Source organism: Citricoccus parietis, assembly GCF_042433045.1.
Lineage (GTDB): Bacteria > Actinomycetota > Actinomycetes > Actinomycetales > Micrococcaceae > Citricoccus > Citricoccus parietis.
Map to the genome: position 1 here is coordinate 55029 of NZ_JBHLWH010000039.1, position 113442 is coordinate 168470.

At 69.9% G+C, this 113442-nt stretch carries 99 protein-coding genes, 1 pseudogene and 1 riboswitch (2 of these 101 running past the window's edge); of the genes and pseudogenes, 52 read left to right on the forward strand and 48 right to left on the reverse strand.

Going from position 1 to position 113442, the window contains the following annotated elements; all coding sequences use genetic code 11:
* The 5 genes from ACFFIO_RS13345 to ACFFIO_RS13365 all read right to left on the reverse strand — a co-directional run.
* Positions 1–599, reverse strand: the 5' portion of a protein-coding gene (locus tag ACFFIO_RS13345) for a VOC family protein (protein ID WP_378042510.1). It extends 307 nt beyond the left edge of the window; only the first 599 of its 906 coding nucleotides appear in the window; its start codon is at positions 597–599; the stop codon falls past the left edge of the window.
* Positions 600–661: 62 nt separating this feature from the next.
* Positions 662–1477: a helix-turn-helix transcriptional regulator gene (locus ACFFIO_RS13350; RefSeq protein ID WP_378042512.1), complete on the reverse strand. Its 816-nt coding sequence runs from the start codon at positions 1475–1477 to the stop codon at positions 662–664.
* Between the two features lie 77 nt (positions 1478–1554).
* The gene (locus ACFFIO_RS13355) at positions 1555–2007 is read right to left on the reverse strand and encodes a VOC family protein (RefSeq protein WP_378042514.1); all 453 of its coding nucleotides are present in this window, start codon (positions 2005–2007) and stop codon (positions 1555–1557) included.
* A 182-nt stretch (positions 2008–2189) separates the two neighbouring features.
* Positions 2190–4967 (reverse strand): ABC transporter permease, encoded by a 2778-nt coding sequence (locus ACFFIO_RS13360; RefSeq protein ID WP_378042516.1) that lies wholly within the window; start codon positions 4965–4967, stop codon positions 2190–2192.
* 3 nt (positions 4968–4970) lie between these two features.
* The gene (locus ACFFIO_RS13365) at positions 4971–5762 is read right to left on the reverse strand and encodes an ABC transporter ATP-binding protein (protein ID WP_378042517.1); all 792 of its coding nucleotides are present in this window, start codon (positions 5760–5762) and stop codon (positions 4971–4973) included.
* 195 nt (positions 5763–5957) lie between these two features.
* Here ACFFIO_RS13365 and ACFFIO_RS13370 point away from each other — a divergent pair, with 195 nt between their 5' ends.
* Entirely contained in the window at positions 5958–7418 is a 1461-nt protein-coding gene (locus ACFFIO_RS13370) for an L-lactate permease (RefSeq protein ID WP_378042519.1), read from the forward strand.
* Between the two features lie 6 nt (positions 7419–7424).
* On the opposite strand, the gene ACFFIO_RS13375 is transcribed toward ACFFIO_RS13370, so the two are convergent.
* The 22 genes from ACFFIO_RS13375 to ACFFIO_RS13480 all read right to left on the reverse strand — a co-directional run bounded on the left by ACFFIO_RS13375 (position 7425) and on the right by ACFFIO_RS13480 (position 31996).
* A complete protein-coding gene (locus tag ACFFIO_RS13375; RefSeq protein ID WP_378042734.1) occupies positions 7425–8171 on the reverse strand; it encodes a LuxR C-terminal-related transcriptional regulator in 747 nt (248 codons plus the stop codon).
* Between the two features lie 135 nt (positions 8172–8306).
* Positions 8307–9581, reverse strand: coding sequence for a sensor histidine kinase (locus ACFFIO_RS13380; RefSeq protein ID WP_378042520.1), 1275 nt, complete (start codon positions 9579–9581; stop codon positions 8307–8309).
* A 126-nt stretch (positions 9582–9707) separates the two neighbouring features.
* Entirely contained in the window at positions 9708–10532 is an 825-nt protein-coding gene (locus tag ACFFIO_RS13385) for an urease accessory protein UreD (RefSeq protein WP_378042521.1), read from the reverse strand.
* 12 nt (positions 10533–10544) lie between these two features.
* Positions 10545–11162, reverse strand: a complete 618-nt coding sequence (ureG, locus tag ACFFIO_RS13390) for an urease accessory protein UreG (protein ID WP_378042523.1) — start codon at positions 11160–11162, stop codon at positions 10545–10547.
* A gap of 64 nt (positions 11163–11226) precedes the next feature.
* Entirely contained in the window at positions 11227–11889 is a 663-nt protein-coding gene (locus tag ACFFIO_RS13395) for an urease accessory protein UreF (protein WP_378042524.1), read from the reverse strand.
* Positions 11870–12355: an urease accessory protein UreE gene (gene ureE / locus ACFFIO_RS13400; protein WP_378042526.1), complete on the reverse strand. Its 486-nt coding sequence runs from the start codon at positions 12353–12355 to the stop codon at positions 11870–11872. The genes ACFFIO_RS13395 and ureE overlap by 20 nt, the downstream gene beginning before the upstream one ends.
* Positions 12356–12421: 66 nt before the next feature.
* Positions 12422–14143, reverse strand: a complete 1722-nt coding sequence (gene ureC / locus ACFFIO_RS13405; RefSeq protein WP_378042527.1) for an urease subunit alpha — start codon at positions 14141–14143, stop codon at positions 12422–12424.
* The gene (locus ACFFIO_RS13410; protein ID WP_378042529.1) at positions 14140–14496 is read right to left on the reverse strand and encodes an urease subunit beta; all 357 of its coding nucleotides are present in this window, start codon (positions 14494–14496) and stop codon (positions 14140–14142) included. Before ACFFIO_RS13410 ends, ureC begins: the two co-directional genes overlap by 4 nt.
* Positions 14493–14804, reverse strand: coding sequence for an urease subunit gamma (locus tag ACFFIO_RS13415; protein ID WP_378042531.1), 312 nt, complete (start codon positions 14802–14804; stop codon positions 14493–14495). The genes ACFFIO_RS13410 and ACFFIO_RS13415 overlap by 4 nt, the downstream gene beginning before the upstream one ends.
* A gap of 9 nt (positions 14805–14813) precedes the next feature.
* Positions 14814–16460, reverse strand: coding sequence for an ABC transporter ATP-binding protein (locus ACFFIO_RS13420; protein ID WP_378042532.1), 1647 nt, complete (start codon positions 16458–16460; stop codon positions 14814–14816).
* Positions 16461–16488: 28 nt separating this feature from the next.
* Positions 16489–17349: an ABC transporter permease gene (locus ACFFIO_RS13425; RefSeq protein ID WP_378042534.1), complete on the reverse strand. Its 861-nt coding sequence runs from the start codon at positions 17347–17349 to the stop codon at positions 16489–16491.
* Positions 17339–18427, reverse strand: coding sequence for an ABC transporter permease (locus tag ACFFIO_RS13430; RefSeq protein ID WP_378042536.1), 1089 nt, complete (start codon positions 18425–18427; stop codon positions 17339–17341). Before ACFFIO_RS13430 ends, ACFFIO_RS13425 begins: the two co-directional genes overlap by 11 nt.
* Positions 18428–18434: 7 nt before the next feature.
* The gene (locus ACFFIO_RS13435; RefSeq protein WP_378042537.1) at positions 18435–20000 is read right to left on the reverse strand and encodes an ABC transporter substrate-binding protein; all 1566 of its coding nucleotides are present in this window, start codon (positions 19998–20000) and stop codon (positions 18435–18437) included.
* A 48-nt stretch (positions 20001–20048) separates the two neighbouring features.
* The gene (gene urtE / locus ACFFIO_RS13440; RefSeq protein ID WP_378042539.1) at positions 20049–20747 is read right to left on the reverse strand and encodes an urea ABC transporter ATP-binding subunit UrtE; all 699 of its coding nucleotides are present in this window, start codon (positions 20745–20747) and stop codon (positions 20049–20051) included.
* Entirely contained in the window at positions 20744–21580 is an 837-nt protein-coding gene (gene urtD / locus ACFFIO_RS13445) for an urea ABC transporter ATP-binding protein UrtD (RefSeq protein WP_378042541.1), read from the reverse strand. The genes urtE and urtD overlap by 4 nt, the downstream gene beginning before the upstream one ends.
* Positions 21577–22797, reverse strand: coding sequence for an urea ABC transporter permease subunit UrtC (gene urtC, locus ACFFIO_RS13450; RefSeq protein ID WP_378042543.1), 1221 nt, complete (start codon positions 22795–22797; stop codon positions 21577–21579). Before urtC ends, urtD begins: the two co-directional genes overlap by 4 nt.
* Positions 22794–23678 (reverse strand): urea ABC transporter permease subunit UrtB, encoded by an 885-nt coding sequence (gene urtB, locus ACFFIO_RS13455; protein WP_378042545.1) that lies wholly within the window; start codon positions 23676–23678, stop codon positions 22794–22796. Before urtB ends, urtC begins: the two co-directional genes overlap by 4 nt.
* A gap of 57 nt (positions 23679–23735) precedes the next feature.
* Positions 23736–25067 carry an urea ABC transporter substrate-binding protein gene (gene urtA, locus ACFFIO_RS13460; protein WP_378042547.1) on the reverse strand — a complete coding sequence of 444 codons (1332 nt, stop codon included), beginning with the start codon at positions 25065–25067 and terminating at the stop codon, positions 23736–23738.
* A 205-nt stretch (positions 25068–25272) separates the two neighbouring features.
* Positions 25273–26481, reverse strand: coding sequence for a nitronate monooxygenase (locus ACFFIO_RS13465; RefSeq protein WP_378042549.1), 1209 nt, complete (start codon positions 26479–26481; stop codon positions 25273–25275).
* Positions 26478–26900: a hypothetical protein gene (locus ACFFIO_RS13470; protein WP_378042551.1), complete on the reverse strand. Its 423-nt coding sequence runs from the start codon at positions 26898–26900 to the stop codon at positions 26478–26480. The genes ACFFIO_RS13465 and ACFFIO_RS13470 overlap by 4 nt, the downstream gene beginning before the upstream one ends.
* Before the next feature lie 168 nt (positions 26901–27068).
* Positions 27069–30554 carry an HAD-IA family hydrolase gene (locus ACFFIO_RS13475; protein WP_378042553.1) on the reverse strand — a complete coding sequence of 1162 codons (3486 nt, stop codon included), beginning with the start codon at positions 30552–30554 and terminating at the stop codon, positions 27069–27071.
* A 155-nt stretch (positions 30555–30709) separates the two neighbouring features.
* Complete coding sequence (locus ACFFIO_RS13480; RefSeq protein ID WP_378042554.1) at positions 30710–31996, reverse strand: methyltransferase domain-containing protein; 1287 nt, start codon at positions 31994–31996, stop codon at positions 30710–30712.
* A gap of 160 nt (positions 31997–32156) precedes the next feature.
* Here ACFFIO_RS13480 and ACFFIO_RS13485 point away from each other — a divergent pair, with 160 nt between their 5' ends.
* Positions 32157–32861, forward strand: coding sequence for a fasciclin domain-containing protein (locus ACFFIO_RS13485; protein WP_378042556.1), 705 nt, complete (start codon positions 32157–32159; stop codon positions 32859–32861).
* A 221-nt stretch (positions 32862–33082) separates the two neighbouring features.
* Complete coding sequence (locus tag ACFFIO_RS13490) at positions 33083–34675, forward strand: molybdopterin-dependent oxidoreductase (protein WP_378042558.1); 1593 nt, start codon at positions 33083–33085, stop codon at positions 34673–34675.
* A gap of 68 nt (positions 34676–34743) precedes the next feature.
* Here the strand turns inward: ACFFIO_RS13490 and ACFFIO_RS13495 are convergent, their stop codons facing one another.
* Together ACFFIO_RS13495 and ACFFIO_RS13500 are read right to left on the reverse strand one after the other, a co-directional pair.
* Positions 34744–35343 (reverse strand): HEAT repeat domain-containing protein, encoded by a 600-nt coding sequence (locus tag ACFFIO_RS13495; RefSeq protein WP_378042559.1) that lies wholly within the window; start codon positions 35341–35343, stop codon positions 34744–34746.
* Positions 35343–36362 carry an acyl-CoA thioesterase gene (locus tag ACFFIO_RS13500; RefSeq protein ID WP_378042561.1) on the reverse strand — a complete coding sequence of 340 codons (1020 nt, stop codon included), beginning with the start codon at positions 36360–36362 and terminating at the stop codon, positions 35343–35345. The genes ACFFIO_RS13495 and ACFFIO_RS13500 overlap by 1 nt, the downstream gene beginning before the upstream one ends.
* A gap of 115 nt (positions 36363–36477) precedes the next feature.
* Here ACFFIO_RS13500 and ACFFIO_RS13505 point away from each other — a divergent pair, with 115 nt between their 5' ends.
* On the forward strand, positions 36478–37428 hold the full coding sequence (locus ACFFIO_RS13505) for an acyl-CoA thioesterase (RefSeq protein ID WP_378042563.1): 951 nt from the start codon (positions 36478–36480) through the stop codon (positions 37426–37428).
* Between the two features lie 79 nt (positions 37429–37507).
* Here the strand turns inward: ACFFIO_RS13505 and ACFFIO_RS13510 are convergent, their stop codons facing one another.
* Positions 37508–37984: an SRPBCC domain-containing protein gene (locus ACFFIO_RS13510; RefSeq protein WP_378042564.1), complete on the reverse strand. Its 477-nt coding sequence runs from the start codon at positions 37982–37984 to the stop codon at positions 37508–37510.
* Positions 37985–38030: 46 nt separating this feature from the next.
* Between ACFFIO_RS13510 and ACFFIO_RS13515 the strand changes: the two genes are divergently transcribed.
* From ACFFIO_RS13515 to ACFFIO_RS13555, 9 genes are all read left to right on the forward strand, one after another.
* A complete protein-coding gene (locus tag ACFFIO_RS13515; protein WP_378042565.1) occupies positions 38031–39155 on the forward strand; it encodes a DNA-3-methyladenine glycosylase family protein in 1125 nt (374 codons plus the stop codon).
* Positions 39152–40093 (forward strand): MBL fold metallo-hydrolase, encoded by a 942-nt coding sequence (locus tag ACFFIO_RS13520; protein ID WP_378042566.1) that lies wholly within the window; start codon positions 39152–39154, stop codon positions 40091–40093. Before ACFFIO_RS13515 ends, ACFFIO_RS13520 begins: the two co-directional genes overlap by 4 nt.
* A gap of 34 nt (positions 40094–40127) precedes the next feature.
* Positions 40128–40991 carry a MerR family transcriptional regulator gene (locus ACFFIO_RS13525; RefSeq protein ID WP_378042568.1) on the forward strand — a complete coding sequence of 288 codons (864 nt, stop codon included), beginning with the start codon at positions 40128–40130 and terminating at the stop codon, positions 40989–40991.
* Between the two features lie 249 nt (positions 40992–41240).
* The gene (locus ACFFIO_RS13530) at positions 41241–42998 is read left to right on the forward strand and encodes an ABC transporter ATP-binding protein (RefSeq protein WP_378042570.1); all 1758 of its coding nucleotides are present in this window, start codon (positions 41241–41243) and stop codon (positions 42996–42998) included.
* A complete protein-coding gene (locus ACFFIO_RS13535) occupies positions 42995–45196 on the forward strand; it encodes an ABC transporter ATP-binding protein (RefSeq protein ID WP_378042572.1) in 2202 nt (733 codons plus the stop codon). Before ACFFIO_RS13530 ends, ACFFIO_RS13535 begins: the two co-directional genes overlap by 4 nt.
* Positions 45197–45256: 60 nt before the next feature.
* Positions 45257–46228 (forward strand): CPBP family glutamic-type intramembrane protease, encoded by a 972-nt coding sequence (locus ACFFIO_RS13540; RefSeq protein ID WP_378042574.1) that lies wholly within the window; start codon positions 45257–45259, stop codon positions 46226–46228.
* Positions 46225–47583 carry an MATE family efflux transporter gene (locus ACFFIO_RS13545; RefSeq protein WP_378042576.1) on the forward strand — a complete coding sequence of 453 codons (1359 nt, stop codon included), beginning with the start codon at positions 46225–46227 and terminating at the stop codon, positions 47581–47583. The genes ACFFIO_RS13540 and ACFFIO_RS13545 overlap by 4 nt, the downstream gene beginning before the upstream one ends.
* 23 nt (positions 47584–47606) lie before the next feature.
* Positions 47607–48206, forward strand: coding sequence for a hypothetical protein (locus ACFFIO_RS13550; RefSeq protein WP_378042577.1), 600 nt, complete (start codon positions 47607–47609; stop codon positions 48204–48206).
* Between the two features lie 170 nt (positions 48207–48376).
* Complete coding sequence (locus ACFFIO_RS13555) at positions 48377–48910, forward strand: hypothetical protein (protein WP_378042579.1); 534 nt, start codon at positions 48377–48379, stop codon at positions 48908–48910.
* A 91-nt stretch (positions 48911–49001) separates the two neighbouring features.
* Here the strand turns inward: ACFFIO_RS13555 and ACFFIO_RS13560 are convergent, their stop codons facing one another.
* Entirely contained in the window at positions 49002–49730 is a 729-nt protein-coding gene (locus ACFFIO_RS13560) for a CGNR zinc finger domain-containing protein (protein ID WP_378042581.1), read from the reverse strand.
* A gap of 309 nt (positions 49731–50039) precedes the next feature.
* On the opposite strand from ACFFIO_RS13560, the gene ACFFIO_RS13565 reads away from it, so the two are divergent.
* Together ACFFIO_RS13565 and ltrA are read left to right on the forward strand one after the other, a co-directional pair.
* Positions 50040–51695 carry a thiamine pyrophosphate-dependent enzyme gene (locus ACFFIO_RS13565; protein WP_378042582.1) on the forward strand — a complete coding sequence of 552 codons (1656 nt, stop codon included), beginning with the start codon at positions 50040–50042 and terminating at the stop codon, positions 51693–51695.
* A 484-nt stretch (positions 51696–52179) separates the two neighbouring features.
* Entirely contained in the window at positions 52180–53622 is a 1443-nt protein-coding gene (gene ltrA, locus ACFFIO_RS13570) for a group II intron reverse transcriptase/maturase (protein WP_378042584.1), read from the forward strand.
* Positions 53623–53657: 35 nt separating this feature from the next.
* Here the strand turns inward: ltrA and ACFFIO_RS13575 are convergent, their stop codons facing one another.
* Positions 53658–54257 (reverse strand): mycothiol transferase, encoded by a 600-nt coding sequence (locus ACFFIO_RS13575; RefSeq protein ID WP_378042586.1) that lies wholly within the window; start codon positions 54255–54257, stop codon positions 53658–53660.
* Between the two features lie 114 nt (positions 54258–54371).
* Between ACFFIO_RS13575 and ACFFIO_RS13580 the strand changes: the two genes are divergently transcribed.
* The 5 genes from ACFFIO_RS13580 to adhP all read left to right on the forward strand — a co-directional run bounded on the left by ACFFIO_RS13580 (position 54372) and on the right by adhP (position 59309).
* Positions 54372–54650 (forward strand): hypothetical protein, encoded by a 279-nt coding sequence (locus tag ACFFIO_RS13580; protein WP_378042588.1) that lies wholly within the window; start codon positions 54372–54374, stop codon positions 54648–54650.
* Positions 54651–54822: 172 nt separating this feature from the next.
* The gene (locus ACFFIO_RS13585) at positions 54823–55155 is read left to right on the forward strand and encodes a DUF779 domain-containing protein (protein WP_378042735.1); all 333 of its coding nucleotides are present in this window, start codon (positions 54823–54825) and stop codon (positions 55153–55155) included.
* Positions 55152–56441, forward strand: coding sequence for a helix-turn-helix domain-containing protein (locus ACFFIO_RS13590; protein ID WP_378042589.1), 1290 nt, complete (start codon positions 55152–55154; stop codon positions 56439–56441). Before ACFFIO_RS13585 ends, ACFFIO_RS13590 begins: the two co-directional genes overlap by 4 nt.
* Before the next feature lie 102 nt (positions 56442–56543).
* Positions 56544–58067, forward strand: a complete 1524-nt coding sequence (adh, locus tag ACFFIO_RS13595; RefSeq protein ID WP_378042591.1) for an aldehyde dehydrogenase — start codon at positions 56544–56546, stop codon at positions 58065–58067.
* A gap of 204 nt (positions 58068–58271) precedes the next feature.
* Positions 58272–59309, forward strand: coding sequence for an alcohol dehydrogenase AdhP (gene adhP / locus ACFFIO_RS13600; protein WP_378042593.1), 1038 nt, complete (start codon positions 58272–58274; stop codon positions 59307–59309).
* Positions 59310–59607: 298 nt separating this feature from the next.
* Here adhP and ACFFIO_RS13605 read toward each other — a convergent pair whose 3' ends face one another.
* A complete protein-coding gene (locus ACFFIO_RS13605; protein WP_378042595.1) occupies positions 59608–60174 on the reverse strand; it encodes an SRPBCC family protein in 567 nt (188 codons plus the stop codon).
* A gap of 748 nt (positions 60175–60922) precedes the next feature.
* Between ACFFIO_RS13605 and ACFFIO_RS13610 the strand changes: the two genes are divergently transcribed.
* Positions 60923–62485: a SulP family inorganic anion transporter gene (locus tag ACFFIO_RS13610; RefSeq protein WP_504380724.1), complete on the forward strand. Its 1563-nt coding sequence runs from the start codon at positions 60923–60925 to the stop codon at positions 62483–62485.
* On the opposite strand, the gene ACFFIO_RS13615 is transcribed toward ACFFIO_RS13610, so the two are convergent.
* Positions 62456–63052: a TetR/AcrR family transcriptional regulator gene (locus tag ACFFIO_RS13615; protein ID WP_378042598.1), complete on the reverse strand. Its 597-nt coding sequence runs from the start codon at positions 63050–63052 to the stop codon at positions 62456–62458. The two genes, ACFFIO_RS13610 and ACFFIO_RS13615, sit on opposite strands and share 30 nt — an antisense overlap.
* A 98-nt stretch (positions 63053–63150) precedes the next feature.
* On the opposite strand from ACFFIO_RS13615, the gene ACFFIO_RS13620 reads away from it, so the two are divergent.
* The 15 genes from ACFFIO_RS13620 to ACFFIO_RS13690 all read left to right on the forward strand — a co-directional run bounded on the left by ACFFIO_RS13620 (position 63151) and on the right by ACFFIO_RS13690 (position 79762).
* Positions 63151–63792, forward strand: coding sequence for a biotin transporter BioY (locus ACFFIO_RS13620; protein WP_378042599.1), 642 nt, complete (start codon positions 63151–63153; stop codon positions 63790–63792).
* Complete coding sequence (locus tag ACFFIO_RS13625) at positions 63779–64984, forward strand: AMP-binding enzyme (protein ID WP_378042600.1); 1206 nt, start codon at positions 63779–63781, stop codon at positions 64982–64984. The genes ACFFIO_RS13620 and ACFFIO_RS13625 overlap by 14 nt, the downstream gene beginning before the upstream one ends.
* A complete protein-coding gene (locus tag ACFFIO_RS13630) occupies positions 64981–66171 on the forward strand; it encodes a thiolase family protein (protein ID WP_378042602.1) in 1191 nt (396 codons plus the stop codon). Before ACFFIO_RS13625 ends, ACFFIO_RS13630 begins: the two co-directional genes overlap by 4 nt.
* Complete coding sequence (locus ACFFIO_RS13635; protein ID WP_378042604.1) at positions 66168–66863, forward strand: energy-coupling factor ABC transporter ATP-binding protein; 696 nt, start codon at positions 66168–66170, stop codon at positions 66861–66863. Before ACFFIO_RS13630 ends, ACFFIO_RS13635 begins: the two co-directional genes overlap by 4 nt.
* Positions 66860–67456 carry an energy-coupling factor transporter transmembrane component T family protein gene (locus tag ACFFIO_RS13640; protein ID WP_378042606.1) on the forward strand — a complete coding sequence of 199 codons (597 nt, stop codon included), beginning with the start codon at positions 66860–66862 and terminating at the stop codon, positions 67454–67456. The genes ACFFIO_RS13635 and ACFFIO_RS13640 overlap by 4 nt, the downstream gene beginning before the upstream one ends.
* A gap of 42 nt (positions 67457–67498) precedes the next feature.
* Positions 67499–67978, forward strand: coding sequence for an Lrp/AsnC family transcriptional regulator (locus ACFFIO_RS13645; protein ID WP_378042607.1), 480 nt, complete (start codon positions 67499–67501; stop codon positions 67976–67978).
* A gap of 164 nt (positions 67979–68142) precedes the next feature.
* On the forward strand, positions 68143–70140 hold the full coding sequence (locus ACFFIO_RS13650; protein ID WP_378042609.1) for a thiamine pyrophosphate-binding protein: 1998 nt from the start codon (positions 68143–68145) through the stop codon (positions 70138–70140).
* Between the two features lie 327 nt (positions 70141–70467).
* On the forward strand, positions 70468–72051 hold the full coding sequence (locus ACFFIO_RS13655; protein ID WP_378042611.1) for a fumarylacetoacetate hydrolase family protein: 1584 nt from the start codon (positions 70468–70470) through the stop codon (positions 72049–72051).
* A complete protein-coding gene (locus ACFFIO_RS13660; protein ID WP_378042612.1) occupies positions 72051–72800 on the forward strand; it encodes a GntR family transcriptional regulator in 750 nt (249 codons plus the stop codon). The genes ACFFIO_RS13655 and ACFFIO_RS13660 overlap by 1 nt, the downstream gene beginning before the upstream one ends.
* Positions 72801–72817: 17 nt before the next feature.
* Positions 72818–74356: a 5-carboxymethyl-2-hydroxymuconate semialdehyde dehydrogenase gene (gene hpaE, locus ACFFIO_RS13665; RefSeq protein WP_378042614.1), complete on the forward strand. Its 1539-nt coding sequence runs from the start codon at positions 72818–72820 to the stop codon at positions 74354–74356.
* 85 nt (positions 74357–74441) lie between these two features.
* On the forward strand, positions 74442–75608 hold the full coding sequence (gene hpaD / locus ACFFIO_RS13670; protein WP_378042616.1) for a 3,4-dihydroxyphenylacetate 2,3-dioxygenase: 1167 nt from the start codon (positions 74442–74444) through the stop codon (positions 75606–75608).
* A 19-nt stretch (positions 75609–75627) separates the two neighbouring features.
* Positions 75628–76413, forward strand: a complete 786-nt coding sequence (locus tag ACFFIO_RS13675) for a 2-keto-4-pentenoate hydratase (protein WP_378042617.1) — start codon at positions 75628–75630, stop codon at positions 76411–76413.
* Entirely contained in the window at positions 76398–77210 is an 813-nt protein-coding gene (locus ACFFIO_RS13680; RefSeq protein ID WP_378042618.1) for an HpcH/HpaI aldolase family protein, read from the forward strand. The genes ACFFIO_RS13675 and ACFFIO_RS13680 overlap by 16 nt, the downstream gene beginning before the upstream one ends.
* Positions 77211–77239: 29 nt before the next feature.
* On the forward strand, positions 77240–79135 hold the full coding sequence (locus ACFFIO_RS13685) for an FAD-dependent monooxygenase (protein WP_378042620.1): 1896 nt from the start codon (positions 77240–77242) through the stop codon (positions 79133–79135).
* A gap of 18 nt (positions 79136–79153) precedes the next feature.
* Positions 79154–79762 carry an MFS transporter gene (locus ACFFIO_RS13690; RefSeq protein WP_378042621.1) on the forward strand — a complete coding sequence of 203 codons (609 nt, stop codon included), beginning with the start codon at positions 79154–79156 and terminating at the stop codon, positions 79760–79762.
* A gap of 60 nt (positions 79763–79822) precedes the next feature.
* Here the strand turns inward: ACFFIO_RS13690 and ACFFIO_RS13695 are convergent, their stop codons facing one another.
* The 6 genes from ACFFIO_RS13695 to ACFFIO_RS13720 all read right to left on the reverse strand — a co-directional run bounded on the left by ACFFIO_RS13695 (position 79823) and on the right by ACFFIO_RS13720 (position 85497).
* Entirely contained in the window at positions 79823–82324 is a 2502-nt protein-coding gene (locus tag ACFFIO_RS13695; protein WP_378042622.1) for a heavy metal translocating P-type ATPase, read from the reverse strand.
* 98 nt (positions 82325–82422) lie between these two features.
* Complete coding sequence (locus ACFFIO_RS13700) at positions 82423–82662, reverse strand: heavy-metal-associated domain-containing protein (RefSeq protein ID WP_378042624.1); 240 nt, start codon at positions 82660–82662, stop codon at positions 82423–82425.
* 53 nt (positions 82663–82715) lie between these two features.
* Entirely contained in the window at positions 82716–83102 is a 387-nt protein-coding gene (locus tag ACFFIO_RS13705; RefSeq protein ID WP_378042626.1) for a metal-sensitive transcriptional regulator, read from the reverse strand.
* Between the two features lie 137 nt (positions 83103–83239).
* Positions 83240–84166, reverse strand: a complete 927-nt coding sequence (locus ACFFIO_RS13710) for a cation diffusion facilitator family transporter (RefSeq protein ID WP_378042627.1) — start codon at positions 84164–84166, stop codon at positions 83240–83242.
* A 102-nt stretch (positions 84167–84268) separates the two neighbouring features.
* On the reverse strand, positions 84269–85069 hold the full coding sequence (locus tag ACFFIO_RS13715; protein ID WP_378042629.1) for an arsenate-mycothiol transferase ArsC: 801 nt from the start codon (positions 85067–85069) through the stop codon (positions 84269–84271).
* A gap of 26 nt (positions 85070–85095) precedes the next feature.
* Positions 85096–85497 (reverse strand): three-helix bundle dimerization domain-containing protein, encoded by a 402-nt coding sequence (locus ACFFIO_RS13720; protein WP_378042630.1) that lies wholly within the window; start codon positions 85495–85497, stop codon positions 85096–85098.
* Between the two features lie 193 nt (positions 85498–85690).
* Here ACFFIO_RS13720 and ACFFIO_RS13725 point away from each other — a divergent pair, with 193 nt between their 5' ends.
* The 4 genes from ACFFIO_RS13725 (at position 85691) to rlmN (ending at position 90963) form a co-directional block, all read left to right on the forward strand.
* A complete protein-coding gene (locus tag ACFFIO_RS13725) occupies positions 85691–87061 on the forward strand; it encodes a hypothetical protein (protein ID WP_378042631.1) in 1371 nt (456 codons plus the stop codon).
* On the forward strand, positions 87058–87879 hold the full coding sequence (locus tag ACFFIO_RS13730; protein ID WP_378042633.1) for an oxygenase MpaB family protein: 822 nt from the start codon (positions 87058–87060) through the stop codon (positions 87877–87879). The genes ACFFIO_RS13725 and ACFFIO_RS13730 overlap by 4 nt, the downstream gene beginning before the upstream one ends.
* Before the next feature lie 163 nt (positions 87880–88042).
* On the forward strand, positions 88043–89260 hold the full coding sequence (locus tag ACFFIO_RS13735; protein ID WP_378042634.1) for an MFS transporter: 1218 nt from the start codon (positions 88043–88045) through the stop codon (positions 89258–89260).
* A gap of 410 nt (positions 89261–89670) precedes the next feature.
* Complete coding sequence (rlmN, locus tag ACFFIO_RS13740; protein WP_378042737.1) at positions 89671–90963, forward strand: dual-specificity RNA methyltransferase RlmN; 1293 nt, start codon at positions 89671–89673, stop codon at positions 90961–90963.
* A gap of 165 nt (positions 90964–91128) precedes the next feature.
* Here the strand turns inward: rlmN and aroQ are convergent, their stop codons facing one another.
* Positions 91129–91569: a type II 3-dehydroquinate dehydratase gene (aroQ, locus tag ACFFIO_RS13745; protein WP_378042636.1), complete on the reverse strand. Its 441-nt coding sequence runs from the start codon at positions 91567–91569 to the stop codon at positions 91129–91131.
* A gap of 10 nt (positions 91570–91579) precedes the next feature.
* On the reverse strand, positions 91580–92977 hold the full coding sequence (locus ACFFIO_RS13750; RefSeq protein WP_378042637.1) for an MFS transporter: 1398 nt from the start codon (positions 92975–92977) through the stop codon (positions 91580–91582).
* Positions 92978–93248: 271 nt separating this feature from the next.
* On the opposite strand from ACFFIO_RS13750, the gene ACFFIO_RS13755 reads away from it, so the two are divergent.
* The 5 genes from ACFFIO_RS13755 to ACFFIO_RS13775 all read left to right on the forward strand — a co-directional run bounded on the left by ACFFIO_RS13755 (position 93249) and on the right by ACFFIO_RS13775 (position 99890).
* Positions 93249–94016, forward strand: coding sequence for an IclR family transcriptional regulator (locus tag ACFFIO_RS13755; protein ID WP_378042639.1), 768 nt, complete (start codon positions 93249–93251; stop codon positions 94014–94016).
* Positions 94017–94244: 228 nt separating this feature from the next.
* Complete coding sequence (locus ACFFIO_RS13760; RefSeq protein ID WP_378042641.1) at positions 94245–95093, forward strand: sugar phosphate isomerase/epimerase family protein; 849 nt, start codon at positions 94245–94247, stop codon at positions 95091–95093.
* A gap of 72 nt (positions 95094–95165) precedes the next feature.
* Complete coding sequence (locus ACFFIO_RS13765) at positions 95166–96965, forward strand: FAD-dependent oxidoreductase (RefSeq protein WP_378042643.1); 1800 nt, start codon at positions 95166–95168, stop codon at positions 96963–96965.
* A 50-nt stretch (positions 96966–97015) separates the two neighbouring features.
* Positions 97016–97903 (forward strand): shikimate dehydrogenase, encoded by an 888-nt coding sequence (locus tag ACFFIO_RS13770; RefSeq protein WP_378042645.1) that lies wholly within the window; start codon positions 97016–97018, stop codon positions 97901–97903.
* A 22-nt stretch (positions 97904–97925) separates the two neighbouring features.
* Positions 97926–99890, forward strand: a complete 1965-nt coding sequence (locus ACFFIO_RS13775; protein ID WP_378042646.1) for a sugar phosphate isomerase/epimerase and 4-hydroxyphenylpyruvate domain-containing protein — start codon at positions 97926–97928, stop codon at positions 99888–99890.
* 152 nt (positions 99891–100042) lie between these two features.
* Here the strand turns inward: ACFFIO_RS13775 and ACFFIO_RS13780 are convergent, their stop codons facing one another.
* From ACFFIO_RS13780 to ACFFIO_RS13790, 3 genes are all read right to left on the reverse strand, one after another.
* Entirely contained in the window at positions 100043–101521 is a 1479-nt protein-coding gene (locus ACFFIO_RS13780) for a DHA2 family efflux MFS transporter permease subunit (RefSeq protein ID WP_378042648.1), read from the reverse strand.
* A 260-nt stretch (positions 101522–101781) separates the two neighbouring features.
* Positions 101782–102087, reverse strand: a complete 306-nt coding sequence (locus tag ACFFIO_RS13785) for a type II toxin-antitoxin system PemK/MazF family toxin (RefSeq protein ID WP_378042649.1) — start codon at positions 102085–102087, stop codon at positions 101782–101784.
* Positions 102077–102313 (reverse strand): hypothetical protein, encoded by a 237-nt coding sequence (locus ACFFIO_RS13790; RefSeq protein ID WP_378042651.1) that lies wholly within the window; start codon positions 102311–102313, stop codon positions 102077–102079. Before ACFFIO_RS13790 ends, ACFFIO_RS13785 begins: the two co-directional genes overlap by 11 nt.
* Positions 102314–102400: 87 nt before the next feature.
* Here ACFFIO_RS13790 and ACFFIO_RS13795 point away from each other — a divergent pair, with 87 nt between their 5' ends.
* Positions 102401–102766, forward strand: coding sequence for a hypothetical protein (locus tag ACFFIO_RS13795; RefSeq protein WP_378042652.1), 366 nt, complete (start codon positions 102401–102403; stop codon positions 102764–102766).
* 56 nt (positions 102767–102822) lie between these two features.
* Here ACFFIO_RS13795 and ACFFIO_RS13800 read toward each other — a convergent pair whose 3' ends face one another.
* Together ACFFIO_RS13800 and ACFFIO_RS13805 are read right to left on the reverse strand one after the other, a co-directional pair.
* Positions 102823–103551: a BRCT domain-containing protein gene (locus ACFFIO_RS13800; protein ID WP_378042739.1), complete on the reverse strand. Its 729-nt coding sequence runs from the start codon at positions 103549–103551 to the stop codon at positions 102823–102825.
* Positions 103552–103623: 72 nt separating this feature from the next.
* Positions 103624–104052 (reverse strand): annotated as a pseudogene (locus ACFFIO_RS13805) (3'-5' exonuclease); the annotation flags it as partial.
* A gap of 191 nt (positions 104053–104243) precedes the next feature.
* Positions 104244–104338, forward strand: a riboswitch (SAM riboswitch).
* Between the two features lie 109 nt (positions 104339–104447).
* On the opposite strand from ACFFIO_RS13805, the gene ACFFIO_RS13810 reads away from it, so the two are divergent.
* The 4 genes from ACFFIO_RS13810 (at position 104448) to ACFFIO_RS13825 (ending at position 109516) form a co-directional block, all read left to right on the forward strand.
* Positions 104448–105755 (forward strand): acyl-CoA dehydrogenase family protein, encoded by a 1308-nt coding sequence (locus ACFFIO_RS13810; protein ID WP_378042654.1) that lies wholly within the window; start codon positions 104448–104450, stop codon positions 105753–105755.
* Positions 105755–107185, forward strand: a complete 1431-nt coding sequence (locus ACFFIO_RS13815; protein WP_378042656.1) for an MFS transporter — start codon at positions 105755–105757, stop codon at positions 107183–107185. Before ACFFIO_RS13810 ends, ACFFIO_RS13815 begins: the two co-directional genes overlap by 1 nt.
* Positions 107182–108555: an LLM class flavin-dependent oxidoreductase gene (locus ACFFIO_RS13820; protein ID WP_378042657.1), complete on the forward strand. Its 1374-nt coding sequence runs from the start codon at positions 107182–107184 to the stop codon at positions 108553–108555. Before ACFFIO_RS13815 ends, ACFFIO_RS13820 begins: the two co-directional genes overlap by 4 nt.
* Positions 108556–108655: 100 nt before the next feature.
* Positions 108656–109516, forward strand: a complete 861-nt coding sequence (locus ACFFIO_RS13825; protein ID WP_378042659.1) for a siderophore-interacting protein — start codon at positions 108656–108658, stop codon at positions 109514–109516.
* 70 nt (positions 109517–109586) lie between these two features.
* Here ACFFIO_RS13825 and ACFFIO_RS13830 read toward each other — a convergent pair whose 3' ends face one another.
* A complete protein-coding gene (locus ACFFIO_RS13830; protein WP_378042661.1) occupies positions 109587–110261 on the reverse strand; it encodes a biliverdin-producing heme oxygenase in 675 nt (224 codons plus the stop codon).
* A gap of 212 nt (positions 110262–110473) precedes the next feature.
* Here ACFFIO_RS13830 and ACFFIO_RS13835 point away from each other — a divergent pair, with 212 nt between their 5' ends.
* Positions 110474–112642 carry an HtaA domain-containing protein gene (locus ACFFIO_RS13835; RefSeq protein ID WP_378042662.1) on the forward strand — a complete coding sequence of 723 codons (2169 nt, stop codon included), beginning with the start codon at positions 110474–110476 and terminating at the stop codon, positions 112640–112642.
* Between the two features lie 135 nt (positions 112643–112777).
* A protein-coding gene (locus ACFFIO_RS13840; protein WP_378042664.1) for a heme/hemin ABC transporter substrate-binding protein crosses the window boundary here: on the forward strand, positions 112778–113442 show its 5' portion. 538 nt of this gene lie beyond the right edge of the window; only the first 665 of its 1203 coding nucleotides appear in the window; the start codon lies at positions 112778–112780; its stop codon lies beyond the right edge, outside the window.

Here is a 113442-nt window from a genome sequence, read left to right on the forward strand (position 1 = left end):
GCCTCGTCTGACTGCTCGCTCGCACCGGCACCTGTGTCCGCGCCGGCCTCCTGGCCGTCGTCCCCCAGCAGCGTCGGCTCCCATCCCCAGACCGTCCGGTAGTACTCGGCATCGGCGTCGTAGTCGAAGCTCATGACCTCGAACCAGACCGGGGCACCGACGGTGCCGTCCAGGACGAAGCCCTCGAAACCGTCCGCCTGCCAGATGCCCATGCCTTCCCCACCGGGGGTGATCACCACACCCATCGAGCCGAGGCCGGGCATCGGCATGGCAGGGACGATCACGCTGCCGCCCGCCGCGGCGGTGTCCGTCAGGGACTTCTCGATGTCATCGCTCTTGAGGTAGACGGTCCACGCGGCAGGCTGATCGGCGTCGGACTCCATCTGGGACATGGCACCGCCCACGGACGCACCGTGGCGGGTGATCATGTGATAGTTGGCGAAGTCCGGTCCCATGTCCTCGAACTCCCAGCCGAACAGGGACTGATAGAAGCCCTGGACGGCATCGAGGTCCGGGACACCGAGGTCCACCCAGACGGGTGACCCGGCGGTGATGCCGGTTTGAGCGGTACTGGCGGCGGGGCTGGTGTTCGCGGTCATGGTGGTCTCCTGGTGACGGCGGAGGATGGCGGGGCCGGTTGGTCTCGCCGGGCTCGGAGGGATCAGGCCGGTGGGCGGTACCGGGGCATCATCGACGGCAGCGCGCTGAGCATCGGGAACTGCCACGGGGCCGCGAAGTCCAGGCTCAGCGCCACGGTGGCCGAGGCCGTGAGTGGTTGGGGATGGACGCCGACGGCGGGGCGCGGGTTGGCCAGGTGCTCCACCGGTTCCGCAGTGGCCGGCACGGCCGTGGCCAGCAGCCACGGTGCGGAGGCGACGAGGGGCAACCGGAACGAGCCCTCGCCGAGGCGGAGGACGCCCGTCACCGGCAGGCCGGCAGGCGACGGGGCCGGGTAGAAGCCGATCCAGACCAGCGATTCCAGGCCAGGGCCGCCGCGCAGGTGCGGCGGCAGGCGGATGGTGCCGTGGACGGTCCCGAGCTGTCCGGTAGCGGGATTCGGGACCCCCTCGGTCAGGTCGGCCTCCGAGATGCCGGGCGGGAGCACGGCGAACGGGGCCAACGTGGTGGTGGTGAGGGTGTCCGCGAGGCGGCGCAGCTCCGAGGGGGCCACGCCCACCGCGTCACGGAAACGGCGGGTGAACGTACCGGGGGAGGAGAACCCCACCTCATGGCAGATGTCCACCACGGAGTGGTCCTCCGTCAGGAGCAGTTCCTTGGCCCGGTGGAACCGGACTCCGGCGAGGAAGCGGTTGGGGGTGACACGCAGCTGCTGGGCGAACATCCGGGTGAAGTGGAACTGGCTGTAGCCGGCGGCATCGGCCATGTCCGCGACCGTGATGGGCTCGGTGGCATGGGTGGCAATGAACCGGGCGGCCCGCTGCGCCGCGGCCTCGTGCTCTCCGCGCTGGTCTTTCACGGACCTAGTGTGGTGGCGGGCCGCGGTTGTTGTCAGCATGTCATGTGCTCCGAATCCGGCCTGGCCCGGGTGGCGGTTCAGCCGGCGGGCATCTCCGAGGACATCCAGAGGATCTCCCACTGGTGACCGTCCGGGTCCGTGAAGGTGCGCCCGTACATCAGGCCGGCATCCACCATCTCCTGCGCGGGGTTCGGGTCACTGGGCGGAACCTCGGTGGCTCCGGCGGCCAGGGCGGCGTCCACGAAGGGGTCCACGTTCTCCTGGGCCGCTGCGTCCAAGGCGATGATCGCGCCGTTGGCGGCCTGCGTGTCGGCCACCGGCTTGCCGTTGAGGAAGCTGGCGTAGAAGTCCCGGGTCAGCAGCATCACGGTGACATGGGGGCTGAAGGAGAGCGAGAGCGCGTTCTCATCGGAGTAGTCCTCCGAGATGCGCACCCCCACTGCGGTCCAGAATGTCCTCGCCGCAGCCACGTCCTGGATGGGCAGGTTGACGTAGATGTTCGAGCCGATGCCCGTGCTGGTCTGGTTCATGGAAACGACCCTAGGACTGCGTGGTCCCCGGGCCGACTCCAATCCTGCGCAGCCCGACCCTTCAACTGGGGAACCGCCTGAGGAGGCACACTGAGTGGGCAGGACACGCCGATAACGCGGGGACGTTATCGGCGTGTCCTGCCCACTCAACAGGCTGGTGTTGGGCGCCAAGGCGGGGCGGATCAGGCCAGGGCGAGTCCCTGCACCGGGGCCAGCTTGGCTGCCCGCTGCGAGGGGGCCACCGAGGCGAGCAGCCCGGCCAGCACGGACACCCCCACGATCACGGCCAACTCCCACCAGGGGACGACCGGCCAGACGATCGACTGACCGATCCCGGCCGCCATCGGCCCGAAGACCGTGTGGGCACCCAGGCCGCCGTAGACGGTGCCCAGGGCGCAGCCGATCAGTGCCGCCACCCCCGAGATCAACACGGCCTCCAGGGCCAGCATGCCGCGGAGCCCGCGCCGGGTCAGGCCGAGGGCCCGCATCAGCGAGTTCTCCCGTGAGCGCTCGATGGCGGACAGGGACAGGGTGTTGGCCACGCCGATCAGGGCGATCAGCACCGAGACGGCGAGCAGGGCCGTGACCACCATGAGCATGCCGTCGATCACCACGGAGAACATCAGCCGGATGCTGAGATCCCCGGAGATCTTGTCCTGGGAGACCCCGGCAGCCTGCGCGATGCCGGTGTTCAGCTCTTGCAGGCCGTCCATGGTGACCGTGTCCGAGGCGTTGAGCCAGAGTTGCGGTGCCGCGCCGGCATTCTCCGCCAGACCGATCGACTGAGCATCCTCAAGGGTGATCACGGGCCGCACGGCGGAGGAGGCGCTCTGGATGACCTCGAGCTCGAGGGAACCGCTGGCGCCGGTGACGGTCACGGTGTCCGTCTCGACGGTGTTGGGCATCAGGATGGTCCCGGGTTCGCCGAGCCGGTCGGCGCCCTCGCCCTCCGGCATGCCGGAGACGACGGACCGCAGGTCCGCAGGGTCGGCGGCATAGACGGGCGTGCCGGCGTCGGAACCCTCGCGCGAGGCCGAACCGTCGCCTGCTGCAGGCTCGGTCACACCGGCCGGCAGCAGCAGGGCTGCGGCGTCGATCCCCTCCACCTGCGCCACGTTGTCCCGGGCCGTCTGGGCCTCGGTGGAATCCAGGCCTGCGCCGCCGGCGGCGGAGGATCCGGGGGCAGCGGAACCGTCACCGGACTGCGGGGCGGCGTCCACGGCGGACTCGTTGCCGTTGCCGGGTACGAGCTCCACCTGCAGGTCCACGGGGAATTCCGTGGCGAAGATGGTGTCCATCTGCTGCTGGGCGGTGCGCCCGCCCGTGAGCATCATGGCCACCAGGGTGGTGCCGATCAGCAGGGCCGCGGCCGTGGAGGCGGTCCGGCCCGGATTGCGGGTGGCGTTGAGGCGGGCCATCCGGCCGGGCACTCCGGCCGGGCGGGCCATCAGCCCGGCCACGGAGACGACCGCGGGCACGAACAGCACGGCGAGCATGAGCACACCCACGAAGGACAGTGCGCCGCCGGCCACGGCGATCGCGAGATTGGCCTCGGCTGCGCCCCAGACCAGACCGGCCACGCCGGCCGCCAGGAACAGGGTGCCGAAGACCAGGCGCAACGCACCGGCCCGGTTGCCGACGGCGGCGTCCTCGCGGGGGCGCATGGCCTCCAGCGGGGAGACGCGCGTGGCCGCCAGGGCGGCGGACATCGACGCGAGGATCGTCATGACCATGCCCACGGCCACGCAGGCGAGAAGATCGCGGGGGTTGACCTCGAAGGTCAGGAACCCGAAGCCCTCGTTGGTGGAGCCCCAGAGGACGAGGGCCGCCACGATCCCGCTGGCCAGGGCGGAACCGATGATCGCGCCGAGGATGCCGATGACGCCGGCCTCGACCAGCACGGATCCGCGCACCTGCCGGCGGGAGGCACCCAGGGCCCGTTGCAGGGCCAAGTCGCGGGACCGCTGGGCCACGAGCACGGAGAAGGTGTTGGAGATGACCATCGCGGTGACGAGCAGGGCGATCACGGCGAAGGCACCGAGCACCCACACGAAGACATTGGAGCCGGCCATCTGGGCGACCTGCTCCTGGGCCTGCACGTCCGGGGTGGCCACGGTGACGGCCATCCCCTCGGTCTCGGCGAACTCCTGCAGGGCGGCCTGGACGGCGGCCTGGTCGGCCCCGCCCTCGAGGCTGATCAGGACGTACTCGGCGTAGTCCTGGCCGAGGACCTCCTCCGGGTCGACCGCCCCCTCGCCGGCGGCACCGGCATCGGGAGCCATCGCCTGGACGGCGTCGAGCTTCAGGGCCTCGGCGAGGGCGCCGTCCATCTTCAGCTGGATCGCGCCGATCGCAGCGGGATCCTGGGAGACCTCAGTCAGCCCGGACACGGTGACCTTGCGGCCGGCCGAGTCAGCGGACATGCCGGACATCAGGAAGGTGGAGGAGCCGACGTCGAGCCCGAAGTTCTCGGCGGTGCGCTCATCCACGGTGATCTCCGTGGTGGAGCCGGCGGCGGGATACTCGCCGGCCGTGAGTGGTTCGGCCACCAGGGAGGTGTCCTCGGGGACGGTGGAGGCCATGGCGAAGTCGGAGTCGGGGCTCCAGGTGCCCTCGCCCTCCGCGTCGGAGGGACGCTGGACGCCGACCGAGCTGACCACGTGGGCGTACGCGTCCTTCACGCCGTCCACGTCCTGCAGGGGGCCGGGCTCGGAGGAGGTCCCCGCCACCTCGGCCATGGAGGTCATGGCATCGAACGTGTCGCCGGACCCGGAGGACGGGCCGACCACCAAGTCGGCCTTGGAATAGGTGGCGCCGATGGAGTTGCGCAGGCTGGCCGGGGAGGAGGAACCCACGAGCAGCGCGGAGGCCAGGAACGTCACGCCGATGGTGATGGCCAGCAGCACCGAGATGTAGCGGCGCGGCTGGTCCCTCAGTTGGGACAGGGCGAGCTTCAGCATGGCTCAGGCGCCTCCGACCATGTTCAGCTTCGCCAAGGAGGCCAGCACGTTGTCCGGGGTGGGGTCCGTGATCTCGCCGGCGAGCTGGCCGTCCGCCAGCAGGACCACGCGGTCGGCGTAGGCGGCAGCGGCCGGATCGTGGGTGACCATGATGATGGTCTGGCCCATCTCCCGGGAGGAGCGGCGCAGCAGGGAGAGCACCTCGGCACCGGTGGCGGAGTCAAGGTTGCCGGTCGGCTCGTCCCCGAACACCACGTCCGGGCGGGTCAGCAGGGCCCGGGCCACGGCCACGCGCTGCTGTTGGCCGCCGGAGAGCTGGTGGGGCTTGTGCTTGAGGCGGTCCGTCAGGCCGAGGATCCCCACGACGTCGGCCATCCAGGCCTGGTCCACCGGCTTGCCGGCCAGGTCCAGGGGCAGCACGATGTTCTGCTCGGCTGTCAGGGTGGGGACGAGGTTGAAGGCTTGGAAGACGAAGCCGATCCGGTCGCGGCGCAGCCGGGTCAGCTCGGTGTCGTTCAGGCCGGTGATCTCCTGGCCTCCGAGCACGATGGAGCCGGAGTCCGCGGTGTCGAGGCCGGCGAGGCAGTGCATGAGGGTGGACTTGCCGGAACCGGAGGGGCCCATGATGGCGGTGAAGCGGCCCTCGGCGAAGTCCACGTCCACGCCGGCGAGGGCGTGGACCACAGCCTCGCCCTTGCCGTAGGTCTTGACGAGGCCGCGGGCCGAGATGGCGGTGGAGGGCGTGCCGGGGGAAGAGGAGGTGGTGGAGGCGATGACGTCCGTACTGGTATCCATGCCACCCACTCAACCGGTTTCACCGCCGCAATGAATCCACCGACGGGCCCGTTCCGTGGCCAATCAGGGTCATCCTCAGGGATGACTCGGGGTCCTCCCGGACTCGGGGGTAGCATTCGACGGTGCGGGGGCCGAGTCCGGAGCCCGAGAACAGGGATGTCCAGCAGAAGGTGGAGGCCGTCAGTGGATGTGGTCATGGCGGCTCTGCCGATCGTGCTGACCTTAGGACTACTCCCGACGAAACTCCCCTCCTGGGTGGCGCCCGGTGTGGGCCTGGCGGCCGCGCTGGTGGTCGCCGTGGCCTGGTTCGCCACCCCGTGGTCCGACGTGGGGGCGGCCTTCGGCGGCGGCGCCGGGACGGTCGTGGAGGTGCTGGCCATCATCGGAGGCGGCATCCTGCTGTCCCGGGTCATGGACCGCACCGGCGGCCAGCAGCGGATCGCGATCTGGCTCTCTGCCGGCGGCGGGCCCACCGTCTCCACGGCGCTGCTGATGGTGACGGGCGTGGTGCCGTTCCTGGAATCCGTGACGGGCTTCGGGGTGTCCGTGATCATCGGGCTGCCGCTGCTGCTGGCCCTGGGATTCACGCCCCTGCGGGCGGCGCTGCTCTCCCTGCTCGGCCTGACGGTGGCCCCGTGGGGATCCATGGCCCCCGGCACCCTGCTCGGCGCCGAGATCGCCGGTGTCCCGCTGCTGGACATGGGCCTGGCCTCCGGAGCCTTCAACATCGTGGCCTTCGTGGGCGGCGGGGCCCTGGCCGCCATCGTGGCGGGACGCGGCTCCCACGAGGTGGGAGCCCACCGGGGCGAGCTGACGTGGAAGACCTACGCCGTGTGGGCAGCCACCGGGTTCACCGCCGGACTCGTCCAGGGCGCGGTGATCGTGCTGGCCAACCTGCTGCTCGGCACGGCCGTGGCCGGCGCCGTCGGTTCCCTGGTCATGGCCGCGCTGTGGGCCGTGGTCATCAGCCGGGGCAAACTCCAGCCCACCCCCTGGCGCTATCTGTCCCCGTACCTGATCCTGCTCCTCGGGACCATCACCGGTCAGGTCATCGAGCGGACCCTGCTGCCCAACGGCGTGGGGGCCGTGCTGGGCTCCCCGGCCCTGTGGTCCATCAGCGGTGCCCTCGCGGGTGTGTGGATCCTGGCCATGGAACGGCACCACCGCTGGCTGCTGCCGCGTGAGACCGGGCGGATGTGGCTGGGCACGGCCATCCCGACCGGTCTCTACCTGCTGCTGGGCTACGCCATCTCCGGTGGCGGGCTGGCGGACAGCCTGGCCGCCGCCCTCACCTCCCTCGGGGGTGGATTCCTGTTCCTGGTGCCGTTCATCGGTGGACTCGGCGGCTACATCACCGCCTCCAACACGGGGGCGAACTCGATGTTCGGTGGCACCCAGACTGCCGCCGCCCACGCCCTCGGGGTGGAGCCGCTCTGGGTCATGGGCGGGCAGAACGCCGCCGCCGGCCTCGGCTGCCTGACGAGCCCCGCCCGGATCGAGCTGGCCTACCGGCTGGCTCAACCCCACGTGCGCGAGGACACCCCCGGGCGGATGCTCAGCCGGGGCGCCCTGCTGCGGGTCACCATGCCCTTCTTCCTGGCCTGCCTGGTGATCTGGGGCTTCGCCTGCCTGCTGTTCCTGCCCGCCGCTGGGTGATCCCGGTTACGGCGTGACCAGGCCCGCCCGGTAAGCCGTCACCACGGCCTGGACGCGGTCCCGGGCCCCGAGCTTGGCGAGCACCCGGCCCACGTGGGTCTTCACAGTGGCCTCGGACAGGAACAGCCCTGCGGCGATCTCCTGGTTGGAGTCACCGCGCGCCATCAGCATGAGCACCTCGCGCTCCCGCGGCGTCAGCGAATCCACGGAGGCCGTCTCCCGTTGGCGCCGGTCGTCGGCGGCCTGATCGCGGCGCAGGGTCGGGGCCATGTGGTCCAGGAGGCGGCGCGTGGTGGAGGGGGCGATCACGGCGTCCCCGCGGTGCACCGTGCGGATCGCCGCGAGCAGCTCTTCCGGCGGCGCATCCTTCAGCAGGAACCCGGACGCCCCCGCCTCGATCGCCTCCAACGCGTATTCGTCCAGGTCAAACGTGGTCAGCACCACGACGCGCGGTCCCGCCGGTTCCCCGGCGGCGGCACCACCCAGCGAACTCGGGTGGGCGGCGCGGCCGCTCCCGGGTCCGTCCGAGGTGGCGCGACCGCCCGAGGCGGCGCGACCGGCAGCGGTCGGCGCGGGGCCGGCGTCGGGCGATGGGGGCAGCAGTGCACGCGTGGCGGAGATGCCGTCCATCTGCGGCATGCGGATGTCCATCAGCACCACGTCGGCACTGCGGACGGCGGGGGAGGCCACGGCGTCCCGGCCGTTGGAGGCCTCGGCCACGACCTCGAGGTCAGGCTGGGAGTTGATGAGCATGGCCAGGCCGGAGCGGACGAGCTGCTGGTCGTCCACCAGGGCCACGCGAATGGCTGCGGGTTGCTGGGTCTCGGTCACGTGTCCATCATCTCCTGTCCGGTGCTTCCCGCCGTGCGGATGTGCACGGGCGGCATCTCAGATCTCCTGGTACGGCACGGCGGCGCGGACGGAGAATCCACCGCCCTGCCGGGGACCGGCCTGGACGGTGCCGCCGAACAGGGCGATGCGTTCTCGCAGGCCGAGGAGGCCCTGCTGGGAGCCCTTGGTGGACTCCGAGGCGGCGGCTCCGCGGCCGTTGTCCGTGACCTCGATCTCGAGGCCGGTGCTGGTCCAGCTCAGCAGTACCGTGGCCCGGGCGTTCGGGCCACCGTGGCGGACCGTGTTGGTCAGGGACTCCTGCACGGCGCGGTAGGCCGCCAGCTCGCCGCCCGTCGGCAGGGCCCGGCGGGCGTTGCCCTCCACCGTGTAGTCCACGTCCAGGCCGGTCAGGCGGATGGTGCTGATCAGATCCTCGAGGTCCACCAGCCCAGGCTGCGGGTGGAACTCGGTGGCCTCCGGTCCGCGCAGCACGCCCAGCAGCCGGCGCATCTCCCCCAGGGCCTTGCGCCCGGTCTCGGAGATGGTACCCAGGGTGGTCACGGCCACCTGCGGGTCGTGTGCGCCGGCGTACCGGCCGCCGTCGGCCTGGGTGATGATCACCTGCAGCGAGTGGGCGACGATGTCATGCATCTCCCGCGCGATGTGGTTCCGCTCGTCCGCGGCCGCCAGCTCGCGTTCCTGGGCCGCCTCCACCTCGAGCTGCCGGGCCCGGTCCCGCAGTTGCTCCATGGCCAGGCGGCGGGTGCGGGCGAGGTCACCGAAGGCCCATGCCGCCAGCACGATCGCTGCGGCCCCCACGGCGAAGGACGCGGCGATCACGGCCTGCTGGACTGAATCGGAGTACATCGACGCGTTGGCGGAGATCAGGTCGGCGCCCGGATCCAGGAAGGACGGCGGGGCGTAGGCGATCTTGAGCCCGTTGAGCACGGCGCCGGCCAGCGCCGTGCCGAGCCCGGCGAACGAGGCCCATCGGGGCCCGTTCGCGGCGAGGTTGTGCACCATCATCGGGACGATCACGATCGAGGGCAGCAGGTCGGGGCCGATCAGCAGCTGCAGTAGGCAGAAGAACACCGTGGTGCCGGCCGCCAGCACGGGCCGCCACCGGCGGATGGCCCACGGGACGAGCTGGCCGACCGAGATGATGAACGCCAGTATCTCCCAGCCCATGGACGACGCGCCCGAACCCGGCATGGGGGCCGCAGCCCCGATCGACAGCGTGGAGAAGAGGAGCACCAACACGCACGCCACCAGCACATCCGTGATGACGGGGTGGTGGCGGAAGAAGGTGTCGATCCGGCGCAGAGGGTTCACGGTGGACACCCTAGGCCGAACAGCGGCTCACGGACGTCATCCCGCGGTCCCGTCTTGGGCGCGGGCCCTCCACCTGCCGGACCAGGGACAGGGTAGGGCAGGACCGGCGTCTCCGGGCCGGTGCGGTCAGTACTTGCGCAGGTCCCACGGACCCTGGCCGGTCTGTTCGGCCCGGAGCCGTGCGCCGATGGCGGCCGCCAGGTCGGCCAACCCGCCGCTGGAGTCCCCGAGAGCCCGGACGACCAGCCCCGGCCCCCGGAGCAGGGTGCACCCGGCGTGCAGATCAGGGAAGCCGCTGATGGTGTCCCGGATGTTAGCGAGGGTCTCGCCGCCGATGCCGGGGCCAACGGCGGCGAGGGAGAGCAGGTGCGTACGGCCGTCGAACCACCCCATCCCAGTGGGGTCGGCGGTCCCCGGTCGCAGGACGAGGTTGTCCCACAGCAGCAGCCGGGACTCCAGCCACAGTCGGGTGAACAACCGTACCTCCTGATAGCGGAACGGCTCCCCGGTCTCCGACCAACCGGGAGTGACGATCTCCGCGGTGAAGAAGGACGACCCTGCGGCCAGCTCGACGTCCGTGATCTGCCGGTAGTGCGCGTTCTCATAGGCGATCAGCTGGTCCGGGACGTACTCCAGCCGGGCCCCGGGGGCGAGCACGAAGCGTTGATGCTGGTGTGCCGGGCCCTGCGGGGTCCGGTAGACCTTGGTGGCCGACTGAGTGGTGAGGAGCGCGCTCGAGTCCGGGCCGCCGTCGTATCCCACCTCGTAGAGGTCATCCCCGAGGTAGCCACCGCCGGGATTGATGATGGTGAAAACGGCCTGGCCGCTGCCGTCCGGATGGTGCGGTCGCAGCACGCGCAGGGCGCCGGAGTGGAATTGCCCCGTGGCCACGCTCCGTCCGGAACCGGACCGCTCGACCTGCAGCCGGAGGGCACCCGTGGCCTGTGCCATGCCTCCGGATCCTCAGCCGGCCAGGTCGGACATCAGGACATCGTGCCGGATCCACTCCAGGACGGCGGCCAGCCCCTCGTCGGTCCTGAGGTTCGTGAGGCAGAACGGCCGGTCGCCGCGGAACGAGGCGGAATCGGACACCATCACCTGCAGATCGGCGCCCACATAGGGTGCCAGATCCGTCTTGTTGATGATGAACAGGTCCGACTTGATCATGCCCTGTCCAGCCTTGCGGGGGATCTTCTCCCCCTGAGCCACGTCGATGATGTAGATCGAGAAGTCGGCCAGCTCCGGGCTGAAGGTGGCGGAGAGGTTGTCCCCGCCGGACTCGACGAAGATCACCTCGAGGTCGGGGAACCGCTGCTTCAGTTCGTCGATGGCCGCCTCGTTCATGGACGTGTCCTCACGGATGGCCGTGTGCGGGCAGCCGCCGGTTTCCACCCCGATGATCCGGGATTCCGGCAGAACCGAGTTCGCCGCAAGGATGCGGGCATCCTCGATGGTGTAGATATCGTTCGTGATGGCGGCCATGGAGATCTCGGCGCTCATGGCGCGGGTGATCCGCTCCACGAGCTGGGTCTTGCCAGCGCCCACGGGGCCGCCGACGCCGATGATGATCGGTTCGCTCATGATGTGGTGCTCAACTTTCCTCGGTCGGTTCGTCTGCTGGGTGGTGGTGAGCTGGGGTGCAGGGTCAACTCATGAACATTCGTGCCCGCAGGTGTTCGTGCCGCATCTGGGCCACCTCCAGTCCAGGCGCCGTGGTGCCGAAATCCTCCAGCGGCAGCCGCAGGACCCGTTCGGCCGAGACGGTCATGATGGGACGGAGACGGCCGAGGATCCGCTGCCCCGCCATCTGTCCGAGTGGGACGGCACGGACGGCGTTCTGCACCAGTGAGGAGACGGTCCCGGCCAGATAGGCGTGGAGGACCATACTGAGCGGGATCCCGCACCGGGTGGCGGCGAGGGCGAAGACGAGACAGTAGTGCCGCGGCCAGGGGCCGGGGCCGGCCTCGGGCAGTGCCGCCGGCACCAGTTTGGCCAGTTGGGTGCCCATGGTCACGCTGGCCCGATGGATCTGGGCGGGCACGACGGCGGCATCCAGCATCGCGTCCACCTCACCGACCGGAAGCTCGCCGGTGGCTGCCACCCGCATGGCCAGGGCATCAGTGGTGCACAACTGGGTCTGGAGATACCCCAGCAGCCAGGATTCCACGCCGGCCTCGTTCGTCACCGTGCCTGCGGCCAGGTAGGACTCGAGCCCGAAGGAGTGGCTGAAGGCCCCGGTCGGCAGGGCGCTGTCCCCCAGCCGCAGCAGGATGGCCAGGTGGCCGGGGTCAGTGGGTGTGCTCGGCATGGCGGAAGGGTTCGGATATGACGCGCTCATGCCGGCTGTAGGGCACGACATGGGAGTCCAGGAAGGCCTGAACGGTGTGGTCGTACTGGACCACCATGACGGCGTGACCCCACTCCTCGTCGTCCTCGAAGAACTGGGCCTGGAGGTGCCGGTTGCCCAGGGAATGTGCTGTGAACAGCCCCTGACGCAGGGTGGACGGGGCGATCACGAGCACGTCCGTCGGCAGCACCGAGACCACCACGGCGCCGTCCCCGTCCAGCACCAGCACGTCCCCGTCCCGCAGGTCGGGACTGCAGGACGGCAGCCGCAGGCCGAGCTCACGGCCGTGGTCCGTGGTCAGCCGCTGGATCCGCTGGGTCAGGGCCGCGCCGGGGAGGGACACCGTCTCGCGGTGTGCCGTCTCGAGCCGGGCCTGTTGCGCAGGGTCGGCGTCGGCGAGGTTGAACAGGACGGTCGTGATGATCATGCAGGCTCCGGGTCTCGGGAATCGGCGGGGATGTGGTGTGCGGCCGTGATGCGGGTCGGGACCTGCTCAGAACAGGAAGTACCGCTGGGCCATCGGCAGGGTCTCCGCGGGATCACACGTGACGTCCTCGCCGTCCACCGCCACCCGGTAGGTCTGCGGGTCCACGGTGATCTCGGGCGTCGCGTTGTTCAGCACCATGTCCTGCTTGCGCAGGTCCCGGCATCCGGACACCGCGCGGATGGTCTTCCGCAGTCCCAGTTGCTCCGGGACGCCGGCGTCGATCGCGGCCCGGGACAGGAAGGTGATGGAGGAGGAGGACACGGCCCGGCCGTGGGCGGCGAAGGCCGGGCGCAGCAGCTGCGGCTGGGGGGTGGGGATCGAGGCGTTGGGATCCCCCATCACGGAGTGGGCGATCTGACCACCCTTGATGACCAGGTCAGGCTTGACCCCGAAGAAGGCCGGGTCCCACAGGACCAGGTCCGCGAACTTGCCCGGCTCCACCGAGCCGACCGAGTCCGCGATGCCCTGGGCGAGGGCCGGGTTGATCGTGTACTTGGCGACGTACCGCCGGATGCGGAGGTTGTCGTTGGCCTCCGGGGACGGGCCGTGTTCATCGATGGGGCCGCGGCGGTCTTTCATGGCTGAGGCGAGTTGCCACGTGCGGATGATGACCTCGCCGACCCGGCCCATGGCCTGGGAGTCGGAGGACATGATGGAGAAGACGCCCAGATCGTGCAGGACGTCCTCCGCCGCAATGGTCTCGGGACGGATCCGGGAGTCGGCGAAGGCCACGTCCTCGGGGATGTCCGGGTTGAGGTGGTGACACACCATGAGCATGTCCAGGTGCTCTTCGGCGGTGTTGCGGGTGAACGGGATCGTGGGGTTGGTGGAGGCGGGCAGGACGTTCTCGTGCCCGGCGATGGCGATGATGTCCGGGGCGTGCCCGCCCCCGGCCCCCTCGGTGTGGAAGGTGTGGATGACCCGGCCTCCGATCGAGGCCACCGTGTCCTCGAGGAAGCCGCACTCGTTCAGGGTGTCCGTGTGGATGGCCACCTGGACGTCGTACTCGTCGGCCACGGCCAGGGACGTGTCGATGGCGGCATGCGTGGCCCCCCAGTCCTCGTGGATCTTCAGGCCCACGGCCCCGGCCCGGATCTGCTCGGCCAGCGGCTCGGCAGCGCTGGCGTGGCCCTTGCCGAGGAACCCCAGGTTCATGGTCAGCCCCTCGGCGGCCTCCAGCATGCGGTGCAGGTGCCAGGGGCCCGGGGTCACCGTGGTGGCCTTGGTGCCCTCGGCGGGGCCGGTACCACCGCCGATCATGGTGGTGATGCCGCTGGCCAGCGCCGTGGGCACCTGTTCGGGAGAGATGAAGTGGATGTGGGTGTCGATCCCCCCGGCGGTGAGGATCTTGCGCTCGCCGGCGATGATCTCCGTGGCCGGGCCGATGGTGATGTCCACCCCGTCCTGGATCCCGGGGTTGCCGGCCTTGCCGATGCGGAGGATGTGCCCGTCCCGGAGGGCGACGTCGGCCTTGTAGACCCCTGTGTGGTCGACGATGACGGCGTTGGTGATGACCGTGTCCGGAATGCCCTCGTCCCGGGTGACCTGGCCGTTCTGGCCCATCCCGTCCCGGATGACCTTGCCCCCGCCGAAGACGACCTCCTCGCCGTGGACGGTGCGGTCCCGTTCGATCTCCAGGAACAGGGAGGTGTCCGCGAGCCGGATCCTGTCCCCGGTGGTGGGGCCGTAGAGGTCGGCATACTGCCGGCGGAGAATCTGCCGGCTCATGCGCTTCCACCGTCCGCCGCGCTGTCGACGGCCGCCTCGGCAGGGCGGTCGAGCGGACCGTTGACCAGGCCGCGTAATCCGTGGACCTCGCGCCGCCCGCCGAGGGGAATGATTCGCACGGTGCGGGGATCGCTCGGTTCGAAACGGGCGGCGGTGCCGGCCGGGATGTCGAGGCGGTGGCCGTATGATGCCCCACGGTCGAAACGCAGTGCGGCATTGACCTCGGCGAAGTGGAAGTGTGAGCCGACCTGGACCGGCCGGTCGCCGGTGTTCAGGACGGAGATCTCCACAGCATCCCGCCCCGCGTTGAGGGTGATGGGTTCGTCGAACAGCAGGTATTCACCGGGGATCATTCGCGCTCCCTGATCGGGTCGTGGACGGTGACCAGCTTGGTGCCGTCCGGGAAGGTGGCCTCGACCTGGACGTCGTGGATCATCTCGGCCACGCCCTCCATCACCTCGTGCCGGGAGAGGATGGTCGAGCCGTAGGACATCAACTCGGCCACCGACCGGCCATCGCGGGCGCCCTCGAGCAGCTCGTAGGTGATGATGGCCACGGCTTCCGGGTAGTTCAGTCTCAGACCGCGGCCCTGGCGTCGCCGCGCCAGATCCGCGGCGACCACGATCATGAGCTTTTCCTGCTCGCGTGCCGTCAGCCTCATGACCTCAGGCTAGGCAGGCGGCGTTTCGGGAGTGTTTCCGTGGGGCGGCCGGATGGTTTCGTCGTCCCGGCAGGTCCCCCGAAGCCAAGGGAATACCCCGTTGTCGTCCCGGTCGACCTCACGGAGGACGGCTCCCTCGGGACCCGGGTGAAGTCGAAGGACGCGATCGCAGGCCGACCCCAGACGACCGAGGTCGTGTCCGATGAGCAGCACGCCCGCACCTGCCTCTGCGGTGTCGCGGAACCGGCCCAGCAGCGTCTCGGCGCAGTCCTCGTCCACCATCGAGAACGGTTCGTCCGCGATGATGGCCTGGGGCTCCAGGGCAAGGGTCCGGGCCACGCAGAAGCGCTGGAGCTGGCCACCGGAGACCTCGTGGGGCCGCCGGTCAAGCAGGACGGGATCGAGCCCCAGCGAGTGCACCAGTTCCGCCACGTCCACCGGGATGCCGGCCAGCCGGGCCGGGAGCGCCACGATGTCGCGGAGCCGCGCCCGGGGGTCCATGGCCTGGCGGGGATGCTGGGAGATCCATCCGACCAGCCGGCGGGTGGCGGGGGAGAGGTCCAGCCCGGCCCCGGACAGGGCTCGGCCCTGGAGCTCGAGATGGCCGCGGTAGGGGGCCTCCAAGAGGGCCAGCACGGCGGCCAGTGAGGACTTCCCGACGCCGGATGGTCCCGTCAGCCCGACCAGCTCGCCCGAGCTGATCTCCAGGTCCGTCGGGGCCAGCAGGTCCCGTTCCCGGTGGCGCACGGTGGCACCGCGAGCGGCCACCACCACCGGCCCGTCGGCCGGAGTCCTGGCCCGGACCCTGGCGGGGCGGATCGAGGGCAGCACCCCCTCCGGGGTGCCCGTGGACATGGCGCGGCCATCGGACAACCGGGTCACGCGATGGGCCCACCGGCGGGCCCACCCGGAGTCGTGGGTCACCACCAGCACGGTGTGCCCGGACCGCGCATAGTGGGCCAGCATTCCGCCGACGAGATCGGCGGACTCCCGGTCGAGGCCGGTGGTGGGTTCGTCGGCCATCAGGACGGGCGGGTGATTCACCATGGCCGCCAGCAGGTTCAACCGGCCCAGCTGGCCGCCGGAGAACTGGTGGGGGTAGTTCCCCAGGATGGCCGGATCGATTCCCGCCGCCGTGGCCAGCTCCTCCAGCTGCCGGGCCGGGTCGGCCAGTCGGTGCGGGTGGGCGAAGCCTAAGGACGGACCGGAGCGGCGGGGCTGGTGCTGCGCCTGGCCGAGCTGGGTCCGCAACGTCAGTGTGGGTGAGAAGGCGCCGCCGGCAGCCTGCGGGGCACAGCCGATCCACCGGCCGGCCAGTCGGCGGCGCGCCCGCGCCGGGGTGCGGACCAGGTCGGCCATTGCACCACCGGGTACCCCGGGGCCCGAGAGCCGTGCCTCGCCGTCGACGGCGGCCCCGGCGGGCAGGCTGCCGGTCAGCGCCGATACGAGGGTGGACTTCCCGGCCCCGCTGGGGCCGAAGAGGACGTGTAGCTCCCCCGGGACGGCGTCGAGGTCGATGCCGTCGAGGACCACCGTTCCACCCAGGGCGACGGTGAGCCCGCGGACGGTGATGCCCGCAGACTCGTGCTCGTGCCGGTGTTCGTGCCGGTGTCCAGTCCCGGGCCCGTATCGAGGTCCTGCCGACGGGCCGGACACGGGTACCGGACTGCGGCGGCCACGGAGCTCACGCATGGCTGACCCGGGACCGGAACAGTCCGGCCAGGCTGACGGTGGTGAGGACCAGGAGGCCGGCTGGAACGGCGAGCGACCACCACGAGCCCGAGAGCAGCGACTCCTGCCCGAACTGGAGCAGGGAACCCAGAGACGGGAGGTGGGGTGGCATTCCGAGACCGAGGAACGTCAGTGTGGACTCATGCCAGACCGCATGCGGGACCAGCAGGCCCGAGGCCACCCCCAAGTGACCCAGCACCCGCGGAAGTCCGACGTGCCGAATCAGCTGGGCCCGGGTGAAGCCCTGTGAGACGGCGGCCCGGAATTGGTCTTGCTGGCGCAGGGACAGGATCTCGGAGCGCACCATCCGCGCGGTCTGGGTCCAGTGCGTGAGCATGACGACCATGACGATCGCCAGGAGCGAGCCCCGGAAGAACGAGGCCACCACGATCCCCAGCAGCAGGTGCGGCACCGCGTTCAGGGCATCCACGCCGCGCAGGCACCAGCGGCCGACACCGCCGCCGATCACGGCACACGAGGCACCGACCACCGTCCCGATGACCACGGCCCCTGCGGCCCCGGCCAGGGCCGCCAGCAGAGACACCCGCAGCCCCGCGGCAGACCGGAGGAACAGATCCCGTCCGGCGACATCGGTGCCGAACGGGTGTGCGGCCGAGGGGCCCTGGGCCCCGGTCTGATAGTCGACCAGATTCGGGTCGACTGGAAACACCATCGGGACGGCCACGGCATAGACGACGAGGACGCACAGGACCACGGCGCAGGTGACGCGGCCGGATCGGGAGGGGCCCCTCCGGGCCCCTGGCGGGGAGGCATCCGTCCGGCGACGCCGGGCCAGGGAGACGTCAGAGTCCACGGGGATCCACCCTCGGGTCGAGGCCCACCAGCGCGAGATCGGCCACCAGCCCGCCCAGGAGCGAGAGCGCCGTCAGCAGGACACCGGTGGCGGCCAGCAGAGCCAGGTCCCCGGCCAGGGCCGCGTCGACAAGGGATTGGCCGAGCCCCGGCCAGGACAGGACCAGCTCCACCAGGGCGGCGCCGGCCACTATCTCCGGCAGGCGGGTCCCCGCGATGGCCAGCACCGGAACCGATGCGGCGGGCAGCACATGCCGGAGCAGGATCGTGGTCTCGGACAGCCCCCGGACCCGGGCGGCCGCCACCGCCGGGCCCTGCAGCTGGCCGGCCAGCGATTCCTGCAGATGCAGGGTCATCCAGGGCAGTTGGGACACGGCCACGGCGAGGGTCGGCAACACCATATGGACAGCAACCTGGGCCACGCCGATGTCCGCTCCGGCATCGGTCAGTCCGCCCGCCGGAAGCCACCCCAACCCGAGGGCGAAGACCGCCATCAGTCCCAGGGTCACCAGGAAGGACGGCACGGCGGAAACAGTCCACAATCCCGACGCCACGATCCGGGACACCGGATGGCCAGGCCGACGGGCGATGCCGAGGGCGACCGCGACGCTGACCACCGCCGCCACCACCAGGCCGAAGGCCATGATGAGGACGGTCCACGGAAGCCGGGAGGCGACCACCTCGGCCACCGGGGCACGGTAGACCGTGGACCAGCCGGGGTCGCCGGCCAACGCCGAACCGGCCCACCCGAACCAAGACTGCAGCCAGTTCCCGGAGACCAGAAGTCCGGTGACGTTGACCCGCGAGTCCCCCGAGGCGAACTCCTCGTTCGCCCCGAGGAACCCCGACGTGGCGTCTGCCGGTGAGAGCGCGGCCAGGGCGAAGATGCCGAGGGAGACAACCACCAGCATCGGGACCGTCCAGGCCAACCGCCGCGCCACGAGCCACGCGGCCCGCGCGGTTCGTCCCCCGGACTCCGCGCGCCCCGTTCGCACCCTGTGCCCTGCGCAGTCTCGGCGGGGGCCGATCCGCGGGGACGGCGAGGCAGCCGCCCGCTCGGGAGCCGACGTCGTGCTCATGGCCGCCTCATCGCCGGCTCCAGGACCCGACGTTCCACCAGGGCCCCCAGGCCACGCCGTGCTCGTGGGGCTCCATCACGGGGGCGAGGCCGGCCCAGTCGTCCAGTCCCTGGGCCACGTAGGTGTGGTCCAGGGACATGAGGACCACCAGGGGCGGGTTCTCCACGAGCCTGTCCTGCAGATCCCGATAGAGTGTGGCCCGGGCCTCCGGATCGCCCTCCTCTCGGGCCTCCGCCAGCAGCCGGTCGACCTCGTCGTCGGCGTAGCCGGAAGGGTTCGAGTAGGCGTCATCCGGGTCGTGTCCGGCGAACTCGGAGGCGACTTGGCGGTAGACCTGGGCATCGGGATCGTACGGCAGATCACCGCCGCCGAGGACGAAGGCGTTCTCGTCCATGGAGGCTGCGGCCTGGGGCCGGTCCACGCCCTCCAGGGTGACCCTAATGCCCACCGCGGACAGGTCCGAGGCGAAGGCCTGGGCCAGGTCCCGGCGGAGGGTGTCCTCGGCGAAGTACATCAGGTTGAAGGCGAACTCCCGGCCGTCCTTCTCCCGCACGCCGCCCGCATTGAGCGTCCATCCCGCGCCGTCCAGCATGCGGGCGGCACGGCCGGGGTCAAAGGCGAACTGCGCCGCGGGTTCGTAGGCGTCACCCTGCGCTGGGGTCAGAGGTGTGGCGAGTGATTGGCCGTGGCCGTGGAGGATGCCATCGATCATCCCCTGCCGGTCCGTGGCCAGGTTGACGGCGATCCGGACATCCGGGTCCCGGAAGAAGGGCAGGGTCTGGGGCAGGGAGATGCCCCGGAAGTCGGCTGACGGGTTTGAAACCAGTTCCAGGCCGTCGGCCCCGTCGAGGGTCTCCGCCAGCCGGGGGGAGAGCTGGGCCCCGTCGAACTCCCCGCTACGCAGCCGCTGGGCACGGGCGTTCTCGTCGGGGACGAAGGCGATGTCGAGACGATCGACCTCGGGCTCACCGCCCCACCAGCCTTCACGGGCCGTCAAGGACAGCGATGCGCCACGCCGCCACTCGTCCAGCACGTATGGCCCTGTGCCCACAGGTTCTGCGGTCAACGGGGAATTGAGGACTGACCCGCCCAGGGACTCGGATGCGGGGATCCCCAGGGTCAGCCGCGCGGGGAGCCCGGCATAGGGATGGGCCAGCTCGAACTCGACCGTGTCCTCGCCTACGGCCGTCACGGACTCGATCATGCCGTAGTCGGCCGCCATCCAGGAGCCCGTCCCCGGGTCTCGTACGGATTCATAGGACGCGACGACGTCCTCAGCCGTGAAGGCGGATCCGTCCGAGAACGTGACGTCCTGACGCAACCGGACCGTCCAGGTCGTCAGGTCGTCGTCGGGTTCCGGCATGTCCTCTGCGAGGCCGGGTACCAGGGTTCCGTGGTCCCCGACGTTCACCAGGCCGTCATAGAGCTTGGTCGTGATGCCGAGCGGGTGGTCGAGAGGATGGAGGCTCGAGTACTCGGCCGACTCGGCGAGGCGCAGGCCGGTGGCCCGGTCCGCAGTCGGTGCCGCCGCGCCCGGTGCGCACGAGGTCAGGGCCAAGGTCACTGTGATCACCAGGGCGTTCCTCGGCACATGGCGGTGGTCCGGTCTGGACATCCGTGCCTAGAGCGTCAGGGCCGCGCGGACATCGGCCTGGGCCTCGGCCCCGCCGGTGCCCTGCTGGATGACCCGGCCGGCCGCGAGGACGGTGTAGGTCTGGGCCACGCTGACCGCGAATCCGACGTGCTGCTCGACCAGCAGGATGCTCATGCCGTCGGCGGCCAGGGACTCGATGGCCCGCTCGATCTCCAGCACCACGGAGGGCTGGATGCCCTCGGTCGGCTCGTCGAGGACGAGCAGCCGGGGCGCCGTGATGAGTGCCCGGGCAATGGCCAGCTGTTGCCGCTGGCCGCCCGAAAGCAGACCCGCCTGGCGGTCCAGGACAGCCTGCAGAGCGGGGAAGCGGTCCAGCGCCTCCTGGACGGCCCGGCGGCGGCGAGACCGGGGCTGGCCGTCCGCGACCACCTGGAGGTTCTCCAGGGTGGAGAGCTGCTCGAAGGAACGCTGGCCCTGGGGGACGTAGGCGAGCCCCTCGTGGACCCTGCGGTGGGGTGCCAGCCTGCCGATGTCCTTGCCGTCCAGGCGGATGGTCCCGGAGGTCGGGCGCAGGAGCCCGACGACGGCGCGGAGCAGGGTGGTCTTGCCAGCCCCGTTGTGGCCCAGGACGGCGGTGATCCCGCGCTCGGCACAGTTCAGGCTGACGTCCCGCAGGACCGTGGTCCGGTCATAGCCGGCGGTCAGGGTGTCGATCTCCAGCATCATGGCGCGGTGTCCCCCTCGGCGCTGCCGTGGTCCACATCCGGGACGCTACCCAGGTACACCTCCTGGACCCGGGGATCGGCGGTGACCTCCTCCACCGACCCTGCGGACAGGACCTTGCCCTGGTGCAACACCGTCACCCCGGAGGCGAACTGGCGCATGAAGTCCATGTCATGTTCCACCACGATCACGGTGCGGCCGTCCTTGAGGCGGTGGAGAAGGCGTCCCGTGGCCTCCCGTTCGTCGTGGCTCATGCCGGCCACCGGCTCGTCCAGCAACAGCACTTCCGCCCGCTGCACCAGGAGCATGGCGATCTCCGCCCACTGCTTCTGCCCGTGCGAGAGGGTCCCGGCGGGGCGGTTGATGACATGGCCGAGCCCCGTGGTCTCCAGGGCCTCGTCGATGGCCGGGTCGATCCGCCGCCTGGCACCGAGCAAGGCCCAGCGGGACCGGTGCATCCCTGCCGCTATGTCCAGGTTCTGCAGGACGGTGAGGTTCTCGAACAGCGTCGCGGTTTGGAAGGTTCGGCCGATGCCCTGGCGGGCCAGCCGCCGCACGGGGACCCCGAGGACCTCCCGGCCGTTCAGCCGGACGGAGCCGGTGGCCCTGGCCAGACCCGTGATGGCGTCCACGCACGTGGTCTTGCCGGCGCCGTTGGGCCCGATGAGGAAGTGGACCGCGCCGGAGGTGAAGTCGAGGTCGACTCCGTCCACGGCGGTGAAGGCTCCGAAGCGTACCTGCAGGTCCCGGACCACCAGTCCGGCCCACCCGGTGTGCTCCGGCGGGCGGGCCGGATTCGCGGCGGCCGGCTGGGTACCGATGTCAACCACACTCATGCGTGGGCTCCCTTCGAGATGGTGTTCGGGATGGTCTTCGGTTGGTCGGCTGCGGACTCGTCGCCTCCGGCCCGGCGCCGGCGGAACCGCTGGCCGAGGGAGGCCACCCCTCCGGGCAGCAGGACGATGACCAGGATGAGCAGCAGGCCCTGGAGATAGCTCCAGCCCGAGGGGAAGGCCTGTGCGAGGGAGGACTCGGCCCAGGCCACCACGAGGGCGCCGAGGACGGGGCCGAAGAGCGAGCTGCGCCCGCCGACCGCGACGCCGATCACGAAGGCGATGGATGGGGCGACCCCGATGGAGGTGGGGGAGATGATGCCGACGATCGGTACGAAGAGGGCCCCGCCGATGCTCGCCATCACGGCGGCAACCATGTAGGCGATGGTCTTGACGAAGGCCGGGTCGTAACCGAGGAAGCGCACGCGTTCCTCGCCGTCCCGGGTAGCCACCAGCAGTTCGCCGAACCGGCTGCGCATGAGCCAGTACGCGACGGCCAGCATCGCCACGAGGACGCCACAAGCCAGCAGGTAGACGAACCGTTGGTTGAGCGGGTCGGCCAGGGACAGGCCCATGAACGACTGGAAGCCGCTGAGCCCGTTGGAACCACCCAGGGTGTCCTGTTGTCCGATCAACAAAACGGCCACGGCGGCCACGAGGGCCTGGTTGAGGATGGCGAAGTAGGCGCCCTTGACCTTGCGCTTGAACAGGGACAGGCCGAGTAGCCCGGCCACGAGCGCCGGCAGGGCCACGATGGCCACGAGGGTTGTACCCCCGCTGCTGAAGGGGATCCAGAACCAGGGCAACTCGCTGCGGCCGGACAGCACCATGAAGGAGGGCAGGGTGTCTGGTCCGTTGAGGGCGGCATCGGACAGCAGCATGTGCATCGCCATGATGTAGGCGCCGATGCCGAAGAACGCGCCCTGGCCCATGGTGAGCATGCCACCGCGCCCCCAGGCCAGGCCGATGCCCACCGCCACGATCGCCAGGCTCACAAACCGACCGATCTGATTGACCTGGAAGGGGCCGAAGACCATCGGCACGATCACCATCAGGGCTACGGCCAGCGCGGTGATGCCCCCGTAGGCGATGCGGCGCCGGGGCACCCCCGGCACGGGGCCTGCTGGCCGTCCGAGGCTCGGACCGACGGCGGTTCCACCAGCGGTCTCGTGAGCCGTGCCCGTCGTGTCCTCGGTGCGTTCTGTGCTGGTGAAGCTCATGCCAGGCTCCTTGTCTTGACGGTGAACAGCCCTTGGGGCCGGGCCTGGAGGAACGCCACCACGATGACCAGGACGAAGAACTTGGCCAGGCTGGCGGTGGTCGAGTACTCGATGACGGCCTGGAGCACGCCGAGCGTGAAGGCGGCGATCACGGCGCCCTTGATCTTGCCGATGCCTCCAGCCACCACCACGAGGAAGGCATCCACGATGTAGCTGGTGCCGATGGTGGGCCCGGTGGAGCCGATCAGTGTGATGGCCACGCCTGCAATCCCGGCCAGCCCCGAGCCGAGGAAGAACGTCATCCGGTCCATGCGCCGGGTGGAGATGCCGCTGGTCTCGGCCAGGTCGCGGTTGAGCACCGTGGCCCGGATCCGCCGGCCGGACGGGGACCGGGCCATGAACACCGCCAGGGCGCCGACCACGAGGAGGGACAGCACCAGGATGAAGAGCCGTGAGTAGGGCACCACGGCACCGAACACCTGCACGTTGCCCTGGAGCCAGGCGGGGACCGCGACGTCCACCGCCTGGGCGCCGAAGACGTCCCGGGCCACCTGCTGCAGGACCAGTCCCACGCCGAACGTGGCCAGAAGGGTGTCCAGGGGACGGTGGTAGAGGTGCCGGATCAAGAACTGCTCGATCAACAGTCCGAGCAGGCCGGCCACCACGAAGGCCGCCGGAATGGCGACCAGCAGGGACAGCCCCGCATCCACCAGGACGCGCTGGACCACGAAGGTGGTGTAGGCGCCAATCATGATGAACTCGCCGTGAGCCATGTTGATGACGCCCATCTGGCCGAAGGTGAGCGAGAGTCCCAGGGCGACCAGCAGCAGCACCGAGCCTATGCTGATGCCGGCCACCAGTTGTGAGATGAGGATGTCCATGTGTTTCCCGTCCGTCAGGGTCCGGCGGTGGCCGGCGTCGAGCTGGGTTCGGCAGGCCTATTCGGTGTCCAAGGAGGCGCTGATGGAGGCAGCCCAGTCGTAGCCCTCCAGGAACGGGTCCGGCTCGATGGCCTCGTCCGTCTCCCAGACGATGTCGATCAGGCCCTCGCCGTTGACCTGCCCGATGCGAGGGGTCTTCACCAGGTGCTGGTTCTCGGGGTTGTACGCGGCGATGCCCTCGGGTGCGTCGAAGGACACCGCTCCGGCGGCGGCCCGGACGTCGTCTGTGGCGAAGGAATCGGCCTCCTCGACCATGGCCTTCCACAGGTACAGGCTCGTGTAGGCAGCCTCCATCGGATCCGAGGTCACGCGGTCAGAGCCCTCGGCCGCCTTGAACCGCTCCACGAAGGACTCGTTCTCCGGGGTCTCCAGGGTCTGGTAGTAGTTCCAGGCCGTGAACTGGCCCTCCACGTTGCCTGCGCCGATGCCCTCGATCTCCTCCTCGGCGATGGACACTGACATCACCGGCATGGCATCCGGGTCCAGGCCGACGCTGTTGTACTGGCGGAAGAAGGCCACGTTGGAGTCGCCGTTCAGGGTGTTGAAGACGGCGTCAGCACCGGAGGACTGCACGCGGTTGACGATCGTGGTGAAGTCGGTGGAACCCAGCGGCGTGTAGTCCTCGCCGAGGATCTCCAGGTCGTTCTCCTCGGCATAGGCCTTGATGATGGTGTTCGCGGTGCGGGGGAAGACGTAGTCGCTGCCCACCAGGTACAGGGAGGTGGCACCTTGTTCCTCCACGAGGTAGTCCAGGGCCGGGATGATCTGCTGGTTGGTGGTAGCCCCGGAGTAGAAGATGTTCTGGGAGGATTCCATGCCCTCGTACTGCACGGGGTAGAACAGCAGGGAGTCGTTGGCCTCGAAGACGGGCAGCATGGCCTTGCGGGACGCGGAGGTCCAGCCGCCGAAGACGGCGGCCACGCATTCCTGCTGGATCAGGCGCTCGGAGCGTTCGGCGAAGATGCTCGGTTCGGAGGCGCCGTCCTCCGAGACGATCTCGATCTGCTTGCCGAGGACGCCGCCGTCCTCGTTGATCTCCTCGGCCGCGAGTGACAGTGACTCGAAGACGGTGGTCTCACTGATGGCCATGGTGCCGGAGAGTGAGTTGATGAAACCGACCTTGATGTTGTCCCCGCTGGTGTCCACGCAGCTGGTGCCGCTGCCGCCGCTGGCGGATTCCGCACCGCCTGCCGCCGTCTCGCCCGCCCTGGCGCCACAGGCCGAGACGGCCAGCGCCAGGACGGCCAGCATGGCCGGGACGGCAGCCATGCGCCGCCGGGATCGGCGGCGGTCGCGGGGCGCGGGTGATGCGGAAGACGGCAGACTCATGGGGACTCCTCGAGTGATGATGATGCGCTCGTTGTGACGTGCCGGACTGCCATTCTTGGTGTGACAGTCCGGCCCCTCGGTGCGCAATCAACGCTATGGAAGCCGCGTTTCCCCGTTGTTTCCGGTTCGTAGTGAAGGCGTTAAGCCCACGTCAGGTGCCCCCGCAATGTGGGAGGGCCTGCTCTTGGTGTGTGCCGATCGCCCGCTAGGGGGTGAGGTCCCCCAGGATCTCTGCGGCCGGGGCCGTGCGAGTCCGGGCGGCCCCGACGCCGGCCCACAGGCTCACAGCCTCCGCGTCACCGGCTGCGGTGGCCGCCGCCCGCAGGGGCTGGGTCAGGACGTTGACCTCCGGATACGCGGCCGGGGCGTCGGCGTGGTCGCGCATGAACCGGTTCTCGAGGCCCCGCGCCCAACGCCCGGAGAAGGCGCGGGTCAGCGCGGTGCGGGCGGAGCCGTCGTCGTGGGTGAAGCGGGTGCCGGCGGCGGCCTGCTCCAGGGCAGCGCGCTGCAGGGCGGAGGTGCCCGCCTCCTCGGCCCGCAGGAACGCGGTGCCGCACTGGGCGGCGGTGGCACCGGCGGACAGCACGGCACGCACTCCGGCGGCGTCCATGATCCCGCCGGCGGCGAAGAGCGGAACCTCGGGCCCGACGCCGGCGCGCACCCCGGCGAGCAGCTCGGCCAGGGCGGTGGTGCCGGGGGCGGCCTGGGGATCGTGGACGGAGCGGTGTCCGCCGGATTCAGGTCCCTGGACGCTGAGCACGTCGGCGCCGTGGGCCAGGGCGGCGGTGGCCTCCTCGACGGTGGTCACGGTGACGCCGAGGGTGCAGCGGGCGGCGTGCAGGCGGTCGAAGACCTCGGGTGCGGGCAGGCCGAAGGTGAAGGTGACGAGGGGCCAGGCGCCGGCCTCAGCGGCCTCGAGTTTGGCGTCCCAGCCGTCCATCGCGTCCGGGTCCACGGCCGGGCGCTGGTTGGACGGGGCGTCGGTGCCGGGCAGGTCCACACTGAGGGCTGCCGCCTCGGCGAGAAGCGCGGAACGGTAGGCGGCCACTTCGGCCGCGCGCCGGCGTCGTGCCTCGGAACCGGGTGACTTGCGGGCGGCCGGGATGGCGGTGTTGGCCGGCTCAGGAACGAAGAGGTTCACGCCGATGGTCATGTCCGTGGCCTGGCGGGCCGCATCGACGTCCGCGACGAACTGGTCCACCGGACGCATGCCGCCGGCCAGGAAGCCCAGACCGCCGGCGGCCGAGACCGCTGCGGCGAGCTGCCAGGTGGAGGGCCCGCCGGCCATCGGCGCGGCGACCACGGGCACCGCGGGAGGGGTGAACTGCGGGGTGGTGTGCGGGCTGGTGTCAGGCGCGTCCTGCGCGGCGAACGGAGAGCCGGTGAGCGGGGCGCCGGGTGAATCAGTGCTCATGGGTGGATTCTGGCACGGACCGCGAGCACCTGCGTGATGCCAGCCGTGGCGAGCCCCGAGACCAGCATCGCGGCCAGGACGATCTCCTGGCCGGCGTCCGTGAACTGGGTGAGGAACGTGCCCACGGCGATCATGGCGAGCAGCATGCCCAGCAGGGCCGGGCCGCGACCGGTGGACTCGGTGCGGGCGGGGCGCGTCTCGGCGATCGGGTCGGTGATGTCCGCGGCGTAGCCGGAGGCGGAGATGACGTGGTGGACGGGCTCGGAGTCGGCCATTCCGTCCGAGGCCGGGATGGTGATGACACGGAGGTCCTCGGCGGGGATTTCGGTGTGGGTGGCGTCAGAGTGGGTGGCGGTGGACGAGGCGTTGGCGGCGGTGGAGATGGAGGCGGAGGTGGAGGTCAGGGTCGGCGTGCTCATGTTCTCCAGAGTGCCCGCCGGGACCGGTGCCGCAGAAGACACCGGAGGGTGAACCTGTGGCCCGCGGTGTACAACCAGGGGATGACTCCGACCCCGTCATTTTCCGTCGAGTTGGGGTGGGTATTTCGCCGAAACACCCACCCCAACTCGACGGAAAACGCAGGCGGGTCAGAGGATGCCGAGCCGGTTGGCGTCGGGGGAGACGCACGCCATGGGGTCCACGGAGGCGGTCAGGGACGGGTGGCGGTTCAGCAGCGGCACGGTCCACTTCTCGCCCGGATGCATGGTCTTGTCCCGCCCTTCCACGTTGAGGTGGATGGGGTGGGCGGAGCCGTCGAGCAACTCCAGGGTGATGCAGTACTGGGTGATGCGCACGCTCAACGGCTGGCGGCGGAACCGGATGGTGAATTGCAGGCCCGGCAGTTCCACGGGGAGCAGGGGGTGCAGCCACAGGGTGTCCGCACGGGTCTCCACGCCGGCGTAACAGCGGATGATCATGTCCACGGTGCCGGCCATGGCCCCCAGGTGGATGCCCTCACGGGTGGTGCCGCCCTGGGTGTCGGACAGGTCCGCCTCGAGGGCCTCCTGGAAGAGCTCCCAGGAGCTGGAGCGGTCCGTGCGGGCCGCGACCCAGCCGTGGACCAGGCGGGACAGGGTGGATCCGTGGGAGGTGCGGGCCAGGTAGTAGTCCACGGTGGCCGCGAAGTCCTCCGAGGTGAAGTGGTACCCCATCCGGTTGAGGATGCCCTGGAGCTCCTCGGAGGAGAACAGGTAGGTGAGCATCAGCACGTCCGCCTGCTTGGAGAGCTTGTAGCGGTTCGTGGTGTCACCCTCCGCCTGCAGGATGAGGTCGAGCCGCCCGATGTTGCCGTACTTCGCCCGGTAGGCGTCCCAGTCGAACTCCAGCAGCTCCTCGTAGCCGTCGAACTGGCTCATGACGCCGCCGTCCTGGAACGGCACCCGCAGCCGCAGGCTGAGGTCCGCCCAGTGGTCCAGCTCGTCCTCGAAGACGTCCAGCCATTCGGTCAGCGGGTCGTCCAGTCCGTCCAGCCAGTGCACCAGCCGCACGGTCTCGGAGAGCACCCAGGACAGCAGCACGTTGGTGTAGGCGTTGTTCCGCATGCCGGAGCCGGGGGCCTCCGGGTAGCCGTCGTGGTACTCGTCCGGACCCATCACGCCGTGCAGCTCGTACCGGCCGCGCTCGGGGTTGTAGTGGGTCATGGACACGAAGAACCGGCAGATCTCCACGAGCATCTCGGCGCCGTAATCCGAGACGAAGGTCTGGTCATGCGTGGCCTCCACGTAACGCAGCACGGAGTACGCCACGGCCAGGGAGACGTGCCGCTGGCGGTGCGAGTTGTCCGGCATCCACTGCTGGGAGCGTTCGTTCCACAGCTCGGTGGGGGTCTCCTCGCGACCGTCGGACCCGGACTGCCAGGGGAACATGGCGCCCTGGTATCCCTCGGCCCGGGCGTTGGCCCGAGCCTCGCCGAGCCGGCGGTAGCGGTACATCAGCAGGCCCCGGGTCAGTTCCGGCCGGCGCAGTGTCAGCATGGGATAGATGAAGATCTCATCCCAGAAGATGTGCCCGCGGTAGCCCTCGCCGTGCAGGCCACGGGCGCCCAGGCCGGCGTCGAGGTCCCGGCGGGAGCCGAAGCTGGTCTGCAGCACGTGGAAGGTGTGCAGGTTCAGGGCCAGCTGGTGACGCTGATTCGCTCCCTTGCGGACCAGGGCCTCGGTGGCGTCGAGCCGGGTGGCCGGGGGGAGCAGGTGGCCGTGCTGCTCAGGGGCCTGGTCCAGCTTCACGGCGAACCGGGACCAGTTGATGCCCCACATCTCCTCGTGATAGGTCAGCAGCTGGCGGAAGGAGCCGGTCCGCTCGATGCGCTTGGCCGCGTTGTGCCAGACCGAGGAGATGGCGTGATCGTGGGTGTTGGCCGCTGCCGCGATCTTGTCGAACATCACCGGCACGCCCTCGGCAAGCTCAATCCCGATGTCATGGCCGATCACCATGGGACCCAGTTCCACGGGGGTGCGGACCGGTTCGGGTGCATCGGCGGGGGACTGGAAGCGGGTCCGGGCGGCCGTGGCCACGTGCAACCGGGACTGGCTGGTCACGGTCTCCAGCAGGACGGTCTCCCCGTCGATCTCCCGAGCCTGGACCGGCTCCCAGTGGTCCGAGGCGAGCTCGCGGTCATCGGCCACGTTCTGGTTGGACACGCGGCCGTCGATCATGGACCGCACCGTGGCCGTGCCGGTCCAGTCCTCGGCCTCCACCGTCAGTTCCATGGCGGCCAGGTGGTGGCCGGCGAAGGACTGGAACTGGCGGGTGCTGACCCGGGTGGTGCGGCCACGCTCGTCCCGGAACCGCATGGTGCGGCTCAGCAGGCCCCGGCGCAGGTCCAGCTCCTGGCGGTACGAGACCAGGTTCGGGTTGCCCGGCACCAGCTCCTCGCCGTTGTCCAGGGTGACCAGCACGAAGGTCCAGTCCGGGGCGTTGACCATATGCTCGGTCTCCACCGTCTTGCCCTGGACCGTGGACGTCAGCCGGTTGAGGACGCCGGCCACGTACGTCCCGGGGTAGTGGGTGGGGCCGGCGGTGGTGCCGGGGACGGAGCCGCGCGTGCCCCAGTAGCCGTTGGCCAGGGTGCAGAGGGCCTCCCGGGTGCCCTCTTCCGCCGGGTCGAACTCGTCATAGGCCAGCACCCAGTTCGGGTCGAAGGGCCGGGTGGTGCGCTGCTCCAGGTGCAGCATGGTGATGTCCTCCACCACCACGTCCGCGCCGGCGTTCTTGAGCCGGTCCGGGTCCCGCGCCCGGTCCACGCCGACCACCAGGCCGAAGCCGCCGTCGTGCGCCGCCTGCACGCCGGAGGCCGCGTCCTCGAGGACGATCGCATCCACCGGTTCCACGCCCAGCTGCTGGGCGGCCAGCCGGAACATCGCCGGATCGGGTTTGCCGGGCAGGCCCCGTTCCAGGGCGGTGTTGCCGTCCACCACCACGTCGAAGAGCTTGTCCACGTGTCCGGCTCCCAGCACCGCCGCGGAGTTGCGGGAGGAGGTGACGAGGGCGGTGGGTACGGAATCGTGCCGCAGCTGCGTCAGCAGGGCGAGGGCCTCCGGGAAGACCGCGACGCCCTCGCGCGCCAGGACCACCTCGAAGAACCCCTGCTTGCGGGCCGCCAGGGCCTGCACGGTCAGTGCGCCGTCAGCGCCGACGTCGGCCCCCTCCGCGGCCGGCGCGCTCGCCATCCCCACGGCGGGCTCCGGACCCGCAGCAGCCTCCAGACCCACGGGAGCCTCCGGCCCCGACGATTCAGTGAGCACGTCCGGGGCTTCCGGCACCCTCAGGCCGCGGGAGGCGAAGAAGGCCCGGACACCGTCCTCACGGGGCCGGCCGTCCACGAACTGCAGGTAGTCCGTGACGTGGTCGAAGGGGCGCAGCGCTCGCGGGTCCGCGGTCACCGTGGCCAGGTTGTGGGGCAGGGTGCCGACCGCCGCGATCGAGGCGTCGAAGAGCTCCTTCCACGCCCGGGCGTGCACGCCGGCGGTGTCCGTGACCACCCCGTCCATGTCAAAGATGACCGCCCGGAAATGGCGGAGGGTGTGGCGGCGGGCGGGGCCCGTCAGCTGGACGGGACGAGTCAGTGGATGCATGAAGCCTTCCTGTTCCTCGGGCGGTTACCTCGGGACGTCGCGGTCAGTCCCCTGCATGGACCCGGCCACAGGTCTTGGGACCAGCCTAACGAGGGGGACGTGGAGTGGATCAACCCGGGGCCACTCGGGCACGGCGATCGTAGGAGGCCGGGCGGTCAGCGCCGTTCGAGGAGCATCAGGACCTCGTAGTGCTCGGTCTGCGGGAACATGTCCAGCAGCCGCGCCCGCACCGGACGGTAGCCGGGCAGATGCTCCAGGTCCCGTGCCAACGTGGTCGCGTTGCAGCTCGAGTACAGCACGTGCGGAATCCCGGAGGCCTCGATCCAGTCCGCCAGCTCGGAGCCGATGCCGCGCCGCGGCGGATTGACCACGACGGCGTCCGGCAGCTCCGCGGGCACCTCGCCGGCACCGGTGCCCACGGCCGGCTGCTCCTCCGGGGCGAGGTCGGGTGCGCGGTCCGGTGTCCGTCCCGTGGGGATCGCGGTGGCATCCCCGACGGCGAAGCGCACGCGGTCCTGCACGCCGAGCTCCCGCGCCGACACCTGGGCCGCGGCGACGGCGTCCGCGGACGTCTCGAGGCCCCAGACCGTGCGCTCGGTGCCGGCCGGGAGCGGGCCGGGCCGGCCGTCGTCGTGAGGGCGGACCTCGGCGAGCTGGAAGCCGAAGCCGCCCACGCCGCAGTACAGGTCCCAGACGCTGACGGCATCCGTGGTGTCCAGCCACTCGGAGGCCAGGGAGTAGAGGGTGGCCGCCATGGCGGTGTTGGTCTGGAAGAAGCCCTGGGGGCGCAGGTTCAGGGGGATGCCGTTGAGGCGCATCGTCAGCGTCTGCGCCCCGGCCAGGTGGATCTCCTCCGGGCCTTCGAGCAGGGCACGGTGCTCCGGAAGGAGGTTCGCGGTGACCACCTCGGTGTTCGGCAGGGCCGCCAGCAGGGCGGGGACCGCAGCACGGAGGGCCGGCAGCTGGTCCGTGGAACGCAGCACGAACCGGACCATCAGACCGCCGGAGGGGGAGAGGGTCATGATGACGTGCTTGAGCTCGCCGGTGCGCGTGCCGACGTTGTACGGGGCGAGTGCGGCAGCGGTGATGACCTCCGCGACCACGGGGAAGGCCGCCCCGAGGGCCGGTTCATAGAGGCCGCAGTCGCGCAGGTCCACACCGGTGCCGTCATGGTGCTTGGGGTGCTGGCGGGGATCGAGGATGCCGAGCCGGGGGTTCTCGGCCGTGCCCGTGACCACCATCTTGGCCTTGTTGCGGAAGCCGGACTCACGTGAGGGGACGGGATCCAGCCACAGCTCCGAGTCATCCGGGGCCCGGGTGCCGGCCACCGGATCCAGGAGGCGGCGGACGCCGGCCTGTTTCCGGTCCAATTGCTCCGCGTAGGGCACGCCCATCAGGGGGCAGGAACGGCACTCGCCGGCGTCGAAATGGGGGCATTGCATGGTGTCTCAAGGTTAGTGGCTGAAAAAAGTTCTGCCGATTCACCACCCGGACCCATCCGCCGGACGGGTGGCTCCGAATACTCCATGACAGCCCGCCCGGAAGACCGGGGGGAGGCACCAGTGGGACAGCACGTTCCACACACTTCAAGGAGTAGTCATCATGAAGACCACGATGCGTAACACCATGCTGGGACTGTTCGCTGTGACGGCCCTCGGACTGACCGCCTGTGGCGGCGCCGCAGACGAGCCGGCCTCCTCCTCGGCGGCCGCCTCGTCCGAATCCTCCATGTCTTCCTCGCCGTCCATGGAGGAGTCCATGGAGTCCGGTTCTGGATCTGCCAGCGCCTCGGAGTCCATGATGGATCCGGCCGCCAACCTGGTCGGCCCGGGCTGCGCCGCTTATGCCGAGGAGGTTCCTGACGGTGCCGGCTCGGTGGAGGGCATGGCCATGGACCCCGTGGCCGTGGCCGCCTCGAACAACCCCATGCTGACGACCCTCACCTCGGCGGTGTCCGGCGAGCTGAACCCGGACGTTGACCTGGTGGACACCCTGAACGGTGACGAGTTCACCGTGTTCGCCCCGGTGGACGACGCCTTCGCCGACATCCCCGAGGAAGACCTGAACGCCGTGGTGGAGGATGCCGACATGCTCTCCTCGGTGCTCACCTACCACGTGGTCCCCGGCCAGATCTCCCCGGATGAGATCGCCGGTACCCACACCACCGTGCAGGGCGAGGACCTCGAGGTGGCCGGCAGCGGTGACGAGCTGACCGTCAATGACGCCAATGTCATCTGCGGTGGCGTGCAGACCGCCAACGCGACCGTCTACCTGGTCGATTCCGTCCTGATGCCGGCCATGGACTGATCCTCCACCGGCTGAGCCGGTCCATTGACGGCGCGGAGGTGGCCGGTCCGGTACCGAAGGAGGTACGGGGCCGGCCACTTCCGCAACCGCCACTCTCCACCTCCGCCACTCTCCACCTCCGCCACTCTCCACCTCCGACACTGTCCACCTCTGCCGCCAGGCGCATCCGACGCCCAGGGCAATCGCCGCCAGGCGCAACCGACGAGAGAAGAACGATGGCCATGACGAGGCACGCTGAACCAGGCTCCGCCCGCGGCTGGCCCTTCGCCGCCTCCGGCGCCCTTGCCGCCGCCCTCCTGCTGGGCATCGCCGAGATCGCCTCTGCGCTGTTCTCCCCGGTGTCCTCACCCCTGGTGGCCGTGGGGGCGGCCTTCATCGACATCACACCCTCGTGGCTGAAGGACTTCGCGATCGACGTCTTCGGCACTGCGGACAAGCTCGTGCTGATGGTGTCCATGGGCGTGGTGGCCCTGGCCCTGGCCGCCGTCCTGGGTCTCATCGCCCGCCGCCGGCTGGCCCTGGCATCGGTGCTCTGTGCCGCCATCGCCGTCCTCCTGGGCGCGGCCGTCCTGAGTCGGCCGGCGTCGGGGTGGCTCGACCTGCTGCCCACCGTTCTCGGTGGTGTGGCTGGCATCGCGGCGCTGAACTGGCTCGTGCGGCTGGCGCATCGGCGCACCGTCCCGGTGGGCGCCGGCCCCGGCCCGGAGCCCACCGAGGATGGAGCGGCACCTCTCGCTCGGCCGGAGGCGGCACGGCGCACCTTCCTGATCGGCGCCGGCTTGACGGCGGTGGTGGCCGCGGCGACCATGGCCGGTGGCCGCGCCCTCTCCGCCGTCAGCACGGCCGCGGAGGCCACCCGTGACGCCTTGCGCCTGCCCGGGGCACGCCGCACGGCGGCTCCCCTGCCCCAAGGAGTGGGCGCACCAGCCCCCGGGATGCCACCGTTCGTCACCCCCAACGGCGACTTCTACCGCATCGACACGGCCTTGGCCGTCCCCCGGATCGACCCCTCCACCTGGGAACTGCGGGTGCACGGCATGGTCGAGGAGGAGTTCACCCTGAGCTTCGCCGAACTGCTGGAGCTGGACCTCCAGGAGAGCTGGGTGACCCTGACGTGCGTGTCCAACCCCGTGGGCGGGGACCTGGCCGGCAACGCCAAGTGGCTGGGGTTCCCGCTCCAGGACCTGTTGGCCCGGGCTCGGCCGCAGGAGGGTGCGGACATGGTGCTCTCGACCTCGGCTGACGGCTTCAGCGCCTCAACCCCCCTGGAGGTCCTGACCGACGGCCGGGACGCTTTGCTCGCGGTCGGCATGAACGGAGAGCCGCTCCCGCTGGAGCATGGCTTCCCGGTGCGGATGGTGGTGCCCGGACTGTACGGCTACGTCTCTGCCACCAAGTGGGTGGTGGACCTGGAGGTCACCCGCTTCGCGGACAAGACCGCCTACTGGACGGACCGTGGCTGGGCGGAACGCGGCCCCATCAAGCTGGCCTCGAGGATCGATGTCCCGCGGGGCTTCGAGGCGGTGCCGGCCGGCGCCACCGTCCTGGGCGGCACGGCCTGGTCCCAGACCATCGGCATCGACCGGGTCCAGGTGCAGGTGGATGACGGGGCGTGGGAGGACGCCACCCTGGCGGCCGAGGCCACCGTGGACACCTGGCGGCAGTGGTCCTTGGACTGGGAGGGCGAGCCCGGCAACCACAAGGCCCGGGTCCGCGCCGTGAACCGCGACGGCGAGGTGCAGACCGCAGAGCGCGCAGACACCGTGCCGGACGGCGCGAGCGGCTGGCATGAGGTCCAGTTCCGCGTCGAATAGCGGCCGGCCCGGCACGCAGTCCGGCGGGCAGTCGGTCTGTCAGTCCGGCCGTCAGCGCCGCCCTCGGCTCAGTACTCCGGTTCGGCGCGCAGGTCCGGCCGGTTGAAACGCTCGGCCAGGCGGTCCAGGGCGTCCTCGGCAGCAGAGGCCAGCACCGAATCGGGGTCCATGAGCAGACCCTGCAGGGCGGACGCGGTCGACTCCCCGCCGACCTCACCGAGGGCCTGTGCGGCGGCGCTACGGACCCGAGGATCCGGGTCGGACAACAGCGCTTCGACCGTCCGGGCCGCGGACACCAGACCCTCGGACCCATGGGCCGCGACGACCCGGCAGCAGGCCTGGCGCACCGCCGCGCTCTCGTCCGTGAGACCGGCCAGCACGGCGTCGGCGGCCCGCGGGTGCCAGTGGTGCACCAGCACACGGGCGCCCAGCATCCGGGGCAGGTGCGGGTCCAGGGCCAGTTCCGGGTCCAGGGTGTCGGCCTCGCCTCGGATCAGCGCGATGTCCGGATCCCCGGCATCCCCGGGGCGTGCCCGGCCGCTGAGCAGCCGCACGGCCCAGTCGGCCAGCTGGCGTCCACCCACGTGCTCGACGGCGGCCGTCACCATCGCGGTCTCCTCGCCCTCGGCAGGGCCCGGCAGGTTCACATCCCAGTAGCGGTCGGCCATCAGTGCTGCTCTCCTTCTTTCAGCAGGTGGTTGGGCAGCCGGTTCCCCGGGACCCTGCCGCGGATCTCCAGCAGGGTGCGGGCGTGCTGCCACAGCCTCCGGTCCTCCTCGCTCACCGGTTCCCACGCGGGGACGGGCAGGGAGGTCCCCGAGCTGTCCCGGGTCACCATGACGGTGATGCAGTTCGTGGTCTGGGCCAGCTCCTTCCCCTTCGGGTCCCCGGAGCGGACCTCGACGGCGATGTGCATGCCTTTGTTCCCCGTGTAGATCAGGCGGGCCTCCACCTCCACGAGATCCCCGATGTGCAGGGGGCGCAGGAAGCGGATGCCGCCGGAGAACACCGCCACGGTGTCCCGGCCGCAGTAGCGGGAGGAGCAGAGATAGGCCGCGGAGTCGATCCATTCCATGACGATCCCGCCGTGCACCTTGCCGCCCCAGTTCACGTCCGTGGGTTCAGCCAGGAAGCGCAGCACCACCTTCTCGGCGGTGCCGGCCTCGGTGTACTGCTGCCCGCGGAGCTCGGCCGAGATCTCGTCCCGGATCGGGATGCGGGACATGGCGTAGTCGCGGGCGAGCTGCTGCTCCAGGGTGCGGGGGACGAACTCCGGCACGGGCGTGGAGTGGCCCTCCGCGTCCACGGCCACGAAGATCACCAGGCAGCGGGCGCGTTCGGCGAGCTGGCCGGTCTTCGGGTCGCCCGAGCGGACCGACGTGTTGATGTGCAGGGAGGACCGGCCCGTGTAGAGGACGGTGGCGATGACCTCCACCATCTCGCCCACCTGCACCGGGTACTCGAAGTGGATGTTGCCCACATAGGCGGTCACGCAATAACTGCCGCTCCAGCCCGTGGCGGCGGCGAAGGCGGCCTTGTCCACCCATTCCAGCACCCGGCCGGCGTCCACCGTCCCGGCCTTGCCACGATCGGTGGGGGCCGCGAGGAAGCGCAGCGTGACCTCGTGCCGTCGGTCCGCCGGTGGCGTCAGCGGGGCGGGGGCAGCCGGCGTCGGCGAAATCTCCATCCCACCATTGTGGCCTGCGGCCGGGGCTGGGCGTTGGCTGTGGACTTGCCGGAAGTTTCCGCTGGGCGAGAATCCGGTGAACGTGGCGTCCGTCACGGGTGCTAGTTTCGGTGGTATGCCGACCCACAGTTCTGTCGCCCTGCAGTTCAGGGCCGAAGCCTACGACCACCCTGATGGCTCCGTGGATGCCGGCACTGTCATGACCTGGATCGACAAGACTGCTTACGCCTCCGCCGCCTCCTGGTCCGGGACCAACGTGGTCTCCTCCTATGTGGGCAACATGCACTTCGGTAACCCGGTGCCGGTGGAGACCCGCGTGGTGGTGCAGTCACGCGTGGTGCACACCGGCCGGACCTCGGTGCATGTGCAGACCCGGGTGGTGCTGCCGGAGATCAAGGATGCCGACGGCAAGTCCACGGTGTGCACCGAGTGCGTCATGGTCTATGTGGCAGTGGATGCGCAGGGCAACTCCATCCCTGTCCGCCCCTGGGAGCCAGACACCCCGGAGGAGCTCGAGCGGGAGCGCCTGGCCAAACTGCGCGGCACGGTTCGCCGTGAGGTGGAGGAGGCCATGATCGAGGCCCCGCCGCCCGCCGGTGAACTGACCAGCGAATCCGTGATCATGAGGTTCGTGGCCCATACCCGTGAGGTGTACCCCGGGGAGAAGGTCCAAGGTGGCACCGTCATGCGGTGGATCGACGAGGCGGCCAACGTCTGCGCCGCCCGGTGGTCCGGGCTGCCCGTGGTCGCCGTCTTCGCCGGCGGCGTGCGCTTCTACCAGCCCGTACGCGTGGGCGACCTCGTGGAACTGGAGGCCCGGCTCGTGCACACCGGCCCGCGGTCCATGCACCTGTCCGTCCGCGCCCGCGCCGGGGACCGGCGTGAACGTGAACCGATGCTGATCGCCCACGGGCTGACGGTGATGGTGTCCGCCGGAGCGGACCGCAAGGCCCTGCCCGTCAAGCAGTGGACCGCCGTGAGCGAGCAGGACCAGGTCCTGGAGCGGCGCGCCCTCGAGCTCGTGGGGCTTCGCAACAAGGCCGCCCACGAATGGGCCGGCGGCTGACGGGGGAGGGCTGCTCTGCGGTTGAGGGCCGGGTGAAGACCGAGCGCCGTTGACAGGCGAAGAGTCACGCGACGGGGGCTCAGGTGTAGAACCCATCCCGCAGGTTGATCCCGTGTTCCACCCAGGCCTTCATGGCTGCCAGCATCCCGGTCCAGCCCATGCAATTGCCGAACGCGTTGCGCGCACCGTCCTGGGTGGGATGCCAGGAGGACTCCGTGATCGAGACCAGCGTGCGCGTGTCCCCGTCCAGCGGGGAGAACGTGAACGTCACCGTGGTCATCCCGGACTCGTCCACGGCCGACTCGCCGTCCCACCGCAGCACGATCCGTTGCGGCGTAGCGGCCTCGACCACCTCGACCGGGAATGCCCCGGGGAAGTCGGCGAAGTCCCACGTCACCTCGGCGCCGGTCTCCAGCCGGCCCCGTGCTCCGCCGGTGGTGAAGTACTGCGAGAGCCGGCCCGGGTCCGCCACGGCCTCATAGGTCTCCACCACCGGCCTGGCGATCCGCCCGGTCTCGGTGAAGGACAGCTCGGTGAGGTCCGCTGGCTCTGTCATGCGGTGAAGATACCGCCTCCGCCCGGCGTGGCGATAGGGTCCACGCATGGACGTCTCCCCGGTCGAACTCGAGGTCGAGGTGCCCGTCACCGCGCCGTACGACGCCCCCGGCATCTTCCGCTTCCTGGCCGCCCGCGCCGTCGCGGGTGTCGAGGCCGCCGACCTGACGCGGCCCGAGGATCTCCGGTACGCCCGCACCCTGACACTGCCAGGTGGTCCGGCCGCGGTCCTGGTCTCCGCCACCCGGAACCGGAACCGGAACCGGAGCTGGAGCCTGTGGGTGAGGCTGCACCTGGCCTCAGCCGCAGACCAGGGCCCCGCGCTCGCCGCCCTCCGGGTCCTGTTCGATGCGGACGCCGATCCCGCCGAGACGGATGGCCTGTTGGCCACCGATCCCGCACTGGCTCCCCTCGTGCAGAGCACCCCGGGCATCAGGATCCCGGGCACCGTAGATCCTCACGAACTCGTGGTCCGGGCGCTCGTAGGCCAGCAGATCTCGGTCGCTGCCGCCCGCACGCATCTCGGGCGGCTGGCCGGGGCCCTGGGCACCCCCTACTCCCCTCCCGGACGTCCACCCGGCCTCCCACTCGGCCCTCCTCCACGCCTCCCACCCGGTCTTACGCCCGGCCCGCCGCAGGGGCATCCGCCACGCGGCCGTCCGGATGAGGACTCGCTCTTCGGCTCACTGCACCGGCACTTCCCGACGGCGGCCCAGATCGCCTCCGGCGTGCCCGAACCGGTCTCCGGTGAGAGGCCCGACCCCGAGCGCCCCTTGAGGCTGCCGGGCCAGGCCGTGGGGGCCGTCGTCGGGACGTGCCGCGCCCTGGCTGACGGTGAACTGGCCGTGCACGCGGCTGCTGAACCGGAGGTGCTGCGCCGGGAGCTGCTGGCCCGGCCGCGCATCGGGCCGTGGACCGCGGCCTACGTGGCGATGCGTGTGCTGAGGGATCCCGATGCCTGGCTCGAAGGGGATGTGGCGCTCGTGGCCGGAGCCAAGGCCGCGGGTCTGCTGGATCCGGATCTCGCCACGCGAACTGCCCACCGCGCCCTGGCCGTGCGGGCCGCCGACTGGTCACCCTGGCGGTCCTATGCCGCCCTGCACCTCTGGCAGCTGGCGGGCCGACGCGCCACCATGGGACGGGACGCCCGACCACCAAGGAGTGCCCCATGACGGACCCCAACCCCGCCGCGATCGACCCGGACACGACCGACCACGCCGAGATCGACCACGCGGCCTGGGACGGTCTCGTCCTGTGCGCCACCTGCGGGGTCGAGCAGGAAGACGCCCGGTCTGATGCCCTGACTGATGCCCTGCCGGCGGCCTGCGCCATCTGCGCGGACGATCGGCAGTGGGTTCCGGCTGACGGCCAGCGCTGGACCACGGTGGGTGAGCTCCGCGCGTCGGGTGCGGGCACTGAGGTGGCCGAGCTGGAACCGAACCTGTGGGCCGTGCGGGTGAGCGGCGGCGTCGGGATCGGCCAGCACGCCAAGATCCTGGTCACCGAGGCCGGGAACCTCATGGTGGACGTCCCCGCGTACATCGACCGCGCCGCCGTGGACGCCGTGATGCGGCTGGGCGGGCTGGCCGGGATCATCGCCTCCCACCCGCACATGTACGGTGCCCAGTCCGCCTGGGCCGAGGCCTGTGGAGGAGCGGACGGTCCGGTGCCGGTCTACATCTCCGAGCCCGACGCCGGCTGGCTGGCCCGGCGGCCGGCGAACACCATCGTCTGGTCCGATTCCCTGACGCCGCTGCCAGGACTGCCCGGCTCGCCCGCCGTGACCGCCTCCCAGCCCGGCGGCCACTTCCCCGGGAGTGTGGTGGTGCACTTCACCGGCCAGGACGGCGTCGGCGTGCTGCTGGCCGGCGACACCGTGGGCGTGGCCCGGGACCGGAAGTGGGCCACGTTCATGCGCTCGTTCCCGAACTACCTGCCGCTGTCCGGGGCCGTGGCTGAGCGGATCGCCGGGCACCTGGACCGGTACGACTACGAGCGGCTCTATGACAACTTCTCCGGGGTCATCGCCTCCGAGGCCTCCGCGGTGGTGCACCGGTCCGCGCGGCGGCATGCGGACTGGGCCGAGGGGCGGATGGACCACCTGACTTGACCCTGACGCCACGTGAGGCTGTTCAGTAGGAGCCATGAAGAACGAGAAGCAGCGGACGCGGCCCGGAGCCCATCCGGAGATCGCCCTGATGACGGTGGGGGAGACCGCCTCCGTCACCGGCGTCACCGTGCGCACCCTGCACCACTATGACGAGATCGGGCTGGTCTCCCCGGCCGCCCGCTCCTCGGCGGGCTACCGGCTCTACGCCCCCGCCGACCTCGAGCGCCTGCAGCAGGTGGTCGCCTACCGGCGGCTGGGACTGGGGCTGGAGGACATCGCCGCCGCACTCGAGGAGGGGCCCGTGCGCGACGACGGCGCGCACCCGGGTGCGCGGGGCACCCGGCCCGCCGGCCGGCGTCGTGCCCTGGAACGCCAGCGCGAGCTGGTGGAGGAGAAGATCACCGAACTCACGCGGCTGCTGGCCGCGTTGGACACTGCATTGGAGAAGGACATGAAGGACATCGACCTGAACGAGGACGAGATGCGCGAGCTCTTCGGGGACTCCTACACGGAGCACTTCGAGGAGTACCAGGCCGAGGCCGAGGACCGCTGGGGCCAGACCGACGCCTGGAAGGAGTCCCAACGCCGGACGGCGGCGTACACGCAGGAGGACTGGGCCACGATCAGCGCTGAGACGGAGGAGAACAACCAGCTGATCCTGGACGCGATGGACGCCGGTCTGCCGGCCGACTCGGAGCAGGCCATGGCCGCGGCCGAGGCCATGCGCGTGCACATGGACCACTGGTTCTTCCCGATCGACGGAGAGTTCCATCGGAACCTCGGAGACATGTACGTGCAGGATCCCCGGTTCATGAAGACCTATGAGGACCTGCGGCCCGGACTCGCGCAGTATCTCCGAGACGCCATCCACGCCAATGCGGACCGGATGGCGCGGTAGTCCGCCGCCCACCACCGGGACCTGCGGGCGGGTTCTCCGAAACTGCTCAGAAGGGTTCACTGTCAGCAGAGAAGCGCCCATTCCCCGCGATAATCAGGCATGATAACGGTGGACCATTTTCGGCCCCCTGATCCCGCAGCCCACACCTTCTCGGTCACAGCGGCATTCCTGCGCCCGGAAGCGGTCCCCATCATCAACATCCCTCCTGCCTGATCGGCAGGTGGGCGGAACGATCCGGAAGCGAAACCCATGCTGTGGAAACTCGTCCGGCATTACGGCAAGCCCTACTGGGCCCAGGTCGTGGCCGTCCTGGTGCTCCAGCTGGCCGCCACCATGGCCACGCTGTACCTGCCCAGTCTCAACGCTGACATCATCGACAACGGCATTGCCACCGGTGACACCGAGTACATCTGGCGCGTGGGCGCCGTCATGCTGGCCGTCGCCCTGGCCCAGGTCATCACGGCCATCGCGGCGGTCTGGTTCGGTGCGCGCATGTCCATGTCGATCGGCCGGGACATCCGCCAGGCCATCTACACCCGAGTGGATCACTTCTCCGCCGAGGAGATGGGCCGCTTCGGTGCCCCCACCCTGATCACCCGCGGCACCAATGACGTGCAACAGGTGCAGATGGTCGTGCTGATGGCCCTGAACTTCATGGTGATGGTCCCGATCATGTCCATCGGCGGCATCGTGATGGCCATCCAGGAGGACCCGGGCCTGTCCTGGCTCGTGTGGGTGTCCGTTCCCGTGCTGCTGCTGATCGTGGGCGTGCTGGTGCGGCGGCTGATGCCGCTGTTCGAGCGGATGCAGACCAACATCGACGACGTCAACGGCGTGATGCGCGAGCAGATCATGGGTATCCGCGTGGTGCGGGCCTTCGTGCGGGAGCGCCACGAGACCGGACGCTTCACGGACGCCAACGCGACGCTGACCAAGACCTCCGTGAACATCGGCCGGCTGTTCATCCTGATGGGTCCGCTCATCACCATGGTCCTGCACCTGGCCACCGCCGCAGTGCTGTGGTTCGGCGGCCACCGCGTGGACGACGGCCTCGTGGAGGTCGGCGCCCTGACCGCGTTCATGCAGTACCTGCTGCAGATCCTCATGGCCGTCATGATGGGCACGTTCATGTTCATGATGTTCCCGCGGGCGATCATCACCGCCCGCCGCATCGGCGAAGTGCTCACCACCACCGGTTCCGTCCAGGAGCCGGAGTACTCCATCGAGCCGCAGAGCAAGGACGGCACGGTCGAGTTCCGCAACGTGTCCTTCGCCTACCCGGGGGCCGAGGCGCCCATCGTGGACGGCGTCTCCTTCACCGCCGAGGCCGGCCAGACCACCGCGATCATCGGCTCCACCGGCTCCGGCAAGACCACCCTGATCAACCTCGTCCCCCGGCTCTACGACTCCACCGGGGGCACCGTGCTGATCGACGGCGTGCCGGTGGCGGAGATGTCCCGGGCCTCCCTCACCGAAGCCGTGGGGTTCGTCCCCCAGAAGCCGTTCCTGTTCTCCGGTTCCGTGGCGGACAACCTCCGCTTCGGCAAGCCGGATGCCTCCGAGCAGGAGCTCTGGGCCGCCCTGGACACCGCCCAGGCCACCGAGTTCGTCCGGGACCGGACCACCGGCGAGGGGGAGGGCGCCGCGACCGGACTCGACTCGGCCATCTCGCAGGGCGGCACCAACGTCTCCGGCGGCCAGCGCCAGCGACTCTGCATCGCCCGGGCCCTGGTGGCGAAGCCCCGCATCTACCTGTTCGACGACTCATTCTCCGCCCTGGACGTCACCACGGACGCACGCCTGCGGGCTGCCCTGACCGGCTACACCGAGGGTGCCACCACGATCATGGTGGCCCAGCGCGTCTCCAGCATCACCGAGGCGGACCAGATCATCGTGCTCGAGGAGGGCCGGGTCGTCGGCCGCGGCACCCACCAGGAACTCCTGGGCACCTCGAAGACCTACCGGGAGATCGTGGATTCCCAGATCAGCGCGGAGGAAGTGGCATGAGCACGGGCGAGAGCAACAACAGCACCCGGTCCAGCCAGCGAACCGGCCGTCCGGAGGACCTCTTCCCGGAGGTCCAGCGCCCCGCGTACCGGTCCACCGCCTTCCGGCCCACCGCTTCAGGGGCCGCGAAGGACGACGGCGCCGCGGCCGGCGTCGTGTCCGAGCAGGAGATCGCCGAGCTGCAGGACAGTGTGGGTACCGGCGAGTGGGGCGAAGGCTCCGCGCCGCGCAAGGCCAAGACCTTCTGGCCGTCACTCGGGCGGCTCTTCAGCACCCTGAAGGACCACAAGTTCGGGGTGGTGATGGTGTTCATCTTCGGCGCCATCTCGACCATCCTGACGGTCTGGGCCCCGGCCATTCTGGGCCAGGCCATGGACGTGATCTTCGACGGCTGGTTGGGCGACGGCATCGACTTCACCACGCTCTCGCGGATGCTGGCGATCGTGCTGGGCATGTACGTGGTGGCGTCCCTGTTCGACTGGCTCCAGGGCTTCGTGCTCAACGAGATCGTGATGCGCGTGGTCTACCGGATCCGCCAGCAGATCGAGGCCAAGGTCAACCGACTGCCCCTGAGCTACTTCGACACGCGCCAGCGCGGGGACCTGCTGTCCCGGACCACCAATGACGTGGACAACGTGCAGACCGCCATGCAGCAGGCCTTCGCGTCCCTGTTCTACGCGGTCATGACCATCGTCGGCATCACCATCATGATGTTCGTGCTGTCCTGGCAACTGGCGTTGATCGCCCTGATCGCCCTGCCGATCGCCGGCGTGGTGGTGGGCATCATCGGCTCGAAGTCGCAGAAGCTGTTCACCGCCCAGTGGAAGAACACCGGGCGGCTCAACGGGCACATCGAGGAGTCCTTCACCGGGCACGAGCTGGTGACCGTGTTCGGCCGCCAGGAGTCCATGCGAGAGCGCTTCGACGAGCGGAACGAGGACCTCTACGAGGCCTCCTTCCGGGCCCAGTTCTACTCCGGCATGATCATGCCGATCATGCAGTGGGTGACGTACCTGGGCTATGTGGGCATCGCCGTGGTCGGCGGCCTGCGGGTGGCCACCGGGCAGATGTCCCTGGGCCAGGTCACCGCGTTCATCCAGTACTCCCGCGAGTTCAACGCCCCGCTGGGTGAGATGGCGGGTATGGCGAACATGCTCATCTCCGGCGTGGCCTCGGCCGAGCGGATCTTCGAGCTGCTGGACGCCGACGAGCAGGAGGAGGACCTCTCCGATCAGGCCGACTACGGCACCCTGGATCCGGACGGCAAGCAGCCCGGCCAGCTGGCCCAGCCCGTGCACGGCCGGGTGGAGTTCGACCACGTGCAGTTCTCCTACACCCCGGAGAAACCGCTCATCACGGACCTGTCCCTGGACGCGCATCCCGGGGAGACCGTTGCCATCGTCGGCCCCACCGGGGCGGGCAAGACCACCCTGGTCAACCTCATCATGCGGTTCTACGAGATCGACGGCGGCCAGATCCGGCTCGACGGCGTGGACATCGCCACCCTGGACCGCGGGGTGCTCCGCGGCCAGATCGGCATGGTGCTGCAGGATGCGGTGCTCTTCGGCGGAACCATCCGGGAGAACATCCGCTACGGCCGGCTCGACGCCACGGATGAGGAAGTGGTGGCCGCGGCGAAGGCGACCTTCGTGGACCGCTTCGTGCACACGCTGCCGGACGGCTATGACACGGTGATCGAGGCCGAGGGTGCCAACATCTCCGCCGGTGAGCGCCAGCTCATCACGATCGCCCGCGCCTTCCTCGCCGATCCCGCGCTGCTGATCCTGGACGAGGCCACCTCCTCCGTGGACACCCGCACCGAGGTGCTCGTCCAGGAGGCCATGGCGGCCCTGCGCTCGGACCGGACGTCCTTCGTGATCGCGCACCGGCTGTCCACCATCCGCGATGCGGACGTGATCCTGGTGATGGAGCACGGGGACATCGTGGAACAGGGCTCGCACGAGCAGCTGCTCGCCGCCGAGGGCGCCTACTACCGGCTGTACATGTCCCAGTTCACCCAGGGCGTGGACCTGGATGCGGAGGAGGCGGCGGTGTCCGTGGGCACCGGCGCCATCCCGGTCGTCGGGGAATCAACGGTCGAGGAGAACCTCGCCACGGGGGCCGTCCCCGTGGTGGAACCGGCGCAGCACCGTCCCGAGTCCACCGGGGGCGTGACGGGTCCTCCCGCCGGCCGGTAACCGGCTGCGCCAGCAGAAGGCCGTGTTGGGGGCACCGGTCGGCGTGGATAGCATGGGCGCATGACCGATGACCCGCGGCAGGCACCGCAGCACGAGCCACACCGCCCCGCCGACGGTCACGGGTCCTCACCCCAGGGCCAGCCGACCATCCCGGCTGGCTGGCCGAAGCGGGGCCGGGACTACGGCCGGCCGCAGCAGGGCCCGCTCCAGCCCGCCGGGGCCGGCGTCGCTTCCCACGGTGCCGGCCCGGGCTCCATCCCCCCGGGGTGGCCCGGCCGCCGCCCGCAGGACCGGATCGTCCTCGACCCGGGCAAGCCCACGTGGATGGACCTGGTCACGGTGCTGGCCTACCTGATCATCTTCATCCTGGGCGCAGCCGTGCTGGTGACGTTCATCCCGGGCTTCCGGGAGCAGTTCACGGAGCCGGACGGCACTCTCAACGAGGGCTCGTTCACGTTCAGCATCAACCTGATCTCCTACTCGGTCCTCACCGTCCTGGCGCTGATCGCGTGCTGGAAGCCGTTCATCGCCTCGTTCCGCACGTTCAAGCAGTACGGGTGGCTCAAGATCGGCCTCATCCCGGTGATCTGGTTCGTGTGCATCATGGTCAACGCCCTCGTGGTGATGGCCGCGGGCCAGCCCATCAAGAGTGCCAACCAGCTGGCCATCGAGGAGATGACCACCCAGGTCGCGTTCCTGCCCATGGTGCTGGTGACGGTGTTCATGGCGCCGTTCGTGGAGGAGTACATCTTCCGGCACCTGATGATCGGCAAGCTCTCCCGCTGGATCAACGTGTGGGTCTGCGTGGTGATCTCCATGGTGCTCTTCGCCCTGATCCACTTCCTCAGCACCGGCTTCAACTTCGACCCCGTCCAGGTCATCCCGTACCTGACGCTCGCCGCCGCCATCACAGTGGCCTATGTCCTGACCGGCAAGTCACTGGCCTATGCCACGATCCTGCACGTGTTCAACAACCTCATCTCCATCGTCGTGGCGTACACGCTCCTGCCCCTGCTGCCCGAGGGCATGTGACCGCAGCACCCCGGGATGCCCGCCCGATCTCCCGGCAGATCCTGGCCCTCGCCGTCCCGGCGTTCGGCGCCCTGCTGGCCGAGCCGATGTTCCTGCTCGCGGACACCGCGATCATCGGCCACCTGGGCGTGGCCGAGCTGGCCGGCGTCGGGGTCGGCACCACGGTGCTGCACACCGTCACCGGGCTGATGATCTTCCTGGCGTATTCCACGACGCCGGCCGTGTCCCGGTTCCTGGGCGCCGGCAACCTGGGCGCGGCGATGGACCGCGGGCGGGACGGAGTGTGGCTGGCGCTGCTGCTCGGCACCGTCCTGGCGGTGGCGGGCTGGGTGACGGCTCCGACGCTGGCCGGGCTGATCGGCGCCGACGGGGCGGTGCAGGACCATGCGGTGGCCTACCTGCAGTGGTCCATGCCGGGGATCCCGGCGATGCTCGGCGTGCTGGCCGCCACCGGCATCCTGCGGGGGCTGCTGGACACGAAGACCCCGCTGATCGTGGCCGGGGTGGGCTTCGCCGCGAACATCGGGCTGAACTTCGTGCTGGTCTACGGCGCGGGCCTCGGGGTGGCCGGCTCCGCGATGGGCACCTCCGCCGTGCAGTGGGCCATGTTCGCGGTCTACCTGGCCGTGCTGTACCCCCGGTTCCGCCGCGCCGGCACCCACCTGGCCCCGTCCGGGTCCGGCATGCGCGCCACCGCGCAGGTGGGCTCCTGGCTGCTGTTGCGCACCGCCACGCTCCGGGCCGCCATCCTCTTCACGGTGGTGGCGGCCACCGGTCTCGGCACGGCCACGCTCGCCGCACACCAGCTCGTCTTCACGGTCTACTCGACCCTGGCCTTCGCCCTGGACGCCCTCGCCATCGCCGCCCAGGCCCTCATCGGCCGGGAGCTCGGGGCCGGCCGGAAGGCGGAGGCCCGCGCCCTGACCAGCACCATGGTCCGCTGGTCGCTGTGGTTCGGCGTGATCACCGGGGCGCTGCTGGCCGTCCTGGCGTGGGTGCTGCCGCCGCTGTTCACCCCGGAGCCCGCCGTCCAGGCCGCCGCGACCGCCGGGCTGCTGGTCCTAGCCGCCTCCCAGCCGCTGAGCGGTTACGTCTTCGTCCTGGACGGGGTGCTGATCGGTGCCGGCGATGCCCGCTATCTGGCGCTGGCCGGCGTCGTGAACCTGGCGGTGTACCTGCCGGCGCTCACCGGGCTCGGGTGGCTCGCCACCGGCGCCGGAACCGGTCAGGCGCCCGCTTCCGGAGCCCAACTGGCGCTGCTGTGGGCCGGTTTCGCGGGGGTCTTCATGGGAGCCCGCGCGCTCACCCTCGGGCTGCGGGCACGCTCGGATGCGTGGATGCGGACTGGCGGTTGACGGCGCCCACCTAGAATGGTCGGGTGCCTGCAGCAAAAGCCCCCGCCGAGACCGCCGCGATCCTGTGGAAGCCGATCCTGATCCGCGCGTTGATCGCCGCGATCTTCGGCCTGACCACCGTCTTCCTTCAAGATCCCGGCCTGCCCGTGTTGAAGTACGGCCTGGCGGCCTACTTCGTGTTCTCCGGTTCCGGGCTGTGGGAGTACCTGCGCCGGGATCCGGTGCCGGAGAAGATGCGCGGACCGCTCTCGATCGCCGCGGCCGTCTTCATGGTCGGTGCCATCGCCCTGCTGTTCGCCGGGACCGAGTTCGTGGCGGGGATCATCGCCGCAGTCGCCCTCATCGGCTCAGGCCTGGCCGAGTTCGTGGCCTGGCTGCAGTACCGCACGGTCTTCGTGCCGGCCCGCGACCAGTTGTACACGGGCGCGGTGGGCATGCTGTCCGGCGTCGGGCTGCTGTTGTTCCTCCACCTGGACGCGCACGGCCTGCTCGGAATCGTGGGCGGCGGGGCCATCATCATCGCGGTGCTCCTCGCCATCTCCGGCTTCGGCTTCCGGCACGACGCCGGCCCGGCCGCGCTGGCCGCCCAGAAGGACGAGGGCCCGCGCGCCCCGCGCAGCTGACCGGACGCGCTCCACAGAGCGGTCATTCGGGGCGGTCGGCCCCGTTCTCTACAACGCGTAGAATGAAAGGGTGCGTCCCGGCCCGAGGCCGACGCGCCACCACACTTTGAGCTGGTCAGGCCCGTTTCTCTCGAATCCGGCCCGGCCACCCGCAGTACAGGAGATGGTCAGTGAGCACGCCCAGCGCCGGTCAGCAGCCCGAGACGCCTCGTCCCGGTGACGCCCGGCCGGGTCGCGCCCCGGAGCAGGCCACAGGGAAGCCGGCGGGGACGGCGTCAGCCGGACGGTCGGAGACGTCGGCCGCCCAGCCAGCCGCGCCGGCCCAGCAGAAGGCAGGGTTCCTGCAGTCCATCAAGGGGCCACTGTGGTTCTCCTTCGTCCTGGCCCTGGTGGGCGGGGCGGTGGCCACGATGACCGCTTCCGGAGGCTCGGACAACCCGCTGCGGATCGACCTCGGGTTGATCGCCTTCGGGATCTTCTTCATCGTCTCCCTCGTGGTCGTGGCGATGCTCCAGCTGGCCGCCAAGGACAACCCCAAGCACCTCTCCCAGGGCTCGGGCGTGCACCGCTCCTCCGAGGAACTGCACCGGCAGTCCGTCGCCCGGCGCAAGGCCGAGGCCCAGCGCAAGCGGGATGCGGCACGCCAGGGCGAGCAGTCCGACGACGGTGACCAGCCCGGCGCAGGCGAGCCACAGGGGTCCTGAACCGTCAGTAGTGGAAGGTGTCCGAGGGCACCGGGGCGTGATCGTCCTCGATGTCCAATACCACGATGTCCCGGGTGGGGACGTGACGAGCCTACTTCTTCTTCTTGCCCTTCTTGGGTTTCTTCTTCCCGGGCTTGTCCTTCTTCTCCGGCGAGTCCTCCAGTGAACCGTGCTCCGAGGACATCTCGTCCGATTCGGCCTCGTAGTCCGCGTGGTCTCCGTCGTCTGAGAGTTCACCATGGTCCGGGAATTCTGCAGCTCGCCGGGCACGGTAGGCCTTGACGTGGGCGCGGTTGGCGCAGTTGGCCTCGTCGCAGAACTGCTTGGAACGGTTGCGTGTCAGGTCCACGAAGGCGTTGGTGCAGTCCTCTCCGGAGCAGGTCCGCAGCCGTGTCAGCTCGCCTGCCAGGGCCACCTCGGCCAGCGCCAGGGCCAGAGAGGTGGAGAGGGTCTTCTCCGGGACGTCAGTGTCCTGCCCGGCAGCCAGCACCGCGGGAGTGCGGGCCGTGGCCGGTTCGGGTGCGATCACGTGCACGGGACCCGCCGAGGCCAAAAGGTGGTTGACGCCCTCGAGGGCGGCATCGATGTCCAGGGCATGGGCGTCCTGCCAGATGCCCGCGACGGCGGCGCGCAGCTTGCGGACGGAACGCAGGGTGGCGCTGGAGGGATCCTCGTCGAAGTTCCAGCCGGGCAGGGCTGCGGGGAGCTCTGCCGGCTGGTCGAGCCGCTCGGGCAGGAGGCGACCGCCGCGGGGACCGGGGGCCGTGTTGGCAAGCGTCGCGGCCTGGGCCAGGCGACTGGTGGTGGTTGCTGAGAACATAGTGCGTTTCGTCCTTTTGAGGCTGTCCGGAATTCGGGGATGAATACTTCGGACGGTGACAGCACTGTACGTCTGCTTGGGGGTGCTGATCAGGCGGCTGGCCCTGAAACGCGTAGTGGACAGGAACTCAACAGATCGCGTTCAGGGAAGACCACGTGCTCGGTGCGGACGACACATCCTGCCACAGCGCGGGGTGGGGCCCTGGAGCTGGGGTACTTTGTACAAAGTTTGACCTGCGCGCCGCCCGAGGACCATCTCGGGCCGCGGAGTCGGCATGTCCGGCACCGCCCACAGTCCAAGGAGTACTGCATGAGCACTGAACAGACCACGGCTACCACGAAGTCGGCCGGACACGTCATCGTCGACACCCTCGAGGCGCACGGCGTCAAGCGGATCTATTCCATCCCGGGTGAGAGCTACCTCGATGTGCTGGACGGCCTGCACCACTCATCCATCGAGAACATCATCTGCCGCCACGAGGGCGGTGCCGCGTACATGGCCGAGGCCGACGGCAAGATGAACTCCGTTCCGGGCATTGCCATGGTGACACGCGGCCCCGGTGCCGCCAACGCGCACGTAGGCCTGCACACGGCCTGGCAGGACTCGACCGCGATGGTCCTGTTCGTGGGCCTGATCCCGTTCGAGCACCGCGGGAAGGAGGCCTTCCAGGAGTTCGACCCGCAGATGTGGTTCGAATCCGGCGCCAAGCGCGTGATGACCCTGGACCATGCCAGCCGTGCCTCCGAGATCGTGGCCGAGGCCATGTTCGCCGCCACGTCCGGCCGTCCCGGGCCGGTGATCGTGGGCCTGCACGAGGACATCATCAAGGAGCAGATCAGCCCCGAACTGCACCCGAACATCCCGGTGGCCACCGGCGGCATGACCGTGGAGGACTGGAAGGCCCTGAACGAGGCGCTGCAGGAGTCCGACAAGCCGCTGTTCATCACCGGCGGCAACGATTGGACCACCGAGGGCGCCGAGGCCCTGACGACCTGGCTCGAGGAGCACAACATCCCCGCGGCGGCCGAATGGCGCACCGAGGGCACCGTGCCGTTCACCTCCCCGTCCTATGTGGGCCCGATCGGCTACGGCCGTCCCAAGCCGACCTATGACCTGCTCGAGGAGACCGACCTCATCGTCTTCGTGGGCACCGTCCCCGGTGACGTGGTCACGGACGGCTTCACCATCCGTCAGAACTGGGACAGGAAGAACTTCCTCGTCACCATCGATCCCTCGCTGCGCGGCCGCTCCGGCCCCGTGTCCCACCAGATCGTGGCCAAGCCGGACGTGTTCGTGCGGGACCTCGTCCGCATGGACCTGGCCGTTAAGGACTCGTGGAAGGAATGGACCTCCCGCATGCGCGGCGAGCAGGAGAAGTTCGCCGCCCTGCCGTCCGCCGAGCCGGCCGAGGGCCAGGCCCGCATGGACACCCTCATGGCCAACCTGGTGCAGTCGTTGCCCGAGGACGCCATGATCACCCTGGGCGCCGGTGAGCACACCAACTGGGCCCACCGTTACTTCCCAACCAATTCCTATGCCGCCATGGTCTCGGCCCGCAACGGCTCCATGGGCTATTCGGTGCCCTCCGCCGTGGCCGCGTCCCTGAACTACCCGGGCCGCCGCGTGGTGACCATCGCCGGTGACGGCGAGTTCCTCATGAACGGCCAGGAACTGGCCACCGCCGCCCAGTACGGCGCCACCCCGCTGGTGGTCGTGATGGACAACCAGGAGTACGGCACGATCCGCACCCACCAGGAGCGGGACTACCCCAACCGGGTCTCCGGCACGCAGCTGAAGAACCCGGACTTCGCGAAGATGGCCGAGGCCTTCGGCGGTTTCGGCGTGCGCGTGGAGAAGGACGTCGACGTCCCGGCCGCCGTCGAGGCCGCCATCAAGGCGATCGACGAGGAGGGCACGTTCGCGCTCATCCACCTGATCGTGGACCAGCGGGTCAAGGCCTACTGACCCGCTGCGCTGGACTCAGCACGGAGGCCGCCCCGTCCGGGGGCGGCCTCCGTGCGTGTACGCCCGGCATGGGCATTCGCTTGGAGGTGAAAGTCCTCTGGAGGTGAAGGTGGTTTAACTCCTAGCTGATGGCAACTGCGTCACCGTGAGGTGGGGTGGGAAGGAAGCCGGAGGCAAATCCCTGCACCGAGGGACACGAACCGCATAGAAGGCATGTCGGTCGGGGTAAGCCAGCACGAGATGGTGAAGCCCTTTCCACCGAAACGGCCGGTGTGTAGATGTGGCGGGCGCAGGGGGAAAGTGAGTGTTCTTATCCGGGGAGATCTGTCCTAGTGCGCAGCCTGTGGTTCGGGTGGAGCGGTGCGGCTTCAAGGGTCGTGCTGATGGGGCAGAAGTCAGCCGAGGTCATAGTACCCACCGGGATCGTTTGGTTGGTGGGGAAGGGCCGAACGCTGGGAATTGATGTGTTGAAGCGGTGCTACTCGTGTTCACACCAGAATCGCAGCCAACCCACGAACACGTGGTGGGACAGCAAGGTCAGGAGGTACCGGTGAATCCGGGAAGGCCGCTTGTTGTGCGTAGTGATGGACCGGCGGGTATCGGGGATGACGTCAGGGATGGGCAGGGGTTGTGGGAGAAGGTTTTCTCCGCGCAGAACCTGTCCGTCGCGTTGAAGCGCGTCGAGCGCAATCGGGGTGCTGCTGGTGTTGATGGGCTGGGCACGGGGGATCTTCGTGGCTGGCTCGCCGAGCACTGGTCGGTAACCCGTCAGGCGTTGGATGCTGGCACGTATGCTCCGTTGCCGGTGCGTCAGGTGATGATTCCGAAACCTGATGGCGGTCAGCGGATGCTGGGCGTGCCCTCCGTGTTGGATCGGTTGATCCAGCAGGCAGTTGCGCAGGTGCTGTCCCCGGTCTTTGATCCGGGGTTCGTGGCGGTTTCCTATGGATTCCGTCCGGGTAGAAGCGCCCACGATGCGGTGCAGGTCGCCCGCACGGTGATCTCGCAGGGGTATCGGTGGGTGGTCGAGGTTGATCTGGACGCGTTCTTCGATCGGGTCAACCACGATGTGCTGATGTCCAGGATCGTGCGGAAGGTGAAGGACAAGCGGTTGCTGAAGTTGATCCGTCGCTATCTTGAGGCGGGGATCATGGCTGATGGTGTCCGGCGAGCTACGGAACAGGGGACCCCGCAGGGGTCGCCGTTGTCGCCGTTGCTCTCGAACGTCATGCTCGACGACTTCGATCAGCAGTTCTGGGATCGGGGCCACCGTTTCGTGCGGTATGCCGACGATATCCGGATCTTTGTGAAGTCCAAGAGGGCCGCGCAACGGGTGCTCGAACAGGCCGTCAAGGTCCTGGAAGGGCCCCTGAAGTTGAGGGTGAATCGGGAGAAGTCCACGATCAATCCGGCGAGCGTTGCAACATTGCTGGGTTTCGGGTTCTACTTCACGAAGGCCGGGGTCAGGATCCGGATTGCTCCGAAGGCGCTACGGCGCTTGAAGGAGCGGCTGCGGGAGTTGACCTCGCGGAGGTGGAGTGTCTCCATGGAACACCGTATCGGCGAACTGAACCGCTTCATCCGGGGATGGATGGGTTATTTCCGCTTGGACGAGACCCCTCGAAAGCTCAAGGATCTCGATGAGTGGTTCAGACGCCGGATGCGCCAGATCCGGTGGAAGGAATGGAAGAAACCGCGAACGCGGGTGACTCAATTGCGCCGCCTCGGGATACGGCCGGATCTGGCCTATCAATGGGGCATGAGCAGTCGGGGCTACTGGCGGATCGCGGGCTCGGCCATCCTGAACCGGGCCCTGCCCAACGACTACTGGACTGGGCAAGGACTCTTACTTCTCCACGCTGCCTGGGAACGCTTCCAACGACCCAGCGAACCGCCGTATGCGAGGCCCGCACGTACGGTGGTGTGAGAGGTGGGGCGGGAAACCCGCCCCACCTACTCGATTCAGCTGGTTTCCGGGTACGGCGGGTCCAGGCCGACCTGCCCGTCCACGGCCTCACGGATCAGGTCCGCATGGCCGAGGTGCCTGGAGTACTCCTCGATGAGGTCGAAGAGGTTCCGGCGCAGCGAGACCTCCAGATCGACCTGGTCGGACAGGGCGATCCGCTGACCCAGGCCGCCCCGGACCAGGGCTGCCTCCAGCCGGATCTGGGCCTGCGCCACCGCGGCGTCGTAGAGCGCATACAGCTGCTCGGGGGAGTCCTGAGCTGCGGAGGTGAAATCCCAGTCCTGCACCTCGTCCCATGGAGCGGAGGCCCAGGGCTCGCCGGGGCTGGAGCCGTCGATCTCCGGACCCGCCTTCATCGCCTCGACCCCCGCCAGATGCTTGATCAGACCACCCAGGGTCAGGGGTGATGCGCCGATGGTCGTGGCGAGCCCCGCCGCATCCAAGCCTCCGGTCTTCCACCGGAAAGTGACGCGCAGGCGCTCCAGGGAGCCGAGAACGTGTTCGATTTCGGTGCCGGCCAGCGGCGGATCCCAAGGGGGTGGCACCCACGGCCGGTCGTCGGTGGTTCCGTCCGGGGAATCGTCGCTGGAGGTCATGGAGCCAGGCTAGGAACTCCCGACGCCGGCCGGTAGCCTTCGGAGCCCCCGCCAGGCCTCCGGTGGTCGTCGGAGAGTCAGTCGGCATGCTTACCGACCTCGAGGGAACCGACGGTGCGGTGGAATGTCCATTCACGGGCGATCCCGCTCTACGGCCGGGGCGAGGCGGCCACGGGGTGTGACCTGCGCCGGATCCTCGGCGAGGCCTGGAGCGCCTTCGATGTGGCGATCCAGCGCGGCCGGCCGGCCTCGACCCGGGACCTGGCCAGCATCGGCGGGCTGGTGGCCCGGCTGACCTCGGAGCAGCTGGCACCCTTCGCCGATCACGTCCTCGAGCCGATCCGGCGCTACGACGCCATCCATGCCGCCGGTAGTGACGTGGGCCACGGCTAGGGATACCGTGGATGCACCGCCACAGCCAGGAGGTTGCGCCATGACGTCCCCGTCCACGGAATCCACCCGCACCGCAGTAGAGTCCACGGGTCGTGCCACCGGCACGGCCGATGCCAGCTCGGTGCTGGACGCCCGCCCCGAGATCGACGGCGAGGCCGTGTCCCGCGTCGGCATGACCCAGGCTGCACTGGACCTGATCGGCTCGCTCCAGCAGGTCCACGGCCCGTTGATGTTCCACCAGTCCGGCGGTTGCTGCGACGGATCCTCGCCGATGTGCTTCCCTGCCGGTGACTTCAAGACCGGGGGAGCGGACATCCTGCTGGGGACGTTCGTCCTGCCCGACGGCACGGAGCTGCCGTTCTGGATGAGCCGCGAGCAGTTCGACTACTGGAAGCACACCCACCTGACCCTGGACGTGGTCGACGGCCGCGGCTCGGGCTTCTCGGTGGAGGCGCCGGAAGGCAAGCGCTTCCTCATCCGGTCCCGTCTGATGGACGCGCAGTGACCCTGTCCCTGTCTGGTCCGTCGTCCGGCTCCCTGTCCGGTGCGGCCTATCAACGGGTCGTCGAGCGGGCGCGGGGCGAGCTGGCGGGGCCGGATCACCGCGGGATGCTCGGCCAGATCCGTGCCGAGGTCGCCGAGTCCTGGCGTCGCTCGCTGGTGGTGCACGGTGGCACCGGAAAGCCCCTGGAGCCCCGGCTGGTCACGGACTCGGACCTGCGGGAGGTGCGGCAGGGCCACCCGCTGGCGCCGGTCCTGCCCATCATCCGCCGGCTCCTCGTGGAGCCCGCCGCGGATGCCAGTCTGATCGTCGCGTTGGGGAACGCGGAGGGGCACCTGCTGTGGGTCGAGGGCGATGACCAGGCCCGTCGTCGCGCTGACGCCATGGGTTTCGTCCCCGGTGCCGACTGGTCCGAGGCCTCCATGGGCACCTCTGCCCCAGGGACGGCGCTCTACTCCGGCCGGCCCGTGCAGGTGAGCCGGGCCGAGCACTTCAATCCCGTGGTGCATCCCTGGAGCTGCTCGGCGGTTCCCCTCCGCGACCCGGCTGACGGCCGCATCGTCGGCGTGATCGACCTGACCGGTGGGGACGAGGCCATCTCCCCGCTGGCCCTGCCCCTGCTGAAGGCCGCCGCCGAGGCGGTGCATTCGGCCTGGCGGGAACACCTCCTCCCGCCCCCTGCACCGAGCCCGGTCCGCGAGGCCATCCTGCACGTCACCGGCGGCCTTCCGCCCCGGTTGGCTGGCGCCGACGGCGCGTGGCGGGAGATCCCCGGCAAGCACGCCGAGATCCTGACGCTGCTCACCTGGCATGGAGCCGGGTTGGACGGCGCCGAGCTGGAAGAACTCGTCTACGGGTACGGCGCCGGCACCACGCTCCGTGCCGAGGTGCACCGTCTCCGGCGAGCCCTTGAGACCGGCGTGCCCGGGGTGACGCTCCGGGCTCGGCCCTATCGGTTGGAGGGCGCGCTGGCCACGGACGCCGTGCTGGCACGGGAGGCCCTGCGCCGAGGTGAGGTGAGCGTCGCGTTGGGCCATGCCGCAGGGTCGGTGCTGCCCCGGTCCGCGGCGCCCGGCATCGTCGAGATCCGCCACCACTTGGGCCTCGCCCTGCGGGAGGCGGTGTTGGAGGACGCCGGAATCGAGGACCTGTGGACCTACCTGGCACGCCCCGAGGCGGTCGGCGACCTCGAGTTGTGGGTGACAGCCCTGAAGATGCTGCCCGCGGACTCCCCGCGCCGGGCACTGGCGGTCTCCACCGTGGAACGCCTCGAGGCTGAGGCGCGCTGAGAGCCCGCGTATAGGCCTGCGCGGAGGTGCAACGTGGATGCAACATGGCTGTGACTACGATCACAGCATCAGTCCATCCATCCCCGCATTCCAGGAGCTGACATGACCATCTACGCCAACCCGGGAACCGACGGTTCCGCGGTGACCTTCAAGCCCCGCTATGAGCACTACATCGGTGGTGAGTGGGTGGCCCCCGTCAAGGGCCAGTACTTCGAGAACCCCAGCCCGGTCACCGGCAAGTCGTTCACCGAGGTCGGGCGCGGCACGCCGGAGGACATCGAGGCGGCGCTGGATGCCGCCCATGCCGCAGCTCCGGCGTGGGGCAGGACGTCCCCGGCCGAGCGGGCAGTGATCCTCAACAAGATCGCTGATCGCATGGAGCAGAACCTCGAGATGCTCGCGGTCGCCGAGACGTGGGACAACGGCAAGGCCGTGCGGGAGACCCTGAACGCGGACATCCCGCTCGCGATCGACCACTTCCGCTACTTCGCGGGCACCATCCGGGCGCAGGAGGGCTCTCTGTCCCAGCTCGACGAGGACACGGTGGCGTACCACTACCACGAGCCCCTCGGTGTGGTGGGCCAGATCATCCCGTGGAACTTCCCCATCCTGATGGCCACGTGGAAGCTCGCCCCAGCGCTGGCGGCCGGCAACGCCGTGGTGCTCAAGCCCGCGGAGCAGACCCCGGCCTCGATCCTGGTGCTGGCCGAACTGATCGGCGACCTGCTGCCGGCCGGCGTGCTGAACATCGTCAACGGCTTCGGGCTCGAGGCCGGCAAGCCACTGGCGTCCAACAAGCGGATCCGCAAGATCGCCTTCACCGGTGAGACCACCACGGGCCGGCTGATCATGCAGTACGCCTCCGAGAACCTCATCCCGGTGACGCTCGAGTTGGGCGGCAAGTCCCCGAACATCTTCTTCGAGGACGTGATGGCCGCGGATGACGCGTTCTGGGACAAGGCGCAGGAGGGCTTCACCATGTTCGCCCTGAACCAGGGAGAGGTCTGCACGTGCCCGTCCCGCGCCCTGGTCCAGGAGTCCATCGCGGACGGCTTCCTGGAGGCCGTGGTGGAGCGCACCCGCCTCATCAAGCAGGGCAACCCGCTGGACACCGAGACCATGATGGGAGCCCAGGCCTCGAACGACCAGCTGGAGAAGATCAAGTCCTACCTGGACATCGGCCGCCAGGAGGGGGCCGAGGTGCTGCTCGGCGGAGAACAGGCCCACCTCGACGGCGACCTGGCCGGGGGCTACTACGTGCAGCCGACGATCTTCCGCGGCCACAACTCCATGCGGGTCTTCCAGGAGGAGATCTTCGGTCCGGTGGTCTCCGTGGCCACGTTCTCCGACTTCGATGACGCCATGACGATCGCCAATGACACGCTCTACGGCCTGGGAGCAGGGGTCTGGTCCCGCAACGGCAACACCGCCTACCGTGCCGGCCGCACCATCCAGGCGGGACGGGTGTGGGTCAACCAGTACCACGCGTACCCGGCGCACTCGGCGTTCGGCGGCTACAAGTCCTCCGGGATCGGGCGGGAGAACCACAAGATGATGCTGGACCACTACCAGCAGACCAAGAACCTTCTGGTCTCCTATACCGAGGACAAGCAGGGCTTCTTCTAGGCCGTTTCCAGACACCGGCCCGGGACGTGCGGCTCGCCTCCCGGGCCGGTGACAACCACCGCGACTCCGGATCCGCACGCCCAGATGCGTGATGGGTCGCCGGAGGGGACGAGCGCGCTCTCAAGCCCTTGAGCGCGGCCATTCTGAGCAACACACCACTGACCACATCAACACATCCATGACCAACATGACCAAGGAGTACCCATGTCAACCATGAAGGCAGCAGTTGTTGAGAGCTTCAACCAGGATCTCGCGATCAAGCAGGTCGACATCCCGGAGCCTGGGCCTGGCCAAGCCCTGGTGAAGCTGACGTCCTCGGGGGTCTGCCATACGGACCTCCACGCCGCCACCGGGGACTGGCCGGTGAAGCCGTCCCCTCCGTTCGTCCCCGGCCACGAGGGCGTGGGCATCGTTGAGAAGATCGGGGAGGGTGTCACCGAGCTCTCCGAAGGGCAGATGGTGGGCAACGCGTGGCTGTGGAGCGCCTGCGGGAGCTGCGAGTACTGCCGCACCGGCTGGGAGACCCTGTGTGAATCACAGCAGAATGGCGGCTACGCGGTGGACGGCTCCTTCGGTGAGTACATGATCGTGGATGCCAAGTACGCCCCGGTACTGCCTGAGGGGTCAGACCCGTACGAGGTCGGCCCGGTGCTGTGCGCCGGCGTGACCGTCTACAAGGGCCTCAAGCAGACGGAGGTTCGGCCCGGGCAATGGGTCGTCATCTCCGGCATCGGCGGCCTGGGGCATATCGCCGTGCAGTACGCGGTGGCCATGGGCATGCGGGTGGTGGCCGTGGATGTGGCCGATGACAAGCTGGCCCTGGCCCAGAAGCACGGGGCCGAGATCGTGGTGAACGCGAATGTGGCGGAGCCGTCCGTGGAGATCCAGGAGAAGATCGGCGGTGCCCATGGCGTGCTGGTCACCGCAGTCCACCCGAAAGCCTTCGGCCAGGCGATCTCGATGACCCGCCGTGGGGGAACCATCGTGTTCAACGGCCTGCCCCCGGGAGACTTCCCCGCCCCCATCTTCGACATCGTGCTGAAGGGACTGACGATCCGCGGTTCGATCGTCGGTACGCGGCAGGACATGGTGGAGGCCTTGGAGTTCTACGCCGCCGGCAAGATCCACCCGACCTACACCAAGCGTCCGATCGAGGACATCAACGCGATCTTCGACGAGATGCACCACGGCAAGATCGACGGCCGCGTGGTCCTGGACTACTCGGCCAGCCCGGAACGCTGATCTGCACCGTGCCCACCGCTGGTGGGTACGGGAAGGCACCGCCACGGCGGGCATGACGAGACCCCGGGTGATCCGGCTGCGTGAGGGGGACGCAAACTGCCGGGCCCGGGGCCTCTTCCTGTCATCACTCGCACCTTGATGAGGTGCTTCCCACTATAGGGAGCCGACCTGTTCATGGACTTGGCCGCCGCTGTGAAGGGGCTGGCAATCCGGCACCTCGGCCAGGTGACCCGCGTGGGATCGCTTCCGGCCGGCGTCGGGCGCGGGCCGGGTAGCCAGCCCCAGAGAGGTATCGGCGCTAGAGGTACTGGGCGGCCAGCCGGGTGAGCGAGGCCTGGATGCCGTTGGCGTTGTCCTGCGGGCGCCGCGTCAGCTCGTAGCCGCGGGCCACCACGTGCCGGGTCCAGGAGTAGTCGAAGGTCTCGGTGACCACGGTGCTCCAGTCCCCCTGGTCCTCGAATCGCCACCGCCACCGGTGCCCGCCCGGGTGCTTCCACTCCACGAGTTCGTTCTCGTCCGCCGCGGTGACTACGAGGGTCATGGTGTAGGGGAAGCCGAACTTCCTCATCGCCACCGAGAACTCGTCCCCGACCGCCAGGCGGTCCGGCCCGGTCTTGGCGTACTGGACGGTGGCGGAGCCGTCCACCTCGTGGTGCCGGTGCGGATTGGCCAGGATCGGGTACAGCTCCGAGGCAGGGGCGTTGACCAGGATCCGGTAGCTGACCTGCAGCGGACCCGTGTCCACCGGCTGGGGCCAGCCGGCCTGCGGTGCGGAGGTGGGCAGCCCGGTCTCAGGGTTGACGGCGGCTTCGGAGTCTGGCCGGCTCGGGTTCGGCTGCGGGGTGTTCTGCGGCGGGTTGCTCATGTACCCAGTGTAGGAACACCTGAAGTCAGGGACCCCTGCTTGCTGCCGGTGGTGGCATCCGCTTCATTCAGCCTCGCGGTGGAGAGCAGAAGAGAGCGACCCACTAGATCTGCGCAGATACCCAACCCGAAGAGGAATGCCAGAGACGGGAGGCGGCCCGTGCTGGTGGCTGCATGGACCTCCGACAGCTGTTCCGAGAGGATCGGAATGGTCTCTGTGACGAACCACCCATTCACCACTTGTTGCTGGGGCGCTCCCGCTGTATTGCCATCATTGACGGCCTTGGCAGATTCTGCCGATGAGATGTTCGATGACCAGTCCTGACTGGACGATGAGGGCGCGGCGACGAACCAGACAACAATGGTCAAAACGGCGACCGCTGTCCACAGGGCTGCGCGGTAAAGATCTGCTGCTCGAGCAGCCTGAGCAGCGTTTCTGGCCCGTCGTTGCGGTTTCGGTGCATCGGACCATCCGGGTGGACGAGCTGCCATAGGAGTGACCGACGGGGCGTTCGGTGGGGTTGGTGGAACCTGGTGCGAGTGGTTGCTCATGAGACGTCTTTCGAATCGATGGGGATGAGTGATCTCAGTAGAGCACGCGTAAGGGACGCGATAAGTCTCTGAATTGAACCGGAGCTATCGTAGAAGATGCCATCCCGCCGGATCTCGGCGTCCCCATGACCCCACCGAGGCACACCCCCATGTCCCCAAAGCATCCGTTGCGCTTCGTCAGGTCATCCACCAAGGAGATGCTGGACACGCCGCACCACCCCGAGGTGGCCCAGAACCTCGCCCTGGGCGACGGTGGGGCGACCCCGGAGCAGCGCCAGTCGGTGTGGTTGACCCTGCGCCGGCCCGGGTGGCTCAAGACCGAGGTGCTCTCCGGGCTCGTGGTGGGACTGGCGCTCATCCCCGAGGCCATCGCCTTCTCGCTGATCGCCGGGGTGGATCCGGCGGTCGGGTTGTTCGCCGCCGCCATCATGGCCATCTCCATCTCCTTCCTCGGGGGCCGGCCGGCCATGATCTCGGCCGCCACCGCCGCCACGGCGCTGGTCATCGCCCCCGTGGTGGCCAGCCACGGGGTGGAGTACCTCTTTGCCACCGTCATCCTGGCGGGTGTCCTGCAGGTGGCGATGGGCCTGCTCGGTATCGCCAAGCTGATGCGGTTCATCCCCCGCAGCGTGATGACCGGGTTCGTCAACGCGCTCGCGATCCTCATGTTCATGTCCCAGCTGCCGGACCTGATGGACGTCCCCTGGCTGGTCTACGTCCTGGTGGCCCTCGGCCTGGCCCTCATCTTCCTGTTCCCCCTACTGACCAAGGCGGTGCCGGCGTCCCTGGTCTCGATCGTAGTGGTGACGGGTTTGGTGATCGCCACCCAGATGGCCGTGCCGAGCGTGGGGGACAAGGGCGAGCTGCCGCAGGCGCTACCGGTGCTGGTGCTGCCCCAGGTGCCGTTCACCCTGGAGACGCTCCAGGTGATCGCCCCCTACGCGTTCGCCATGGCCGTCGTCGGGCTGATGGAGTCCCTCATGACCGCCAAGCTCGTGGACGATGTCACGGACACCGGCTCCTCCAAGACGCGGGAGTCCCTGGGCCAGGGCGGGGCGAACATCATCTCCGGGTTCTTCGGCACCATGGGCGGTTGCGCCATGATCGGCCAGACCATGATCAACACCAAGGCCAACGGGGCTCGCACCCGACTGTCCACCCTGACGGCCGGCGTCATGCTGCTGGTGCTCTCCGTACTGCTGGGCGAGCTGGTCGGCATGGTTCCGATGGCCGCCCTGGTGGCCGTGATGGTCTACGTCTCCTGGGCCACCTTCGACTGGCACTCGATCCGTCCCTCCACGCTGCGGGCCATGCCCTTGTCCGAGACGCTGGTCATGCTGATCACCGTGGCCGGCACCGTGGCCACCGGGAACCTCGCCGTGGGCGTCGGGCTCGGCGTGCTCGCCGCCATGGTGTTGTTCGCCCGGAGGGTGGCACACTTCGTGACGGTCCGGCGGACCGTCGGCCCCGGGGACAACGCGCACGACGACGGCGGGACCGTCACGTACACCGTGGACGGCGAGTTGTTCTGGGCCTCCTCGAACGACCTCTACACGCAGTTCGACTACCTCGCGGACCCGGACCGCGTGGTGATCGACCTGAGCGACTCCCACCTGTGGGACGTCTCCACGGTGGCCAGCCTGGACGCGATCACGGAGAAGTACGAGCGCTACGGCAAGACCGTGGAGGTGGTGGGACTGAACGACGCCAGCGCTGCCATGCGGCAACGGTTACGCGGGAAGATCGCCCCCGGGGGCTGAGCCCGCCGGCGGACCGAGCACCAAATCCAGCAGGTCGGGGAACCCCGGCCCTTCCACCTCGCGCCCTGCGGGCCCATCCGCCGCGCCGCCTGCGAGGGCCAGCCCGAGTTGCTGGGCTTGGCGCCGCTGCTGGACCACGAGAGCATGTCCGAGCAGCAGGGAGAGGACGGCCTCCACGAGCACGGCCTGCCCAGGGGCCGCCTCCTCCAGCAGGGTCCGCACCCGGCGGCCGCCGGTGCCGAGCGCCACCACCGAGGCCACCAGTTCGGCGCCGTCCCGCGTGGCGAGCAAGCACCCGTGCAGGGCCGAGGCCCGGCCGTGGACATCGGTGGGGCGGTCGCCCGTGAGGCCGGGGGCGCGGACCTCGGAGAGCAGCCGGTCGGCCACGAGCGCGAGCAGCGACTGCTTGTCCGGCACGTGCCAGTACAGCGCCGAGGGCTGGACCTGGAGCTCCTTGGCCACGCGGCGCATCGAGAGGTCGGCCAGCCCGTAGTCCCGGAGGATCCGCAGCGAGGCCTGCACCAGATCCTCGACGTCGAGGGCGGGGGTCGTGGCGGAACGCGGCATGGACATAGGATACCCTGAACACTGTTCACTGAACGGTGTTCAGGAAGCGACCGTCATGACGCTCCGCCGCCTGCAATCGCCCGCTACCCGGAGGTCCCATGCACAGCATCCCTCAGCCGACACAGCCGACTCAGCCGACACAGCCGGCCGTCGCCCGGGAGGACGCCCTGCGATCGCTGGCCCGGATCGCCGTCTTCGCCGCACTCATCGGCGCGCTCGGGCTCATGGGCGCGGTGCCGGTGCCCGGATTGGTGCCGGTCACCGCCCAGACCCTCGGCGTCATGCTCGCCGGGGCCATCCTGGGGCCCTGGCGCGGCGCCGCCGCGGTGAGCCTCCTGCTGGTGCTCGTGGCCTTCGGCATGCCGCTGCTCTCGGGTGGCCGTGGAGGCCTCGGGGTCTTCGTGGGCCCGAGCGCGGGGTACCTGTTCGGCTGGGTGCTGGGCGCCGCCGTCGTGGGCCTGTTCCTCCACGGCTTGCGGCGCTCCCGCGGGGCGGCCGGCCCAGGCCGCCTCCGGCCGCCCCGGCCGACGTGGCTGCGCGCGGTGCCCGGCATGCTCGTGGGCGGCATCCTCGCCGTGTACGCCGTGGGCATTCCGGTGCAGGCCCTCATCACCGGGATGGCGCTCTCGGACACCGCACTGACCTCCCTGGCGTTCCTGCCCGGCGACCTCATCAAGGCGGCCGTCGCCTGTCTGGTGACCATGGCCCTGTGGCGGGCGTACCCCCGTGCCTTCCGCTGACCGGATCGCCCCGATTCGCGGGGCCGACCACGCCGCCGTGCTGGACGCCGCCCTCGAGGCGCGCGCCGGCGGCCGGGTGCCGCTGGTGGGGGACGAGCGGTGGACACAGGACCACTGGGACGCCGTGGTGCGGACCGTGCGGTCCCACGGCGTGCCGCCGGAGGCCGACTGGGCCACCTTCACCTCCGGCAGCGCCGGGTCCCCCCGCGTGGTGCTGCGCACCGAGGCCTCCTGGCGCACCGCCTACCCGGCCGTCACGGCCCTGCTGGACGCCCGGGCCGGGGACCGCATGCTCATCCCCGTGCACCCCGTCTCCTCTATGGCCCTCAACGCCGCCGCGCACGCCCGCGCCACCGGACTCGGGGTCTGCGTCCCGGCCGGTGCCCGGCTGCGGGCCGCGGACCTGACCGGGCTGGCCGGGTCGGGCGGCCCCGACCTGATGCACGGCACCCCGTGGCAGCTGCGGGACCTCGTGGACCTGCTCGACGCCGGCACCGGCACCGTCCTGCGAAGCGTCCTGGTCGGCGGGGACCGGCTGGATCCCGCGCTCGCCGCCCGCGCCCGGGCCCACGGGCTCCGCGTGGCCTCCTACTTCGGGGCGGCCGAGCTGTCCTACGTGGCCGCGGACACCGGGGACGGGTTGTTGCCGCTCGACGGGGTGGACGTGCAGGTCCGGGACGGTGTCCTCTGGGTCCGCACCCCCCAGCGCGCCCTGGGCACCGTGGGGGCCGACGGCCACCTGACCGCCGGCCCCCTGCAGGACGACGACGGCTGGGTTACCGTGGGCGACCGCGCCCGCCTTCAGGACGGGGTGCTTGTCCCGGCCGGACGGGCGGACGAGGCCATCCTCACGGCCGGCGCGACCGTGGTCCCCGCCGACGTGGAGGCCGTGCTGGGCGGGATCGAGGGGGTGCAGGCGGCCCTCGTGGTCGGCCGGCCGGACACCCTGCTCGGCCAGCGGGTGGCCGCCTACCTCGAGCCGGCCCCCGGTGCGGTCCTGGATGCCGCCGCCCTGCGGCGGATCCGCTCGGCCGCGGGAGAGCGGCTGGCGGTGGCCCAGCGGCCGCGGCACTGGCGGACCGTCCCGGAGCTGCCCCGGACCGGGTCGGGCAAGGTCCGCCGGCTGGACGCCGGGCAGGCCGAGGCCCTGGCCGTCCGTCCCGACGCCTCCCCGGCGGAGGGCCGGGCATGAGCCACGCACCCGCGCCCGGCGTCGCGATCGTCGCCGCCGCCCGCACCCCCGTCACCGGGCGGTCCCGCGCCCAGGGCCACCTCGGCGCCGACCAGTTGGCCGCCCCCGTCCTGCGCCACCTGGCGAGCGCCGCCGGGGAGGTGCCTGCCGCCGTCGTGCTGGGGAACTGCTGGGGCCCGGGCGGCAACCCCGCCCGCATGGCGGCCCTGGGCGCCGGATTCGGGGAGGGGGCCGTGGGCTGGAGCGTGGACGCCCAGTGCGGCGCGGGCCTCGTGGCGATCCAGCAGGCCGCCGACCACGTGCTGCGCACCGGGTCCCCGGTGGCAGCCGGCGGCACCGAGAGCGCCTCCACGGCGCCGGAGCGCCTGCTCGCGGGGGTGCCCTACCGCCAGGCACCGATGGCCCCGGCGGGATTCGCGGACCCGGACATGACCGAGGCGGCCGACGACCTCGCCCGGCAGCTGGGCCTCGGCCGGGAGCGCCAGGACTCCTTCGCCGCCCGCAGCCATGCCCTCGCCCTGAAGCACACCGCGCTGCGGTCCCGGGAGACCGTGCCCGGACTGGGGAGCGACGGCGGCCCGCGCCGGCTGGGTGCCGGCATGCTGTCCCGCTTCCGCCCGATCGTGGACCGCCCCGGGGCCACCGTGACACCGGCGACCGCGGCCCGGGTCTCCGACGGGGCCGCCGCCGTGCTGCTGGTGCCGGCGGGGCGGGCGGGACGCGCCGGAACGGCCGCGCCGCGGGCCGGAGCGGCGAGAGTGGCGGGACGCCCGGTGACCGCCCCCTGTCTGCTGCGCGGCTGGGTGCTGACCGGCGGGGATCCGGCGCTGCCCGGGCTGGCACCCGTGGCGGCCGTCCGCGCGGCACTGGACCGGGCCCGCGTCGGGCTTGGGGAACTCGCCGCCGTGGAGCTGGTGGAGGCCTACGCGGCCCAGGCGCTGGCGGCCCTCGACGGGCTCGGGCTCGCCGAGCCGGTGGACGGCGGGACCGGAAGCCGGATCGACCCGCGGGTCAACGCCGCCGGCGGTGCGCTCGCGCTGGGTCACCCCTGGGGCGCCTCCGGCGCGCTGGCCGTGGTGCGGCTGGTGCATCGGCTCGACGGGATGGCCCCTGGATCCCTCGGGGTGGCCGTGTGCGCCATCGGAGGGGGCATGGGGGCGGCGATGGTGCTGGAGCGGCTGCCATGACGGTGCAGATCTCCGGGCTGCGGGTCGAGGCCGAGGACGGTGAGCGGCGCGCCGTGCTGCTGGATGAGGTCACGTGCACCCTCTCCGCCCACACCACCGCGGTGATCGGGGAGAACGGCTCCGGCAAGTCCACGCTGGCCCGGGCCGTCGGGGGACTGAACCGGCCGGCCGCCGGCACCGTCCACGTGAGTGGACTGGACACCGTCCGGCAGGCCCGGCAGCTACGACGGCGGGTGGGGTTCCTCTTCGCGAACCCGGCCGCCCAGGTCATCATGCCGACGGTGCGCGAGGACGTGGCCCTGACTCTGCGGGGACGGGGGCTGTCCCGCGGCGAGGTCGCGGAGCGGGTGGACCGGGCCCTGGTGGAGCACGAGCTGATGGACCTGGCGGACCGCCCCTGCCTGTCCCTGTCCTCCGGGCAGCAGCAGCGCCTGGCCCTGTGCGCCGTCCTGGTGGGGGAGCCGGACCTCGTGATCGCGGACGAGCCGACCTCCCTGCTGGACGCCCGCCACCGGCGCGCGGTGGCGCGGCGGCTGCTGGACGCCGACGGGCCGGACGTGTTGCTCGTGACCCACGACCTCGAGCTGGCCCGGCGCTGCGAGGAGGCGGTGCTGATCGACGGCGGACGGCTGGTGCGCCAGGGTCCACCTGCCGACGTCATCGCCGCCTATGAGGAGCTGTTGCCGGCATGATCTCGCTCTACGTGCCGGGCCGCGGGCCGCTGCACCGGATGCCGGCCGGCGTGAAGCTGGGCGGGTTCGCGGTGCTCGCGATCGCGGTGTCCTTCCTGCCCGCGTCCTGGTGGGCCGCGGCGGGACTGCTGGCCCTGCCGCCCGTGGTGTTCGCCGTGGCGGGGCTGGGGTGGCGGCTGCTCGCCCGGGACGCGCGGCTGCTGGTGATATTGCTGGCGTTCCTGGTGGTGACGCAGCTGATCTTCCTGGAGCCGGTGCAGGCCGCCACGAACACCGCCCGCGTCCTGAGCCTGGTGCTGCTGGCGCAGGCCGTCACCCGCACCACCCCGGTGGAGGGCGTGATCGGCGCGGCGGAGGCGCTGTTCGGGCCGTTGCGGTGGTTCGGGGTGCGCCCCGACCGCATCGGCCTGGCCCTCGCCCTGACCCTGGCCGCCGTGGGCCAGCTCGGGCTGTCCATCCGCCAGGTGCGGGAGGCCCAGCGCAGCCGCGGGGTCCGGACCGGTGCGTGGGCCTGGGCGGTCCCGGTGCTCGTGCTCTCCCTCAAACACGCCGGCGACGTCGGCGACGCCCTGGTGGCCCGCGGCCAGTCGTGACCGTGGTCCGCCGGCCCGGCGGCGGGTGCCAGAATGGGCGCCATGCAACCCGACGACCTCGATGCCCGGCTGGTCCAGCTGCTGACCGACCATCCTCAGCTGCCCATCCTGGAATGTGCCCGCCGGCTGGGGGTGGCCCGCGGCACCGTGACCAGCCGGCTCGCCCGGCTCCAGGCACGGGGCGTGATCTCGGCGATCGTCCCGCAGGTCGATCCGGCGGGCTTCGGCTACGACCTGGTGGCCTTCTGCTTCGTGGACATCATCCAGAACGTGGGGCACGGGCCGGTGACCGAGGCGATCCTCGCGGCCATCCCGGAGGTCACCGACCTCTACACGGTCACCGGGGACCACGATCTCCACCTGCGTGTGGTGGCCCGCAACGGCCAGGACCTGCAGGACGTGCTGGACCGGATCTCCCAACTGGCCGGTGTGGCCCGCACGTCCTCCTCCCTGGCCCTGCGGACCCACATCCAGGGGCGCACGCTGCCTCTGCTGCATGCGGTGGCCGACTCGACCTACTGAGGTCACGAGGACCGGACTTTGCTGGTCATGATGTCCAGTGATTGACTCGATAAGAGCGTCAGAATGCACAGGGTGTGCAGCTGAGGCTGGTTCGATTGCGCAGTAAAGATTGACCGGCCACACTTCTCGGCAAGACCTGACGTCCATTGCCGAGGAGTTCCACCGTGACCGCTGCACCCGCCCCGACCGCCTCGCGCACCGAGCTCACCGCGGCGGTTGGGCCTGCCGACCTCTCCGGGACCTCCCCCGTCGTCGGTGACTCCGCCGTGCGCCCCACTGTCCCCCAGGCCGTGGCCGGCGTGGTCCGGCAGAGGGCCGACCTGCTCTTCGGCCTGATGGGCAACGGCAACGCCCACCTGATCAGTGAGCTGACCAGTACGGGGTTCCCCCTCGTGACGGTGCGGCACGAGGCGGGAGCGGTCGCCGCCGCCGATGCCTACTACCGCGCCTCGGGCCGGGTCGGCACCGCGACCGTCACCTACGGTGCCGGCTTCACCAACACCCTCACCGCCCTGGCGGAGGCCTCGCTGGCGCGGATCCCGCTGGTGCTGATCGTGGGTGACGTCCCCACCACGGGGCCCCGCTATTTCGACATCGACCAGGTCGGGATGGCCGCTGCCGCCGGCGTGGAGACCATCCGGTTGGATGCCCGGGCCCCGGCCGCTCAGGTGCGCGACGCCTACGCGCGCGCCACGTCCGGAAGGCGCCCCGTCGTCGTCGCGATCCCCTACGACCTCGTGGAGGTACCGGTCAGTACCCCGGTCGAGGCCCAGGTGGGGAACGCCGGGCGCGTCGAGGCGAGCTCGGCTTCCGCCCTGGCTGAGTCCGGATCGCGCCCGATGCCGGCCGAGCGACTGCCCGTCGACGGCTCGCCGGCCGATGGAGGGCCCATCGATCGTGGGTCGGCGGACGACGCCCCGATCGAGGCCGAATTGGATCCGCTGGCCGCCGCGTTGCGCACGGCGGAGAGGCCGCTGCTGGTCGCCGGCCGGGGTGTGCTGGACTCCCCGGGCGGCCCCGAGGCGCTGCGAGACCTGGCCGACCGTGTGGGAGCCCTACTGGCGACCTCCGTGATGGCCCGCAATGTGGCCGGCCCCGAGGGCGACCTGGGCATTGCCGGGGGCTTCGGCCGCCTGGAGCGGGTGGAGATCATGCGCCAGGCCGATGTGGTGCTGGTGGTCGGCGCCAGCATGAACCCCTTCCAGATGCGCTATGGCACGGTCTTCGGTCCTGCCGCGACCGTCCTGCAGATTGATGTGGACCCCGCGCGCCGTCATCAGCGCACCGAGCACTTCCTGCTCGCCGATGCCGGCACTGCCCTGCGGGCGCTCGCCGATCGCCTCGGTGACGGCCCGCTCGAGAACGGCAGGGCCGACGGCGGTTGGCGGGCCCGCCAGCCGATTCCGCCGGCTCCGCGCCTGGACGCGTCGGTCGAGGCGGTCGGGGCGGTCGAAGAGGGTCAAGGGGACCCGGCAGATGCGGCAGACCCAGCGGATCAGGCGGCCGGCGCCGAGAAGGTGGGGGCCGGCGTCGTTCCCCTGGGGCTGGCACCCGACGGTCGACTGGACCCGCGCACCATGGCGCTGGCCCTCGAGGAGGTCCTGCCCCGCGAGCGGACGTTCGTGCAGGACGGCGGACACTTCATCGGCTGGATCCCGCTGATGTGCTCCGTCCCGGACGCTCGCTCGCACCTGTTCGTCGGTACCGCCTTCCAGTCGATCGGCCTCGGGTTCCCGTCCGCCGTCGGCGCGGCGGTGGCCCGGCCGGACCGGACCACCGTGCTGGTGACGGGGGACGGGGGCGGGCTGATGGCCCTGGCCGATCTGGAGAGCTTCGTGAAGCAGGCCCGCTCGGGCGTCGTGGTGGTCTTCAATGACGCCGCCTACGGGGCCGAGCTGCACCAGTACGCCGCGCGCGGGCTGGACGATCAGGCCATGCTCATCGACGAGGTCGACTTCGCCGCCGTGGGGCGGGCCTTCGGCGCCGAAGGGATCAAGGCGCGGAGCCTGCAGGACCTGGACGCCCTGCGGGAGTGGGTGGACCAGGGCGCCGAGGGCGTGTTCGTGCTGGACCTGCCGATCTCCCAGGGCGTCGTGGCCGAGTACATGGTCGAGTCCATGGCGGGCGCCGTTCCGGCCCCGCGCCCGCTGCCCGTGGGCTGACTCCGACGCGCGCTGATGCTGCTGCTGGTCGCCTGATGAGGTCATGAGGGCGGACTGACGGAGAAGGCATCAGGACGACTCACATCGAAGAAGACAGGGCTGGGGCCGGGACACAATGTCCCGGCCCCAGCCCGGTCTTCTGGGATAGAACGCTCCGTCCGGAGTGGCGTCCGCCATGCCGGGAGAACTCCGGGGGTGTTCAAGGTCACGTGGGATCGTATACGATCAAGGTGAAACGAGACGGGCGCCACAGCGGGCCCGGAGTCAGAGGACCGGCGAGGCGCCGGCGGAATGACTGGACTCGGATGCCGACAGGAGCAGGAGACCATGACCCAGACACCCGCAGCGGACCATCAGGGCAGCCAGGCCCCGAACCCGGTTGATTTCTCCGACCGGCGTCATCGCCCCGGCAAGATCGTCGCCCTGCACCTGAACTACCCCTCCCGCATCGCCCAGCGCGGCAGGTCCCCGAAGTTCCCGGGTTACTTCCTCAAAGCCGGCTCCTCCGTGGCCCGCAGCGGCGAGTCGATCGAGCGTCCCGAGGGCACCGAACTGCTGGCCTATGAGGGCGAGATCGCGCTGGTCCTCGGCGAGACCTGCCGCCGGGTGTCCCCGGAGGAGGGCTGGTCCAAGGTCTCCGGGATCACCGCGGCCAACGACTGGGGCCTCTACGACCTGCGCCATGCGGACAAGGGCTCCAATCTCAAGAACAAGTCCGGTGACGGGTACACCCCGCTCGGTCCGAACGTCATCCCGGCCGCCGGCCTGGATCCGGCGCAGCTCCGGGTGCGCACCTGGGTCAACGGCGAGCTGACGCAGGACGACACCACCGAGGGACTGGTGTTCCCCTTCGGCCAGCTGATCGCCGACCTCTCCCAGCTGATGACGCTGGAGGCAGGGGACGTCATCCTGACGGGCACCCCGGCCGGCTCCTCCGTGGCCCAGCCCGGCGACGTCGTCGAGGTCGAGGTGGATGCCCCGCAGGCGCCCGGCGCCCCCAGCACCGGCCGTCTCGTCACCCCCGTGCGCTCCTCCGGCCAGGCCCTGCCCGACTTCGGCGCCCAGCCGCAGGTGGACGACACCCAGCGTGCTGAGGCCTGGGGCTCGCGGGACGCCGCCGGCCTGCCGGCCGAGCCGGCCGACGTCGGGGCCTATCGGTACGTGCCGGACACTCCCGCCGCGGACCGCACCCTGCTCACGGCCGAGCTGAGAGCCAAGATCGAGGAGGCGGCGGTCGCCACCATCACCGCCCAGCTGCGCAAGCGCGGCATCGACAACGCCACCATCGACGGCGTGCGGCCCACCCACCCCGGCCAGCGCATCCTCGGCTACGCCAAGACCCTGCGCTACGTGCCCAACCGCGAGGACCTGTTCAAGCGCTTCGGCGGCGGGTTCAACGCCCAGAAGCGCGCGATGGACACCGTGGAGCCGCACGACGTGGTGGTCATGGAGGCCCGCGGCGAGACGGGCACCGGCACCCTCGGGGACGTCCTGGCGCTGCGCGCCCAGGTCCGTGGGGCCACGGCGGTGGTGACCGACGGCGGCGTGCGGGATTCCGCGGCCGTCGCCGAGGTCGGCCTGCAGGTCTACTCCAACGGCGCGCATCCGGCCGTGCTCGGCCGGCGCCACATCCCCTGGGAGGTGGGCGGCACGATCGCCTGCGGCGGCACCACCGTCCAGCCCGGGGACATCATCATCGGTGACGACGACGGTGTGGTCGTGGTTCCCCCGGCACTGCTGGAGGAGGTCGTCAACGATGCCTACGAGCAGGAGCAGCAGGACGCCTGGGTGTTCGACCGCGTGGCCGAGGGGCACCCGGTGGACGGGCTGTTCCCGCCGAACGCCGAGTGGAAGTCGAAGTATGCGGACTACCGCGCGAGCCGCGACTCCCGCGCGAACCGGGGCGAGTGATGACCACGATCACCGCCAGCACGGCCGGAGGACGAGACCCCGTGAACCGGGGGGCAGGCGATCAGGACACCGGGACGGGTTCGTCCAAGGCGGACGTGGCCTACCAGCGGATCCTGTCCGGCATCAACGCCGGCCGCTATTCCCCCGGAGCCCGGCTGGTGCTCGCCCAGCTCGCCACCGAACTGGAGATGTCCGTGGTCCCCGTGCGGGAGGCCATCCGGCGCCTGCAGTCGGAGTCGGTGGTGGCCTACACCCGCAACGTCGGGGCGACCGTGATCGGGATCGACCCGGAGATCTACCACGACACCATGGAGACCCTGGCCCTGGTTGAGGGATACTCCACCGCGCTGTGCGCCCCCCTGATCACCGCGGAGGAGATCGAGAGGGCCCGGGCGATCAACGAGCGGATGCGCGGGCTCCTGGCGGACTTCAACCCTGTGGAGTTCACCCGGCTCAACAAGGAATTCCACTCTGTGCTGTTCGAGCACCACCAGAACAGCCACATCCTGGACCTCGTCCACCGGGGCTGGGCCCGCCTGGCGGCGCTGCGCTCCTCGACCTTCGCCTACGTCCCCCACCGTGCCGACCGTTCGGTGGCCGAACACGACCACCTGCTGGACCTGATCGCCGCCGGCGCCGAGTTCGCCGCCGTGGAGCAGGCCGCCCGCCACCACCGCCTCAACACCCTGAACGCCTACCTGGACCACGTCGCCGCCAGCAACGGCGACGCCGACTCCCCATCAGCCTGACGACCGAGAGGACCACCATGTCTGACCAGACCACTGAATTCGTTCCCGCGAACCTGCCTTCGACAATCCAGCACTACATCGGCGGAAAGCACGTCGACTCCATCGACGGCGACACCTTCGACGTGCTGAACCCGGTCACCAACCAGCCCTACCTGCAGGCCGCCTCCGGCAAGGTCGCGGACATCGATGCCGCCGTGGCCGCCGCCAAGGACGCCTTCGAGAACGGCCCCTGGCCGACCATGCTCCCGCGTGAGCGCTCCCGCGTCCTGCACAAGATCGCGGACATCGTGGAGACCCGCGGTCAAGAACTTGCCGAGATGGAGTGCTACGACACCGGGCTGCCGATCTCCCAGGCCCTGGGCCAGGCCCGCCGTGCCGCCGAGAACTTCCGCTTCTTCGCGGACCTGATCGTGGCCCAGCACGATGACGCGTTCAAGGTCCCCGGCCGCCAGGCGAACTACGTCAACCGCAAGCCGATCGGCGTGGCCGGACTCATCACCCCGTGGAACACCCCCTTCATGCTCGAGTCCTGGAAGCTCGGCCCTGCGATCGCCACCGGCAACACCGTGGTGCTCAAGCCGGCGGAGTTCACCCCGCTGTCCGCCTCCCTCTGGCCGGGCATCTTCGAGGAGGCAGGTCTGCCGGCCGGCGTGTTCAACATGGTCCACGGCTATGGCGAGGAGGGCTTCGCCGGGGACTCCCTGGTCAAGCACCCGGACGTGCCGCTGATCTCCTTCACCGGCGAATCCCGCACCGGGCAGATCATCTTCGCCAACGCGGCCCCCTACCTCAAGGGCCTCTCCATGGAACTCGGCGGCAAGTCCCCGGCGGTGGTCTTCGAAGACGCGGATCTGGACGCCGCGATCGACGCCACCGTCTTCGGCGTCTTCTCCCTCAACGGCGAACGCTGCACCGCGGGTTCCCGCATCCTGGTCCAGCGTGGCATCTACGATGAGTTCGTGGAGCGCTACTCGGCCCAGGCGAAGCGCGTGAAGGTCGGCCTGCCGCACGAGGAGACCACCGAGGTCGGCGCCCTGGTCCACCCGGAGCACTTCGAGAAGGTCATGTCCTACGTGGAGATCGGCAAGTCCGAGGCCCGCCTGACCGCAGGCGGCAGCCGCCCGAAGGAGTTCCCCGAGGGCAACTTCATCCAGCCGACCGTGTTCGCCGACGTCTCCCCGGAAGCCCGGATCTTCCAGGAGGAGATCTTCGGCCCGGTGGTGGCCATCACCCCGTTCGACACGGACGAGGAGGCCCTCGAGCTGGCCAACAACACCAAGTACGGCCTGGCCGCGTACATCTGGACGAACGACCTCAAGCGCTCCCACAACTTCGCCCAGAACGTCGAGGCGGGCATGGTCTGGCTGAACTCCAACAACGTCCGCGACCTCCGCACCCCCTTCGGCGGTGTCAAGGCCTCCGGCCTGGGCCACGAGGGCGGCTACCGCTCGATCGACTTCTACACGGACCAGCAGGCCGTGCACATCAACCTCGGTGAGGTCCACAACCCCGTCTTCGGCCGGCAGGAGCAGGCCGCCGAGGACCTGCAGGCGTGACCGGACCCAACTGCTCCGCGCCCGACGGGCTGTCTACCCAGGCTGCCCCGTCCGCCCCGACGTCCCCGACAGAGTAAGGACCATCATGACCCACCTTGACGACCGGACGATGACGTCCTCCGGCTTCTACGTCTCCCAGGAAGCCCCAATCGTCTCCGACAACCCCGTCCCGACCCCGCAGGCCCCGGCCCCGGACATCCTGCGCTGCGCCTACATGGAGCTCATCGTGACCGACCTGGCGGCGTCCCGCCAGTTCTACGTCGACATCCTCGGGCTGTACGTCACCGAGGAGGACGACGAGGTCATCTACCTCCGCTCCACAGAGGAGTTCATCCACCACAACCTCATCCTGCGCAAGGGCGAGCTGGCCGCGGTGCGGGCGTTCTCGTACCGGGTGCGCGCACCCGAGGACCTGGACAAGGCGGTCGCGTTCTACGAGGAGCTCGGCTGCCGCGTGGAGCGCCGCAAGGAGGGCTTCACCCAGGGCATCGGCGACTCCGTCCGCGTGGAGGACCCGCTGGGCTTCCCGTACGAGTTCTTCCACCAGAGCGAGCACGTCGAGCGCATGTCGTGGCGCTATGACCTGCACATCCCGGGTGAGCTCGTGCGTCTGGACCACTTCAACCAGATCACGCCCGACGTGCCGCGCGCGGTGAAGTACATGCAGGACCTCGGCTTCCGCGTCACGGAGGACATCCAGGACGACGAGGGCACGGTGTACGCCGCGTGGATGCGTCGCAAGCCCACCGTGCACGACACGGCCATGACCGGCGGCGACGGCCCGCGCATGCACCACGTGTGCTTCGCGACGCACGAGAAGCACAACATCCTCGCGATCTGCGACAAGCTCGGCGCACTCCGCCGTTCCGACTCGATCGAGCGCGGTCCCGGCCGCCACGGCGTCAGCAACGCGTTCTACCTGTACCTGCGCGACCCGGACGGGCACCGCGTCGAGGTCTACACCCAGGACTACTACACCGGCGACCCGGACAACCCCGTCGTCACCTGGGACGTGCACGACAACCAGCGTCGTGACTGGTGGGGCAACCCCGTCGTCCCGTCCTGGTACACCGACGGCTCGCTGGTGTTGGACCTGGATGGCACGCCGCAGGAGCTCAAGGCCCGCGAGGAGAAGTCCGAGATGGACGTGACCATCGGCGCCGACGGCTTCTCCTACACCCGTGAAGGGGACCAGGACGGCACCTACCAGGGTGAGGCCGCCAAGGGCTTCAAACTCGGACACCAGCTGTAGAGGCAGGGGAGGCACGGACATGCTTGACCACACAACGCACGTTGCTATCGCCGATGAGCTGCACCAGGCCGGACAGAACCGGAAGCCGGTTCCCCTGCTCACGGCGCGGTACCCGGACATGGGGATCGAGGACTCCTACGCGGTCCAGGGGATCTGGGCCCAGCGGCAGATCGACGCCGGCCGGAAGAAGGCAGGTCACAAGATCGGCTTGACCTCCAAAGCCATGCAGGACGCCACCGGGATCGATGAACCGGACTACGGGGTGATCTTCGACGACATGGTGATGGAGTCCGGCCACATCTTCGAGTGGTCGCGCTACACGCATCCGAGGGTCGAGATGGAGCTGGCCTTCGTGCTGAAGGACACGCTGGCGGGCCCGGGGGCGACGCTGTTCGACGTCCTGCGCGCCACCGAGTATGTGGTGCCGGCGCTGGAGGTGCTGGACTCCCGGATCGAGATGGAGGGGCGCACGATCACGGACACGATCAGTGACAACGCCGCGATGGGCGCCATGGTGTTCGGCGGCCGCCCGGTGGCGCCCGACGCCGTGGACCTGCGCTGGGTGGCCGGGATGCTGTCCCGGAACCAGGAGATCATCGAGACGGGCGTGGCCGCCGGGGTGCTCAACCACCCGGCCAACGGGGTGCACTGGCTGGCGAACCGGATCGCGGGGCACGGGGACGTGCTGGAGGACGGGGAGATCATCCTGGCCGGCTCCTTCACCCGGCCCATGTGGGTCTACGCCGGGGACACCGTCTACGCCGACTACGGGAACCTGGGGACCGTGACATGCCAATTCGCCTAGATCCGCAGCCCAGTCTCAAGGACCTGTTCAGCGCGCAGGCGCGCGCCGACCGGGGCGGCCGGGCCCCGGCCGGGATGTTCATCAACTCGGCCGACCCGTCCGTCACCGAGATCTGTGCCTCCGCCGGCATGGACTTCCTCCTGGTCGACGGCGAGCACGCCCCGCTGGGCCTGGAGACCATCCAGTCCCAGCTGCGGGCCATGGCCGGATACCCGGTCATCCCCGTGGTCCGCGTGCCCGCCCTGGACCCGGTGCTGGTCAAGCAGTACCTGGACCTGGGTGCGCAGTCCCTCGTCATCCCGATGGTGGACAGCGCCGAGGACGCCGAGCGGGCCGTCCGCGCGATGCACTACCCGCCGCGCGGGATGCGCGGGGTCGGGTCCGCCCTGGCGCGCTCGGCGCGCTGGAACCGGATCCCGGACTACCTGGCCCGTGCCGGGGACCTGGTGACCTTGGTGGTGCAGATCGAGTCCGCGGCCGCCGTCGCCGCCGCCGGACAGATCGCGGCAGTGGACGGCGTAGACGGGATCTTCATCGGCCCCTCCGACCTGGCCGCCTCCATGGGCCTGATCGGGCAGCAGAACCATCCGGACGTCGTCGCCGCGGTGAAGACCGTGATCGGACAGGCCCGGGAGGCCGGCACGTTCGTCGGCGTCAACGCCTTCGCCCCGGACCAGGCCCGGGACTACCTGGCCGCCGGCGCCGATTTCGTCAACGTGGCGGCCGACGTCGCCCTGTTGGCCCGCGCGACCGAGGCCCTCGCCGACACCTGGTGTGCCACCGGCACCACCGAATAGAACGCTAGACCACCTGTAGAGGAGACCACATGCTGTTTCACCACAACGGGTACGTGTCCGGGGACCCGCGGGTCCAGCCCGCCGCCGGCGTGGGCGTGGACCGTTCCGCCGAGCTGCCCGAGGCCATGGACGTCCTCGTGGTCGGCGCAGGGCCGGCCGGCATGACCGCCACCGCCCAGCTCGCCAGCTTCCCCGAGGTCATGACCTGCCTCGTCGATCGCCGCCCGCAGCGGCTGGCGATCGGCCAGGCCGACGGCATCCAGGCCCGGAGCGTCGAGACGTTCCAGGCCTTCGGGTTCGCCGAGGAGATCGTCGCCGAGGCGTACCACCTGACCGAGATGAACTTCTGGAAGCCGGACCCCCAGGAGAGCGGCCACATCATCCGCACCGCGCGGGCCGTGGACGACCCGGCCGGGGTCAGCGAGTTCCCGCACCTGATCGTCAACCAGGCCCGGGTGCTGGACTACTTCGCCCGGTTCGCCCGCCATGCACCGTCCCGCACGGAGCCCTACTGGGGCTGGGAGTTCGTGTCCCTCGAGGTGGGCGAGGGCGAGTACCCGGTGACCGTCACGCTGAAGCGCACCGGTGAGACGGCTCAGTCCGGCGTGAACCCGGGCGAGACCCGGACCATCCGCACCAAGTACGTCGTCGGCGGGGACGGCGCACACTCGAAGGTCCGGCGGGACATCGGCGCCCAGCACGTCGGTGCCGTGTCCTATCACGCCTGGGGCGTCATGGACGTCATCGCCGAGTCCGATTTCCCGGACATCCGCACCAAGTGCGCCATCCAGTCCGAGCACGGTTCGATCCTGCACATCCCGCGAGAGGGGGGCTTCCTGTTCCGGATGTACGTGGACCTCGGCGAAGTGGACCAGAACGATGCGGGTGCCGTGCGCAAGACCCCGATCGAATCGATCATCGCCCAGGCCAACCAGATCGTCTCGCCCTACACGGTGGACGTGAAGGACGTGGCCTGGTGGAGCGTCTACGAGGTGGGTCACCGGGTGACGGACCGGTTCGACGACGTCCAGGCCGAGGACGTCGGCCAGCGCCACCCCCACGTGTTCATCGCCGGCGACGCCTGCCACACCCACTCGGCGAAGGCCGGACAGGGCATGAACGTCTCCATCCAGGACGCGTTCAACCTCGGCTGGAAGCTGGGCCACGTACTGACCGGGCTCAGCCCGGAATCGCTGCTCTCGACCTACTCGGCCGAACGGCAGCCGGTGGCCCAGAAGCTCATCGACTTCGACCGTGAGTGGTCCTCGATGATGGCCGCCAAGCCGGAGGAGCTGGAGAGCGCCACCGCGCTGGAGGACTTCTACCAGAAGACTGCGGAATTCCCGGCCGGCTTCATGACGGAGTACCCGGCCGGGATGCTCGTGGCCGATGCCTCCCACCAGGCTCTGGCCAGTGGGTTCCCGCTCGGCAAGCGCTTCAAGGCCCACCCGGCCAAGCGCGTCTCCGACACCACTCCACACCGCTTCGGTCATCAGCACATGGCGGACGGGCGCTGGCGGATCTACGCCTTCGCCGATGCCGAGGTGTCCTCCGCCCAGGACTCGGCACTGCGGACCTGGGCCGAATGGCTGGACTCCGAGGCGTCCCCGGTCCGTCGCTTCACCCCCGCGGGCCGGGACCTGGACGCGCTGTTCGACGTCCAGGTGGTCTACCAGCAGCCCCACGAGGAGGTGGAGCTGATGACGACGCCCTCGATCTTCCGCCCGCAGGTCGGCCGGTTCCAGGTCTCCAACCTCAACAAGGTCTGGGGCGTGGACCCGGAGGACGACTTCTTCGAGGCGCGTGGCCTGAGCCGCGACGGCGTGATCGTGGTGGTCCGTCCGGACCAGTACGTGGCCGCCGTGCTGCCGCTGACCGCCACGGACGAGTTGACGGACTTCTTCGAGCCGATCTTCACCACCTGACCCAACTCGGTGGGCTACATGTCCACGGGCGGTTTCATCCCCTCCTACGCCACCTCTGACGACATCGGGCTGGACAACACCGACGTGCTGATCGCCATGACGTTCGCCGCCGCGGTGTGGTTGCTCTCCACCCTCGGAGCCGGAATCCTCTCGGACTACATCGGGCGGAAACGGACGTATCAGCTCGGCTATGTCTGGCTGATCCTGGCGGTCTGGCCCCTGTTCCTGCTCATCGACACCGGCAGCCTGGCCAACCTCTACCTGGGCCTGGGCATCATCTGCATCGGCACCGGGCTGACCTACGGACCGCAGGCCGCCCTCTACTCGGAGCTGTTCCCCGCCTCCATCCGGTTCTCCGGGGTGTCCATCTCCTATGCGATCGGCGCCATCCTCGGCGGGGCGTTCGCGCCCATGATCGCCCAGGCCCTCCTGGACGCCACCGGATCCTCCGGGGCCATCGCCGTCTACCTCATCGGGATGTGCGTGGTGGCGCTGATCGCCGTGAGCCTGGTCCGGGACCGCTCCGGGATCGACCTCTCCATCCACAACCAGGCCGAGCAGGAGGTCGGATGCACGGTGTTCGATCAGCGCCCCGTGCCGGCGGCCCGAGAGATGTCCTCGCACTAGGGTTGCCCGGGCGGCGGTTGGCCAGCGCCGGTCAGCGGGTGGTGAGCGCGGTCAGTGCGGTCAGCGCCCGAACCGCGTCAACCGCAGTGAGTTCGCCACCACCAGGACGGAGCTGGCGGCCATGGCTGCGCCGGCCAGCATCGGGTTGAGCAGGCCGAGGGCGGCCACCGGGATGCCGAGGGTGTTGTAGGCGAAGGCCCAGAACAGGTTCGACTTGATGATGCCCAGCGTCTTCCGGCTGAGCTGCACGGACTGGACCACCTGGCCCAGGGACGAGCCCATCACGGTGATGTCGGCGGCCTCACGGGCCACATCCGTCCCGGAGCCCATGGCGATCCCGAGGTCGGCCTGGGCCAGGGCAGGGGCGTCGTTCACGCCGTCGCCCACCATGGCCACCACGCGGCCGGCCTCCTGCAGCTCGATCACCTTGGCCACCTTGTCCTCGGGGCGCACCCCGGCGAACACATCCCCTGCGGAGATCCCGACGGCGGCCGCCACCTGAGCGGCGACCTGCGCGTTGTCCCCGGTCAGCAGGATGGGGCGCAGTCCGAGTCGCGTGAACTCGGCGATCGCCGGAGCCGAGGACTCCTTGATGGTGTCCTGCAGGGAGATGATCCCGGCGACCTGGCCGTCCACGGAGACCCAGATCGCGGTGGCGCCCGCGGCCTCGGCGTCAGCGAGCTGCTGCTCCTCAGCGGCGGTCAGGGCGCCGGAGTCCAACTGGGTGGAGATGTAGCTGGACCGCCCGGCGGCCACGGTGTGGGTCCGGGTGTCAGCCGGGATAGACCCACCCTGGCGTTGAGTCGTCAGTTGCTGTGGTGATTGGCGCCTTATCGCCACGGCAACTGACGACTCAGGCTCGCCGGGACCGGGTGCGGTCTGCTGGACCGTGCCCAGGACGCCGCCGCCGGCCGCCGAGGTGAATCCGTCCACCCCGGGGAGGGTGGTGCCGGCGGAGGCAGCGGCTTCACGGGCCGCAGCGGTGATCGCGGCGGCGATCGGGTGCTCGGAGTGCGACTCGACGGCTCCGGCCAGGCGCAGGACCTGATCGGCGTCGTGGCCGTTGAGGGGCGTGACGGAGCTGACGGCGAGGTCGCCGGCCGTCACGGTGCCGGTCTTGTCCAGCACGATCGTGTCCACGGTGCGGGTGTCCTCAAGGACCTCCGGGCCGCGGATGAGGATACCCAGCTGTGAGGCCCGGCCGGTGCCGGCCAGCAGGCCCACGGGGGTGGCCAGGCCCAGCGCGCAGGGGCAGGCGATGACCAGGACGGCGACGGCGGCGCGGAAGGCCGCGTGCAGGTCACCCGAGAAGAGGAGCCAGAGGGCGAAGGTGATCACGGCGATCACGAGCACGATCGGCACGAAGACCGCGGAGATGCGGTCCGCCAGCCGGGCGATCGGGGCCTTGCCCGTCTGGGCGTCGGAGACGAGCCGGCCCATCTGGGCGAGCGTGGTGTCCGAGCCGGTCCGGGTGGCGCGGACCAGCAGCCGTCCAGAGGTGTTGACGGTGGCACCGGTGACGGTGTCCTCCGGGCCGACCTCCTCGGGGACCGATTCACCGGTGATCAGCGAGGTGTCCACGGCGGAATGGCCGGAGACCACGTAGCCGTCCGTGGCGACCTTCTCACCCGGGCGGACCACGAACTCGTCACCGGGCACCAGCTGGGCCGCCGGAACGGTGACCTCCACGCCGTCGCGCAGCACCGTGGCGGTCTTGGCACCGAGATCCAGCAACGATTTCAGGGCATGGCCGGCCTGCTTCTTGGCGCGCGCCTCCAACCAGCGGCCGAGGAGCAGGAACGTGGTGACCACGCCGGCGGTCTCGAAGTACAGCTGGTGATCAGCCATGCTGGCCATGCCACCACCGCCCATGGCGGCGCCAGCGTGGGCGGTCATGGCCGGGTCCAGCAGGAGTTCGGCCGTCGAGAAGCCCCAGGCGGCGAGTACGCCGATCGAGACGAGGGTGTCCATGGTGGAGGATCCATGGCGGGCGGCCTTGAAAGCGGCGGTGTGGAACGGCCAGGCCGCCCAGAAGGTCACCGGTGTGGCCAGGGCGAGGGCCACCCAGCCCCAGTGGGGAAACTGCAGGGCAGGCACCATGGAGATCAGGAAGAGCGGGATGGTGAGGACGGCGGCCCCGATGAGTCGGGGCTTGATCACGTCGCCCGAGGGGCCGTGGTTCAGGTGGTCTTCGTGTCCCTCGTACCCGTCAGGTCCGTGGTTGCAGTGGTCACCGTCGCTCGGCTCCGCGCCGTGGCCGGGCGCAGGGTGACCAGAGCCCGTGGCGGTGGTGGAGGTGTGCTCATGGGGTGCGCGGCGGATCGAGGCCGAGTAGCCGGCCCGATCCACGGCGGCGATGATCTCCTCGTCCGTGACGGAGGGCGGAACAGCGACGGCGGCGGTCTCCAGGGGCAGGTTGACCGTGGCGGTGACACCCTCAAGCTTGCCGAGTTTGCGCTCCACCCGTCCGACGCACGAGGCGCACGTCATGCCGGTGATATCCAGATCCAGCCGGCGAGTGCCGCTGTCCTCGGCGGCTGCGCTCTTCACTGTCTCGCTCATGGCAAGCTCTCCTGTTCATCTCGTGTTCCCTGCAGGCCGTTGCCGGCCGGTTGTTGTCCTGCCGGCGCTCGGGCTGGATCAGGACCGATCAGACCTGATCAGGCCAGATCGAGCCCGGGGGTGGCCACGGCGTAGCCGGCCTCTTCGACGGCGGCCTGCAGGTCCTCGGGGGCCGGGGCGCGTCCCTCGGTGGTGACGGTGGCGATGGAGGTCCCTCCGGCCACGAGGGTGACGTCGACGCCGGTGACACCCGGCAGCTCCTGGAGTTCCTCGGTGACGCTCGCAACGCAGTGGTTGCAGGTCATGCCGTTGATCTTGATGTCGGTGGTGGTGGTCATGGTGATCCTCCGTGGGGTGGTGATGTCGTGTGGTGCGGCCGGCGGCGAGCCGGTCAGCGCATGAGCCGGGCGATGGCGGCGGTGGCCTCGGCGACCTTGGCCTGCACGGCCTCGTCATTGCCGGTGTCCCGGGACTCGCGGGCGGCATCAGCCACGCAGTGACCCATGTGGTCCTCGAGCAGGCCGAGGCTGACAGCGTGCAGGGCCTTGGTGGCGGCGGCGACCTGGGTCAGGATGTCGATGCAGTACTTGTCCTCGTCCACCATCTTGGAGATGCCACGGACCTGTCCCTCGATACGGCGCAGCCGCTTGAGGTAGGCGTCCTTGCTGGGGCTGTATCCGTGGTGCGCCCCGCCTGCAGTGTCCGTGCCTGCGTTGACCGAGGCAGGCTGGGCGCCCGGGCCAGAGGCGCCGTGAGGGTCCGTGATGTCAGTGCTCATGACTCGAAGGTATACCCCGGAGGGGTATTAATGCAAGTACCCCCAGGGGGTATCACGTTCCGTCTGTGTGCAACTCCAGCGGATCGTCTGACGATTGATGCCGCGGCCGGTGTGGTCGCTGGCCCTTCCGGCGCGGGTCAGGAGTGCAGGTGCCCCTCCTGGTCCCGGTGGCCGGGCGGCTCCAGTTGGAAGGTGCTGTGGTCCAGGGGCAGCGCGAAGTGCTCGGCCACGCAGTCCTGCAGTGACCTCAGGATCTCCATGGTGTGGCCGTCCCCGAAGCAGCCGTGCTCCACCACCACGTGGGCCGTGAGCACGGGTGTCCCGGTGTCGATCCGGGAGACGTGCAGGTCATGGACCTCGAGCACGTGGGGCTGCCCGAGCAGGTGGGTCCGGATCTCCGTCAGGTCCAGTTCACGGGGAACGGACTCGAGCAGGACGCTGCCGGCCTCCCGCAGGATCACGAACGCGCGCGGAAGGATGAGAGCAGCGATGACCATCCCGGCCAGGGCGTCCGCACGGGTCCAGCCGGTGGTCGCGACGACCACGGCGCTGACGATGACGGCGACCGAGCCGAGGGCGTCATTGACGACCTCCAGGAAGGCGGCCCTCAGGTTCAACGACCCATCCCGGCCGCCGGCCAGGACGGCGAGGGCTATCAGGTTGCCGGCCAGGCCGATGATGCCGAAGACCAGCAGCCCGTCGGCGTCAACCTCGGCCGGCTCGGCGAGGCGCCGTAAGCCCTCGATGAGCGCATAGATTCCGACGGCGAGCAGCACCGTGGCCTGGGCGCCGGCGGCCAGCACCTCGGTGCGGAGCAGTCCCCAGGTCCGGCGGTCGGTGGCTGGGCGCAGCATCAGGTTGGCCGCGATGAGCGCGACCAGGAGGCCGCCGGCGTCGGTGAGCATGTGGCCGGCATCCACGAGCAGGGCCAGGCTCCCGGTCAGCCAGGCGCCGATCACCTCGGCGACGAGGATGCTGGCGGTGATGCCGAAGGCGATCGCGAGTCGGCTCCGCGAGGATCCGGCACCGTGCTGGTGGCCGGGTCCGTGCGTCGAGTCAGTCATGCCGTGATGATAGGCCGCCGGGTCTCCGGTCCGGGCCACTGGCCGGTGTGGACCCTGTGCCCGCCTGTGGTGCAGAGCCCCCACGAGTGTGGGGCGGGGTCGTCAGGCGCTCATCTGCAGGGGCGGATGGTCGCGACGATCGTGCCCAGCCCCGGAGTCAGCGCCAGCCCCTGTGCCGGCACCAGCGTCGGTCCCAGCGCTGGCGGCAGTATCGACGCCGACCTCACGCATCAGTTCCAGCACCCGCGCCTCGAGGTCGTCTCGCATGGCCCGGATGTCCTCGAGGGACCGTCCCACGAAGTTGGGGATGTCCCACTCGCGGTAGTCCTTGCCGGGCAGCTGGTCCACCTGGTTGCCACAGGACAGGGTGACCACGTGCTGGGCGGCGGCGTGGACATCCCCGGACAGCGGCTTGGGGTAGGCCTGGTCCAGGGGGATGCCGATCTCGGCCATGACGGCCACGGCATCCTCATAGAGGTGGCCCACCGGCGCCAGGCCGGCGGAGCGGGCCGTGACTCGCCCCTCCGAGTGCTTGAGCATCAGGGAGGCGGCCATCTGGGACCGACCGGCGTTGGCGTCATCAATGAACAGCACGCGGGGCAGGGGCGATTCGATGATCCCCTGGGCGATCCCGAGCGCGCGCAGCTGGCTGTCCGCGAAGTTGCCGGCCAGCAGGGGCAGGAAGGTCTTCACGGCCGCCCGGCGGTCCATCTCCCGGTACGTCTCCTCCAGGATCCGGTCGACCGTGTCGCGATCAGCCACCTGGGCATATCGCTCGTGCAGGTGGGCCGCCGTCCGTTCCAGGACGTGGCGGTCCAACTCGGGGACGGCGCCAGCCGCATCGGCGGCATCGGACCCGTGATGGTCCGGAGCCGTGTCCAAGGGGTTCTGGTGCGTGGTCATGGCTGCTCCTGGGTGGGAGTGGGGGATCAGGCGGCTGCTGTCATCCCGTCTAGGGTTTCGACGGTCTTGACCCCGGGAGCGCCGGCCGCGGCGGTGCGGTCAGCGATCTCGCGCAGGCGGGTCTCGGCCTGGTTCAGGGCGAGGGTGGGCAGGTAGGTCTTCAGTCGGGCCGTGCGGTTCAGCTCGCGATAGGCGGAGTGGACGGTGCGGCGGATGAGGCCACCGTCCAGGACCTGGGCAAACGTCGCCTGCAGGTCAGTGACTCCACGGGACAGCACGTGGGCATGGACGATCTGATTGGCCCCGGTGGGCAATGAGCCGTTCATGCCGTTGCTGGTGGCGGGGGCCATCGCGTGGCGGCCGGCCGTCCGGGCAGAGCGGATCTCGGCCTCGGTGGCCAGGTTCTCGGTCATGACATGGGTGGTCATGGGCACCTCCTTATGTGGTCCCGCCAACCCTTGTTGGCGAGTCCGCCCCCTTCGCAAAGTGAACAAAAGGTAAACGGAGTATGAATCAGCATAGTCCAGTCGGCATTAAAACGGTAGAAGGTCGTTCCGTGCGTCCGTCCATGACGCGTCAGGCATTGGGCCCGGGTGAGCACCGCGTGCCACCATCGTCAACGTGACGGACTTCAGCGCAACCCCAGCAACCGCCACCGGTCGACCGTCGGTGACCAGGGTCCCGGAGGGCCATCCCCGCCCCCTCGAAGGGCTCCTGTCGGTCCGCCGGCTCACCAGCCCGGTGGCCCGCGAGTCTCTGGCCATCTGGGTGGCCATCGCCGCCGGAGCCGCGGGAGCCGCCGTCGGGCTGCTGGTGTTCTTCGGCCGCCGTGCACCCCTGTCCGGCGACTGGTCGGTGGGTACCGCGGCGGCCATCCTGACCGCCGTGGCCGCCGGACTCGCCTGCCTGGTGGGGCTGGCTCGCTCCACGCGCACCACCCACCAGTGGATGACGCAACGGCACTGGGGCTGGATGGTGGCGGACGCCGTCGGGCTCGTGGTGGTCCACGGAGCGATCGCGGTGATGGCCTGCCTGGCCTTGTTCCGCCTGTTCCAGGAGGCCTTCACCGGTCTGACCGTGGACGGCATCGCGTCCACGGTCATGCTGACGCTCACCGGCACCGTGGCGGGCTACCTCGGGTTCAACTCCTCGGCGCGGATCTCTACCCGGTCCCTGTCCACCCTGCTGGCACTGTTCATGGCCTCCGGGATGATCGTCTCGATGCTCCTGGCGGAGAACCCGTTCTGGTGGCACGCCTTCTTCTCCGAACTCGGCACCGGGCAGGCCGGGATCCTGTCCTTCTGGACGTTCAACACCACCCTCACGGTCTCCGGGCTGGTGCTGACCACCCTGTCCTCCTTCATCACCCAGGACCTGTTCACCTGGGCCCGGGCCCGAGCCAGGCTGGGCATCCGCAAGGCGAGGATCGGCGTGCTGCGCTGGTCCCTGTTCATCATCGGGCTGTGCATGATGGGCGCCGGGGTGGTCCCGATCAACTTCTCCGACCCCGTCCATTCCACGTTCATCCGCGTCCTCGGCGTCGTCTTCATCGTGCTGCTGGCCAGCATCCAGCTCTGGCTCCCCGGCTTCCCGGCCGCCGTCTACGTGGGCACCTACCTCATGCTCGGCCTGGGAATCATCGCCACCCTGCTGTGGTTCCCGCTGCGCTACTACAACCTGACCGGCTTCGAACTCGCCATGGGTGGGGTGATCTACGCCTGGCTGGTGGTCTTCATCCGCAACCTCGATGCCGTGCTCACCGAGGCCGGCATGGGCGACCGGGCCCGGGACGCAGCCGTCCAGGAGGCGGTGGATGCTGTGGATGCGGTTCAGGAGACTGACGAGGCTGTTCCACCGGCGCCGCAGCGGCCCGCCACCGCTGCGGTCCCGGCCTCCACCGCACCGTTCACGACGCCGGCCCGGCAGCCGGACGGCCGGCCCGCCTACCGCGGGTGGACGATAGGTCCAGGCGGGCCCGGGGGCCCGCGATGACCGCACCGACCCGCACGGAGGACCTGGCCCGGGAGGCGGTGGTGCTGGCCGGCGCCGGGGCGGCGATCCTGCTGCAGGTATCCCACCCGTCCGTGGGCGCCGGGGTGGCACAACACTCCGATTTCGCGGCCGACCCGCTCAAGCGTCTGCGCCACACCCTGCAGTTCGTCTACGCCGCCGTGCTCCCGGAGGCGGGGGCTGCGCGGGAGCGGGTCGCCGGCTGGGTGGGCGCCGCGCACGCTCCGGTCCAGGGTACGGATGCCACTGGACTTTCGTACTCCGCCGCCGATCCGCAGGCCCAGCTCTGGGTCACAGCCACCCTCTACTGGGCGGCTGAGCAGGCGCGGTGGCGGATCTGGGGCGAGTGGCCGGCCGCTGTTGCGGGAGGTTCCGCGGGCCCTGACAGCGCTGGAAGTCAGGCCGAGGCCGAGGCTGTCTATCGCGACTACGCCGTCCTGGGGACCCTGCTGGGCATGCCCGCCGACCTCTGGCCCGAGGACCGGGCGGCCTTCGCGCGGTACTGGGACGCCGCCGTCGTGAACCTGGAGGTGACGGACGACGCCCGGGCGATCTGCCGGGACCTGTTCGCCGCTGAGGCGGCGCCGTGGTGGCACCGGCGACTGATGCCGTTGGTGCGGTTCGTCTCGGCAGGGATGCTGCCCGCGAGGATCCGCGGCCAGCTCGGCCTCGACTGGGACGGGGCTGACTCCCGCCGGGAGGATGCACTGTGGGGCGTGCTTCGGGCGGTGTACCCGCGGCTTCCCCGGCGATGGCGTCAGCTGCCCGCGCGGCTGGTGGTGCGCACCCTCCAGGTCTGAACCCGTGGCCGGCCCGGAATGGGCGGCCTCGCCTGCTCCGCCGGCGCCACGTTCCCCACCGAATTCTGGACCGCGCCGATGGCACCGGTGGTTCCGGCTGTGCCGGCTGTGCCGGCTCGCGAGGTTTCGCCGTGAGCGGGCACCGCGCTGGCAGAATGCTGGGATGACCACGTCACCGGCGTCCGGGCCCTCGAACCGCCCCTCGGCGGTCTCGTGGGTCTACCTGGCGGTCTGCGTGGTCTTCGTGTCCCTCAACCTGAGGACCCTGTTCTCGAGCTTCTCGGCCATCCTCCCGGAGATCGTCGCCGCCACCGGCCTGCCGGCCTGGGGTGCCACCCTGCTGACGACGGTTCCGGCCACCCTGCTCGGGGTCTTCGCGCCGCTCGCACCCGTCCTCGCCCGCCGCTTCGGCACGTGGCAGGTCCTGGCGGGGGCGCTGGTGCTGCTGACGCTCGGCCTGGTGCTGCGCTCGGTCCCCGTTCCCGACGGCGGCGCCATGCTCCCCCTCCTGGCCGGCACCGTGGTCTCCGGAGCGGCGATCGCCCTGGCCAACGTGGTGCTGCCCAGCATCGTCAAACAGGACTTCGCCGAGCATCAGGGCCTGATGAGCGGGCTGTACACCACCGCGATCTGTGGTTCCGCGGCCTTCGGCGCCGGACTGACCTTCCCCTTCTACGAGGCGGTGGGGGACTGGAACCTGGCCCTGGGCATCTGGGCCGTGCCCGTGGCGGTGGCCGCGGCACTGCTCATCCCCGTGCTCCTGAGGCACCGTTCCTCCGCCCGGGTCTCCACCTCGACCACGGGACGCAGTCCGTTGACCTCCCCGGTCGCGTGGCACATCACCGCCATGATGGTCTGTCAGGCCATGACCTCCTTCACCTGCTTCGCCTGGCTCGCCCCGATCCTCCGGGAACGCGGGATCGATGGCGGCGCAGCCGGGGGCATCGTGGCCTTCTCCATCATCCTGCAGATGTCCGGCTCGCTCCTGGGCCCGGTCTGGGCGACGCGGCTGCGTTCGCAGTCGTGGCTGAATGTGGCCGCCGCCGTGCTCACGGGCGGCGGTTTCATCCTGGCCATCCACGGCCCGTTGTCCGGGATCTGGTGGTGGACCGGCATCCTCGGTGTGGGGCAGGGTGCGCTGACCGCGTTGGCCCTGACCATGATCACGCTGCGCAGCACCACGCCCCACATGGCGATCCGGGTCTCCGGCATGATGCAGGGTCTGGGCTACGGGTTGGGCTCGGCCGGGACCTTCATCACCGGTCAGATCTTCGCCACCACGGGGTCCTTCGGGCCGGCGGCCTGGCTGTTCGCCGCCTCTGGGCTCGGTGCCGCGGCCTTCGGCTGGCTGGCGGGCCGGGACCGGACGATCGAGGGGTAGCCAGCCGGCATCGTGCCTCTCAGGTCTCGTTTTCAGTCGAGTTCGGGTGGGTGCCGGCCGGGCTGATACCCACCGGAACTCGACTCAAAATCCAGAGTGGCCGGCCTGGGACCGAATTGGACTCTCATGGGAGAATGGCAGGGATGGCTGAGACTTCTCGTCCCCGCGGAGGGGACCACGGTACGGACCGCACTGACCGGACCTCGGCACGCCGGAAGGCGCAGCAGGGTCGGGACACGGCTGTCCCCGCGGCCGACCCCGGGGACGCCCACCTGGAGCATGCGCGGGACGGCAAGCTCAAGCTGAACCGCCCCAAGCGCGGCCTGATCGACGAGACCGAGGCACAGCAGATCGCCGAGGACCGTGCCCGGCTGCAGCAGCAGGGAATCGGCGGGCCGCTGGACGGGCGGATGCTCTCCAACCCGGCCGCCACGGAGGGGGACCGGCCCCAGGTCCGTCCCCAGGCCGAGGGCTGGAAGCAGCAGACCACCGACGACGGCCGGCCGCTGCTGCAGTTCAAGCAGCCCCGCGTGGCGCAGCCCAAGACCCACCTGGCGGACCTGACGCTCGCCGAACGCCAGGCCAAGGTGGCCGAACTCGGGTTTCCGGCGTTCCGCGCCAAGCAGCTCTCCAACCACTATTTCAATCACTTCACCTCGGACCCGGACCGGATGACGGACCTGCCCAAGGACGCCCGGGAGAAGCTCGTGGCGGAGATGATGCCGCCGCTGCTGACCGAGGTCCGGCGGCTCACCACGGACAACGGTGACACCATCAAGTTCCTCTGGCGCCTGTTCGACGGCGCCCTGGTGGAGTCGGTGCTCATGCGCTACCCGGGGCGGGTGACCCTGTGCGTGTCCAGCCAGGCCGGCTGCGGCATGAACTGCCCCTTCTGTGCCACGGGCCAGAACGGGCTGACCCGCAACATGTCCACGGCCGAGATCGTGGAGCAGGTGGTCCGCGCCAACGAGGTCATCGCCGAGGGTGCCCTGGGCGGCCTGCGCAGGGACGGCGGCCACAATGCCGAGCGCGTCACCAACATCGTGTTCATGGGCATGGGCGAGCCGCTGGCCAACTACAAGCGGGTCATCGCCTCGGTGCGCCGCATGGTGGACCCGGCTCCCGAAGGACTCGGCATGTCCGCCCGCCACATCACCGTCTCCACGGTGGGCCTGGTGCCGGCCATCAACAGGCTGGCCGAGGAGGGCATCCCGGTCACCTTCGCCCTGTCCCTGCACGCCCCGGACGACGAGCTGCGGGACGAGCTCATCCCGGTGAACTCGCGGTGGAAGGCGGACGAGGCGATCGACGCGGCGTACAACTACTTCGTCAAAACCGGCCGGCGCGTGTCCATCGAGTACGCCCTGATCAAGGACATGAACGACCACGCCTGGCGCGCCGACCTGCTGGGCAAGAAGCTCAACGCCCGCGGCCGCGGCTGGGTGCACGTGAACCCGATCCCGCTGAACCCGACGCCGGGCTCGATCTGGACCTCCTCCGACCCCGACGTCACGGACGAGTTCATCAACCGCCTCGAGGCCGCCGGCATCCCGACCACGCTGCGGGACACCCGCGGCAAGGAGATCGACGGCGCCTGCGGCCAGCTGGCAGCAGAGGGGGACGAGGAGACGGACGGGACCGTGACCGAGGCTGACGGCCGCACCGGCTCAGGGGCCTCCGCCTCGATCGATATCCGCGGCTAGCCCCTGACACAACTGGCGGTCGAAAACGGCCCGCGACGCACCGGCAATGCGGCGTGTCGCGGGCCGTTTTCGACCTGCAGATTCTGGGGAGGACGACGCCGGACGGAGACGTCCGCTGGAAGCCGGCCGGCCGGCGTCGGGTCCGTGGTGCTCTGCTGTGGGGCCTTAGGCGCGGACCAGCCGCGCCAGGTGCTGGACGGCCAGCTCGTAGCTGTGCACCCCGGCTCCGGCGATGACCGCGTTGGCCACCTTGGAGACGTAGGAGTGATGCCGGAACTCCTCGCGCTGGTGGATGTTGGTGACATGCACCTCCACCAGCGGCAGCTCGGCGGCCAGCAGCGCGTCCATGATGGCGATGGACGTGGTGGTGTAGCCGGCGGGATTCAGGATGATCCCGCTCGCCTCCGCCCGGGCCTCCTGGATCCAGTCCACGAGGGTGCCCTCGTGGTTGGACTGGCGGAAGTCCACGGCCAGGTCCTGCTCGGCGGCGGCCCGCTCGCAGAGCGCCTGCACGTCGGCCAGGGTGGTGGTGCCGTACTTGTCCGGCTCGCGTTGGCCCAACAGGTTCAGGTTGGGGCCGTTCAGCACGAAGAGGGGCTTGGTCATGGTCACGACCCTAGCGCTTGGAGCCGTGGTGCAGCCCGGCCTCGATCTCCGCGTCGGACACCGGGTTGCCGAGCTCGCGCAGCGGCGTCTTGTAGGTCTCCCGGGTGGTCAGTGCCACGAGGGTCGCCAGGATGGTGGCGCCGGTGACGATCCAGGCGGCCGGGCCCCAGTTCGCGTAGTTGGTTCCCACCAGGGCGGTGGCGATCATCGGGGTGAAACCGGAGACCAGGATGCCCACCTGGAGGCCCACGGCGACGCCGGAGTAGCGCACCTTGACGTTGAACAGCTCGGAGAACCAGGCCGGGTAGACCGCGTTGGACATGGCATAGGTGACGCCCAGGATGATGGTGGAGGTGACGAAGATCAGCGCGATGTTCGCGGTGGCGATCGCGTTGAAGTACACCCAGATCATCACGGCCGTGGTGGCCGTGCCGGCGATGAAGGTCGGCTTGCGCCCGATCTTGTCCGAGAGGAAGGCGGCCGCCGGCGTGGTGAAGATGGCCACGATGTTGCCGACGATGGTCACCCACAGCATGGTGGAGGAGTCGATGCCCACGGACGTGGCGTAGGAGAGGCCGAAGGCCTGCATCAGAGTGTTGGTCACGACCTGCAGGGACAGGATGGAGATCTGCACGAACTGCACCGGGTGGGTCTTGAGCATGACCAGGAAGGGGGCCTTCTCCTGCTCACCGGCGTCCTTGGTCTCCTGGAAGTCCTCGGGTTCGGCGAGCTGCCGGCGCACGAACCAGGCGACGGCGAGCACGAGGATGGATGCCAGGAACGGCAGGCGCCAGCCCCAGCTGAGGCGGTCGGCCTCGTCCATGGCGGTGATCGGCAGGAAGGCCAGCGAGGCCAGGACGATGCCGGCGGCGATGCCGGAGATGGAGAACGACGGGAAGAACCCGCGCAGGCCGACGGGGGCCTCCTCAGTGCTGAGTGCGGACGCGCCGGCGATCTCGGCGCCGGCGGACAGGCCCTGGGCCAACCGCAGCACCACCAGCAGGATCGGGGCCCAGAGGCCGACCTGCTGGTAGGTGGGCAGTACGCCGATGAGGAAGGTCGCCCCGCCCATCAGCAGCAACGTGGCCAGCAGGATGGATTTCCGGCCGATCCGGTCGCCGAGGTGTCCGAAGACGATGGCGCCGAATGGGCGGGCCACATAGGCCACGCCCAGGGTGCCGAAGGAGGCCACCATGGTCAGGGCGTCACTGCCCGTGTCCGGGAAGAAGATGTGGGGGAAGACCAGCGAGGCGGCCGTGGCGTAGACGAAGAAGTCGTAGTACTCCAGGGCGCCGCCGAGGAAGGCGGACCAGCCGGCCCGCTTGGCCCGGGTCATGCGGTATTGCTGCTGTTCCGGCGTCAGGGTCTCCAGCGCGCCGCTGGTGTCCTGCTGGATGGTGGTGCTCATGTGTTCTCCCAGGGGGACGTGGTCGTGGCCAACCTCGGGTCCGGGGCCACCTCCGCGAGTTCTGCTCGCGGGGCGGCCGGATCGCCGACAGGGGGTCGGGTGGCCGGTGACACTCGTTGCTGTGAACGGGGTCACGGTGCTTCAGAGAAGCCTTCCCGTCCCACCCGGATGCTGCCAAAACCCAGCCCATTGAATGGGTTAGGCTCGCACCGTGTCCAAGGTGCCGACGTGGGTCCCGGAGTGTGCCCTGGCCTGACGAGAGGATGTGACGGTGGCAAATTCCAGGTCCGGTGAATCGGTCGTGTCCCGGGTGGCGCGCCTGCTGCAGTGCTTCGATGCCGACCACGGTGAGCTCTCGGCCGCCGAGCTGGCCGAGCGGGCCGGGCTGTCCACGTCGACCACCCACCGGCTGGCCTCGTCCATGGCGGAGGACGGCCTGCTCTTCCGCACGGGCCGCGGCCGCTTCCGGATCGGCCTGGCCCTGTGGGAGGCGGGCCAGCGTGGCACCCGGTTCCAGGCCTTCTCCCAGCTGGCCCTGCCGTTCATGGAGGCCATCCATGTCACGCTGAAGCAGAACGTCAGCCTCTCGATCCTGGATGAGTCGACGGCTGAGATCGTCTACCTGGAGCGGCTCACCCATCGCGGGGCCCAGGAGGACCTGACCAAGGTGGCCCTGCGCCAGCCGGCCCTGTCCGTCTCGGCCGGGCTGGCCATGCTGGCCTTCTCGCCGGAGCCGGTGCAGGAGCGGATCCTGTCCATGCCCTGGGATCCCAGCGCGCTGCAGTCGGGTGTCACCGAGGGGCACATGAGGCGCCGGCTCGCCCAGGCCAGCGTGGACGGGTATGTCCATCTACCCGGAGTGCTGGTGGGGTCGTTGGCCGGCCTCGCGGCGCCGATCCTGGACGCGCACCGGCAGGTGCTGGGTGCGCTCGCCATCGTTCAGACCATGGCGGACGTCAACCTCAAGGTGCAGGTTCCCGTGCTGCTCTCAGCCACGCGCGGGCTCTCGGGGATGGTCGGAAATCTGCCTCGCGACTGAGGTGGCGGATGGGTCCGACGGCGGAAGGCCGGTTCGCGCTCGAGTGTGCGCCCTGAGGGTGTGAGTCCTGAGCGCGTGTCGCGGTCTTTGTGACCCGCTTCACCGGAAATCCTGTTCAATGGGACGCGTGGTGGCTTGCCGCGTGTGAAGCGAGTTACATGAGGGGCGACGCGGCTCGCCTGCGTTCCGCCACACCAATCTCGCCCTTCAGAAAGTGGGTCATCCCTGATGCCAGCAGCCAACGGACGCCTGATCGGCCTGGCACCTCTGTCACTGCTCTCGGTGGCGCCGCCGAACCTCGTGCACCACGCGGCCGAGGCCGGTTTCGACTTCGTGGGCGTCCGGGTACGCCCGGTGACCGCTGCCGAGAAGCCCTACGACATGCAGCCGGGATCCCCGCTGCTGGCCGAGACGCTGGCGCGGATGGCCGAGACGGGGGTGGGGGTCAAGGACATCGAGTTCCTGCTGCTGGACGGCACGGACCAGCGGGACGCCTGGCTGCGGATGTTCGAGGCCGGTCAGGCGCTCGGTGCCGAGTCGCTGACCGTGGCGTGCGGAGATCCGGACCTCTCACGTGCCCGGGACACCCTGGCGCAGATGGCGGAGGACGGGCGCGCCTTCGGGATCAGTCCCGCGCTGGAGCCCATCAGCTACCAGACGGTCGCCTCGATACCGATGGCGGACGAGTTCGCCGTGCACGCCGGCTGCGACATCCTGGTGGACACCCTGCACGTGGGCCGGTTCGGGGGGACGGCGGAGGAGTTGTCCGCCGCCGCGTGCCGCGCACCGCTCGTGCAGCTCTGTGATGCCCCGGCCGAGCGGCCTGCCGACCGCGAGGGCCTCGTGGAGGAGTCCCGGTCCGCTCGACTGGTCCCCGGCGAGGGCGGCCTGGAGCTGGCCGGGGTCCTGGCCGCACTGGAATCCGGGCTGGCGCAGACGCCGCGGGCCGGCACCCAGCTGCCCGTCTCGCTGGAGGTCCCGAACGACGCCGCCGTCGCGCGCCTGGGAGCACAGGGCTGGGCGGATCACCTGAAATCCGCCGCCCTCTCCCTCCTCGGTGAGCGCGCGATGCGCTGACCGCCCCGCCACCCACCACCCCCGGCACTACCCTCCTCAGAAATCCGCAGCAAGAGAAGTGAGACCGCTCCCATGCCCCAGACCGCAACCCCCTACCTCCTGTCCGAGGAAGAGGCCCTCACGCTGGACGTTCCGGTGGAGGACGTCGACGTCCTGGTCGCCGGTTCCGGCGCCGGGGGACTGGCCGCGGCCGTGACGGCGGCGTATCACGGCCTGTCCGTGATGGTCGCCGAGAAGGCGCCGGTCTGCGGCGGCGCCACGAGCTGGTCCGGCGGCTGGGCCTGGACCCCCGGGACCGCCCTGGCCCGGGCCGAGGGCGTGGACGAGGACCGCGAGCAGTTCCGCGCCTACCTGCGGGCAGTGCTCGGCGATCGCTACACCGAGGCCGCCGGGGAGAAGATCGATGCGTTCCTCGAGGCCGTGCCCCACATGGTCGGCTTCTTCCACACCAAGACCTTCATGCGCTTCGTCACCGGTGCCAAGATCAATGACATCTACGGAGACCTCCCCGGCGCGGGCACCGGCAACCGCTCCGTGGGCCCGGCGCCCGTGAACGCCAAGGAGTTCGGCCCGGCGCTGCTGAAGAAGATGCGCCGCCAGTACTACCCCACCTCCTTCTTCGGCATGGGCATCATGGCCGGCCAGGACCTCTCCACCTTCCTCAAGGCCTCCAAACTCAAGCCCGAGGGCTGGATCCACTCGGTCAAACGCGTGGTCCCGCACATGCTGGACATGGTCACCCGGGGCCGGTCCATGCACCTCGTCAACGGCACGGCCCTGACCGGCCGCCTGATGAAGTCGGCGGACGACCTGGGCGTGGACATCCGCGTCAACTCCCCGGTCCAGGGCCTCGTCCGGTCTGCAGACGGCCGTATCACCGGCGCCATCGTCGGCTCTCCCGACGGCGGCCGGTACGTCCGCGCGCAGCGCGGCGTGGTCCTGGCGACCGGAGGATTCCCGCAGGACGTGGACCGGCGTCGGGAGGTGTTCCCCCGGACCCCGACGGGCAACGAGCACTGGACGCTGGCCCCCGAGGAGACCACCGGGGACGGCCTGGACCTGGCGCTGGCCGCGGGCGGCGTGTTCGACACGGACATGAAGGCCCCGGCCGCCTGGTGCCCCGTGTCCCTGGTGCCCTACCCGGGCAACCGGCACGGGGTGTTCCCTCACATCATGGACCGTGCCAAGCCCGGATCCATCGGCGTGCGCCGGGACGGCCGGCGCTTCGTCAACGAGGCCAACGGCTACTACGACTATGTGGACGGGATGCTCACGGCGACGCCGGAGGGCGAACCGGTGGAGTCCTGGCAGATCGCCGACTCCACCGCCATCCGCCGGTACTCGCTGGGCTTCGCCAAACCGATCCCCCTGCCGCTGACCCCCTACCTGAAGACCGGATACCTCGTGAAGGGGGAGACGCTCCAGGAGCTGGCCGAGAAGTGCGGGATCGACCCGGAAGGTCTGGCCCGGACGGTGGCCGAGTTCAACGCGAACGCCCGGCGCGGCGAGGACCCGGAGTTCTCCCGTGGCGCCACCGCCTTCAACCGGTACGGCGGAGACCCGGACGTGGGCCCCAACCCGACCCTGGCCCCACTCGAGAAGGGCCCGTTCTACGCGGTCCACGTGCGCCCCGGATCCTTCGGCACCTTCGCCGGGATCGCGGCGGACACCAAGGCGCGGGTAGTGGATGCCAGCGGTGCGCCCATCGAGGGGCTGTACACGGCAGGCAACGACCACGCCTCGATCATGCGCGGCTTCTACCCTGCCGGCGGCATCAACCTCGGCCCCGCCCTGACCTTCGGGTACCTGGCCGGCCGTGACCTGGCCGGCGCCGCCGTGTACGAGGACGACGGTACGCAGGCCCCGGCCTGACGGGGCTACCGTTAAGGGCCACTGGGAATGAACACGAAGAAGGAGTACGCATGAGCACCGTCGGGGAATCGTATCTGGTCGGACTGATCGGAGACGGGATCACGGCGTCGCTGAGCCCGCCCATGCATGAGAAGGAGGGCCGCGAGCACGGGCTCCTCTACCTCTACCGTCCGGTGGACGTGGCGGCGCTGGGCTTCGAAGGCCAGGCGGCGCAGGACGAGGCGCCGCGGCTGATGGAGTACGGCCGGCGTCTCGGCTTCAACGCGTTCAACATCACCCACCCGTTCAAGCAGACCATCATGGAGCACCTGGACGAGGTGGACGAGGATGCCCGCAACCTCGGCGCGGTGAACACCGTGGTGTTCGAGGACGGCCGTTCCGTGGGCCACAACACCGACTACTCCGGCTACATCACCGGACTGAAGAACACCCTGACGGATCCTGACCTGGACTCCGTGGTCCAGCTCGGCGCCGGCGGGGCCGGCTCGGCCGTGGCCTACGCCCTCCTGCGCGCCGGGGCGGGCAAGCTCACCCTGATCGACCTCGACCTCGAGCGGGCCACCGCCCGCGCCGCCGACCTGCAGGAGCAGTTCCCGGACCAGCAGGTCACGGCCCGCCCGCATGCCGAGCTGCAGGATGCCCTGGCCACCGCCACCGGCTTCGCCCACTGCACCCCCGTGGGGATGCACACCCATCCCGGCATCCCGGTGGACGCGGCGTGGCTGCGCCCCGAGCTGTGGGTCTCGGACGTGGTGTACCTGCCGGTGGAGACCGAACTGGTGGTGGCGGCCCGCGCGGCCGGCTGCCAGGTGGTGGACGGCGGGACGATGGCCGTGGGCCAAGCCCTGGACGCCTTCGGCCTGATGACCGGGCTCAGTGCCGATCCGGAACGGGTGCGTGCCCACTTCCTCGAGCTCGTCGCCGCGAAGCAGGGCTGAGAACCGACGTAGGGTTAATGGCATGAGCCAGAGTGCCCCCGCCGCCAACGCCGTGAACGCAGGCCCCACCCGTATGTCCCGCACGTCGATCGCCACCGTCTGCCTGGCGGGCACGTTCGAGGAGAAGATGCGCGCCGCCGCGGAGGCCGGCTTCGACGGGATCGAGGTGTTCGAGCCGGACCTGGTGGCCTCGCCGCTGTCCCCGGAGCAGGTCCGCGAACTCGCTGAGGAGCTCGGGCTGACCCTGGACCTCTACCAGCCGTTCCGGGACCTGGAGGGGGTGGAGGAGGGCGTCTTCCAGGACAACCTGCGCCGGCTCGAGGGCAAGTTCCAGCTCATGCAGCGCCTCGGTGTGGACCTGATCCTGCTGTGCTCCAACGTCGGCACGGCCACGAGCTGGGAGGATGAGGTCGCGGTGGACCAGCTCCGCCGCGCTGCTGATCTCGCCGCCCGCTACCAGATCCGCATCGCCTACGAGGCGCTGGCCTGGGGCCGGTTCGTGAACACCTACGAGCACGCCTGGTCGCTGGTGGAACAGGCTGACCGACCCAACCTCGGCGTCTGCCTGGACTCGTTCCACATCCTCTCCCGCCGTGGCGACGTCAGCGGCTTCCGGGCGATCCCGGGGGAGAAGGTGTTCTTCGTGCAGATGGCGGATGCGCCGATCATGCTCATGGACGTGCTGTCCTGGTCCCGCCACCACCGCAACTTCCCCGGTGAGGGCGGTTTCGACCTGGTCACCTTCATGCGGGAGCTCTACGCCACCGGCTACACGGGGCCGATCTCCCTGGAGGTCTTCTCGGACGTCTACCGGCAGACGGAGTCCGTGCGCACCGCCCGGGAGGCCATGCGCTCCCTGCAGTGGCTCGACGATGCCCGGGCCGGGGAGGCGCCCGCGCACCCCACCGGCTGGGACTTCGCCGAGGTGCGCGCCGCGGAACCCGCGGACCTGGCCGAGGTGCTGACGCAGCTGGGATTCGCGGACCACGGACGCCACCGCACCAAGGACGTCCACCTCTTCTCCGCCGGCCACGCCCGCGTGGTCACCAACGACCGCACCGAGGCGCCGCTGGAACACGCCGGCGGATCCGTCATCGCCTCGATCGGCCTGCAGGTGCCGGATCCCCGGACCACCGCGGACCATGCCCGTTCCCTGCACTACCCCAAGGCCTGGCGGGCCAACCGGGCGGACGAGATGGTGCTGCGCGGGGTGCAGGCCCCGGACGGCACCGAGGTCTTCCTCGCTCCCACCTCGGCCGCCGCGCCCCAATGGGTGGCCGAATACGGCCGGAACGACGGCGACCGGGTCACCGGCGCCGCAGCGCCCCGTGACGCTGGGGCAGGGACGGAAGCGGCCGGCGTCGTGGCCGGGGACGGGCTGATCCTCGGGATTGACCACGTCAACCTGGCCCAACCCTGGCAGTGGTTCGAGGAGGGTGTGCTGTTCTACCGCTCGCTGTTCGGGCTCGAAGCGCAGGTCAGCAATGACGTCCCCTCCCCGCAGGGCCTGGTGCGCTCCGAGGTGATGCGCACCCCGGACGGCGCCGTCCGGGTACCGCTGAACCTCATCCCGCACGGCCTGGACCCGGGACGGTCCTCCACCACCCGCACGGTCACCGGCCAGATCGACCACGACGAACTCCGGCTGAAGGCCGCCTACCCACAGCACGTGGCGTTCCTGGCCTCGGATGCCGTCGAGGTGGCGCGCCGCGCCCGTGCCCGGGGACTGCGCATGCTGCCCGTCCCCTCGAACTACTACGAGGACCTGGCCGCGCGCTTCGCCCTGGACGAGGCCTTCCTCGCCGAGCTGCGGGAGAACGACGTGATGTACGACCGGGACGAGGGCGGGGAGTTCCTGCACTTCTACACCCGCACCGTGGGCACCGTGTTCTTCGAGGTGGTCGAGCGCCGGGACGGCTACGAGGGCTACGGCGCCGGTTCCGCGCCGGTCCGGTTGGCCGCCCAGTACGACCTGGACCGCCAGTAGCCCGTCCCCACCTCTCGCCCCGTTTTCAGTCGACTTTGGGTGGGTCATGATGCCAAATACCTACTCCAAGTCGACGGAAAACGCCCCGCTCCGCCCCGGCATTCGGGGTAGAACGGGGCGTTGTCGACCGCCAGACGGACAGACGGGGTGGGTCAGTGGACGGGTGTGGTCTCCGGGGCGGGCGCCGCGGAGTGGGCCACGGCGTCCGGCTCCTCATCGGCCGGGACCGACTTCACGAAGAACGAGCCTGCGAACGCCACCAGGGCGATGACCGCGCCCCAGATCATGGCGTTGTGGATGCCGGTCATCAAGGCCCCCATCGGCTCCGCGCCGCTCTGCGCCCCGGCGAGCGTCGCCGTCGTCATGACGGTGATGAACACCGCGGTGCCGGCCGCTCCGGCGACCTGCTGGATGGTGGACAGGATGGCCGAGCCGTGCGAGTACAGGCGGCGCGGCAGGGATCCGAGGGCCGCCGTCATCAGCGGGGAGAACATGAAGGACAGGCCGGCATTGAGCAGCATGTGCCAGGCGATGATGGTGCCCTGGGAGGACTCCGCGCTCAGCGTCGTCATACCCCACAGGGCCACCGCCAGCACGGCGGAGCCGGGCACCACCAGGGGGCGGGCGCCGAAGCGGTCGAACAGCCGGCCGACGATCAGGCCCATCACGCCCATCAGCAGGCCGCCCGGCAGCAGCATCAGGCCGGTGTCCTTGGCCGAGAGGCCCAGGATCTGCTGCAGGTAGATCGGCAGCACGATCAGGGTGCCGAACATGCCCATCATGCCGATCGCCATCATGGCCAGGGACAGGGTGAAGGTCGGAGTCTTGAACACGCGCACGTCCAGCAAGGCGTGGTCTCGCAGGCTGAGCTGGCGCCACGTGAACACGGCGAGGGCCACGATGCCGATCCCCAGGGGGATCCACGGCGCGATGAGGGCGTTACCCTCCGCGGCGGAACCGATGCTGCTCAGGCCGAACACGAGGCCGGCGAAGCCCAGGGCGGAAAGGACCACGGAGAGCACGTCCAGGGGCAGCCGTCGGGTCTCGGTGACGTTGCGGATCATGGTGGCGCCGAGGATCAGGGCCAGCGCGGCGATCGGCAGCATGATCCAGAACATCCACCGCCAGTTGAGTGCGTCGAGGATGACGCCGCCGATGGTCGGGCCGGTAGCGGGGGCCACCGCGATGACGATCGAGATCACGCCCATGGTGCGTCCGCGGCGGTGGGCGGGTACCACGTTGAGCACCGTGGTGAACAGCAGCGGCATCATGATGGCGGTGCCGACGGCCTGGATGACGCGGCCGAGGACGAGCACCAGGAATGTCGGCGCCAGTCCGGCCACCAGCGTGCCCAGCAGGAAGCTGGCCATGGCGATCAGGAACACGGTGCGCAGCGGCAACCGGGTCAGCAGGAAGCCGGTGATCGGGATGACCACGGCCATCGTGAGCATGAACGCGGTGGTGATCCACTGGGCGATCGAGGCGCTGATGGCGAACTCGCCCATCAGCTCCGGCAGGGCTACGGACATGACGGTCTCGTTGAGGATCACCACGAAGGCGGCAACCACGAGCAGCCAGATGACCCGCGAAGCCCCGGCGGGGACGGTCGGTTCTGTGGTTTTCTGGGTCATCACGTCGGGCGTGGCATCGGGCGTTCTGGCAGCCGAAGTCGACACGGCGTTCCTCTCTTGACAAGCACATGGAGCCAGCGGGCTCCGGGAGTGCAACACTCGTACAGTGTGCCGTTATTCCCGCAGAATCCTCGCATCCAAAGTTGCTCGATCGCAGAGGCCTTCATCACGGTCCACCTGTCCGCGGTAGTTCCTGGATGCGAGTGGGAGAGTTCGTGCCCTGTGAGCTCCGGCCTCGGCGAGAAGCTGGATCCGCCGGGCTACAGATCGAGGACTAATGCGAGGGCTTCGTCGACTCGCTGCATCTCGTCGACGGTCAGGAAGCAGACGGGTTCCGCGAGGCGGCCCAGGTCCACGGTCGCAAGTTGATCGCACATCACCAGTGTCTGTCGATCGTTGATGAGCACTGGCGGCCGGAAGCTGGTCTCCCGTGCGCTGGTGCTCGTGAACGCGACAATCCAGGTACTGAGCGTGAGCCAGTCCGGCTGCAACACGACTGCGAACCGCCGACCCTGTTGCTCGTGGCCCTTGCCTCGCGCAGGCAGCCGGTAGACCTCACCCCTCATGCAGCGCGGCCATATCCTGCTGGATCGCCCGGACTTCCGCCAGGTCCGCCGGATCGTCCCTGATGGCGCGCGCCTCAGCTGCAGCGACCCGGCAGCGTTCGTCACGGCTCATCGCGGCCAGAGCGGCGACGATAACCTGGTCGGCGCTCTCATGCCGGGAGGCACCGACCTTGAGGATGAGGTCACGAGTGCTGGTTCGCACTTTCACGGTAGTGGTATCAGCCATGACACAAGTTTACTCCTGGTAGACCGATCGCGTCAGGCCTGTGGGCAATATCGGGCAGCCGCGCGGGGCGGTGCTACCGTCTGCGGCATGACGCTTCCCGAGGACTGGATCGAGCACCGTCGCGAGGACGGTGAGCCTGTCGGTTGGATAGTGCCCGACGGCGGCGGGTTCCGTCCCATGGACTTCCTCGGCCGCCCAGTGGGCGGCGCACCGGTCGAGTGGCTGGAGGCGGAGGAGGCCCTCGACGCGCGGGGGCTCGGCTTCCTCGCGGATCGTCACCGCTTGAAGTTGGCCGATGGGACCGAGCGACCCGTGCGCATCAGCCAAGCTGGCCCCGACGGGATCGTGGTGGTTGCCGACGAGTTCGGGGCCGCCTCCGCCGTGGGTGCCCAGGCCGACGAGTTCCACCTCCGGTTTCCTGCGCCAGAGGAGTTGCTCCTCAACGAGGGCTGAGAACTCCGCAGGCTCCGACACGTCAGCCGGATTCTCGGCGGTCTGACAAGCCATGTCTAGCTGGTCAGCACGCTCTTCCACAGGTAGTCCTCGCCGACGACGGGAATGCCGTAGTCCCGGGCTTTCCTTGCCTTTCCCGAGATGCTGTCAGGATCGGCGGCCACCACCAGTTTCACAGCCTTGGTCACCCCCGGATGGGGAACGTAACCCTGGGCGCGTAGCCTGTCCTCGATGGACGATCGAGGCACGCTCATGTCCCCCGTGAGAACCACTTTGTCACCCGGTCCGAGGAGAGGGGTGGCCATGGCCGGATTCGCGGAAGCCTGGGAATCGCGGGGAGTGCGAGCCTGGTCGACGGCTTCGGCGGGGATGTCCAGCATGGAGGCGACAAGCTGGAGATCAGCGATCTCGAGGTCGGTGAGGACACCATCGCGCCAGGCCGCGTGCACCAGCTCCTCGAAGTACTGACGGTGGAGTTCGCTCGCCTGTCGGCGGCTGATACCGATCTCGTTGGCCGTGGTGATCAACTGCTCTTCCTCATGTGCAGACAGATAGCGGTCCACCAAGGCGCGGTCGACCAGAGCCAGATACTCATCATGTTCGGACGGCCCCGTGAACTCTGGCAGGCGGATGACGATGCGTTCCAGGAAGTGTTCACGATTGCCGTCTGGAGCTCCGCGCAGAACCGGGGCGATGAACGCTGTGGGGGCGGATTCCCCTCGCACCCTGGCAGCCGTCTGCGTGGACGGCGCATTCCAGTCCTCGCGCTCCGGGTCGATCTCCATGTACCGGGACAGCAGGATTGCCGTAGCCTCGGCGTCCCCTGCCGCCGAGTGCGCACCGACAAGATCGATGCTGAAGGAGTCACAGCAATCCCGCAGGGACCGCCCGACTCCGGGGAGATACTCGTGAGACAGCCGCATCGTGCAGAGCCCACTGGGAAGGAAGTGTGTGGGCAGCGGCTTCCCGAGTCGGCCGAATTCGGCGTCAAGGAAGCGGGCGTCGAAGCCGAGGTTATGGGCCACGATGATGGTGCCGGAGAGACGCCACTGCAGCTCATCCGCGATGTCCGCGAAGGTGGGGGCACGCAGGACATCCCGGGCGCGAATGCCGTGGAGCGACTGTTTGCCGAGATCACGTTCTGGATTGACGAGGGTCTCCCACCGGTCGTGGACTTGCCCGTCGCGGTCCATGGTCACTATGGCGATTTCGGCGATCCGATCATGTCCGCCGGGGAACAAGCCAGTGGTTTCGGTGTCGACCACCGCAAACAAGTCAACGCTCATGGTTCTCTTTTCTCCTCAGTGCCCCTCTGCCATGAGATTACTGTGCAGTTTGGCAATTGGAAGGGGCACGTGGCGACAGTGCGCGAGAATGCCGGACCATTCCCTTTCGACTTGTACGGAACAGCGATTGTGTGAAGCGACGTGACGCCAGACACAGCACTGGAGCGCTGATGTCCGTTAACGTGGGCGGGTAACCATCCAGAGCGGCCGAGAGACCTGGCTCGTCGACGCCGCAGCAACCCGTGGGGATTCCCCAGCCGGGTGCTACCGCCAGGACCGATGGAGATCCCACGGCTGAAGCGGTTCCGGTTCCCTGAACGATGCCGCGTCGAATGACCCGGCACGGTCTGGACCCCGCCACGGGAATCCTTCGGTGAGACCGAGAGGACCACCGAATGACCGCGACACCCCGCACCATCGCTGCCGTCCGGCCCGGCGCGAACCTCAGTGACGGCCTGCCCACGGACTATGCCGGTCTCAAGAGGCACTTCCAGCCGCTCTTCGAGGACATCGCGGCGGGGTCCCTGGCCCGGGAGTTGAACCGCGAGCTGCCCTTCGACGCCGTCCGGAGCCTGGACGAGGCCGGGTTCGGGACCCTGCGGGTCCCGGTGGCCCACGGTGGTCCGGAGGTCAGCCTCCAGGACTTCTTCCACCTGCTGATCGACCTGGCCGAGGCCGACTCCAACGTGGCCCACATCTACCGCTCGCACTACGGCTTCCTCGAGGCCCTGCGCTTCCAGCCGCGGGATGTCCAGGACGCCTGGTACCCGCTGGTCCTGGCGGGCGCCACGGTCGGCAACGCCTCCACGGAGAAGGGCGGCAACGCGCTGGGCGGTCTGAACACCACGCTGACCCCGACCGCCGGCGGCATGGAGCTCAACGGACAGAAGTTCTACGCCACCGCCTCCATCTTCTCCGACTACACGCGCGTCTCGGCCGCCCGTGCCGCCGCCGACGGCGGGCTGCTCGACGGCCGTCAGTTCGCCGTGGTGGCCACCGACGCCGAGGGAGTGGTTCTGGAGGATGACTGGGACGGCTTCGGGCAGAAGCTCACCGGCACCGGAACCGCGACCTTCACGAAGGTCACGGTCCCCGCCCATGGGGTGCTCGACCGGGTACCGGGGTCTGCCGAGGCCGTTCATGAGGCCGCCTTCTTCCAGCTCGTGCTGCTGGCGGTCCTGGCCGGGATCGCCCGCGCCTCCCGGCGGGATGCCGTGGCGACCATCGCCTCCCGCAAGCGCACCTTCAACACCGGGTCCGGCCTTCCGTTCCGCGAGGATCCGCTGATCCAGGAGGCCGCCGGCCGCATCGCCGGGAAGGCCTTCACCGCCGAGGCCACGGTGCTCCACGCCGCCCGCGCCCTGGATGACGGCATCGCCGCCGCCCAGGCTGTCGGAGCCGACCGTCCGGACTTCACCGGAGACGTCCCCGCCGAGCTCTACGGTTCCGAGCTGGCCATCGAACACGCCACCATCACGGTGCCCGAACTGGGCATCGGAGCCGCCCAGGACCTGTTCCTCACCGTGGGTGCCTCCGCCACCTCCACGAAGAAGGCCCTGGACCGCCACTGGCGCAACGCTCAGACCGTGGCCACGCACAACCCCATCGCCTTCCGGGCCCGGTCCCTGGGGGACTACTGGATCAACGGGACCCTGCCCGAGGGCCTCAACGCGATCGGTGATGCAAAGGGAGGCCAGGGCTGATGGGCGCCACGAACATCCTCTCCGGCAAGAAGCGGGTCCTGGCCTCCGCCTTCGCCGGCACCACCATCGAGTGGTACGACTTCTACCTCTACGGCACGGCCGCGGCGCTGATCTTCAACGTCCAGTTCTTCCCGATGGCCACCGAACTCGGCGGGATCGTCGCCTCCTTCGCCACCCTTGCCGTCGGGGTGATCGCCCGGCCGCTGGGCGGGATCATCGCCGGCCACCTGGGGGACCGGATCGGCCGCAAGGCGCTGCTGGTGGCGTCCCTGGTGCTGATGGGGGTGGCCTCCACCCTGATCGGGCTGATGCCCACCTTCGAGGTCATCGGCTGGTGGGCCGTCGTCGGGCTGGTGGTCCTGCGGATCCTCCAGGGCCTGTCCGCCGGGGCCGAATGGGGCGGTTCGGCGCTGCTGAGCGTGGAGCACGCGCCGGCACGGCACCGCGGCTTCTTCGGGTCCTTCACCCAGATCGGCTCCTCCGCCGGCATGCTGCTGGCCACCGGCGCGTTCTTCATCATGCAGAACATCATGAGCGCCGAGCAGTTCGCCGCCTTCGGCTGGCGCATCCCGTTCCTACTCTCCGCCCTGCTGGTGGCCGTGGGCCTGTGGATCCGGCTCGGCGTGGCCGATGCCCCGGAGTTCCTGGAGCACCGGGCCTCGGGCAACGTGTCCAAGGCGCCCCTCAAGGAGCTGCTGGTCCACCACCGGCGGCCGCTGCTGGTCACCATCGGCCTGCGGCTGGCCCAGAACGCCATCTACTACCTCGTCACGGTGTACATGCTGACCTACCTGAGGGACGTGCGCGGGGACAGTGCCTCAGGCGTGACCGCGGTGATGGTGGCCTCGGCCATCGGCCTGTTCTCCACGCCGTTCTGGGGCTGGCTGTCCGACCGGATCGGGCGCCGGCTCCTGTCCGCGGCCGCCTATGCCGCCATCGGGGTCTTCGGCTGGGTCCTCTTTGCCTTCCTCGACGCCGGCCCCCTTGCCTTCCTGCCCCTCGTGGTGATCCTGGGCATCAACCTCATCCATGACGCGATCTACGGGCCGCAGGCGGCCTGGTTCGCCGAGCAGTTTCCCGTCCACGTCCGGTACTCGGGCGTGAGCCTGGGCTATCAGGTCGGCACCGTCCTGGGCGGCGGGCTGATGCCGATGATCGCCGCCCTGCTGTTCGCCGCCGGCGGGGAGGCCCCGTGGCTGATCGCCGGCTACCTGACGGTGCTGTCCGTCATCTCCGTCGCCGCGGCGCTCGCGGCGAAGGACCCGGCCAGCCAGCAACGCGGCACGGAGCTCACGGACCTGCACGCCGTCCCGGTGGTGGGCGATCCCGCGCTGTCCCCCGAACACCAGGCCACAGCCGGCGCCACAGCAGGCGCCGCGACTGACCCCGATCGCCCCACTGGGAGAACCTCTGAAAGGACGACTGTATGACCCGCCCCCTCCTCCTGAACGCCTTCGACATGATGGTCCCGGTGCACCAGTCCCCGGGCCTGTGGAGGCACCCGGAGTCCGGGGTCTCCGGGTTCGACACCCTGGAGTACTGGACTGGAATGGCCCGCACCCTGGAACGGGGCGGGTTCGCCTCCCTTTTCCTGGCGGACATCCCCGGCGTGTACGACGTCTACCGGGACTCCACCGACGCCACGCTGCGCGGCGGCGTACAGGTTCCGCTGCTGGACCCGCTCGTGGTGGTGCCCGCCATGGCCGCCGTGACCGAGCGCCTCGGCTTCGGGATCACCGCATCCGTCACCTACGAGGCTCCGTACCTGCTGGCCCGCACCTTCGCCACCCTGGACCACCTGACCCGCGGCCGCATCGCGTGGAACGTGGTGACCTCCTATCAGGACTCGGCGGCCCGGAACCTCGGCATGGACCAGCAGATCCCGCATGACGAGCGCTACGACCGTGCGGACGAGTATCTGGAGGTGATGTACAAGCTCTTCGAGGGATCCTTCGAGGAGGGGGCCGTGGTGGCCGACCGGGAACGCGGCGTCTTCGTGGACCCGGAGAAGGTCCACCCCGTGGGCCACCGTGGCACGTTCTTCTCCGTGCCGGACCAAGCCCTCACCCATCCCGGCCCCCAGGGCACCCCCTTTCTGTTCCAGGCGGGGGCCTCGAAGCGCGGCCAGGACTTCGCCCTGGACCACGCCGAGGCCATCTTCCTGATCGGCAACACCACCTCCCTCGTCCGACAGTGGGTGGACGGCATCCGCGCCGGGCTGGCCGAGCGCGGGCGCGCCCGGGACGCCATCCGGATCTTCACCATGGCCACGGTGGTGGTCGCGGACACGGACGAGGAGGCGCAGGCCCGGTTCGATGGTTACCGGGAGTTCGTGGACATCGACGGCGCCCTGGCCCTGTTCGGCGGATGGACCGGCGTGGACCTGGACGGCTCGGATCCGGACGCCCCGCTGGAGTACATCAAGACCGAGGCGAACCAGTCGGCCCTCGCGGCCTTCACCAAGTTGTCTCCGGACCGCACCTGGACCGTGCGGGACCTCGCCGAGTTCATCGCCATCGGCGGCCGCGGACCGGTGATCGCCGGCTCACCGCAGACGGTGGTGGACGAGCTGATCCGCTGGCAGGAGGCCACGGACGTGGACGGCTTCAACATCTCGGCGGCCGTCCGCCCGGCGGACCTCGAGCGGTTCTCAGACCTGGTGTCTCCCGAGCTGCGGCGGCGCGGACTGCTGCCGGCCGAACCGGCCGAGGGGGCCGGCGTCGGGACCCTCCGCGAGGTGATCCTGGGCGACGGCCCGCGCCTGGCGGACGACCACCGAGGGGCCGCCTTCCGGCGCTGAGAACCGCCCGGATTCCGCCCGCCGGGTAACCGCAGGAGGTACCGGCACGAAATGACGTACGGTCGAACTGAATGCGTCGTCGACTCCGAAAGAGGACTCCATGTCTACGTCCCCCTCCGTGCGCGGTGGTGCCCGTCCTCCGCGCCAGCCCAAGCCGCCGGTCCTGCTTGAGGTGGTCGCCACCGAGCGGATCAGCGCGCACCTGGTGCGCCTGACGCTGGGTGGGCCGGGGTTCTCGGACTATCAGGACAAGGACACCACGGACAAGTACATCAAGCTGATGTTCGCAGACCCGGCGCTGGGCCTGACGATGCCCTATGACATGGAGAAACTCCGCGAGACCCTGCCCCCGGAGAAGATGCCCGTGCGCCGCACCTACACGGTGCGGTCCGTGGACCACGACGCCGGCACCCTCACCGTCGACTTCGTGGTGCACGGGGACGAAGGGCTCGCCGGCCCCTGGGCCGCCAACGCCACGATCGGCGACCCCGTGACCTTCGGCGGCCCAGGCGGGATGTACCTCCCCGACCCGACGGCAGACTGGCACCTGCTGGCCGGGGATGAGTCAGCCGTTCCCGCCATCTCCTCTGCCCTGGAGGCCATGCCCGCGGACGCCGTCGGCCTGGCGATCATCGAGGTCGCCGGGCCGGAGGACGAGGTCGCCCTGACCGCCCCGGATGGCATCAAGGTCTCCTGGCTGCACCGCGGCGGCATCTTCACGCCGGAGTCCACCACGCTGGCCCATGCGGTCATCGAAGCACCATGGCGCGAGGGCGACGTCCAGGTCTTCGCACACGGTGAGCGGGAGATGGTGAAGGACCTGCGCCGCTACCTCTCGGACGTCCGCGGCGTGGATCGCCGGCGGATGTCCCTCTCCGCCTACTGGGCCTACGGCCGCTCAGAGGAGGCCTTCCAGGCCGAGAAGAGTGAGCCGATCGGGCAGATCTTCCCCGACGCTTAGCGGGTCTCGTCCTTCCGACGCGCAGCGGGTCTTGCTGTGGCCCGCGGTGCATACCCCGGGCGTCCGCTGCTCAGGCGGCGACGCCGGCCAGCCTCCGGGACAGTCCGTCCAGGTCCCGGAACATGTCCTTGTTGAACTGGAAGCCCCGGGATGCCTCCTCGATGAAGGCATCCTCCTGCTCCGGCGTCAGACCGAGTGAGTCCAGCTTCAGCCGGTAGCCGTCCTTGTAGACCTTGGGCTTCTCGATCCCCTCGAACCGGTACATGGCCAACTGGTCCGGGTTCAGCCCGTAGTGGCGGGACACGGTCTTGCCGATGGCCTGACCGCCGGAGAGATCGCCCAGGTACCGCAGGTAGTGGTGGGCGGCCAACCGTGCGTGGTCATGCTCCACCTCCGCGATCCGCTGCACGTAGGCCCGCGTGGACGGCAGTTCCGCGGGGGCCTCGTCCAGGCCTGCGGCGGGCAACAGGTTCGCCAGGTCCTGCCGGATGAAGGGGGCCCGCTCGAGCACGGGGTCAAACAGGTCCGCCACGGGCGCTGGCGAGGTGACGCGGGCCAAGGCCACGGAGTCCTCCAGCTGGTGATAGATGTGCTCGTACTGGGACAGCAGGAGGGCATAGTCGCGGGCTGAGCGGCGCCCGCCCATGAGGTCGGTGATGAACGTGGAGGTCTCGGCCTCGTGGTGGTCGGCCTGGGTCAGCTCGCGGACGCGGGCCGAGAGGGTTGGTACGGGGGTGGCGGTCATGTGACGCCCTTTCGGAAGGTGCCGGTGCGGGGGTGCGCGGCGTGACTGACGTCATCTTCGCAGACAACTTGTGATTTGTTTAGGTAAGGCTTACCTTAACGTTAGCTGAATGCGCCACACAAACGTTTCGTAATGCGCTCAGCAGGCATCTCACTAGCACCTTTGGACGGCCCGCGTCTTCTGCGCCGGGCCGTTCTCTCCGAGAGGACTCCATGAAGACCCCCATTCACCGACGCGTCCTGCGCTGGGTGGCCATGGCCACCGCAGTGCTGCTCGCCTCGCTCGGGCTCACGGCTCTGCCCGCCAGCGCCGCCCCCACCGTCTCCATCACCGAGGTTCCCGACGGCGGCGGGCAGGTCACCGTCTCGGGTGCCGGTTTCTCTGCCGAGGCGCCCGGCATCTACCTGGGCATCGGCCCGAGTGGCCTGCCCGGCTTCTACCAGGGCAGCGGCAGCCTCTTGGAGGACCAGACCGTCTATGTCAGCCCCACCGCTGAGGTGGGCGACTCCGAGATGGGCCGTACTGAGCGGATGCAGGCCGACGGAACCTTCACCTTCACCACCACGCTGCCCACGGAGCCCGAAGGTGGCCTGGCCGCCTACACCTCCAAGGCCCATGGTCAGGGCCTCGCCGATCCCTCGCAGAACTCCATCACCCCGATCACGTACGCAGAGCCGGCCCCGGCCGTCCCCCCGCTGCTGACCGCCACGGAGGTGCCCGCCGCCGGCGGTGAGTTCACGGTGACCGGCACCAACTTCTCCACGGAGGGCCCCGGCGTCTACCTGGGCGTGGCCCCGACCTCCGCCGGCGGTTTCTACGCCGCCTCGAACTCCGGGGCCATCAGCCAGGCTGACACGGTGTCCGTCCCCGCCGCGCGGATCTCCACCGAGGGGTCCTTCACGGCCACCCTCACGGCCCCCGCAGGCGACGGCACCTCCTACTCCGTGTTCTCCTCCAAGGCCCGTGGCCAGGGCGTCGGCGACCCGTCCCAGGATGCCAGCGTCGTGTTGGAGTTCGCCCCTGCTCCGACTCCGGAGCCGACACCGACGCCGACGGATGAGCCGTCCACCCCGGCCCCGGCCCCGACTGATGAGCCGTCCACCCCGGCTCCGGACAACGGCGCCCCCCGGGTCACCGCCTCCGCACCGGACAACGGCACGGTCACCGTCAACGGCACCGGCTTCTCCACCGCGGCGCCCGGCATCTACGTCGGACTCGGCGAGGCCGGACAGGCCGGCTTCTACCAGGCCTCCTCCGCGGGCGTCCTCGTGGAAGGCCAGACCGTGGCCGTTGCCACGGAATACGAGAACGGGTCGATCGACATGGGTCGTACCGCCGAGCTCAACGCGGACGGCTCGTTCTCCCTGTCGGTGGCCCTGCCATCCGGTGCTGATGCCTCCGACTATGCGATCTACACGTCGAAGGCCCACGGCCAGGGACGCACCGACACGTCCCAGGACGTGATCGTGCGACTGTCCAACAGCGCCCCCTCGGAAGGCTCCGGCACCCCTGGTGCTGGTGAGGACAACGGCGGGGCCACCCCGGCACCGGCCTCGACGTCCCCGAACGCCTCCGGTGGCCAGGGAGCCGGTGGCGGAAGCGGCAACTCGACCGACAACGGCGGCGACGACCAGCCTGAGGCGACCGACACCAAGCCGGTCTACAAGACCGTCTGCGCGGCCAACGAGGTCTCTGGTGCCACCCTCAGCTGGGGGCTCAAGTCCTCCTTCCGCAACTACATCCGCGGCGGCATCGCCCAGGGCGGCTGGACCCTCGGCGGCGGCGCGTCCTACTCGGGCAGCGCCTTCACCTTCGGTGGCGGCAACGGCTCCTATGCCAAGGACTCCCGCACCGGCACCGTGACTTTCGGTGGATCCGTGCACTTCACCGGGCATGACGGCGTGCTGGACATGAACCTGTCCAACCTCCGGTTCCGTCAAACGAGCCCCTCGTCCGCGGAGATCATCGCGGACGTGACTTCCTCGTCCATGGAGGGCGACGGCTTCAGCCGCAGCAACGTCACCTTCGCCACCGTGAACACCTCGAACCTGTCCGTCGGTCAGAACAGCGTCTCGCTCAACGGTGCCAGTGCCACCCTGACGGCTGCCGGCGCGGAGGCCTTCGCCGGCTTCTACGAGGCCGGTACCGCGCTGGATCCGATCAGCCTGACCCTGCCGTTGGGCGAGGGCGCGGACTGCCAGCAGGTCCTGGTCGCCGACGGCACCGGCCAGTACGCCACCGGTCAGGAGCCCGGCTCTGTGCAGCTGGCCTCCACCGGCGCGGAGACCACCGCGCTGATCGCGGCCGGCGGCGGGCTTCTTGCCCTCGGCGCTCTGGCCCTGGTCCTGGTCCGCCGCCAGCAGGGCAGCCACGCCGCCTGAATCGGCGACGTGGTCGAAGCTGACCACCACCCCCATCGGTCCGCCTGCCGCGCGCTGAGCGCGGCAGGCGGACCGGAACCACACCTGACACGGTCGGGCCCCAGATCCTCTGGGGCCCGACGTAGGACTTCCACCATGACTTCCATGAATTCCTCCCGGCAGACCCGGCCCACCGGCCGGCGTCGCGCCCTGGCCGGAACGGTGACCGCCACCCTGCTGGCCATCACCGTGGCCCTGACCGGCTGCGGCGCCACCGGCGCCCCTTCGGACGCGGCCACCTCCGGCTCCGCCACGGCGGCGACGAATCCAGACGGCGAGGGCGCCACCAGCGGGACTTCCGCCTCCTCTGCCGCAGACGCCTCTGCCGACGAAGAGCCCGCGCTCGACCTGCCGGATCCCGCCAGCATCGAGGGCCCTTCCTCGGCCGAGACCGTCGCCGAGATCCAGCCGATCGGGAACCCTCAGACACCCGAGCTGCCCGTCACCGTCACGGACCATGACGGCCAGGACGTGACGATCGAGAGCGCGGACCGGATCCTCGCGCTTGACCTCTACGGCACCTTCTCGGACATCGTGACCGGTCTCGGCCTCGGCGACCGGCTGGTGGGGCGGACCTCGTCGGACACCTCGTCCGCCATGGCGGACCTGCCCCTGGTCACCTCCGGCGGACACGACCTCAACGCCGAGGCCATCCTGTCCCTGCGCCCGACCGTCGTCCTGGCGGATACCACCCTCGGCCCGCCCGAGGTGTACGACCAGCTCCGCTCCGCCGGCATCACCCTGGTGATGTTCGACCCGGA

What these genes read in the sequence shown, in the direction of transcription:
- ACFFIO_RS13355 (WP_378042514.1), bottom strand. Translation starts at nt 2,007, where the DNA reads ATGAACCAGACCAGCACGGGCATCGGCTCGAACATCTACGTCAACCTG.
- ACFFIO_RS13360 (WP_378042516.1), bottom strand. Translation starts at nt 4,967, where the DNA reads ATGCTGAAGCTCGCCCTGTCCCAACTGAGGGACCAGCCGCGCCGCTAC.
- ACFFIO_RS13365 (WP_378042517.1), bottom strand. Translation starts at nt 5,762, where the DNA reads ATGGATACCAGTACGGACGTCATCGCCTCCACCACCTCCTCTTCCCCC.
- ACFFIO_RS13370 (WP_378042519.1), top strand. Translation starts at nt 5,958, where the DNA reads ATGGCGGCTCTGCCGATCGTGCTGACCTTAGGACTACTCCCGACGAAA.
- ACFFIO_RS13375 (WP_378042734.1), bottom strand. Translation starts at nt 8,171, where the DNA reads ATGCTCATCAACTCCCAGCCTGACCTCGAGGTCGTGGCCGAGGCCTCC.
- ACFFIO_RS13385 (WP_378042521.1), bottom strand. Translation starts at nt 10,532, where the DNA reads ATGGCACAGGCCACGGGTGCCCTCCGGCTGCAGGTCGAGCGGTCCGGT.
- ureG (WP_378042523.1), bottom strand. Translation starts at nt 11,162, where the DNA reads ATGAGCGAACCGATCATCATCGGCGTCGGCGGCCCCGTGGGCGCTGGC.
- ACFFIO_RS13395 (WP_378042524.1), bottom strand. Translation starts at nt 11,889, where the DNA reads ATGCCGAGCACACCCACTGACCCCGGCCACCTGGCCATCCTGCTGCGG.
- ureE (WP_378042526.1), bottom strand. Translation starts at nt 12,355, where the DNA reads ATGATCATCACGACCGTCCTGTTCAACCTCGCCGACGCCGACCCTGCG.
- ureC (WP_378042527.1), bottom strand. Translation starts at nt 14,143, where the DNA reads ATGAGCCGGCAGATTCTCCGCCGGCAGTATGCCGACCTCTACGGCCCC.
- ACFFIO_RS13410 (WP_378042529.1), bottom strand. Translation starts at nt 14,496, where the DNA reads ATGATCCCCGGTGAATACCTGCTGTTCGACGAACCCATCACCCTCAAC.
- ACFFIO_RS13415 (WP_378042531.1), bottom strand. Translation starts at nt 14,804, where the DNA reads ATGAGGCTGACGGCACGCGAGCAGGAAAAGCTCATGATCGTGGTCGCC.
- ACFFIO_RS13430 (WP_378042536.1), bottom strand. Translation starts at nt 18,427, where the DNA reads ATGAGCACGACGTCGGCTCCCGAGCGGGCGGCTGCCTCGCCGTCCCCG.
- urtE (WP_378042539.1), bottom strand. Translation starts at nt 20,747, where the DNA reads ATGATGCTGGAGATCGACACCCTGACCGCCGGCTATGACCGGACCACG.
- urtD (WP_378042541.1), bottom strand. Translation starts at nt 21,580, where the DNA reads ATGAGTGTGGTTGACATCGGTACCCAGCCGGCCGCCGCGAATCCGGCC.
- urtC (WP_378042543.1), bottom strand. Translation starts at nt 22,797, where the DNA reads ATGAGCTTCACCAGCACAGAACGCACCGAGGACACGACGGGCACGGCT.
- urtB (WP_378042545.1), bottom strand. Translation starts at nt 23,678, where the DNA reads ATGGACATCCTCATCTCACAACTGGTGGCCGGCATCAGCATAGGCTCG.
- urtA (WP_378042547.1), bottom strand. Translation starts at nt 25,067, where the DNA reads ATGAGTCTGCCGTCTTCCGCATCACCCGCGCCCCGCGACCGCCGCCGA.
- ACFFIO_RS13465 (WP_378042549.1), bottom strand. Translation starts at nt 26,481, where the DNA reads ATGAGCACTGATTCACCCGGCGCCCCGCTCACCGGCTCTCCGTTCGCC.
- ACFFIO_RS13470 (WP_378042551.1), bottom strand. Translation starts at nt 26,900, where the DNA reads ATGAGCACGCCGACCCTGACCTCCACCTCCGCCTCCATCTCCACCGCC.
- ACFFIO_RS13475 (WP_378042553.1), bottom strand. Translation starts at nt 30,554, where the DNA reads ATGCATCCACTGACTCGTCCCGTCCAGCTGACGGGCCCCGCCCGCCGC.
- ACFFIO_RS13480 (WP_378042554.1), bottom strand. Translation starts at nt 31,996, where the DNA reads ATGCAATGCCCCCATTTCGACGCCGGCGAGTGCCGTTCCTGCCCCCTG.
- ACFFIO_RS13485 (WP_378042556.1), top strand. Translation starts at nt 32,157, where the DNA reads ATGAAGACCACGATGCGTAACACCATGCTGGGACTGTTCGCTGTGACG.
- ACFFIO_RS13490 (WP_378042558.1), top strand. Translation starts at nt 33,083, where the DNA reads ATGACGAGGCACGCTGAACCAGGCTCCGCCCGCGGCTGGCCCTTCGCC.
- ACFFIO_RS13495 (WP_378042559.1), bottom strand. Translation starts at nt 35,343, where the DNA reads ATGGCCGACCGCTACTGGGATGTGAACCTGCCGGGCCCTGCCGAGGGC.
- ACFFIO_RS13500 (WP_378042561.1), bottom strand. Translation starts at nt 36,362, where the DNA reads ATGGAGATTTCGCCGACGCCGGCTGCCCCCGCCCCGCTGACGCCACCG.
- ACFFIO_RS13505 (WP_378042563.1), top strand. Translation starts at nt 36,478, where the DNA reads ATGCCGACCCACAGTTCTGTCGCCCTGCAGTTCAGGGCCGAAGCCTAC.
- ACFFIO_RS13510 (WP_378042564.1), bottom strand. Translation starts at nt 37,984, where the DNA reads ATGACAGAGCCAGCGGACCTCACCGAGCTGTCCTTCACCGAGACCGGG.
- ACFFIO_RS13515 (WP_378042565.1), top strand. Translation starts at nt 38,031, where the DNA reads ATGGACGTCTCCCCGGTCGAACTCGAGGTCGAGGTGCCCGTCACCGCG.
- ACFFIO_RS13520 (WP_378042566.1), top strand. Translation starts at nt 39,152, where the DNA reads ATGACGGACCCCAACCCCGCCGCGATCGACCCGGACACGACCGACCAC.
- ACFFIO_RS13525 (WP_378042568.1), top strand. Translation starts at nt 40,128, where the DNA reads ATGAAGAACGAGAAGCAGCGGACGCGGCCCGGAGCCCATCCGGAGATC.
- ACFFIO_RS13530 (WP_378042570.1), top strand. Translation starts at nt 41,241, where the DNA reads ATGCTGTGGAAACTCGTCCGGCATTACGGCAAGCCCTACTGGGCCCAG.
- ACFFIO_RS13535 (WP_378042572.1), top strand. Translation starts at nt 42,995, where the DNA reads ATGAGCACGGGCGAGAGCAACAACAGCACCCGGTCCAGCCAGCGAACC.
- ACFFIO_RS13540 (WP_378042574.1), top strand. Translation starts at nt 45,257, where the DNA reads ATGACCGATGACCCGCGGCAGGCACCGCAGCACGAGCCACACCGCCCC.
- ACFFIO_RS13560 (WP_378042581.1), bottom strand. Translation starts at nt 49,730, where the DNA reads ATGTTCTCAGCAACCACCACCAGTCGCCTGGCCCAGGCCGCGACGCTT.
- ACFFIO_RS13565 (WP_378042582.1), top strand. Translation starts at nt 50,040, where the DNA reads ATGAGCACTGAACAGACCACGGCTACCACGAAGTCGGCCGGACACGTC.
- ACFFIO_RS13575 (WP_378042586.1), bottom strand. Translation starts at nt 54,257, where the DNA reads ATGACCTCCAGCGACGATTCCCCGGACGGAACCACCGACGACCGGCCG.
- ACFFIO_RS13585 (WP_378042735.1), top strand. Translation starts at nt 54,823, where the DNA reads ATGACCCAGGCTGCACTGGACCTGATCGGCTCGCTCCAGCAGGTCCAC.
- adh (WP_378042591.1), top strand. Translation starts at nt 56,544, where the DNA reads ATGACCATCTACGCCAACCCGGGAACCGACGGTTCCGCGGTGACCTTC.
- adhP (WP_378042593.1), top strand. Translation starts at nt 58,272, where the DNA reads ATGTCAACCATGAAGGCAGCAGTTGTTGAGAGCTTCAACCAGGATCTC.
- ACFFIO_RS13605 (WP_378042595.1), bottom strand. Translation starts at nt 60,174, where the DNA reads ATGAGCAACCCGCCGCAGAACACCCCGCAGCCGAACCCGAGCCGGCCA.
- ACFFIO_RS13610 (WP_504380724.1), top strand. Translation starts at nt 60,923, where the DNA reads ATGCTGGACACGCCGCACCACCCCGAGGTGGCCCAGAACCTCGCCCTG.
- ACFFIO_RS13615 (WP_378042598.1), bottom strand. Translation starts at nt 63,052, where the DNA reads ATGCCGCGTTCCGCCACGACCCCCGCCCTCGACGTCGAGGATCTGGTG.
- ACFFIO_RS13620 (WP_378042599.1), top strand. Translation starts at nt 63,151, where the DNA reads ATGCACAGCATCCCTCAGCCGACACAGCCGACTCAGCCGACACAGCCG.
- ACFFIO_RS13630 (WP_378042602.1), top strand. Translation starts at nt 64,981, where the DNA reads ATGAGCCACGCACCCGCGCCCGGCGTCGCGATCGTCGCCGCCGCCCGC.
- ACFFIO_RS13635 (WP_378042604.1), top strand. Translation starts at nt 66,168, where the DNA reads ATGACGGTGCAGATCTCCGGGCTGCGGGTCGAGGCCGAGGACGGTGAG.
- ACFFIO_RS13640 (WP_378042606.1), top strand. Translation starts at nt 66,860, where the DNA reads ATGATCTCGCTCTACGTGCCGGGCCGCGGGCCGCTGCACCGGATGCCG.
- ACFFIO_RS13645 (WP_378042607.1), top strand. Translation starts at nt 67,499, where the DNA reads ATGCAACCCGACGACCTCGATGCCCGGCTGGTCCAGCTGCTGACCGAC.
- ACFFIO_RS13655 (WP_378042611.1), top strand. Translation starts at nt 70,468, where the DNA reads ATGACCCAGACACCCGCAGCGGACCATCAGGGCAGCCAGGCCCCGAAC.
- ACFFIO_RS13660 (WP_378042612.1), top strand. Translation starts at nt 72,051, where the DNA reads ATGACCACGATCACCGCCAGCACGGCCGGAGGACGAGACCCCGTGAAC.
- hpaE (WP_378042614.1), top strand. Translation starts at nt 72,818, where the DNA reads ATGTCTGACCAGACCACTGAATTCGTTCCCGCGAACCTGCCTTCGACA.
- hpaD (WP_378042616.1), top strand. Translation starts at nt 74,442, where the DNA reads ATGACCCACCTTGACGACCGGACGATGACGTCCTCCGGCTTCTACGTC.
- ACFFIO_RS13675 (WP_378042617.1), top strand. Translation starts at nt 75,628, where the DNA reads ATGCTTGACCACACAACGCACGTTGCTATCGCCGATGAGCTGCACCAG.
- ACFFIO_RS13680 (WP_378042618.1), top strand. Translation starts at nt 76,398, where the DNA reads ATGCCAATTCGCCTAGATCCGCAGCCCAGTCTCAAGGACCTGTTCAGC.
- ACFFIO_RS13685 (WP_378042620.1), top strand. Translation starts at nt 77,240, where the DNA reads ATGCTGTTTCACCACAACGGGTACGTGTCCGGGGACCCGCGGGTCCAG.
- ACFFIO_RS13690 (WP_378042621.1), top strand. Translation starts at nt 79,154, where the DNA reads ATGTCCACGGGCGGTTTCATCCCCTCCTACGCCACCTCTGACGACATC.
- ACFFIO_RS13695 (WP_378042622.1), bottom strand. Translation starts at nt 82,324, where the DNA reads ATGAGCGAGACAGTGAAGAGCGCAGCCGCCGAGGACAGCGGCACTCGC.
- ACFFIO_RS13700 (WP_378042624.1), bottom strand. Translation starts at nt 82,662, where the DNA reads ATGACCACCACCACCGACATCAAGATCAACGGCATGACCTGCAACCAC.
- ACFFIO_RS13705 (WP_378042626.1), bottom strand. Translation starts at nt 83,102, where the DNA reads ATGAGCACTGACATCACGGACCCTCACGGCGCCTCTGGCCCGGGCGCC.
- ACFFIO_RS13710 (WP_378042627.1), bottom strand. Translation starts at nt 84,166, where the DNA reads ATGACTGACTCGACGCACGGACCCGGCCACCAGCACGGTGCCGGATCC.
- ACFFIO_RS13715 (WP_378042629.1), bottom strand. Translation starts at nt 85,069, where the DNA reads ATGACCACGCACCAGAACCCCTTGGACACGGCTCCGGACCATCACGGG.
- ACFFIO_RS13720 (WP_378042630.1), bottom strand. Translation starts at nt 85,497, where the DNA reads ATGACCACCCATGTCATGACCGAGAACCTGGCCACCGAGGCCGAGATC.
- ACFFIO_RS13730 (WP_378042633.1), top strand. Translation starts at nt 87,058, where the DNA reads ATGACCGCACCGACCCGCACGGAGGACCTGGCCCGGGAGGCGGTGGTG.
- ACFFIO_RS13735 (WP_378042634.1), top strand. Translation starts at nt 88,043, where the DNA reads ATGACCACGTCACCGGCGTCCGGGCCCTCGAACCGCCCCTCGGCGGTC.
- rlmN (WP_378042737.1), top strand. Translation starts at nt 89,671, where the DNA reads ATGCTCTCCAACCCGGCCGCCACGGAGGGGGACCGGCCCCAGGTCCGT.
- aroQ (WP_378042636.1), bottom strand. Translation starts at nt 91,569, where the DNA reads ATGACCAAGCCCCTCTTCGTGCTGAACGGCCCCAACCTGAACCTGTTG.
- ACFFIO_RS13750 (WP_378042637.1), bottom strand. Translation starts at nt 92,977, where the DNA reads ATGAGCACCACCATCCAGCAGGACACCAGCGGCGCGCTGGAGACCCTG.
- ACFFIO_RS13760 (WP_378042641.1), top strand. Translation starts at nt 94,245, where the DNA reads ATGCCAGCAGCCAACGGACGCCTGATCGGCCTGGCACCTCTGTCACTG.
- ACFFIO_RS13765 (WP_378042643.1), top strand. Translation starts at nt 95,166, where the DNA reads ATGCCCCAGACCGCAACCCCCTACCTCCTGTCCGAGGAAGAGGCCCTC.
- ACFFIO_RS13770 (WP_378042645.1), top strand. Translation starts at nt 97,016, where the DNA reads ATGAGCACCGTCGGGGAATCGTATCTGGTCGGACTGATCGGAGACGGG.
- ACFFIO_RS13775 (WP_378042646.1), top strand. Translation starts at nt 97,926, where the DNA reads ATGAGCCAGAGTGCCCCCGCCGCCAACGCCGTGAACGCAGGCCCCACC.
- ACFFIO_RS13780 (WP_378042648.1), bottom strand. Translation starts at nt 101,521, where the DNA reads ATGACCCAGAAAACCACAGAACCGACCGTCCCCGCCGGGGCTTCGCGG.
- ACFFIO_RS13785 (WP_378042649.1), bottom strand. Translation starts at nt 102,087, where the DNA reads ATGAGGGGTGAGGTCTACCGGCTGCCTGCGCGAGGCAAGGGCCACGAG.
- ACFFIO_RS13790 (WP_378042651.1), bottom strand. Translation starts at nt 102,313, where the DNA reads ATGGCTGATACCACTACCGTGAAAGTGCGAACCAGCACTCGTGACCTC.
- ACFFIO_RS13795 (WP_378042652.1), top strand. Translation starts at nt 102,401, where the DNA reads ATGACGCTTCCCGAGGACTGGATCGAGCACCGTCGCGAGGACGGTGAG.
- ACFFIO_RS13800 (WP_378042739.1), bottom strand. Translation starts at nt 103,551, where the DNA reads ATGGAGATCGACCCGGAGCGCGAGGACTGGAATGCGCCGTCCACGCAG.
- ACFFIO_RS13810 (WP_378042654.1), top strand. Translation starts at nt 104,448, where the DNA reads ATGACCGCGACACCCCGCACCATCGCTGCCGTCCGGCCCGGCGCGAAC.
- ACFFIO_RS13815 (WP_378042656.1), top strand. Translation starts at nt 105,755, where the DNA reads ATGGGCGCCACGAACATCCTCTCCGGCAAGAAGCGGGTCCTGGCCTCC.
- ACFFIO_RS13820 (WP_378042657.1), top strand. Translation starts at nt 107,182, where the DNA reads ATGACCCGCCCCCTCCTCCTGAACGCCTTCGACATGATGGTCCCGGTG.
- ACFFIO_RS13825 (WP_378042659.1), top strand. Translation starts at nt 108,656, where the DNA reads ATGTCTACGTCCCCCTCCGTGCGCGGTGGTGCCCGTCCTCCGCGCCAG.
- ACFFIO_RS13830 (WP_378042661.1), bottom strand. Translation starts at nt 110,261, where the DNA reads ATGACCGCCACCCCCGTACCAACCCTCTCGGCCCGCGTCCGCGAGCTG.
- ACFFIO_RS13835 (WP_378042662.1), top strand. Translation starts at nt 110,474, where the DNA reads ATGAAGACCCCCATTCACCGACGCGTCCTGCGCTGGGTGGCCATGGCC.